The sequence below is a fragment of the Pseudomonas orientalis genome, from assembly GCF_001439815.1.
Taxonomy (GTDB): domain Bacteria; phylum Pseudomonadota; class Gammaproteobacteria; order Pseudomonadales; family Pseudomonadaceae; genus Aquipseudomonas; species Aquipseudomonas orientalis.
Genome location: NZ_JYLM01000008.1, coordinates 169,201 through 284,543, shown reverse-complemented (window position 1 = coordinate 284,543; position 115,343 = coordinate 169,201). Strand labels below are relative to the sequence as shown.

General features: G+C 59.6%; 103 protein-coding genes, 2 tRNA genes and 1 other RNA gene (1 of these 106 running past the window's edge). 46 read left to right on the top strand and 60 right to left on the bottom strand.

What is annotated here, in order from left to right:
- From infB to rlmE, 11 genes are all read right to left on the bottom strand, one after another.
- Positions 1 to 402, bottom strand: partial view of a translation initiation factor IF-2 gene (gene infB, locus TU82_RS20415; RefSeq protein WP_057725020.1) — the beginning only. 2,112 nt of this gene lie to the left of the window's left edge; the window shows 402 of its 2,514 coding nt (coding positions 1–402); it begins with the start codon at positions 400 to 402; its stop codon lies off the left edge, out of view.
- A gap of 27 nt (positions 403 to 429) precedes the next feature.
- A complete protein-coding gene (nusA, locus tag TU82_RS20410) occupies positions 430 to 1,911 on the bottom strand; it encodes a transcription termination factor NusA (protein ID WP_057725019.1) in 1,482 nt (493 codons plus the stop codon).
- Positions 1,912 to 1,958: 47 nt separating this feature from the next.
- Entirely contained in the window at positions 1,959 to 2,417 is a 459-nt protein-coding gene (gene rimP, locus TU82_RS20405) for a ribosome maturation factor RimP (protein WP_003235029.1), read from the bottom strand.
- A gap of 140 nt (positions 2,418 to 2,557) precedes the next feature.
- Positions 2,558 to 2,634 (bottom strand) — tRNA-Met (locus TU82_RS20400).
- 96 nt (positions 2,635 to 2,730) lie between these two features.
- Positions 2,731 to 2,816 (bottom strand) — tRNA-Leu (locus TU82_RS20395).
- Between the two features lie 21 nt (positions 2,817 to 2,837).
- On the bottom strand, positions 2,838 to 3,221 hold the full coding sequence (secG, locus tag TU82_RS28105) for a preprotein translocase subunit SecG (protein ID WP_010206600.1): 384 nt from the start codon (positions 3,219 to 3,221) through the stop codon (positions 2,838 to 2,840).
- A 4-nt stretch (positions 3,222 to 3,225) separates the two neighbouring features.
- Positions 3,226 to 3,981 carry a triose-phosphate isomerase gene (gene tpiA, locus TU82_RS20390; RefSeq protein ID WP_057725018.1) on the bottom strand — a complete coding sequence of 252 codons (756 nt, stop codon included), beginning with the start codon at positions 3,979 to 3,981 and terminating at the stop codon, positions 3,226 to 3,228.
- 66 nt (positions 3,982 to 4,047) lie between these two features.
- Positions 4,048 to 5,385 carry a phosphoglucosamine mutase gene (gene glmM / locus TU82_RS20385; protein WP_057725017.1) on the bottom strand — a complete coding sequence of 446 codons (1,338 nt, stop codon included), beginning with the start codon at positions 5,383 to 5,385 and terminating at the stop codon, positions 4,048 to 4,050.
- A gap of 16 nt (positions 5,386 to 5,401) precedes the next feature.
- Positions 5,402 to 6,253 carry a dihydropteroate synthase gene (gene folP, locus TU82_RS20380; RefSeq protein WP_057725016.1) on the bottom strand — a complete coding sequence of 284 codons (852 nt, stop codon included), beginning with the start codon at positions 6,251 to 6,253 and terminating at the stop codon, positions 5,402 to 5,404.
- Between the two features lie 8 nt (positions 6,254 to 6,261).
- Complete coding sequence (ftsH, locus tag TU82_RS20375; RefSeq protein WP_057725015.1) at positions 6,262 to 8,172, bottom strand: ATP-dependent zinc metalloprotease FtsH; 1,911 nt, start codon at positions 8,170 to 8,172, stop codon at positions 6,262 to 6,264.
- A gap of 200 nt (positions 8,173 to 8,372) precedes the next feature.
- Positions 8,373 to 9,023 (bottom strand): 23S rRNA (uridine(2552)-2'-O)-methyltransferase RlmE, encoded by a 651-nt coding sequence (gene rlmE / locus TU82_RS20370; protein WP_032862906.1) that lies wholly within the window; start codon positions 9,021 to 9,023, stop codon positions 8,373 to 8,375.
- 105 nt (positions 9,024 to 9,128) lie between these two features.
- Here rlmE and TU82_RS20365 point away from each other — a divergent pair, with 105 nt between their 5' ends.
- On the top strand, positions 9,129 to 9,437 hold the full coding sequence (locus TU82_RS20365) for a YhbY family RNA-binding protein (RefSeq protein WP_057725014.1): 309 nt from the start codon (positions 9,129 to 9,131) through the stop codon (positions 9,435 to 9,437).
- 9 nt (positions 9,438 to 9,446) lie between these two features.
- On the opposite strand, the gene TU82_RS20360 is transcribed toward TU82_RS20365, so the two are convergent.
- From TU82_RS20360 to grpE, 8 genes are all read right to left on the bottom strand, one after another.
- Positions 9,447 to 9,851 (bottom strand): hypothetical protein, encoded by a 405-nt coding sequence (locus TU82_RS20360; RefSeq protein WP_057725013.1) that lies wholly within the window; start codon positions 9,849 to 9,851, stop codon positions 9,447 to 9,449.
- 28 nt (positions 9,852 to 9,879) lie between these two features.
- Positions 9,880 to 10,356, bottom strand: coding sequence for a transcription elongation factor GreA (greA, locus tag TU82_RS20355; protein ID WP_057725061.1), 477 nt, complete (start codon positions 10,354 to 10,356; stop codon positions 9,880 to 9,882).
- Positions 10,357 to 10,358: 2 nt separating this feature from the next.
- Positions 10,359 to 13,580: a carbamoyl-phosphate synthase large subunit gene (gene carB, locus TU82_RS20350; protein WP_057725012.1), complete on the bottom strand. Its 3,222-nt coding sequence runs from the start codon at positions 13,578 to 13,580 to the stop codon at positions 10,359 to 10,361.
- Between the two features lie 105 nt (positions 13,581 to 13,685).
- The gene (carA, locus tag TU82_RS20345; protein ID WP_057725011.1) at positions 13,686 to 14,822 is read right to left on the bottom strand and encodes a glutamine-hydrolyzing carbamoyl-phosphate synthase small subunit; all 1,137 of its coding nucleotides are present in this window, start codon (positions 14,820 to 14,822) and stop codon (positions 13,686 to 13,688) included.
- Positions 14,823 to 15,080: 258 nt separating this feature from the next.
- A complete protein-coding gene (gene dapB, locus TU82_RS20340) occupies positions 15,081 to 15,887 on the bottom strand; it encodes a 4-hydroxy-tetrahydrodipicolinate reductase (protein ID WP_057725010.1) in 807 nt (268 codons plus the stop codon).
- Positions 15,888 to 15,897: 10 nt separating this feature from the next.
- Complete coding sequence (dnaJ, locus tag TU82_RS20335) at positions 15,898 to 17,022, bottom strand: molecular chaperone DnaJ (protein ID WP_057725009.1); 1,125 nt, start codon at positions 17,020 to 17,022, stop codon at positions 15,898 to 15,900.
- Between the two features lie 318 nt (positions 17,023 to 17,340).
- A complete protein-coding gene (gene dnaK, locus TU82_RS20330; RefSeq protein WP_057725008.1) occupies positions 17,341 to 19,257 on the bottom strand; it encodes a molecular chaperone DnaK in 1,917 nt (638 codons plus the stop codon).
- 103 nt (positions 19,258 to 19,360) lie between these two features.
- Complete coding sequence (gene grpE / locus TU82_RS20325; protein ID WP_057725007.1) at positions 19,361 to 19,921, bottom strand: nucleotide exchange factor GrpE; 561 nt, start codon at positions 19,919 to 19,921, stop codon at positions 19,361 to 19,363.
- Between the two features lie 254 nt (positions 19,922 to 20,175).
- Here grpE and recN point away from each other — a divergent pair, with 254 nt between their 5' ends.
- On the top strand, positions 20,176 to 21,849 hold the full coding sequence (gene recN / locus TU82_RS20320; RefSeq protein ID WP_057725006.1) for a DNA repair protein RecN: 1,674 nt from the start codon (positions 20,176 to 20,178) through the stop codon (positions 21,847 to 21,849).
- An 85-nt stretch (positions 21,850 to 21,934) separates the two neighbouring features.
- Here the strand turns inward: recN and fur are convergent, their stop codons facing one another.
- Positions 21,935 to 22,339, bottom strand: coding sequence for a ferric iron uptake transcriptional regulator (gene fur, locus TU82_RS20315; RefSeq protein WP_003194220.1), 405 nt, complete (start codon positions 22,337 to 22,339; stop codon positions 21,935 to 21,937).
- Positions 22,340 to 22,437: 98 nt separating this feature from the next.
- On the opposite strand from fur, the gene TU82_RS20310 reads away from it, so the two are divergent.
- A complete protein-coding gene (locus TU82_RS20310) occupies positions 22,438 to 22,965 on the top strand; it encodes an outer membrane protein assembly factor BamE (protein WP_057725005.1) in 528 nt (175 codons plus the stop codon).
- A gap of 59 nt (positions 22,966 to 23,024) precedes the next feature.
- On the opposite strand, the gene TU82_RS20305 is transcribed toward TU82_RS20310, so the two are convergent.
- Both TU82_RS20305 and TU82_RS20300 read right to left on the bottom strand, forming a co-directional pair.
- On the bottom strand, positions 23,025 to 23,324 hold the full coding sequence (locus TU82_RS20305; RefSeq protein ID WP_057725004.1) for an RnfH family protein: 300 nt from the start codon (positions 23,322 to 23,324) through the stop codon (positions 23,025 to 23,027).
- Positions 23,317 to 23,751, bottom strand: coding sequence for a type II toxin-antitoxin system RatA family toxin (locus TU82_RS20300; RefSeq protein ID WP_057725003.1), 435 nt, complete (start codon positions 23,749 to 23,751; stop codon positions 23,317 to 23,319). The genes TU82_RS20305 and TU82_RS20300 overlap by 8 nt, the downstream gene beginning before the upstream one ends.
- 169 nt (positions 23,752 to 23,920) lie before the next feature.
- Between TU82_RS20300 and smpB the strand changes: the two genes are divergently transcribed.
- Positions 23,921 to 24,403 (top strand): SsrA-binding protein SmpB, encoded by a 483-nt coding sequence (gene smpB, locus TU82_RS20295; RefSeq protein ID WP_003235073.1) that lies wholly within the window; start codon positions 23,921 to 23,923, stop codon positions 24,401 to 24,403.
- Between the two features lie 37 nt (positions 24,404 to 24,440).
- Here smpB and TU82_RS20290 read toward each other — a convergent pair whose 3' ends face one another.
- Complete coding sequence (locus TU82_RS20290) at positions 24,441 to 25,208, bottom strand: GntR family transcriptional regulator (protein ID WP_057725002.1); 768 nt, start codon at positions 25,206 to 25,208, stop codon at positions 24,441 to 24,443.
- A gap of 250 nt (positions 25,209 to 25,458) precedes the next feature.
- On the opposite strand from TU82_RS20290, the gene TU82_RS20285 reads away from it, so the two are divergent.
- The 4 genes from TU82_RS20285 to ssrA all read left to right on the top strand — a co-directional run bounded on the left by TU82_RS20285 (position 25,459) and on the right by ssrA (position 30,942).
- Entirely contained in the window at positions 25,459 to 27,153 is a 1,695-nt protein-coding gene (locus TU82_RS20285) for a lactate permease LctP family transporter (RefSeq protein WP_057725001.1), read from the top strand.
- A gap of 70 nt (positions 27,154 to 27,223) precedes the next feature.
- Entirely contained in the window at positions 27,224 to 30,034 is a 2,811-nt protein-coding gene (locus TU82_RS20280; RefSeq protein WP_057725000.1) for an FAD-binding and (Fe-S)-binding domain-containing protein, read from the top strand.
- Between the two features lie 138 nt (positions 30,035 to 30,172).
- The gene (locus tag TU82_RS20275) at positions 30,173 to 30,451 is read left to right on the top strand and encodes a hypothetical protein (RefSeq protein WP_057724999.1); all 279 of its coding nucleotides are present in this window, start codon (positions 30,173 to 30,175) and stop codon (positions 30,449 to 30,451) included.
- Between the two features lie 93 nt (positions 30,452 to 30,544).
- Positions 30,545 to 30,942, top strand: a transfer-messenger RNA (tmRNA) gene (gene ssrA / locus TU82_RS28100).
- Between the two features lie 187 nt (positions 30,943 to 31,129).
- Here the strand turns inward: ssrA and TU82_RS20270 are convergent.
- From TU82_RS20270 to TU82_RS28095, 7 genes are all read right to left on the bottom strand, one after another.
- Positions 31,130 to 32,263, bottom strand: coding sequence for an MFS transporter (locus TU82_RS20270; protein WP_231982783.1), 1,134 nt, complete (start codon positions 32,261 to 32,263; stop codon positions 31,130 to 31,132).
- A 136-nt stretch (positions 32,264 to 32,399) separates the two neighbouring features.
- Positions 32,400 to 34,256: an asparagine synthase (glutamine-hydrolyzing) gene (asnB, locus tag TU82_RS20265; protein ID WP_057724997.1), complete on the bottom strand. Its 1,857-nt coding sequence runs from the start codon at positions 34,254 to 34,256 to the stop codon at positions 32,400 to 32,402.
- Between the two features lie 65 nt (positions 34,257 to 34,321).
- Positions 34,322 to 34,828, bottom strand: a complete 507-nt coding sequence (locus TU82_RS20260; RefSeq protein ID WP_057724996.1) for a flavin reductase — start codon at positions 34,826 to 34,828, stop codon at positions 34,322 to 34,324.
- A 54-nt stretch (positions 34,829 to 34,882) separates the two neighbouring features.
- The gene (locus tag TU82_RS20255) at positions 34,883 to 35,914 is read right to left on the bottom strand and encodes a pyridoxal-phosphate dependent enzyme (protein WP_057724995.1); all 1,032 of its coding nucleotides are present in this window, start codon (positions 35,912 to 35,914) and stop codon (positions 34,883 to 34,885) included.
- A gap of 20 nt (positions 35,915 to 35,934) precedes the next feature.
- Entirely contained in the window at positions 35,935 to 37,155 is a 1,221-nt protein-coding gene (locus TU82_RS20250; RefSeq protein ID WP_057724994.1) for a M24 family metallopeptidase, read from the bottom strand.
- A 112-nt stretch (positions 37,156 to 37,267) separates the two neighbouring features.
- On the bottom strand, positions 37,268 to 38,725 hold the full coding sequence (locus TU82_RS20245) for a 4-hydroxyphenylacetate 3-hydroxylase family protein (protein ID WP_173667480.1): 1,458 nt from the start codon (positions 38,723 to 38,725) through the stop codon (positions 37,268 to 37,270).
- Between the two features lie 476 nt (positions 38,726 to 39,201).
- Positions 39,202 to 39,507 (bottom strand): hypothetical protein, encoded by a 306-nt coding sequence (locus tag TU82_RS28095; RefSeq protein WP_072024054.1) that lies wholly within the window; start codon positions 39,505 to 39,507, stop codon positions 39,202 to 39,204.
- Positions 39,508 to 40,557: 1,050 nt separating this feature from the next.
- Between TU82_RS28095 and TU82_RS20240 the strand changes: the two genes are divergently transcribed.
- From TU82_RS20240 to TU82_RS20200, 9 genes are all read left to right on the top strand, one after another.
- Positions 40,558 to 40,983 carry an HPF/RaiA family ribosome-associated protein gene (locus tag TU82_RS20240; RefSeq protein ID WP_057724993.1) on the top strand — a complete coding sequence of 142 codons (426 nt, stop codon included), beginning with the start codon at positions 40,558 to 40,560 and terminating at the stop codon, positions 40,981 to 40,983.
- Positions 40,984 to 40,994: 11 nt separating this feature from the next.
- Positions 40,995 to 42,122: a baeRF3 domain-containing protein gene (locus TU82_RS20235; protein WP_057724992.1), complete on the top strand. Its 1,128-nt coding sequence runs from the start codon at positions 40,995 to 40,997 to the stop codon at positions 42,120 to 42,122.
- A 97-nt stretch (positions 42,123 to 42,219) separates the two neighbouring features.
- Positions 42,220 to 43,863 carry a malate dehydrogenase (quinone) gene (gene mqo, locus TU82_RS20230; RefSeq protein ID WP_057724991.1) on the top strand — a complete coding sequence of 548 codons (1,644 nt, stop codon included), beginning with the start codon at positions 42,220 to 42,222 and terminating at the stop codon, positions 43,861 to 43,863.
- Positions 43,864 to 43,871: 8 nt separating this feature from the next.
- Complete coding sequence (locus TU82_RS20225) at positions 43,872 to 44,729, top strand: MBL fold metallo-hydrolase (protein WP_057725059.1); 858 nt, start codon at positions 43,872 to 43,874, stop codon at positions 44,727 to 44,729.
- Between the two features lie 178 nt (positions 44,730 to 44,907).
- Entirely contained in the window at positions 44,908 to 45,906 is a 999-nt protein-coding gene (gene moaA / locus TU82_RS20220) for a GTP 3',8-cyclase MoaA (RefSeq protein WP_057724990.1), read from the top strand.
- Positions 45,907 to 46,139: 233 nt separating this feature from the next.
- Complete coding sequence (locus tag TU82_RS20215; RefSeq protein ID WP_057724989.1) at positions 46,140 to 47,036, top strand: LysR family transcriptional regulator; 897 nt, start codon at positions 46,140 to 46,142, stop codon at positions 47,034 to 47,036.
- Positions 47,037 to 47,239: 203 nt separating this feature from the next.
- On the top strand, positions 47,240 to 47,932 hold the full coding sequence (locus TU82_RS20210; RefSeq protein ID WP_057724988.1) for a MerR family transcriptional regulator: 693 nt from the start codon (positions 47,240 to 47,242) through the stop codon (positions 47,930 to 47,932).
- Positions 47,929 to 48,336 (top strand): PIN-like domain-containing protein, encoded by a 408-nt coding sequence (locus tag TU82_RS20205; RefSeq protein WP_057724987.1) that lies wholly within the window; start codon positions 47,929 to 47,931, stop codon positions 48,334 to 48,336. Before TU82_RS20210 ends, TU82_RS20205 begins: the two co-directional genes overlap by 4 nt.
- 120 nt (positions 48,337 to 48,456) lie before the next feature.
- Complete coding sequence (locus tag TU82_RS20200) at positions 48,457 to 49,896, top strand: ArnT family glycosyltransferase (RefSeq protein ID WP_057724986.1); 1,440 nt, start codon at positions 48,457 to 48,459, stop codon at positions 49,894 to 49,896.
- Positions 49,897 to 49,911: 15 nt separating this feature from the next.
- Here the strand turns inward: TU82_RS20200 and TU82_RS20195 are convergent, their stop codons facing one another.
- On the bottom strand, positions 49,912 to 50,400 hold the full coding sequence (locus tag TU82_RS20195; RefSeq protein ID WP_057724985.1) for a TIGR00645 family protein: 489 nt from the start codon (positions 50,398 to 50,400) through the stop codon (positions 49,912 to 49,914).
- A gap of 165 nt (positions 50,401 to 50,565) precedes the next feature.
- Between TU82_RS20195 and TU82_RS20190 the strand changes: the two genes are divergently transcribed.
- Positions 50,566 to 52,386: a hypothetical protein gene (locus tag TU82_RS20190; RefSeq protein ID WP_057724984.1), complete on the top strand. Its 1,821-nt coding sequence runs from the start codon at positions 50,566 to 50,568 to the stop codon at positions 52,384 to 52,386.
- Positions 52,387 to 52,392: 6 nt separating this feature from the next.
- On the opposite strand, the gene TU82_RS20185 is transcribed toward TU82_RS20190, so the two are convergent.
- Both TU82_RS20185 and TU82_RS20180 read right to left on the bottom strand, forming a co-directional pair.
- Positions 52,393 to 52,710 carry a PA4575 family protein gene (locus TU82_RS20185; protein WP_057724983.1) on the bottom strand — a complete coding sequence of 106 codons (318 nt, stop codon included), beginning with the start codon at positions 52,708 to 52,710 and terminating at the stop codon, positions 52,393 to 52,395.
- A gap of 316 nt (positions 52,711 to 53,026) precedes the next feature.
- The gene (locus TU82_RS20180) at positions 53,027 to 55,465 is read right to left on the bottom strand and encodes a Lon protease family protein (RefSeq protein ID WP_057724982.1); all 2,439 of its coding nucleotides are present in this window, start codon (positions 55,463 to 55,465) and stop codon (positions 53,027 to 53,029) included.
- 266 nt (positions 55,466 to 55,731) lie between these two features.
- On the opposite strand from TU82_RS20180, the gene TU82_RS20175 reads away from it, so the two are divergent.
- The 6 genes from TU82_RS20175 to TU82_RS20150 all read left to right on the top strand — a co-directional run bounded on the left by TU82_RS20175 (position 55,732) and on the right by TU82_RS20150 (position 61,105).
- Positions 55,732 to 56,220: a DUF3015 domain-containing protein gene (locus TU82_RS20175; RefSeq protein WP_015885974.1), complete on the top strand. Its 489-nt coding sequence runs from the start codon at positions 55,732 to 55,734 to the stop codon at positions 56,218 to 56,220.
- 92 nt (positions 56,221 to 56,312) lie between these two features.
- Complete coding sequence (locus TU82_RS20170; protein WP_057724981.1) at positions 56,313 to 58,166, top strand: Lnb N-terminal periplasmic domain-containing protein; 1,854 nt, start codon at positions 56,313 to 56,315, stop codon at positions 58,164 to 58,166.
- Between the two features lie 152 nt (positions 58,167 to 58,318).
- A complete protein-coding gene (locus tag TU82_RS20165; RefSeq protein ID WP_057724980.1) occupies positions 58,319 to 58,630 on the top strand; it encodes a chorismate mutase in 312 nt (103 codons plus the stop codon).
- Positions 58,631 to 58,867: 237 nt separating this feature from the next.
- A complete protein-coding gene (locus TU82_RS20160) occupies positions 58,868 to 59,953 on the top strand; it encodes a type I restriction endonuclease (RefSeq protein ID WP_057724979.1) in 1,086 nt (361 codons plus the stop codon).
- 242 nt (positions 59,954 to 60,195) lie between these two features.
- Entirely contained in the window at positions 60,196 to 60,552 is a 357-nt protein-coding gene (locus TU82_RS20155) for a hypothetical protein (RefSeq protein WP_057724978.1), read from the top strand.
- 55 nt (positions 60,553 to 60,607) lie between these two features.
- The gene (locus TU82_RS20150) at positions 60,608 to 61,105 is read left to right on the top strand and encodes a GreA/GreB family elongation factor (protein ID WP_057724977.1); all 498 of its coding nucleotides are present in this window, start codon (positions 60,608 to 60,610) and stop codon (positions 61,103 to 61,105) included.
- On the opposite strand, the gene gdhA is transcribed toward TU82_RS20150, so the two are convergent.
- Both gdhA and TU82_RS20140 read right to left on the bottom strand, forming a co-directional pair.
- Positions 61,102 to 62,439 (bottom strand): NADP-specific glutamate dehydrogenase, encoded by a 1,338-nt coding sequence (gdhA, locus tag TU82_RS20145; RefSeq protein ID WP_057724976.1) that lies wholly within the window; start codon positions 62,437 to 62,439, stop codon positions 61,102 to 61,104. The two genes, TU82_RS20150 and gdhA, sit on opposite strands and share 4 nt — an antisense overlap.
- 202 nt (positions 62,440 to 62,641) lie before the next feature.
- Positions 62,642 to 63,835 carry an MFS transporter gene (locus TU82_RS20140; RefSeq protein WP_057724975.1) on the bottom strand — a complete coding sequence of 398 codons (1,194 nt, stop codon included), beginning with the start codon at positions 63,833 to 63,835 and terminating at the stop codon, positions 62,642 to 62,644.
- A gap of 95 nt (positions 63,836 to 63,930) precedes the next feature.
- Between TU82_RS20140 and TU82_RS20135 the strand changes: the two genes are divergently transcribed.
- Entirely contained in the window at positions 63,931 to 64,851 is a 921-nt protein-coding gene (locus TU82_RS20135; RefSeq protein ID WP_057724974.1) for a LysR family transcriptional regulator, read from the top strand.
- Between the two features lie 254 nt (positions 64,852 to 65,105).
- Here TU82_RS20135 and ettA read toward each other — a convergent pair whose 3' ends face one another.
- Entirely contained in the window at positions 65,106 to 66,770 is a 1,665-nt protein-coding gene (gene ettA / locus TU82_RS20130; protein WP_057724973.1) for an energy-dependent translational throttle protein EttA, read from the bottom strand.
- 284 nt (positions 66,771 to 67,054) lie between these two features.
- On the opposite strand from ettA, the gene TU82_RS20125 reads away from it, so the two are divergent.
- Both TU82_RS20125 and glyA read left to right on the top strand, forming a co-directional pair.
- Positions 67,055 to 70,906, top strand: coding sequence for a sensor domain-containing protein (locus TU82_RS20125; RefSeq protein ID WP_057725058.1), 3,852 nt, complete (start codon positions 67,055 to 67,057; stop codon positions 70,904 to 70,906).
- A 228-nt stretch (positions 70,907 to 71,134) separates the two neighbouring features.
- The gene (glyA, locus tag TU82_RS20120; protein WP_057724972.1) at positions 71,135 to 72,388 is read left to right on the top strand and encodes a serine hydroxymethyltransferase; all 1,254 of its coding nucleotides are present in this window, start codon (positions 71,135 to 71,137) and stop codon (positions 72,386 to 72,388) included.
- Between the two features lie 126 nt (positions 72,389 to 72,514).
- Here the strand turns inward: glyA and yjiA are convergent, their stop codons facing one another.
- The 3 genes from yjiA to TU82_RS20105 all read right to left on the bottom strand — a co-directional run bounded on the left by yjiA (position 72,515) and on the right by TU82_RS20105 (position 75,908).
- Entirely contained in the window at positions 72,515 to 73,474 is a 960-nt protein-coding gene (gene yjiA, locus TU82_RS20115; RefSeq protein WP_057724971.1) for a GTPase, read from the bottom strand.
- A 154-nt stretch (positions 73,475 to 73,628) separates the two neighbouring features.
- Entirely contained in the window at positions 73,629 to 73,826 is a 198-nt protein-coding gene (locus TU82_RS20110) for a YbdD/YjiX family protein (RefSeq protein WP_003176208.1), read from the bottom strand.
- 15 nt (positions 73,827 to 73,841) lie between these two features.
- The gene (locus tag TU82_RS20105) at positions 73,842 to 75,908 is read right to left on the bottom strand and encodes a carbon starvation CstA family protein (RefSeq protein ID WP_057724970.1); all 2,067 of its coding nucleotides are present in this window, start codon (positions 75,906 to 75,908) and stop codon (positions 73,842 to 73,844) included.
- Between the two features lie 174 nt (positions 75,909 to 76,082).
- On the opposite strand from TU82_RS20105, the gene TU82_RS20100 reads away from it, so the two are divergent.
- From TU82_RS20100 to TU82_RS20095, 4 genes are all read left to right on the top strand, one after another.
- Complete coding sequence (locus TU82_RS20100; RefSeq protein WP_057724969.1) at positions 76,083 to 76,451, top strand: PilZ domain-containing protein; 369 nt, start codon at positions 76,083 to 76,085, stop codon at positions 76,449 to 76,451.
- A 240-nt stretch (positions 76,452 to 76,691) separates the two neighbouring features.
- Positions 76,692 to 77,006: an enolase-like domain-containing protein gene (locus TU82_RS28090; RefSeq protein WP_082632046.1), complete on the top strand. Its 315-nt coding sequence runs from the start codon at positions 76,692 to 76,694 to the stop codon at positions 77,004 to 77,006.
- Between the two features lie 16 nt (positions 77,007 to 77,022).
- Positions 77,023 to 77,346 carry a hypothetical protein gene (locus TU82_RS28085; RefSeq protein WP_276307139.1) on the top strand — a complete coding sequence of 108 codons (324 nt, stop codon included), beginning with the start codon at positions 77,023 to 77,025 and terminating at the stop codon, positions 77,344 to 77,346.
- A 38-nt stretch (positions 77,347 to 77,384) separates the two neighbouring features.
- Positions 77,385 to 78,131 (top strand): sulfite exporter TauE/SafE family protein, encoded by a 747-nt coding sequence (locus TU82_RS20095; protein ID WP_057724968.1) that lies wholly within the window; start codon positions 77,385 to 77,387, stop codon positions 78,129 to 78,131.
- Positions 78,132 to 78,274: 143 nt separating this feature from the next.
- Here the strand turns inward: TU82_RS20095 and radA are convergent, their stop codons facing one another.
- From radA to katB, 3 genes are all read right to left on the bottom strand, one after another.
- Positions 78,275 to 79,642, bottom strand: coding sequence for a DNA repair protein RadA (radA, locus tag TU82_RS20090; RefSeq protein WP_057724967.1), 1,368 nt, complete (start codon positions 79,640 to 79,642; stop codon positions 78,275 to 78,277).
- A gap of 35 nt (positions 79,643 to 79,677) precedes the next feature.
- Positions 79,678 to 80,226: an ankyrin repeat domain-containing protein gene (locus tag TU82_RS20085; protein ID WP_057724966.1), complete on the bottom strand. Its 549-nt coding sequence runs from the start codon at positions 80,224 to 80,226 to the stop codon at positions 79,678 to 79,680.
- Positions 80,227 to 80,364: 138 nt separating this feature from the next.
- Entirely contained in the window at positions 80,365 to 81,906 is a 1,542-nt protein-coding gene (katB, locus tag TU82_RS20080; RefSeq protein WP_057724965.1) for a catalase KatB, read from the bottom strand.
- Positions 81,907 to 82,193: 287 nt separating this feature from the next.
- Between katB and mscL the strand changes: the two genes are divergently transcribed.
- Entirely contained in the window at positions 82,194 to 82,610 is a 417-nt protein-coding gene (gene mscL / locus TU82_RS20075) for a large-conductance mechanosensitive channel protein MscL (protein WP_057724964.1), read from the top strand.
- Positions 82,611 to 82,649: 39 nt separating this feature from the next.
- Here the strand turns inward: mscL and TU82_RS20070 are convergent, their stop codons facing one another.
- Positions 82,650 to 83,426 carry a ferredoxin--NADP reductase gene (locus TU82_RS20070; RefSeq protein WP_057724963.1) on the bottom strand — a complete coding sequence of 259 codons (777 nt, stop codon included), beginning with the start codon at positions 83,424 to 83,426 and terminating at the stop codon, positions 82,650 to 82,652.
- A gap of 427 nt (positions 83,427 to 83,853) precedes the next feature.
- Here TU82_RS20070 and TU82_RS20065 point away from each other — a divergent pair, with 427 nt between their 5' ends.
- Positions 83,854 to 84,564 (top strand): helix-turn-helix transcriptional regulator, encoded by a 711-nt coding sequence (locus TU82_RS20065; protein ID WP_057724962.1) that lies wholly within the window; start codon positions 83,854 to 83,856, stop codon positions 84,562 to 84,564.
- Positions 84,565 to 84,707: 143 nt separating this feature from the next.
- Positions 84,708 to 85,832, top strand: a complete 1,125-nt coding sequence (locus tag TU82_RS20060) for a methyltransferase (RefSeq protein ID WP_057724961.1) — start codon at positions 84,708 to 84,710, stop codon at positions 85,830 to 85,832.
- Between the two features lie 72 nt (positions 85,833 to 85,904).
- On the opposite strand, the gene TU82_RS28080 is transcribed toward TU82_RS20060, so the two are convergent.
- Genes TU82_RS28080 through TU82_RS20050 form a run of 3 tightly spaced genes read right to left on the bottom strand, consistent with a single transcriptional unit; the run spans position 85,905 to position 88,533 of the window.
- A complete protein-coding gene (locus tag TU82_RS28080; protein WP_065886906.1) occupies positions 85,905 to 86,072 on the bottom strand; it encodes a DUF2474 domain-containing protein in 168 nt (55 codons plus the stop codon).
- Between the two features lie 12 nt (positions 86,073 to 86,084).
- Positions 86,085 to 87,092, bottom strand: coding sequence for a cytochrome d ubiquinol oxidase subunit II (gene cydB / locus TU82_RS20055; protein ID WP_057724960.1), 1,008 nt, complete (start codon positions 87,090 to 87,092; stop codon positions 86,085 to 86,087).
- Position 87,093: 1 nt separating this feature from the next.
- Positions 87,094 to 88,533 carry a cytochrome ubiquinol oxidase subunit I gene (locus TU82_RS20050; protein ID WP_057724959.1) on the bottom strand — a complete coding sequence of 480 codons (1,440 nt, stop codon included), beginning with the start codon at positions 88,531 to 88,533 and terminating at the stop codon, positions 87,094 to 87,096.
- A gap of 318 nt (positions 88,534 to 88,851) precedes the next feature.
- Between TU82_RS20050 and TU82_RS20045 the strand changes: the two genes are divergently transcribed.
- Positions 88,852 to 90,102 carry an MFS transporter gene (locus tag TU82_RS20045; protein ID WP_057724958.1) on the top strand — a complete coding sequence of 417 codons (1,251 nt, stop codon included), beginning with the start codon at positions 88,852 to 88,854 and terminating at the stop codon, positions 90,100 to 90,102.
- A 140-nt stretch (positions 90,103 to 90,242) separates the two neighbouring features.
- Here the strand turns inward: TU82_RS20045 and TU82_RS20040 are convergent, their stop codons facing one another.
- The 4 genes from TU82_RS20040 to TU82_RS20025 all read right to left on the bottom strand — a co-directional run bounded on the left by TU82_RS20040 (position 90,243) and on the right by TU82_RS20025 (position 94,477).
- A complete protein-coding gene (locus TU82_RS20040) occupies positions 90,243 to 92,426 on the bottom strand; it encodes a xanthine dehydrogenase family protein molybdopterin-binding subunit (protein ID WP_057724957.1) in 2,184 nt (727 codons plus the stop codon).
- A complete protein-coding gene (locus TU82_RS20035) occupies positions 92,423 to 93,412 on the bottom strand; it encodes an FAD binding domain-containing protein (protein WP_057724956.1) in 990 nt (329 codons plus the stop codon). The genes TU82_RS20040 and TU82_RS20035 overlap by 4 nt, the downstream gene beginning before the upstream one ends.
- On the bottom strand, positions 93,409 to 93,933 hold the full coding sequence (locus tag TU82_RS20030) for a (2Fe-2S)-binding protein (protein WP_057724955.1): 525 nt from the start codon (positions 93,931 to 93,933) through the stop codon (positions 93,409 to 93,411). Before TU82_RS20030 ends, TU82_RS20035 begins: the two co-directional genes overlap by 4 nt.
- Positions 93,934 to 94,030: 97 nt before the next feature.
- Positions 94,031 to 94,477, bottom strand: coding sequence for a DUF4879 domain-containing protein (locus TU82_RS20025; RefSeq protein ID WP_057725057.1), 447 nt, complete (start codon positions 94,475 to 94,477; stop codon positions 94,031 to 94,033).
- A gap of 188 nt (positions 94,478 to 94,665) precedes the next feature.
- On the opposite strand from TU82_RS20025, the gene TU82_RS20020 reads away from it, so the two are divergent.
- Together TU82_RS20020 and trmA are read left to right on the top strand one after the other, a co-directional pair.
- Positions 94,666 to 95,961: an NCS2 family permease gene (locus TU82_RS20020; protein WP_034117796.1), complete on the top strand. Its 1,296-nt coding sequence runs from the start codon at positions 94,666 to 94,668 to the stop codon at positions 95,959 to 95,961.
- Positions 95,958 to 97,037: a tRNA (uridine(54)-C5)-methyltransferase TrmA gene (gene trmA / locus TU82_RS20015; RefSeq protein WP_057724954.1), complete on the top strand. Its 1,080-nt coding sequence runs from the start codon at positions 95,958 to 95,960 to the stop codon at positions 97,035 to 97,037. Before TU82_RS20020 ends, trmA begins: the two co-directional genes overlap by 4 nt.
- A 114-nt stretch (positions 97,038 to 97,151) precedes the next feature.
- Here the strand turns inward: trmA and TU82_RS20010 are convergent, their stop codons facing one another.
- Positions 97,152 to 97,616: a DUF2442 domain-containing protein gene (locus tag TU82_RS20010; protein ID WP_057724953.1), complete on the bottom strand. Its 465-nt coding sequence runs from the start codon at positions 97,614 to 97,616 to the stop codon at positions 97,152 to 97,154.
- A complete protein-coding gene (locus TU82_RS20005) occupies positions 97,613 to 98,041 on the bottom strand; it encodes a DUF4160 domain-containing protein (protein WP_057724952.1) in 429 nt (142 codons plus the stop codon). Before TU82_RS20005 ends, TU82_RS20010 begins: the two co-directional genes overlap by 4 nt.
- A gap of 332 nt (positions 98,042 to 98,373) precedes the next feature.
- On the opposite strand from TU82_RS20005, the gene aroQ reads away from it, so the two are divergent.
- Both aroQ and TU82_RS19995 read left to right on the top strand, forming a co-directional pair.
- Entirely contained in the window at positions 98,374 to 98,820 is a 447-nt protein-coding gene (gene aroQ / locus TU82_RS20000) for a type II 3-dehydroquinate dehydratase (RefSeq protein ID WP_057724951.1), read from the top strand.
- Entirely contained in the window at positions 98,817 to 99,674 is an 858-nt protein-coding gene (locus tag TU82_RS19995; protein ID WP_162276165.1) for a shikimate dehydrogenase, read from the top strand. The genes aroQ and TU82_RS19995 overlap by 4 nt, the downstream gene beginning before the upstream one ends.
- Before the next feature lie 121 nt (positions 99,675 to 99,795).
- Here TU82_RS19995 and TU82_RS19990 read toward each other — a convergent pair whose 3' ends face one another.
- Both TU82_RS19990 and quiC read right to left on the bottom strand, forming a co-directional pair.
- Complete coding sequence (locus TU82_RS19990; RefSeq protein WP_057724949.1) at positions 99,796 to 100,461, bottom strand: TetR/AcrR family transcriptional regulator; 666 nt, start codon at positions 100,459 to 100,461, stop codon at positions 99,796 to 99,798.
- Positions 100,462 to 100,536: 75 nt separating this feature from the next.
- Complete coding sequence (gene quiC / locus TU82_RS19985) at positions 100,537 to 102,438, bottom strand: 3-dehydroshikimate dehydratase QuiC (protein ID WP_057724948.1); 1,902 nt, start codon at positions 102,436 to 102,438, stop codon at positions 100,537 to 100,539.
- A gap of 210 nt (positions 102,439 to 102,648) precedes the next feature.
- Here quiC and TU82_RS19980 point away from each other — a divergent pair, with 210 nt between their 5' ends.
- Entirely contained in the window at positions 102,649 to 103,983 is a 1,335-nt protein-coding gene (locus TU82_RS19980; RefSeq protein WP_057724947.1) for an MFS transporter, read from the top strand.
- A gap of 1 nt (position 103,984) precedes the next feature.
- Here TU82_RS19980 and TU82_RS19975 read toward each other — a convergent pair whose 3' ends face one another.
- A complete protein-coding gene (locus TU82_RS19975) occupies positions 103,985 to 104,863 on the bottom strand; it encodes a DMT family transporter (RefSeq protein WP_057724946.1) in 879 nt (292 codons plus the stop codon).
- 185 nt (positions 104,864 to 105,048) lie between these two features.
- Here TU82_RS19975 and TU82_RS19970 point away from each other — a divergent pair, with 185 nt between their 5' ends.
- Genes TU82_RS19970 through TU82_RS19960 form a run of 3 tightly spaced genes read left to right on the top strand, consistent with a single transcriptional unit; the run spans position 105,049 to position 107,386 of the window.
- Entirely contained in the window at positions 105,049 to 105,462 is a 414-nt protein-coding gene (locus TU82_RS19970) for a lipoprotein (RefSeq protein ID WP_057724945.1), read from the top strand.
- Positions 105,463 to 105,517: 55 nt separating this feature from the next.
- Positions 105,518 to 106,411 carry a KPN_02809 family neutral zinc metallopeptidase gene (gene ypfJ / locus TU82_RS19965; protein WP_057724944.1) on the top strand — a complete coding sequence of 298 codons (894 nt, stop codon included), beginning with the start codon at positions 105,518 to 105,520 and terminating at the stop codon, positions 106,409 to 106,411.
- On the top strand, positions 106,412 to 107,386 hold the full coding sequence (locus TU82_RS19960; RefSeq protein WP_057724943.1) for an alpha/beta hydrolase: 975 nt from the start codon (positions 106,412 to 106,414) through the stop codon (positions 107,384 to 107,386).
- Between the two features lie 132 nt (positions 107,387 to 107,518).
- Here the strand turns inward: TU82_RS19960 and TU82_RS19955 are convergent, their stop codons facing one another.
- From TU82_RS19955 to TU82_RS19945, 3 genes are all read right to left on the bottom strand, one after another.
- Positions 107,519 to 108,106, bottom strand: a complete 588-nt coding sequence (locus tag TU82_RS19955; RefSeq protein WP_057724942.1) for an HAD family hydrolase — start codon at positions 108,104 to 108,106, stop codon at positions 107,519 to 107,521.
- Positions 108,103 to 108,972 carry an acyl-CoA thioesterase II gene (gene tesB, locus TU82_RS19950; protein ID WP_057724941.1) on the bottom strand — a complete coding sequence of 290 codons (870 nt, stop codon included), beginning with the start codon at positions 108,970 to 108,972 and terminating at the stop codon, positions 108,103 to 108,105. Before tesB ends, TU82_RS19955 begins: the two co-directional genes overlap by 4 nt.
- Before the next feature lie 128 nt (positions 108,973 to 109,100).
- Positions 109,101 to 109,670: a GNAT family N-acetyltransferase gene (locus TU82_RS19945; RefSeq protein WP_057724940.1), complete on the bottom strand. Its 570-nt coding sequence runs from the start codon at positions 109,668 to 109,670 to the stop codon at positions 109,101 to 109,103.
- 76 nt (positions 109,671 to 109,746) lie between these two features.
- Between TU82_RS19945 and TU82_RS19940 the strand changes: the two genes are divergently transcribed.
- Both TU82_RS19940 and TU82_RS19935 read left to right on the top strand, forming a co-directional pair.
- Positions 109,747 to 110,667 carry a histone deacetylase family protein gene (locus TU82_RS19940; protein WP_057724939.1) on the top strand — a complete coding sequence of 307 codons (921 nt, stop codon included), beginning with the start codon at positions 109,747 to 109,749 and terminating at the stop codon, positions 110,665 to 110,667.
- Positions 110,668 to 110,838: 171 nt separating this feature from the next.
- Complete coding sequence (locus TU82_RS19935; RefSeq protein ID WP_057724938.1) at positions 110,839 to 112,065, top strand: TIGR03862 family flavoprotein; 1,227 nt, start codon at positions 110,839 to 110,841, stop codon at positions 112,063 to 112,065.
- 122 nt (positions 112,066 to 112,187) lie between these two features.
- On the opposite strand, the gene rhlE1 is transcribed toward TU82_RS19935, so the two are convergent.
- On the bottom strand, positions 112,188 to 113,522 hold the full coding sequence (gene rhlE1, locus TU82_RS19930; protein WP_057724937.1) for an RNA helicase RhlE1: 1,335 nt from the start codon (positions 113,520 to 113,522) through the stop codon (positions 112,188 to 112,190).
- A gap of 48 nt (positions 113,523 to 113,570) precedes the next feature.
- Positions 113,571 to 114,467: a drug/metabolite exporter YedA gene (gene yedA, locus TU82_RS19925; RefSeq protein WP_057724936.1), complete on the bottom strand. Its 897-nt coding sequence runs from the start codon at positions 114,465 to 114,467 to the stop codon at positions 113,571 to 113,573.
- A gap of 160 nt (positions 114,468 to 114,627) precedes the next feature.
- Between yedA and TU82_RS19920 the strand changes: the two genes are divergently transcribed.
- Positions 114,628 to 115,089, top strand: coding sequence for an Lrp/AsnC family transcriptional regulator (locus TU82_RS19920; protein ID WP_057724935.1), 462 nt, complete (start codon positions 114,628 to 114,630; stop codon positions 115,087 to 115,089).
- Positions 115,090 to 115,343 lie beyond the last annotated feature (254 nt).

The window sequence follows — 115,343 nt, the reverse complement described above, 5'->3', positions numbered from 1 at the left end:
CGCTTCTTCTTCGGCGCGACGCTTGGCTTCTTCTTCAGCCTTCTGGCGAGCAGCATTTTCTACTGCGCGACGTTCATCCAGCTCGCGTTTGCGCTCGGCTTCGATTTCTTCCGGGCTGCGCTGTACGAAGACTTTCTTCTTGCGTACTTCAACGCTGATGCTCTTGCTACCTGCAACACGCAGGGTGCTGGTGGTTTTGCGCTGCAATGTAATCTTGCGCGGTTCTTCCACTTTCGCCTTGTGGCTGCTTTTCAAGTGAGTCAGCAAAGACTGCTTCTCACTGTCGCTCACATGTTCCTCGGCGGCGGTGTGCGGCAGACCTGCCTCACGCATCTGCTGCAACAGGCGCTCTACCGGTGTTTTGACCTCATCGGCCAGTTGTTTCACCGTGACTTGCGTCATGCACTTCTCTCCTCAGGCCGCGCCTAATTACTCGAACCAATGGGCTCGGGCGGCCATGATCAACTTGCCGGCACGATCTTCGTCAATGCCGTCGATGTCGAGCAGATCGTCAATAGACTGCTCGGCCAGGTCTTCGCGGGTAATTACGCCGCGCACCGCCAGTTCCATCGCCAAATCCTTGTCCATACCCTCAAGCGAGAGCAGGTCTTCGGCCGGATGGGCGTCTGCCAGCTTTTCCTCAGTAGCGATGGCTTTAGTCAACAAACGATCCTTGGCCCGAGCGCGAAGCTCGTTGACGGTGTCTTCGTCAAAGCCGTCGATGTTGAGCATTTCTTCCAACGGTACGTAGGCAATCTCTTCCAGGCTGGTGAAGCCTTCATCTACCAGCACCTGTGCCAGGTCTTCATCGACTTCCAGCTCTTCGATAAAGTTGCGCAGGATGTCACCGGTTTCAGCTTGCTGCTTAGCCTGGATGTCCGATTCGGTCATCACGTTCAGGGTCCAGCCGGTCAGTTGGCTGGCCAGACGCACGTTCTGACCACCACGACCAATGGCCTGGGCCAGATTGTCTGCGCCAACGGCGATGTCCATTGCATGGGCATCCTCGTCAACGATAATTGCCGCCACTTCAGCCGGCGACATGGCGTTGATCACGAACTGCGCCGGGTTATCGTCCCACAGGACAATGTCCACACGCTCACCGCCCAACTCGCCCGACACTGCCTGGACGCGCGAACCGCGCATACCAATGCAAGCGCCCTGCGGGTCAATGCGTTTGTCCTTGGAGCGGACCGCGATCTTGGCGCGCGAACCCGGGTCGCGGGACGCAGCCATGACTTCGATCAGGCCTTCGGCGATTTCCGGCACTTCGATACGGAACAGCTCGATCAGCATTTCCGGCGCGGTACGCGACAGGATCAACTGAGGGCCGCGGTTCTCGGTGCGGATTTCCTTGAGCAGCGCACGCAAGCGCACGCCGACACGGAAGGTTTCGCGAGAGATGATGTCCTCACGGGCCAGCAACGCTTCAGCGTTGTTGCCCAGGTCAACGATCACGTTGTCGCGGGTTACTTTTTTCACGGTACCGGAGATGATTTCACCCAGGCGTTCGCGATAGGCGTCAACGACTTGAGCACGCTCGGCTTCGCGAACCTTCTGCACGATGACCTGCTTGGCGGTCTGTGCAGCGATACGGCCGAACTCGATCGATTCGATCTTTTCTTCGACGACATCACCGACGTTGGCGCCAGGGTGCGTTTGCGCAACCTTGCTCGGCCAGGTTTCAATCGCCGGATCATCAAGATCGGCTTCTTCGACGACCGTCCAGCGACGGAAAGTCTCATAGGCACCGGTGTGGCGGTTGATTTCCACACGCAGATCAACTTCATCTTCAAAACGCTTTTTGGTCGCAGTGGCCAGGGCCAGCTCCAGCGCTTCAAAAATCACGTTTGCCGGTACGCCCTTTTCATTGGATACCGACTCAACAACCAGCAGTACTTCTTTGCTCATCGTACGCCTCGCCTTTCGCAAGCCATTGGATCCGCGGGATCCGCGTCTCAGTCAAAACTGGGAATAATGTTGGCCTTGTCGATCATATCGATCGGCAACAGGAACTCATGGTCTTCTACCTGCACCACGACATCCTGTTCTTCTACACCGCGCAGAAGGCCCTGAAAGTTGCGTCGCCCTTCGAATGGGGAACGCAGCTTGATCTTCACTTGTTCACCGGCAAATTTTGCAAACTGATCAATAGTGAACAGTGGGCGTTCCATGCCTGGCGAGGAAACTTCAAGGGTGTATTCAACGGAAATCGGATCTTCAACATCCAGGACACCGCTGATCTGACGGCTGACAATGGCGCAATCGTCCACCAGCACGCCGCCCTCTTTATCGATATAAACGCGCAACATTGAGTGGCGACCTTGAGCCGAAAACTCAATACCCCAGCATTCATAGCCTAGGGCCACGACCACCGGGGCCAGCAAGGCCTGCAACTCTTCTAGCTTGCTCGACACCTGAACCCCCTCGTGCATGTATGTGCATGCTGTGCAAAATAAAAAAATGGGCGAAACGCCCATCCTTGAAACGCCGTCGAACAGCGGCGTTGAAAGTGTCCAGCTAACAAAAAGCCCCTTTAAAGGGGCTCCGCTAAAACTGGTTGCGGGGGCCGGATTTGAACCGACGACCTTCGGGTTATGAGCCCGACGAGCTACCAGACTGCTCCACCCCGCGACAAAGCTGGGGCGGAAGTATACGACCGATCCCTTACAGGGTCAATGTAACCTTCCACCTACAAGAAAGCCCGCAACAGCGGGCTCTCCTGATAATTGGTACCGAGAAGGGGACTCGAACCCCTACACCCTATGGGCACAACCACCTCAAGGTTGCGTGTCTACCAATTCCACCACCTCGGCAATACAGCGTTTACAACCTTCTTACTTTTGCTCTTGAGCTGGAGGCACGTCAGTCGCTGGAGTAGCCGACTTTTGCTCTTGAAGCACCGGGACATCATCAGAAGCCGGTTTTGCTTTTGGAACTTCCAACACTGCTGGGTTTGGCAAACCTACTTGAGTCAGCACATGAGCCTTCTCTTTAGCAAAGTAACCTAACCCCAAGCTGGTTATGAAGAAACCGGCGGCAAGTATAGCAGTAAACTTACTAAGAAAGGTAGAGGAACCTTGGCTTCCGAATACAGTATTTGAAGCACCTGCACCGAAAGACGCACCAGCATCCGCACCTTTACCCTGTTGCAACAAAACCAGGGCAACTACGCCCAGGGCAGCCAACAGATGAAAAACGACTACGACTGTTTCCAGCATTTTTTCAGTTTCCCGCGGCGCGACAGATCGCACCGAACTCATCTGCATTCAGGGAAGCTCCACCAATGAGCCCCCCATCGATATCCGGCATGCCGAACAGTTCGACCGCATTGGCCGCCTTCACGCTGCCGCCGTATAGAAGCCGCACACCTTGTGCGACCTCAGAATTTTCTGCCGCCAACTGCGCGCGGATGGCGGCGTGCACATCCTGCGCCTGTTGCGGTGTAGCAGTCAGCCCGGTGCCAATGGCCCAGACCGGCTCGTAAGCAATGACTGCCTTTGCAAACGCACCAACACCCAGCTCTTCGATGATGCTGCCCAGCTGACGCGAGACAACTTCAAGCGTCTTGCCCGACTCACGCTGCTCCAGGGTTTCCCCTATGCACAACACCGGAATCAAGCCACAAGCCTGTGCCGCTGCGAACTTGCGGTTGAGCATCTGATCGCTTTCACCCATCAACTGGCGGCGCTCGGAGTGCCCGACAAGTACATAGGCACAACCCGCATCTACCAACTGACTCGGCGCAATCTCACCGGTCAACGCACCTTGGGCGGGCTCCACCGCGCAATTCTGCGCACCGACCTGAATCGACTGACCTTTCAAGCCATCAACCACTTGGCCGACATGCAGGAAAGGCGGGAAAACCGCAACATCGACATCGCCCGGCAAGGCCAGGTGACGAAGGCCATTGATCAGCTCAGCGACACTGGCGCGGGTACCGTGCATCTTCCAGTTACCAGCTACCATAGTGCGACGCATGCTGTACCCCGTCGGTCAAAGTGGGCGCAGATGTTACCCAACCACACCATCACTGGCAAGCCGAATTCAGGCGCAAACTTCAGTTACTAGTTTTGCCAGGTCTTCGGCATGGCTGCGAACCTGTGTTTCGTCCTCGCCTTCGACCATGACACGCACCAGAGGCTCTGTGCCGGACTTGCGCAACAACACACGTCCACGCCCAGCCATCGCTTGCGTCACGCGCTCGCAAGCCTCTTTGACAGAGGGGTGCTCGATTGGATTTTCGCCACCGGCAAAACGCACATTGAGCAGCACCTGCGGACACTTGCGCAGCGCCTGTCGCGCCTGGGCCAGGCTCTCTTGGCGACGGCGCAAGGCCAGCAGCACCTGCAGCGCGGCGATGATTGCGTCGCCTGTGGTGGTGTGCTGGAAGCAAACGACATGCCCCGAGTTTTCCCCACCGATCACCCAGTTGCGCTCCAGCAACTCGGCGATCACGTAACGGTCACCGACATTGGCGCGAATGAAGGGAATCCCCAGTTCAGCCAACGCCAATTCAAGCCCAAGGTTACTCATCAGCGTACCGACGACACCACCTTGCAGCTTGTTACGCTCATGCAAGTCACGGGCAATGATGAACAGCAGGTCATCGCCATCCACGATCATGCCGGTGTGATCGACCATCAACACGCGATCGCCATCGCCGTCAAAGGCGATGCCCAGGTCCGCATGTTCAGCCAGAACCGCCGCCTGCAACTGCTCCATGTGCGTGGAGCCGCAGTTGTCGTTGATGTTCAACCCGTTGGGCTGAGCCGACAGCACAGTGACCTGCGCACCGAGCTCTTTGAAGACACTCGGCGCCACCTTGTAGGTCGCACCGTGGGCGCAATCGACGACGATCTTCAGCCCGGCAAAATTGGTGCTGCTCGGCACGCTGCTTTTGCAGAACTCGATGTAGCGACCGGAGGCATCATTGATACGCGACACCTTGCCCAGTTTACTGGACTCGACCACGGTCATCGGCGCATCCAGCAACTCTTCGATCATCAGCTCGATCTCGTCCGGCAACTTGGTGCCCTGCCCCGAGAAAAACTTGATGCCATTGTCATCGTGCGGGTTGTGCGAGGCACTGATCACGATACCGGCTTCGGCGTGAAAGGTACGCGTCAGGTAGGCGATCGCCGGCGTAGGCATCGGGCCCAGCAGCATCACGTCGGCGCCTGCGGCAGATAACCCCGCCTCCAGCGCGGATTCGAACATGTAGCCCGAAATACGCGTGTCCTTGCCCACCAGTATGCGGCACGCGCCCATGCTGCGGAACGCCATGCCTGCCGCCCAACCCAGCTTGAGCATGAAATCCGGGGTAATCGGGTATTCGCCGACCCGACCACGAATGCCGTCGGTGCCAAAATATTTCTTAGTCATGAGTGCTCCATCATTCTTATTCGGCTGATTCTACAGCAGCAATCATGCGCACCACGTCCACCGTCTCGGCGACATCATGCACACGCAAAATACGGGCGCCCTTGGTCATCGCAAGCGCTGCCAGCGCAAGGCCGCCGAACAGCCGCTCACCCACCGGGCGATTCAAGGCCTGCCCTATCATGCTCTTGCGCGAAACACCGACCAAAAGGGGTCGACCAAGGGCATGCAGGGCTTCCATATGTTTGAACAGGCTTAAATTATGTTGCAGAGTCTTGGCGAAGCCAAACCCCGGATCGAGAATGATTTTTTGCGCAGCAATGCCCACGGACGCGCACTGAGCGACTCTGTCGGCAAGAAAGCTGCCTACCTCGCCAACCAGGTCGTCGTAGTGCGGATTGTTCTGCATATTGCCGGGCTCACCCAGCATATGCATCAGACACACGGGCAGACCGGTCGCCGCAGCGGCGTCCAGGGCACCGTCACGCCGCAACGAACGCACATCATTGATGAGCCCCGCTCCCAAGCGCGCGGTTTCACGCATTACCGCCGGCGTTGACGTGTCCACCGAGATGATCACATCCAGTTCGCGCGCGATGCGCTCGACAATCGGCGCCACCCGCTCCAGCTCCTCCACAGGAGAAACAGCGCGAGCCCCCGGCCGAGTCGACTCGCCGCCGACATCAATCAACGTCGCGCCGGCAGCCACCATCGCCTCTGCATGACGCAACGCTGCATCCTGCCGGCTGAAGCGGCCACCATCGGAAAACGAGTCTGGCGTGACATTAAGAATGCCCATGACATGTGTATGGGCCAAATCAAGAACCCGGTTGCCGCAAGGCAACCGGGTGGAGGACGACGCAGAAATCATTTCAAACCTTAATGGTCAGCTGCCGGGCCGCCGATCGGAGCTTCAGGACGTTCATTCTGCACCACTGGCGGAGTGCCCGAGGTGCCCGAACCGCCTTCCCAATCGCGAGGCTCACGAGGCGTACGGCCGGCCATGATGTCGTCGATCTGATCGGCATCAATGGTCTCGTACTTCATCAGTGCATCCGCCATCGCATCCAGCTTGTCGCGGTTGTCGGTGAGGATCTGCTTGGCCGTGCCGTAGCACTGGTCAATGATGCTGCGCACCTCGGAGTCGATCAGCTTGGCTGTCTCCCCCGAGAAACTTGCACTTTGACCGCCACCACCACGGCCCAGGAACACCTCGCCTTCTTCCTCGGCATACATCAAAGGACCGAGTTTTTCCGACAGGCCCCACTTGGTCACCATATTCCGCGCGATCTGGCTGGCACGCATGATGTCGTTGGAAGCGCCGGTGGTGACACCGTCGAAGCCCAGCGTCATTTCTTCGGCAATCCGACCGCCGTACAGCGAACAGATCTGGCTGATCAGCGCGCGCTTGGAGAGGCTGTAACGATCCTCTTCCGGCAGGAACATGGTCACGCCCAAGGCACGACCGCGCGGAATGATCGACACCTTGTAGACCGGGTCGTGCTCAGGCACAACGCGGCCAACGATAGCGTGACCGGCTTCGTGATAAGCGGTGTTCTGCTTTTCCTTCTCGGACATGACCATGGATTTGCGCTCGGCGCCCATCATGATCTTGTCTTTCGCCAGTTCGAACTCTTTCATTTCAACAATGCGCTTGCCGGTACGGGCCGCGAACAGCGACGCCTCGTTGACCAGGTTGGCCAGGTCGGCACCGGAGAAGCCAGGCGTACCACGGGCGATCACGGCCGGGGCCACGTCGTCGCCCATTGGCACTTTACGCATGTGTACTTTAAGGATTTGCTCACGGCCGCGGATGTCCGGCAAGCCCACCACCACCTGGCGGTCGAAACGGCCCGGGCGCAGCAGCGCAGGGTCCAGTACGTCCGGACGGTTGGTTGCGGCGATGACGATGATGCCGTCATTCATCTCGAAACCGTCCATCTCCACCAGCAACTGGTTGAGAGTCTGCTCACGCTCGTCATGACCACCACCCATGCCGGCGCCACGATGGCGACCAACGGCATCGATTTCGTCAATGAAGATGATGCATGGCGCGTGCTTCTTGGCCTGTTCGAACATATCGCGAACACGGCTGGCACCGACACCGACGAACATCTCGACGAAGTCAGAACCGGAAATGGTGAAGAACGGCACCTTGGCTTCGCCGGCAATCGCCTTGGCCAGCAAGGTTTTACCGGTACCCGGCGGGCCGACCATCAGTACGCCGCGAGGAATGCGGCCGCCCAAACGCTGGAACTTGCCCGGATCGCGCAGGAACTCGACCAGCTCACCGACTTCTTCCTTGGCTTCGTCGCAGCCGGCGACATCCGCCAGGGTGGTTTTCACCTGGTCCTCGGAGAGCAGGCGTGCCTTGCTCTTGCCGAAGCTCATCGGCCCGCCCTTGCCTCCCGCACCCCCTTGCATCTGGCGCATGAAGAACATGAAGACGGCGATAATCACCAGGATCGGGAAGCTGGCTACCAGGAGCTGGGTCCAGATGCTCTGCTGCTCGGGCTGCTTGCCTTCAACAACGACCTTGTTGTCCACCAGGTCGCCGATCAGACCGTTGTCCTGGATTGCCGGACGAATGGTCTTGAAGCTGTCGCCATCAATACGCTTGCCGGTGATCACATAGCCATCAACCGCTACGCGCTCGACCTTGCCATCCTTAACTTGCTGGATGAAGTCGGAATAGTTGAGGGTCTGCGGCTCGTTAGGGCTGGAGAAGTTGTTCATCACCGTCACCAGGACAGCCGCGATGATCAACCACAGGATCAGATTCTTTGCCATATCGTTCAATTAACTACCCTCTGAAGCAAGCTCCGCTACTGGCGCGCGCTTCGCATGATATTCACCGGCCTAACTTACTACATTACCTACACCACTGGCAGGCGCCGTCTGTAACCCTTTGTGAAACTTTGACTACACAATAATCGTAAAGCTTCATGACGAAAGCGATATAAAAAAACCTATCGCCCTCCTCGAATCTCTCAAAAACGCTCTTCGCTGGCAGCGCCTTCAACGCCGCGAAAGCCGCGGCAGAGCAGGTATTGCTCGCGGGACCTGTCCCGCGAAGAGTCAGGCTTGCGCGTTTGCACCTTGTCGAACAGCTTGCGGATGTTCTTGTGGTACTCGTCAAACCCTTCGCCCTGGAAGACTTTCACCAGGAAATCCCCACCAGGACGCAGTACCCGACCCGCCAGGTCCAACGCCAGTTCACACAGGAACATGGCACGCGGCATATCGACGGCCGGTAATCCACTCATATTGGGGGCCATGTCGGAAATCACAAGGTCTACCTGCGAATTTCCCACCGCCTCGAGAATCTGTGCGAGCACCGCGTCCTGGGTGAAGTCCCCATGAACAAAGGTCACATCGGGAATGCTGTCCATCTCCAGGATGTCGGACGCGATCAAACGGCCCTGCCCACCAATCAGACGACTGGTCACCTGGGACCAGCCACCCGGGGCCGCGCCCAGATCAATAACGCTCATGCCGGGACGGATCAATTTGTCCTTGTCCTGGATCTCCAGCAGCTTGTAGCTGGCCCGGGAACGGTAGCCGTCCTTCTGCGCCTTTTTGACGTAAGGATCGTTGAAATGTTCTTGTAGCCACTTAAGGCTGGTCTTGGAACGGGCCACGGGCCACCTCGAAAATAAAACGGGTCGTGATTAACTGGGCGGTCCCGGACTCGCTCGGGTAAACTGGCCGCCGCTTTTTACAAGATCAGACGCAGGGGTCAGATTATGCCGCTCACTCAAGAGCAGAAGAAACAGTACAAATCCATTGGCCACCATCTGAAACCAGTTCTGATTGTGGCAGACAACGGTTTGACTGAGGGTGTGTTAGCCGAATTTGAACGCGCACTCAATGATCATGAACTGATCAAGATCAAGGTCAATATCCTTGATCGCGAAGCGCGCCTGGCCGCCGTTGCAGAACTGTGCAAGGTGGGCAAGGCGGACCTGGTTCAGGTTATCGGCAAGATGGCGCTGCTGCATCGCAAGAACTTCAGCGTCAACAAGCAACTGTCGAACGTTCATCGCTTCAAATGATGAAAAGGGTCAAGGGCGTGCTTCGCGCGCCCCGCCACTCCATCCCGGTGCGGGCTGCATAACCAGCACCAGACCGGAAAACCCCAGCACAAGATAGCTGAATAGCTGCCAGCGCAACGCTTGCGGCAGCCAGACATGCACAACGCAATACATTGCACACGCATACAGCGCCATCAACAGCAGTTGGCCGCGAATATCCCGCCACAAACTCCCCAAGCCTTCAGCCTTGACCAGCACCACTGCCTGGAGTGTCACGCACGCCGCCGCAAAAGACACCAGCAACGCACTGAGCAATCCGTCAATTTCATCGATCAGCAGCGGCGCCAGGCCAATCAGGCCCAGCGCCGGCAGCACACCAATGTGCAGCAACCACAGGCCGCCCACCCAAAGCATCTGGGAGAGCTGCCAAAGCATGGCGCCCGCACGAAGCGGGCGCCGCCTTTCAGATGTGACGAACTTCGACAATCTCGTACTCGATCACGCCGCCAGGGGTTTTTACAGACACCACATCGCCTTCTTCCTTGGCAATCAAGGCGCGGGCAAGCGGTGAACCGACGGAGATCTTGCCGAGTTTGAAGTCAGCCTCGTCTTCGCCCACGATGTGATAAACAACGCGCTCATCCGTCTCGACATTGGCGATTTCCACGGTCGTGCCGAAAATCACCTTGCCGGTATGCGGGATGGTCGTGACATCAATGATCACCGCGTTCTGCATACGGCCTTCGATATCACGGATCCGCGCCTCGACCATACCCTGCTGCTCACGAGCAGCGTGGTATTCGGCGTTTTCCTTCAAGTCACCCAGCTCGCGGGCCGTACCGATGTCCTGGCTCAGCTTCGGACGTACGACCTTGGTCAGATGGGCGTGCTCCTCTTCCAGGGCGCGAGCGCCCTGAACGGTCATCGGGTATTTGGTTATGCTCATGCCTTCAATCCTGCGTGTAGATCCTGCAAGCGACGCACGGTCTTTTCCGGACCGAACTTGAGCGCTTCGCAGATGGCTTCGCCTGCAGCAATGGTGGTGGTGCAGTAGATCTTGTGCTGCAAGGCATTACGACGAATGGAGTAGGAGTCCGCGATCGACTGGCGACCTTCGGTGGTGTTGATGATCAGGGTGACTTCGTCATTCTTGATCATGTCGACCACGTGCGGACGACCCTCCGTCACTTTATTCACGCGGCGCACTTTCAGGCCGGCAGCCTCGATCAGCTTGGCGGTCCCGGCGGTAGCCACGACTTCAAAGCCCAAGTTGATCAGATCACGGGCCACGCCCGCAACCAGTGGCTTGTCGTCATCACGCACGCTGATAAATGCGGTACCGCCGGTCGGCAGCACTTCGCTGGCGCCCATCTGGGCCTTGGCGAAGGCTTCGCCGAAGGTGTCGCCCACACCCATCACTTCACCGGTGGACTTCATTTCCGGGCCCAGGATCGGGTCCACACCAGGGAATTTGGCGAAGGGGAACACCGCTTCTTTCACGCTGTAGAAGTTCGGAATGATTTCCTTGGTGAAGCCGATTTCCTTCAGGGTCTTACCGGCCATCACGCGGGCAGCGATCATGGCCAGAGACACACCGATGCACTTGGACACGAACGGCACGGTACGCGAAGCACGCGGATTGACTTCGATGACGTAGATGTCTTCGCCTTGCAGCGCCAACTGTACGTTCATCAGGCCGACCACACCCAGCTCCAGGGCCATTTTCTTGACCTGCTCGCGCATTTCGTCCTGGATGTGCGCCGGCAGCGAATACGGCGGCAGCGAGCACGCGGAGTCACCGGAGTGAACGCCCGCCTGCTCGATGTGCTGCATGATCGCACCGATCACCACATCGGTACCGTCGCACACCGCATCCACGTCCATTTCGATGGCGCAGTTGAGGAAGTGGTCGAGCAGCACCGGGCTGTCGTTGGAGACTTTCACCGCGTCACGCAGGTAGCGCTTGAGCTCGTCTTCTTCGTAGACGATTTCCATCGCGCGGCCGCCCAGTACGTAGGACGGACGCACCACCAGCGGGTAGCCGATCTTGCTGGCTGCACGAATGGCTTCTTCTTCGCTGCGAACGGTGGCGTTAGGCGGCTGGCGCAGATTCAGGCGCTCGACCATCTGCTGGAAGCGCTCACGGTCTTCTGCACGGTCGATAGCGTCCGGGCTGGTGCCGATGATCGGCACGCCGGCGGCTTCCAGGGCACGCGCCAGTTTCAGCGGGGTTTGACCGCCGTACTGGACGATCACGCCTTTTGGCTTCTCGACGCGGCAGATTTCCAGTACGTCTTCCAGTGTTACCGGCTCGAAGTACAGACGGTCGGACGTGTCGTAGTCAGTGGAAACCGTTTCCGGGTTGCAGTTGACCATGATGGTCTCGTACCCGTCTTCGCGCAGTGCAAGGGCGGCGTGTACGCAGCAATAGTCGAACTCGATGCCCTGGCCGATACGGTTCGGACCGCCACCCAGGATGATGATCTTGTCGCGGCCCGACGGCGCGGCTTCGCACTCTTCCTCATAGGTGGAGTACATGTACGCAGTGTCGGTGGCGAACTCGGCAGCGCAGGTATCAACGCGCTTGTAGACCGGGAAGATGTCCAGCTTGTGGCGATGGGTACGCAGGTTCTTCTCGGTCACACCCAGCAGCTTGGCCAGACGTTGATCGGAGAAGCCTTTGCGTTTGAGGCGGAACATCAGGTCGCGGTCGATGGACGACAGGCCGAGGGTCTTGACCTTCTCTTCTTCCTTGATCAGGTCTTCGATCTGCACCAGGAACCACGGGTCGATCATGTTCATGCCGAAGATGTCTTCGACGCTCAGGCCGGCGCGGAAGGCGTCCGCCACGTACCAGATACGCTCGGCGCCCGGCACGGTCAGCTCACGCTTGAGGATGCTCATGCTTTCCGGGTTGCTCAGGTCGAGCTTCTCGTCCAGGCCGCAAACACCGACTTCCAGGCCGCGCAGGGCTTTCTGCAGGGATTCCTGGAAGGTGCGGCCGATGGCCATGACTTCACCAACCGACTTCATCTGAGTGGTCAGGCGCGCGTCGGCCTTGGGGAATTTCTCGAAAGCAAAGCGCGGCAGCTTGGTCACGACGTAGTCGATAGACGGCTCGAAGGACGCCGGCATGGCGCCGCCGGTGATTTCGTTTTGCAGCTCGTCCAGGGTGTAACCGATTGCCAGCTTGGCGGCGATACGCGCAATCGGGAAACCGGTGGCTTTCGATGCCAGCGCCGAAGAACGCGATACACGCGGGTTCATCTCGATCACGACCATGCGGCCGGTGTCCGGGCAGATGCCGAACTGAACGTTGGAACCACCGGTTTCCACGCCGATTTCACGCAGTACCGCCAACGAGGCGTTACGCATGATCTGGTATTCCTTGTCCGTCAGGGTCTGCGCCGGCGCAACGGTGATCGAGTCACCGGTGTGCACGCCCATCGGGTCGAAGTTTTCAATGGAGCAGACGATGATGCAGTTGTCCTTTTTGTCGCGGACAACCTCCATCTCGTATTCTTTCCAGCCGATCAGGGATTCGTCGATCAGCAGCTCTTTGGTCGGCGACAGGTCCAGGCCGCGGGCGCAGATTTCTTCGAACTCTTCACGGTTGTAGGCGATGCCACCACCGGTGCCGCCCATGGTGAAGGACGGACGGATAATGCACGGGAAGCCCAGCTTTTCGAGAACCGCGTTGGCCTCTTCCATGCTGTGGGCGATACCGGAGCGCGGGCAGTCAAGGCCGATGGACTTCATCGCCTTGTCGAAACGCGAACGGTCTTCAGCTTTGTCGATGGTGTCGGCATTGGCACCGATCATCTCCACGCCGAATTTTTCCAGGACGCCTTCGCGCTCCAGGTCCAGGGCGCAGTTCAGTGCGGTCTGGCCGCCCATGGTCGGCAGCAGCGCGTCCGGACGCTCTTTTTCGATGATCTTGGCCACGGTCTGCCATTTGATCGGTTCGATGTAGGTGGCGTCGGCCATGGCCGGGTCGGTCATGATGGTGGCCGGGTTGGAGTTCACCAGGATGACGCGGTAGCCCTCCTCGCGCAGGGCTTTACAGGCCTGGGCGCCGGAGTAGTCGAATTCGCAGGCCTGGCCGATCACGATCGGGCCAGCGCCGAGAATCAGGATGCTTTTTATGTCTGTACGTTTTGGCATGGGTTTGTCACTCAAATCCGCAGGTCAGTCGGCAAGCCGTCTTGAACATTCTTTGAAGAACCTGCGGGGGCCACCGCATTTCGGGGCCACCCGCAGGCCGCTCAGTCAGCGTCGCTTGGCCATCTCATTGATGAAACGGTCGAACAGCGGCGCTACGTCGTTCGGGCCCGGGCTGGCTTCAGGGTGCCCCTGGAAGCTGAACGCGCTCTTGTCGGTGCGCTCGATGCCTTGCAGGGAGCCGTCGAACAGCGACTTGTGAATGGCGCGCACATTCGAAGGCAGGCTCGCTTCATCCACCGCAAAACCGTGGTTCTGGCTGGTGATCATGACAACGCCGGTGTCCAGGTCCTGCACGGGGTGGTTGGCACCGTGGTGACCGTGGCCCATTTTCAGGGTCTTGGCGCCCGAGGCCAGGGCCAGCAACTGGTGGCCGAGGCAGATACCGAATACCGGGATCTCGGTTTCCAGCACGTCCTTGATGGCCTGGATGGCGTAGTCGCAGGGCTCGGGGTCACCCGGGCCGTTGGACAGGAACACGCCGTCCGGCTGCAGGGCGAGTACGTCGCTGGCCGGGGTTTGCGCCGGCACCACGGTCACGCGGCAGCCGCGCTCAACCAGCATGCGCAGGATGTTGTACTTCACGCCGTAGTCGTAGGCCACAACATGGTATGGCAGGTCGGCGGCCTCGATCGTCGCGTGACTGTCAGTCTTCAGGTCCCAGACAGTGGAGCGCCATTCGTACTTCTCTTTGACGCTGACTACTTTCGCCAGGTCCATGCCTTTCAGGCCAGGGAAACCTTGCGCCGCGGCAATCGCCGCCTCTTCGGAGATATTCTCACCGACCATGATGCAGCCGTTCTGCGAGCCTTTTTCACGCAGGATGCGCGTGAGGCGGCGCGTATCGATACCGGCGATCGCCACAACGTTGTTGGCTTTCAGGTAATCGGACAGCGACATCGTGTTACGCCAGTTGCTCGCAACCAGTGGCAGGTCACGAATCACCAGACCGGCCGACCAGACACGATCAGACTCGGCGTCTTCCGGTGTAGTACCGGTGTTGCCGATGTGCGGATAGGTCAGGGTAACGATCTGTTGGGCGTAGGAGGGATCGGTAAGGATTTCCTGATAGCCGGTCATGGCGGTGTTGAACACCACCTCACCAACGGTTTGACCGTCGGCTCCAATGGCTTCGCCGCGAAAAATGCTGCCATCAGCAAGGGCGAGTATGGCTGGCTTAGTCAAGAAGACCTCCCGTAAATAAAGCCTGAAAGGGCGATCGCAGGTTGCAAAAAAGCGGAGTGACGTATGGACACGTCACCCCGCTTCTTCACTGAATTATTCTGCGCGCTTTTAGTGGACACACTAAAGCTGTAGCTTACAGAAAAAGGCTTTTTTGGTCCACCGCTAATGAGCCTGAAAGGCAGGAGAATGCGACAGGACGTCGCCTAGCGGGTAAAACGGGGCCTAAGCATAAGCTTGAGGCCCTGTTTAAGCTACCGATTAGTGCAAGTCGAGCACATCACGCATGTCGTACAGACCAGGCTCGCGACCTTCCAGCCAGAGCGCGGCACGCACCGCACCCTTGGCAAACGTCATGCGGCTGGAGGCCTTGTGCGTGATTTCCAGGCGCTCGCCTTCAGTAGCGAACAGCACCGTGTGATCACCGACCACATCACCACCGCGCACAGTGGCAAAACCAATGGTATCGCGCGCGCGGGCACCGGTATGCCCTTCACGGCCATACACTGCCACTTTCGACAGGTCACGCCCCAACGCATCAGCGATGGCCTCGCCCATGCGCAGCGCAGTCCCGGACGGCGCATCGATCTTGTGACGATGATGGGTTTCGATAATTTCGATATCCGCTTCGTCGCCCAATACGCGAGCCGCCATGTCCAGCAGCTTGAGGGAAAGATTCACGCCCACGCTGAAGTTTGCGGCAAAGACGATTGGAATATCCTTGCCGGCCTGAGCCAGCAACTGCTTCTGCTCAACCGTCAAACCGGTGGTACCGATCACCATCGCCTTGCCTGCCTTGCGACAGAACGCAAGGTTTTCCAGCATCACCTCCGGCAGCGTGAAATCGATCAGCACGTCGAACTCGTCGGCCACCTGTGCCAGGTGACCGGACAACGAAACGCCGATACGGCCCAGCGAGGCCAACTCACCCGCATCCGCGCCGATCAACGTGCTGCCTGGGCGCACGATCGCCGCAGTCAGCCCGGACGCCGGCGAGCGCTGTTGCACCGCTTCGACCAGCGTCTTGCCCATGCGCCCGGCAGCGCCCATTACGGCTATACGTCGCATACTCAATTCCTTACAGGTCGCCGAAGAAGCGCTTCACACCATCGAAAAAGCCCGTGGTTTTCGGCGAGTGGGAATCGTCACCGGCCAATGAACTACGGAACTCTTCAAGCAGCTCACGCTGACGACGATTCAGGTTGACCGGCGTTTCTACCGCTACACGACACATCAGGTCGCCTGCCCCGCCACCGCGCACTGGCGCAACGCCCTTGCCACGGATACGGAACTGCTTGCCGGTCTGCGTGCCTTCGGGAATCTTGAGCTTGACCCGACCGTCCAGCGTCGGGATTTCCAGCTCGCCACCCAGGGCGGCGTCGACAAAGCTGATCGGCACTTCACAGAACAGATGCTTGCCATCGCGCTGGAAGATCGAGTGCTCGCGCACATTGATCACCACGTACAGGTCGCCGGTTGGCCCACCTTGAGCGCCCGCCTCGCCTTCGCCCGACAGACGAATGCGATCACCGGTATCCACGCCCGCCGGCACTTTCACCGACAGGGTCTTGTACTCTTCGACACGACCTTCGCCATGGCAGGAATCGCACGGGTCGGAAATGATCTTGCCCTGGCCATGGCAGCGCGGGCAGGTCTGCTGCACCGAGAAGAAGCCCTGCTGCATGCGAACCTGGCCGATACCGCCGCAGGTCGGGCAGGTGATTGGCGAAGAGCCCTTCTTGGCACCCGAGCCGTCGCACGGCTTGCAGTTGACCAGCGTCGGCACACGGATGTTGACGCTGGTACCGCGCACGGCTTCTTCCAGGTTCAATTCCAGGGTATAGCGCAGGTCGCTGCCACGCTGGGCCCCGCCGCGCTGGCCACCCCGGCCACCGCCAAAGAAATCACTGAACACATCACCGAAAATATCGGAGAAGTTCTGGCCACCGAAACCGGCACCGCCGCCGCCCATGCTCGGGTCGACACCGGCATGACCGTACTGGTCGTAGGCTGCACGCTTGTTGGGATCAGACAGACATTCGTAGGCCTCATTGGCCTCTTTGAACATTTCTTCGGATTCTTTGCTATCCGGATTACGGTCCGGGTGGTGCTTCATCGCCAGACGACGGTAAGCCTTCTTCAGGTCCGCCTCGCTGGAGCCGCGCTCCACACCCAATACTTCGTAATAGTCACGCTTTGCCATAAGTCTTTGCACTCTTAAGGACGTTCAGCCAGACCCTCCTGAGCCTCGCCAAACTCGTTGAGCCCCAATGCAGGCCCGGACCCAACTCACGTCAATTCAACGATCCTGGTCATCACTGCTTTTTAGCCGGCTACCCGACTAAAAGCGCGGTATTTACTGCTCGGAAAGCAGGAGCATTCCCGATCACACCGCCAGCATCCGCACGTTGTCGCATGCTGTAAAAATTCGCATACCCCAGACACGCCAACGCGGGAGCAAGCTCCCGCGCGGCGACATCCTACCAGTCACCGCTTGAAAGCGGTCAACCGGACAACCCAATTACTTGTTGTCTTTGACTTCTTCGAACTCGGCATCGACAACGTCGTCGTGCTTGGCTTCAGGCTCTGCCTGTTGCGCCGCAGCGTCAGCTGGCTGACCTTGTTCGGCATACATTTTCTGAGCGACCGGCGCGGAGACTTTCGACAGCTCCTCGATTTTGCTCTCGATAGCAGCCTTGTCATCGCCCTTAACGGCGGCTTCCAGGGCAACCACGGCAGCCTCAATCGCGGCTTTCTCTTCAGCAGTCACTTTGTCGCCAGCGTCAGCGACCATTTTGCGCGTCGAGTGAACCAGCGCATCACCCTGGTTACGGGCACCGGCCAGCTCGGCGAACTTGGCGTCGGCATCAGCATTGGCTTCAGCATCACGAATCATCTGTTGAATTTCTTCATCAGACAGGCCGGAGTTGGCCTTGATGGTGATCTTCTGCTCTTTGCCGGTTGCCTTGTCTTTCGCACCAACGTGCAGGATACCGTTGGCGTCGATGTCGAAGGTCACTTCGATCTGCGGCACGCCACGCGGTGCTGGTGGAATCTCGGCCAGGTCGAACTTGCCCAGGGACTTGTTCTGGGCAGCCTGCTTACGCTCACCTTGCAGCACGTGAATGGTCACAGCGCCCTGGTTGTCGTCGGCCGTCGAGAACACCTGGGATTTCTTGGTAGGAATCGTGGTGTTTTTCTCGATCAGCGCGGTCATCACGCCACCCATGGTTTCGATACCCAGGGTCAGCGGGCTGACGTCCAGCAGCAACACGTCTTTCACGTCACCGGCCAATACCGCGCCCTGGATGGCAGCACCCATGGCAACCGCTTCGTCCGGGTTCACGTCTTTACGTGCTTCTTTACCGAAGAACTCGGTAACTTTCTGCTGCACCAGCGGCATGCGGGTCTGACCACCGACCAGGATCACGTCGTTGATCGAGCCAACGTCAATACCGGCGTCTTTCAGTGCGATGCGGCATGGCTCGATGGTGCGCTGAACCAGGTCTTCAACCAGTGCTTCCAACTTGGCGCGAGAAATCTTTACGTTCAAGTGCTTTGGACCGGTGGCATCGGCAGTGATGTACGGCAGGTTCACGTCGGTCGACATGCTCGACGACAGTTCGATCTTGGCTTTCTCGGCGGCTTCTTTCAGGCGCTGCATCGCCAGCGGGTCACCCTTGAGGTTCATGCCGCTTTCTTTCTTGAATTCGTCAACGAGGTAGTCGATCAGACGGATGTCGAAGTCTTCACCACCCAGGAAGGTGTCGCCGTTGGTGGCCAACACTTCGAACTGGTGCTCGCCGTCAACTTCAGCGATCTCGATGACCGAAACGTCGAAAGTACCACCACCCAGGTCATAAACGATCACAGTGTGGTCGCCTTTGGCCTTGTCCATACCGTAAGCCAGAGCAGCTGCGGTGGGTTCGTTGATGATACGTTTTACGTCCAGACCCGCGATGCGGCCGGCGTCTTTGGTCGCCTGGCGCTGGCTGTCGTTGAAGTAGGCCGGAACTGTGATGACCGCTTCGGTCACGGTTTCACCGAGGTAGTCTTCGGCGGTCTTCTTCATCTTCTTCAAGACTTCAGCCGAGATCTGCGGCGCGGACATCTTGTTGCCGTTTACTTCAACCCAGGCGTCACCGTTGTCGGCCTTGGCGATTTTGTAAGGCACCATCTTGATGTCTTTCTGTACGACTTCTTCGTCGAACTTGCGACCGATCAGACGCTTTACCGCGTACAGGGTGTTGTGCGGGTTGGTAACGGCCTGACGCTTGGCCGACTGACCGACCAGGATCTCGCCGTCGTTGGCGTAAGCGATGATCGACGGCGTGGTACGCGCGCCTTCAGCGTTTTCGATAACTTTGGCCTTGCCGTTTTCCATGACCGAGACGCACGAGTTGGTGGTCCCCAGGTCGATACCGATAATTTTGCCCATGACTTGACTCTCCCGAAACTTGAATTTGGTTGCCGCAGCAGTTGTGGCTAACTGCGGTAGCACTTAATCGCTTGACTTATAAATGGGGGCCTTGCGGCGGATTTCAAGCCTGCTCATCAATAGAAGGCGAAACGGGTGCGGGAGCCTTGCTCACCACCACCATCGCCGGGCGCAGCAAGCGTCCGTTGAGCAGATAGCCCTTCTGGAATACCTTCAACACGCTGTTGGGCTCCAGGTCGTGGCTTTCCTGCATCGCCATCGCCTGGTGGTGCTCGGCGTTGAACGGCTCGCCGCCTTGCGGATCGATGGCTTCCAGCTGATAACGCTTCAGGGTGTCCTGGAACATTTTCAGGGTCAGTTCGATCCCCTCACGCATTGGGCGGATGTTTTCATCATCCGGATTGGACAGCTCAAGGCCGCGCTCCAGACTGTCGATAATCGGCAGCAGGTCGTTGGCGAATTTTTCCAAGGCGAATTTGTGAGCCTTTTCGACGTCCTGCTCGGCACGGCGGCGGACGTTCTGCAGATCGGCGGCAACACGCAACGACTGATCCTGCGCTGCGGCCAATTGCTCTTCGAGCACTTGCACACGAGTCCCCAGCTCATCACCGGCAGCCGAATTGGCGTCTGGCGTTTGCGTATCCTGCGTCTGTTCGTCAGCCATAGATTTCTCCTTTCAAAATCATGCGCGAACTCAACTCGCGCTTCTGTTCCGGTATATGGGGCCACAATTTTCAGGTTCAAGGGCGTAGGCGTTACCAAAAGTCTTTCGCATGTCCCGGATCATTTCCCGCTTATACATTCCTGAATGCGCTAAAAAAACTCGGCGATCAAGCAAATCGAGCTAAGCGCCAGGATTGTCAGCTCCAAACAAAACACTGTATAAATAACCAGACCTAAAGCCTGGGAGCGACCTTCATGCTCGTGCACCTGTCCGTACATAACTACGCCATCGTTGAACATCTGGATCTCGAACTGGATCGCGGCATGAGCGTAATCACAGGCGAGACCGGCGCCGGCAAGTCGATCATGCTCGATGCCCTGGGCCTGACGCTCGGAGACCGCGCCGACAGTGGCGTGGTACGCCCCGGCGCCGACAAGGCCGATATCCTGGCCACCTTCGACCTGGCGGATATTCCCGAGGCCGAGGCCTGGCTGGCCGAGCGCGACCTCAATAACGAGGGCCCGTGCATTCTGCGCCGGGTGATCACCGCCGAAGGACGCTCACGCGGCTACATCAACGGCACACCCTGCCCCCTTGGCGACTTGAAAGCCTTGGGTGAACTGCTGATTGATATCCACAGCCAGCATGAGCATCAGTCCCTGCTGAAAACCGACACCCATCGCCGTCTGCTCGACGAATACGCCGGCGCCACCGAACTTGCCCGCCAGGTTCACCTTGCCGCCCAACGCTGGCGCCAGACGCGCCAGGAGCTTGAACGCCTTTCCAACTCCGGCGACGAGCAACGCGCTCGCCACCAATTGCTCAGCTATCAACTCGAAGAACTTGAAAGCCTGGGCCTGGGCGAGAACGAACTCGAGCAGCTTGAACAGGAACACAAGAACCTGACCAACGCCGAGACGCTGCTGGGTATCTGTCGCCAGGTGATCGAGCAATGCAGCGAAAGTGATTCCGGCAATGTGCTTAACGCGCTGACCGCGAGCCTCAATCGCCTGTCCAGCGTGAATAACGCGTCCGGCTCACTGAGTGAAGCCACCACTTTGCTGACCAGCGCGCAGATCCAGGTAGAGGAAGCGGTGGGTGAACTGAACCGCTTTCTGGATCATTTCGATGCCGACCCGGCGCGCTTGCAGGTGATAGAAGAGCGCCTGGACACGATTTACACCCTGGCGCGCAAACATCGCATCCAGCCAACCGAAGTGGCGGCGATGCAGCAAAAGCTGCTGGATGAAATCGAGACCCTGAACGCGAACGACGAGTCCATTGAGCGCCTCGGCGAAGAACTCGCCTCCTTCGCCCGCCATTACCAGGAAAAGGCCCGTGAGCTGAGCGACCTTCGCCAGCAGGCCGCCACTCGCCTGGCCGGTGCGGTGGAGCAGGAAATCCAGCGCCTGGGCATGCCCGGTGGCCGCTTCACCATTCAGTTGCACGCCAATACCAGCCATGAGCTGCAACCCCATGGACTGGAACAGGTGGAGCTGCTGGTCAGCGCCAACCCGGGGCAACCGCTCAAAGCCCTGGCAAAAGTTGCCTCCGGCGGCGAGCTTTCACGGATCAGCCTGGCGATCCAGGTCATCACCGCGCAAACCTCGCGCGTACCGACCCTGGTGTTCGATGAAGTGGACGTAGGCATTGGCGGGCCGACCGCCGAAATCGTTGGCCAGTTGTTGCGACGCCTGGGCGATCGGGGCCAGGTGCTGACGGTGACTCACTTGCCGCAAGTGGCGGCCCAGGGGCATCAGCACTTGTTCGTGCACAAGATGCGAGGCAGCGATGCGACGCGCACAGCCGTGTCCAAGCTGAACAAGTCAGAGCGCGTAGAAGAAGTGGCGCGGATGCTGGGCGGTATTGATTTGACCAAAGAGTCCCTGGCCCATGCGAAGAAAATGGTCGTAGCGGCGAAGGCCTGAAGCGAGCATTTTTCTTCTTATATAAAGCACGAAGGCGACCCTAGGGTCGCCTTCAATCGTTTCGCAGAACAAATCTGCGTCGATTTTACTTTTTCTTACGGATGTACAGCACCAGATTATGGTCGACCAAATCGAAGCCATGCTCCTCAGCGATCTTATGCTGCAGCGCTTCGATCTCAGGGCTGGTGAACTCGATAACCTCATTGGTATCCAGGTCAACCATATGGTCGTGGTGCCCGCCGTCGGCCAATTCAAACACTGCATGACCGCCGTCGAAATTATGACGAACCACCAGCCCTGCGGCTTCAAACTGGGTCAGGACACGGTAAACCGTGGCCAGGCCGACGTCTTCATTAGACTCCATCAGCGCCTTGTAAACGTCCTCGGCACTCATGTGGCGCTGCTCAGCAGAATCGAGCATTTGTAGAATCTTGACTCGGGGCAGAGTCACTTTGAGACCGGCTTTGCGTAGTTCGCTATTTTCAACCATGGTTAGCTTTCTCGCGGATGCTGCTTCGCAGCTTCTCTTAATACGGGTATGATCGGCGTTTACGTTGTCCCAGCCAAGATAGTGGAAGTCGCCCACCGATGCAAAACACCAAGCTCTTGCTAACCAGTTTCACCTTTGTGGGACTGCTCGCACTCGCCGGTTGTTCATTCCCCGGGGTTTACAAAATCGACATCCAGCAGGGCAATGTCGTCACGCAGGACATGATAGACCAGTTACGCCCGGGAATGACCCGACGGCAAGTACGGTTTATCATGGGCAACCCCCTGCTGACCGACACTTTCCATGCCGATCGCTGGGATTATCTCTACAGCCTCCAGCCTGGCGGCGGTGAGCGCCAGCAGGAGCGCGTCAGTGTCATTTTCAATGGCAATGACCAGCTTGTCAGCCTGTCCGGCGACTTCATGCCTGGCGTCAGCCGCGATGAAGCGCTGCTGGGCAAGGACAGCGGCACCAGCGTGACCGCGCCTGCACAGGAAGCCGAGAAGCCGAAATCCGAGGTGCCGGCCAAGCCAGGCTCCTTGCTGGACCAGATCCAGAAAGACGTCGATGGCGTGGAAACCGTGCCCGTCCCGACGCCACAGCCTCTGGACACCAGCCCGCAGTAACAAAGCGATACCCAATAAAAAGCCCGGCATGCCGGGCTTTTTGTTGTCTGGCCGATTTATCAGCTTTGCTGCCTGGCCCTCGCCGCTTTGGCCGCGCGCTGCCTGCGCACTTCCTTGGGATCTGCCAGCAGCGGCCGGTAGATCTCAATTCGATCACCCGGCTGGACGACACGCATATCAGCGTCCGCAACCACCTTTCCGAAAATCCCCAACGGGCATTCAGCCAGCATCAATTGCGGAAACTGTTCAGCAATCCCCGACATGCGCACCGCCTCTCTCAGGCTCGTACCCACCGGGACCGTCACCGCCAGTAAAAGCTGGCGATCAACGGCGGCATGCACCACCTCGATTTCAACCATGCAGCTGCTTGGCCCGCTCACAGAACGCATCCACCAGCGTATTCGCCGCCTGATTGAACAAAGGCCCTAATGTCGCCCTGATAATCGGTCCTGCGTAGTCGAAGGACAAATCCAGGCTGATCTTGCAGGCCTTGTCCGTCAGCGCCTTGAATACCCATACGCCATGCAGTTGGGTAAATGGCCCCTCCTGCAGATTCATCTCGATGGATTTTCCAGGCACCAGCACATTGCGCGTAACAAAATGCTGGCTAAGCCCACCCTTGGCTACGCCGACGCTGGCAACCATATACTCGTCACCGCCCTCCAGAACCTCGGCAGTGGAGCACCACGGCAGGAATTCCGGGTAACGCGCGACGTCGTTGACCAGGTCATAGAGCGCCTGTGCGGGATACGGCAGCAGGGCCGAACGTTGAATATGCGTCGTCATGTGAGCGTTATTTCCACAGCTGAGCGGGCAAACATCGCGAAACAACAGCCAGATCCGCGAGAGAAAAAAACCAGAGAACTGCCCGCATTGTCCGGGATTCGTCCAACACGCTCAAGCACGCAGGTTGACCGTAGCCGACACGCTCGCAACTCCCTATAATGCCGCCCCTATGGCTAAACAAAAGAAACACCCCACAGGGACCATCGCGCAAAATAAAAAGGCGCGACACGATTACTTCATCGAACATCGGTTCGAGGCTGGTCTGGTCCTGGCCGGCTGGGAAGTAAAAAGTCTGCGTGCCAGCAAGCTGCAGCTGGTCGACAGCTATGTGCTGCTCAAGGATGGCGAGGCGTGGCTGCTGGGCAGTCATATCACCCCGCTGACCACCGCGAGCACCCACGTGATTGCCGACCCGGTGCGCACGCGCAAGCTGCTACTCAACGCACGCGAGCTGGAAAAACTCGCTGCGGCAGTGCAACAGAAAGGCTACGCCTGCATCTGCCTGTCCTGGTACTGGAGCAAGCACTTGGTCAAGTGCGAAATTGCGCTGGGCAAGGGCAAGAAGGAATACGACAAACGCGATACCGAACGCGAGCGCGACTCCAATCGCGAGTTGCATCGCGCGGTGCGCAACAAGGGCAAGGAAGACTGACCTTGTGACAATGTAGCTTCGGGCCACTCGCCCGAAGCTACATGCCTTTACGTCGCTCCGCCCTGGCTACGCGCTGAACTTCCTGACGAACCTCCTCCAGCACTTCCTGCACATACAGCAGGTGACGTGTTGAAATCTCCCGAGCCTGCTCGGCCCGCCCTTCAATAATGGCCAGGTACAGATCGCGATGCTGACTGATCAGCATGTCGCGGGTCTCGGTGCGCTGCTGATACATGCCGCCAATGTTAGTCACCACGTTGCGCTTGAGCAGATCGAACAGCCCCCGAATGGTATGCAGCAACACGGCGTTATGACTGGCCTCGGCAATAGCCAGGTGAAACCGCGCATCGGCCGCGCCCTCCTCCACTCGACTCACCTCATCGACCCGCGCATAGCAATCCTGCAACGCCTCGAACGCCGCCGTCAGCCGTTCACGGTCCACTTCGGTTGCGCGTAACGCCGCGTAATAAGCACAGGAAGCCTCGAGCGTCTGGCGAAACTCCAGCAGGTCCCGCTGCGCTTCCGGATTGTTTTCCAGCAGATGCAACAGAGGGTCGCTGAAGGTCGACCCCAGGGATTCCACCACATAGTTGCCGCCACCCTGACGACTGACCAGCAGCCCTTTGGCCGCCAGCTTCTGGATCGCTTCGCGCAGCGATGGGCGCGACACGCCAAATTGCTCAGCCAATGCGCGCTCGGCCGGCAAGCGCTCGCCCGACTTCAGCGTGCCCTCAAGGATCATGCCCTCGAGCTGCTCGACAATATCGTCAGACAAACGGCGCTGACGCACCTGATCAAACCCCATACCCACTCTCCACCATCCCGACCACGCGCCGGGGCTTCTATTCTGGCCTATCGCCGCGTTCCCGGCACCTAGCAGAACGCCTCGGATTTACCCGATCAGAACGCCGCACGCCCACCCGTACGACCAAAGTTTCGCGGGCGGCAAATTGACACACCCCTGCCAAGCCTCTTAATCTAGCCCACAACGACTGTAAATTGGTATTACCAATTATCCAAGGCGTACAAACAACAACAATCAGGGGCCACCCCATATGCAAACCTGGCAACAGCTCTACAGCCCACTCGGCAGTCTCGGCGTGTCCGCACTGGCCGCCGTCATCCCCATCGTATTTTTCTTCCTGGCCCTGGCTGTATTCCGCCTCAAGGGGCACGTGGCCGGCAGCATTACCCTCGCGCTGTCGATCCTGGTGGCCATCTTCGCCTTCCAGATGCCGGTGGACATGGCCCTGGCCGCCGCCGGCTACGGCTTCGCCTATGGCTTGTGGCCGATTGCGTGGATCATCGTAGCGGCGGTATTTCTCTACAAGTTGACGGTCAAGAGCGGCCAGTTCGAAGTCATCCGCAGCTCGGTCCTGTCGATTACCGACGACCAACGCCTGCAGGTACTGCTGATCGGCTTCTGCTTCGGCGCCTTCCTCGAAGGGGCGGCCGGTTTCGGCGCGCCCGTTGCAATTACCGCCGCGCTGCTGGTCGGCCTGGGCTTCAATCCGCTCTACGCCGCCGGCCTGTGCCTGATTGCCAACACCGCCCCGGTCGCCTTTGGTGCGCTGGGCATCCCGATCATCGTGGCGGGCCAGGTCACCGGCATCGACGCCTTCAAGATCGGCGCCATGACCGGCCGCCAACTGCCCCTGCTGTCGCTGTTCGTGCCGTTCTGGCTGGTGTTCATGATGGACGGCCTGCGCGGCGTTCGCGAAACCTGGCCGGCAGCCCTGGTGGCCGGCCTGAGCTTTGCCGTCACCCAGTACTTCACCTCCAACTTCATCGGCCCGGAACTGCCCGACATCACCTCGGCACTGGCCAGCCTGATTGCCCTGACCTTGTTCCTCAAAGTCTGGCAACCCAAGCGCAGCGCCGGCGCGCAGATTGCCGGCGCCACCTCGGGCACGGCGGTTACCGCCAGCGCCGGCGGCTTCGGCTTGCCCCGCAACACGCTTGTTTCGCCGTACAGCCTGGGGCAGATTTTCAAGGCTTGGTCGCCCTTCCTGATCCTCACCGTGCTGGTCACCATCTGGACCCTCAAGCCCTTCAAGGCGTTGTTCGCCGCGGGCGGCTCGATGTACGGCTGGGTGTTCAACTTCGCGATCCCGCACCTGGACCAACTGGTGATCAAAGTCGCGCCAATCGTCACCAACCCCACCGCCATACCCGCCGTATTCAAGCTGGACCCGATTTCAGCAACCGGCACTGCAATTTTCTTCTCTGCACTGATCTCGATGGCGGTACTGAAAATAGATACTAAAACTGGTCTTACCACTTTAAAAGAGACCTTCTACGAGCTGCGCTGGCCGATCCTGTCCATCGGCATGGTGCTGGCCTTCGCCTTTGTCACCAACTACTCGGGCATGTCCTCGACCATGGCCCTGGTGCTGGCGGGCACCGGCGCGGCCTTCCCGTTTTTCTCACCGTTCCTCGGCTGGCTCGGCGTTTTCCTGACAGGCTCGGACACCTCGTCCAACGCACTGTTCAGCTCGTTGCAGGCCACCACCGCCCACCAGATCGGCGTCAACGACACCTTGCTGGTGGCGGCGAATACCAGTGGCGGCGTGACCGGCAAAATGATTTCGCCGCAATCGATCGCCGTGGCCTGTGCCGCGACCGGCCTGGTCGGCAAGGAATCCGACCTGTTCCGCTTCACCCTTAAACACAGCCTGTTCTTTGCCACGATCGTCGGGCTGATCACCCTGGCGCAGGCGTATTGGTTCACCGATATGCTGGTGCACTGAAACCTGCACGCAATAGAGTAAGAATCGACGCCGGACAACGGTTCCGGCGTCAGCTAATTCTGGAGGACCGATGAGCCTGCCTGCCGCATTCCTGAGCGACGTCGCACAACTGATCCCGAAGGATCGTCGTTTTGACGACCCACTTTCCACCCTCGCCTTCGGCACCGACGCCAGCTTTTACCGATTGATCCCACAGCTGGTGATACGCGTGGAGTCGGAAGACGAAGTGGTCACGCTGCTGCAACTGGCCCAGCGCGACCGCGTCGCCGTGACCTTCCGCGCGGCGGGCACCAGCTTGTCCGGCCAGGCCATCAGCGACTCGGTGCTGATCGTGCTGGGTGATCAGTGGAATGGCCGCGAAATTCGCGGGCAAGGCCTGCAGATCCGCCTGCAACCCGGCGTCATCGGCGCTCAGGCCAATGCCTGGCTTGCGCCATTCGGGCGCAAGATCGGGCCGGACCCGGCGTCGATCAACGCCTGCAAGATCGGCGGCATCGTCGCCAACAACGCCAGTGGCATGTGCTGCGGGACGGCGCAAAACACCTATCACACTTTGGCAGGCATTCGTCTGGTGCTGGCCGATGGCAGCCGCCTGGATACCGAAGATCCCACCAGCGTCCAGGCCTTCCGCCACACCCACGGCGCGCTACTTGAACGCCTGGCCACACTGGGCCGCGAGACGCGGGCAAACGCCGAACTGGCCGCAAAGATCCGCCACAAATACCGTCTGAAAAATACCACCGGCCTGTCGCTGAATGCCCTGGTGGATTTCGATGACCCGCTGGATATTCTCAGCCATTTGCTGGTGGGGTCCGAGGGCACGTTGGCGTTTATCAGCGCCGTGACCTACGACACGGTGATTGATCACCCGAACAAAGCCTCGGCACTCATCGTATTCCCGGACGTCGAGACCTGCTGCAACGCGGTCACCGTGCTGAAAACCCAGCCGGTGTCGGCGGTTGAGCTGCTGGACCGGCGCAGCCTGCGCTCGGTACAGAACAAACCGGGCATGCCGGCGTTCGTACAGCAACTATCGGAAAATGCCTGCGCGCTGCTGATCGAATCCCGCGCCGCCACTTCCTCGCTACTGCATGAACAACTGGCGCTGATCATGGCCTCCCTCGCCTCTTTCCCGGTAGAGAAGCAAGTCAACTTCACCGAAGACCCGCTGGAAAACGCCCGGCTCTGGGCGATCCGCAAGGACACCTTCCCCGCCGTAGGCGCCGTGCGCAAAACCGGCACCACCGTGATCATCGAGGACGTCACCTTCCCGGTCGAGCAACTGGCGCTTGGCGTCAACCGCTTGATCGAACTGTTCGACAAACACCACTACGACGAAGCCATCCTTTTCGGACACGCCCTGGAAGGCAATCTGCACTTCGTCTTCACCCAAGGCTTCAACAGCGCGGAAGAAGTCGCACGCTATCAAGCGTTCATGGGCGACGTTGCCCAACTGGTGGCGGTTGAATTCGGTGGCTCGTTGAAAGCCGAACACGGCACCGGTCGCAATATGGCGCCGTTTGTCGAGCTGGAATGGGGCAGCGATGCCTACCAACTGATGTGGCAGCTCAAGCGCCTGCTCGACCCCAACGGCATCCTCAACCCGGACGTGGTGCTCAGCGACGACCCGCAGATTCACCTTAAACACCTCAAGCCCCTGCCCGCCGCCGATGAGCTTGTGGATAAGTGCATCGAATGCGGGTTCTGCGAGCCGGTGTGCCCGTCGAAAGGCCTGACCCTGAGCCCGCGCCAGCGCATCGTGATCTGGCGCGACATCCAGGCCAAACAACGCGCCGGCGTCGACACCACCGAACTGGAGGCCGCCTACCACTACCAAGGCATCGACACCTGCGCCGCGACCGGGCTCTGCGCCCAACGCTGCCCCGTAGGCATCAATACCGGCGACCTGGTGAAAAAGCTGCGCAGCCGCGACGCCGACCGTACGAAAACCGCCGAATGGCTCGCCACCCATTTCGCCATCGCACTGCAAGGCGCGCGCTTTACCCTGCATGTCGCCAACGGCGCACGCATGCTGCTGGGTGCCACGCGTCTGGCAAAGTTATCGGCCACCGTCACCCGGTTGTCCAAGGGGCAAGTCCCGCAATGGACCAACGCCATGCCGCAACCGGAAAAAGCCATTCGTTTCAGCCCGGCCGTCACCGACGAGCGACCACGGGTGGTCTACCTGGCAGCATGCGTCTCACGCGCCATGGGCCCGGCGGCGGGGGATAAAGAGCAAATGTCGCTGTACGACAAAACCCGCAGCCTGCTGGAAAAAGCCGGTTACCAGGTCGTCTTCCCCGACCATCAGGACAACCTGTGCTGCGGCCAACCCTTCGCCTCCAAAGGCTATGCCGAACAGGCCGAACACAAGCGCCAGGAACTGATCGGCGCCCTGCTCCACGCCAGTCGCGGCGGCCTCGACCCGATCTACTGCGACACCAGCCCGTGCACCCTGCGCCTGACGCAAGACCTGGGCGAGACACGCCTGGACCTCTACGACCCGGTCCGCTTTATTCGCACCCACCTCATGGACCGCCTCGACTTCACGCCGCAGGAGGCGCCCATTGCCGTCCACGTCACCTGCAGCACCCAGCACCTGGGCGAAAGCCAGGCGCTGATCGACCTCGCCCGACGCTGCGCCAGAACCGTCGTCATTCCCGAAGGCATTCACTGCTGCGGCTTTGCCGGCGACAAAGGCTTCACCACCCCGGAACTCAACGCCCACTCACTGCGCACCCTCAAGGACGCGGTGCAACACTGCAGCGAAGGCATCTCCACCAGCCGCACCTGCGAGATCGGCCTGAGCCTGCACGGCGGCATCGACTATCACGGGCTGGTCTACCTCGTGGACCGCGTCACCCAGGCCCGCGCCCATTAAGCCCGCAAAATAAAACAGAACCCCTGCGCGCCGACGTAGTCATCTGCATAGGCCTCGACAAGCGAGGCCCATCAGTGATGTCGCTGGCAGGCCCTCAACGCCAGCAGCGTCGAGCCCTTTTGCGCAAGGAGATACCCTATGAAGCGTTCCGCTCTTGCTGGCTTGTTCATCACCGCTGCGATGCTGGCATCCCCCGCCTTTGCGGCCGGCGATAAAGACCTCTGCGAGATCAACCTGGACAAAATCAACAACGGCAAAGCCCTGCTGTCCACCGACACCAGTGGCAAAAGCGGCGAAATCGACACCGCCGTCGCCCAAGCCAAGGCAGCCAGCGCCGCCGGTGACCACAAAAAGTGCATCGAAATCACCTCCAAGGCCCTGCAAGACCTGCAGAACAGCGACAAAGGCGGTCAGTAAGCGATAGGGCCGACCTTCGGGTTGGCCTTTCGTGAAGGTTTGGCGTACACTACACAAGCTTGTCACTCACTAGAAACAACGAGTTACAAGCACGGGGCCGTTTAGGATTCGACGCCGGTCGCGAAACTTTAGGTGCATGCCGAGTTGGTAACAGAACTCGTAAATCCACTGTTGCAACTTCTTATAGTTGCCAATGACGCCAATCCAAGCTGGGACAACTCCATCGCTGCGTAAGCAGCCTTAGAGCCTGAGCTTCTGGTACCTTCGGGTCCAGCAATCACCAGGGGATGTCTGTAAACCCAAAGTGATTGTCATATAGAACAGAATCGCCGTGCAGTACGTTGTGGACGAAGCGGCTAAAACTTACACAACTCGCCCAAAGCACCCTGCCCTTCGGGTCGCTGAGGGTTAACTTAATAGAAACGGCTACGCATGTAGTACCGACAGCGGAGTACTGGCGGACGGGGGTTCAAATCCCCCCGGCTCCACCACTTCAACGAAAAAAGACGTCCACGGACGTCTTTTTTTGTGCCTGAAATCCAGTGAGTACGGGGGTTTCAGGGCTGCGGGGGCTTTACCGCCTGGTTCGAACTGAAGAAGGACTCGGTCACGCCAGCGTATGCCGAAGACATCTGCCCGTCTAAGCCTTTGCAACTGAGATATCAGCGTCCTCCCGTTTCACAAGAACGCGGGTTCTGTCCGAGCGCGGACTCCTGCGGCAACCATCAGAACGATGGCAGGGACAATCACCACGCTGGCCGATAGCATCGCCCCCTTGAAGCCGGCCACATTCAGCGCTTCTCCGCCGATAATCACACCCAGCCCGATCGCGCTATTCAGTACAGCTGTATGGATTGCTGTGGCCGGTACCGTGTGATCACCAGCAATCCTCAAGACCCAGGTTTGCAGGCCGGTAAACAAAGCGGAAATGGCCACCCCCCAGATCACCAGCAAGACAACCACCGGCGCGATACCCAGAAGAGGACCGTAAATGCCCAAGGTAACCAAGGCCAATGCCATCGCAATCAACGCTATCAGAATGAAAGCGCTCAAGTAGCGATCAATAAAGAGCGCACTCAGCAGATTGCCCAGGAAACCTGCGGCCCCGAAGGCGAATAGCAAGACAGCAATCAAGTACGTCGTAATCCCAGGTACCTGGCCAATAAACGGCTCGACGAAAGTGTAGGCACCGAAATGCGCAGCCGCAGTCAACCCGGTGATGACGTAAGTGATCAACAGGTCCCTGCGCCGCAGTACCGATGCAAAACCTACCCCCCTGGCAAGCGAATGAATCTGCATGGAGGGAAGCACCAGTGCTATCGCACCAGCGCTGGCAACACACATCAACGCCAGGCAAACAAAGGCAGTGCGCCAACCATCGTATTGGCCCACCAGATTGATCAACGGAACGCCCATGACCGTGGCGATCGTAATGCCGCCCAACACGATCGAAGTGGCTAGCCCCATGCGATGCAGGGGCACAATATGCGCGGCAGTGGCAGCCACGATTGCCCAAAACACGCCATGAGCCAATGCGCCGAAGGCGCGAGCGCCTAGCAGCGTCGAAAATTCGGGGGATAACGCCGCCAGGCCGTTGGATACGGCCAGTATCAGCATCAACGCGATCAGCAGCGTCTTACGGGGAATCCAGCGGTTCAGCCAGTTGGATAACAAGCCACTGGCAGCCCCGATCCATGCGTACAGCGTCACCGTCAACCCGACGGTGGACGGAGTTTGACCCAGGTCGGATGATATCTGCGACAACAAACCAATGGGGGCGAACTCGGACGTCACCATCGTGAACGAGGCCATACACAACACACTAACTGCACACCATATCCGCAAGGCTGAGCTGACCATTGGTAATGTCCATCCCTGTTCACTGCTGAGTCATCGTGAACCCACTCGCGTCGCCGGCGCTGCACGGGTGGGCTCCAAACCTTCTGCGTTAGATATCCACGGACACATCATACTCGGCGAGCCAGCTGTTCATGCCAACCACCCGCTCCATGCCCATGCGCTCGTGCAACGGGGAGACTTTCCCCGCCTCCCTGCCCAGCGTGTCCTTGACTCGGCCCAGATCCAATAGCTGGCGCACCGGTGCATTCGGGTCCGCCGCGATACTGGACATGGCCGAACGCAATTCTTTTTCGTAAGCCGGATCCTGGGTTGCCGGATAAGGGTTTTTGATTCGTTGCACGATGGAATCCGGGAGTAAGTCCCGTGCCGCCGCACGCAAGATACTCTTCTCCCGGCCGTCGAAGGTTTTCATTTCCCAGGGAATATTGAAGGCATACTCAACCAACCGGTGATCACAGAACGGCACCCGAAGTTCGAGCCCCACCGCCATGCTCATACGGTCCTTGCGGTCCAGCAGGGACTGCACGTAACGAGTCAGGTGAATATGGGTGATCTGGCGCATCCGCCGGTTGGTAGCGTCTTCTCCCGGCAATTGCGGCACCGCATCGAGTGCTTGACGGTAGCTGTCTTGCACGAAAGCGGGCATATCCAGTTTCGTCAGCAAGCCCTGATCAAACAGGTTTTTGCCGTCGAACAACTTGACCGTCGCCATGGACATCCACGGGAAGGTATCGGCGGGAATGGCAGCCGGGTCATGGAACCAGCGGTACCCACCGAAGACCTCGTCTGCGGCCTCGCCAGACAGTGCAACCGTGGATTGTTTACGCACTTCCTCAAAAAGGCGGTAAAGCGAAGGATAAAGGTCCCCCCAATAGGCCGGCGGCAAGTCAAGCGCGCGGACGACGGCAAGACGCAATGCCGGATCGGCCAACTCTCGGCTGTCTAGGATGATCTGGCCGTGATTGGAATCCACCCACTTGACCAAGTCCCAGACAAAGGGTGTATCGGGGGTCAGGCGGAAGCCATCACTGACGAACTCTTCACCGTGGTCCTTGAAGTCGAGGGAGAACGTACGCACATTTTCCTTGCCCTGGGCCAACAGCTTTTTGGAGGCCAGGGATGTGATGGTCGAAGAATCCAGACCGCCCGACAGCAGCACGCACAGAGGCACATCGGTGATCATCTGGCGATCTACAATGTCCTCGAGCAAATCACGGGTATGCTGGATGGTTTGCTGCAGCGAATCACCGTGCTCGCGGGCTTCCAGTTGCCAATAACGGCGAGTCTTGATGCCATCGCGGTTGACCTTGACAATCTCACCGGGCAGCACCTCTCGCATGCCCGCAAAGATCGCCTGCCCCGGCGTCTTGACCAGTTCCAACAGTTCGCGCATGCCGTCGGCCTGGATTCGCCGGGGCACCAGGGCGTTGGCCAGGATGGCCTTGGGCTCCGAGCCGAAGATCACGCCATCAGCGGTAGGAAAGTAGAACAGAGGCTTAACGCCCATCCTGTCACGGACCAGCAGCAGCTCCTGTTTGCGTATATCCCACAACGCAAAACCGTACATGCCATTCAGGCGCTCGGCGAACTGTTCCCCCCATTCGACATAGGCCCGCAACACCACTTCGGTATCACTGTTGGTTTTGAAATGATGCCCTTTGCTCACCAGCTCAGCACGCAACTCACGAAAGTTGTAGACCTCACCGACATAGCTGATGACCGCTACATCGTCGTCGTAACCCGGCTGGTTGGCAGCCATGGGCTGTCTGCCCCCTTCCAGATCGATCACCGACAAACGTCGATGGCCCAGGGCAATTGGCCCCTCGATCCACAAGCCTTCACCGTCAGGACCGCGCAGGGCCATGGTATCGGTCATTCGCTGGACAGTGTCCCGGTGCTGCCTCAGATCCCTTGAGTAAGAAAGCCAACCCGCCATTCCGCACATAGTGTTATCTCCTGATGTTAGGGAAACTCGTTAAGCATCGAATAATTAAAAAAACGCATGCCGGCTCATAGCGCCGCCAGGCGAATGAAACGCCGGTTGAAGTAGCCCAACCCCTCCTGTGTACTACCTACCTGCACACTCACCGGCTCGCAGAACAGCACTCCGTGGGAGTGAACACGGTGAGTGGCGACAATCCGGCAATCAAAAGTCACCAATGCATCCGTGAGTAAGGGCGAGCCTGTGGTCCCGGTATGCCATTGGCCAAAAGAGAACTTTTCGACAGTGCTGCGGGGTTTGGCGAATATCTCGCTCAGCTCAGCGGCATGGGGCCCCAGTACATTGACGCTCAATATTTCGCTCTGCAGACACGCCTGGAAAGTGCTCGACCGTTGATTGAGGCATACCAGCAACGTCGGCGGAGTATCCGATACGCTGCAGACGGACGTGGCGGTCATGCCTTCAGGACGACCATTGACGCGCGTAGTGATGATGCAGACGCCTGCCGCGAGCCTAGCCATGCCGTCGTGATAATCCTGCCGGGGTATGGCCTCGGTTTGAATGAAGTCAAACATGCAGCATCCTCATGGACGAACAGGCAAACGAAACGCAAAGGGAAGTGTCGCGCCTCAATAGCTCATTGAAGCCAAATGCTCGGCATCCACTCCCGGCCTGGACCTTTTGAAATCGCTGGCCTGCAGGTCTTGGCGCATTGCCTCGACGCCGTACAACGTGATCTGTTTTTCGTCCACCCAACGGTCGTCATACAGCGTATCGAGGTAGTTCGTGCCGCTGTCAGGCATGATTGCCAGGACACTTTTCGCCGAGGAGCCATACAGGCATTGCAGCGCGCCGTAGGCCACCAGCCCTGCCGAACCGCCCAGCAGCAAACCGTTTTCACGGGCCAGAATCCGGCACATCGAGATCGCATGGTGATCATCAATCAAGCTGTGGTAGTCAAAGCAATCCAGGTGGGTATTGGCCGAGCGCCAGGCCAGGCCGACACCGTTGAGCAAGTAAGGCGAAAAAGCCCCACCCAGAACCGCGGACCCCACCACATCGCACGCCAGGACCTTGACCTGCGGGCGTTCGAGCTTGATCCCCCTGGCGATACCGGACAGATGCCCACCCGTGCTGACGCAGCCGGCTAACACGTCGTAATCGAGACTGGCGAACTCCTTGGCCGAGACCTTCTCGTGATAAGCCGGGTTATGCGGATTGTCATACTGGTTGGGCCAGTAGGCACCGGGGTACTCGTGCAGTAGTTGCTGGACCCTTTCGATCCGCGCGCGTTGATAGCCTCCCTGACCGTCCGGCGCTGTCACCAAGTCAACCTGCGCGCCATAGGCTTTGTACCAATTGATCGCACTAGAGCTAACCTTAGGGTCGACCACCACGATCACTTTCAAGCCCATCGCCGCGCCGATCATCGCCAGGGATTTGCCGAGATTGCCGGAGGTGGATTCGATCAAGGTGCCACCAGCCGCCAGAAGACCGGACTCCAGGGCTGCCAGCACTAGGCCCAAGGCGGTCCGATCCTTGATGCTGTGGTTGGGGTTAAATTGCTCCAGCTTCAAATAGAGCTTCTTGCCGCTGGGCACCAGCGAGTGGGAAAGCTCAAGGACTGGACACGATCCAATGGTTTCCAAAATGCTCTTCACAAGGCGACTCCCTTCATTTCCTATCGAAACGATGACGTAGCGATAATCCCAAGCTCGGGACACGGATCCATGGTCAGAAAAGTGTTGCCCTCGACACCGATGAGTAATGGATCCTCAAGGTGCAAGGCTCCCAGGCCGAACTCGTAATAAGGCGTCTCTACTGAGATCACCATGCCCTGCTCAACCAGCGCGTCTTCGCCAGGGGCCAGGATCGGCCGCTCATAGGCCTCGTGGCCTATGCCATGCCCGACGTGATGACGCCTGTACTCAGGAAATCCGTTGCTTCTCACGCATTCCATGGTCATGTTGAAGACGTCCTTGCCGGACATCCCGGGCCTGATCAACCGCGCTGCGTGGAGCATCCCTTCACGCAACGCGACATAGCGCCGAGCTGTCGCATCGGTGACGTCACCATAGGCGTAGACCCTCGCCAAGTCTGCCCAGAACCCTTGATATCGAGTGTTGGAGTCGAACCAGAGCAGGTCGCCACGCTGCAAGGTAATGTCTGTCCGCTGTTGGCGCTGCCCGCCGACAGCGTCACGACCAATCTTAATCATCGTTAGCTCAGGGCGGCCGCCAAGGTCGACTACGGCGGACTCGAAGATCTTGCCGATTTGCACCTCGCTGATGCCCACATGCACCGCGTCTGTCACCTGCTTGATCGCCGCTTCGTTACAGCGGGCCGCCAAGGTCAGCATCTCGACCTCATAAGGGGTCTTGACTCGGCGTATCTGTCGGATCAGTGCTGATGCCAGAACGAGAGTGTCTCGACCGAACTGTTCCTGCATTGAGGTCAGGGTGGAGTGGGCAATGCCGTCCTCGTCACAACCGACCCGGGTCGACGGCGTGAGACCCAATTCTTGCAACAGAGAAAAAAGCGCCTGCTGGGCATTCGAGTGACGAGCCGAGTTGCTGGTCCATGTATGAATGGCGACTTCGTCCCCGCGCAACACGCTGGCATCGGGTAACTCGCGATAGAAAGTACCGTAGGTGTGAACGAGGCCTATGGGGGTTTTAGACTCGGTAATCTGATCGCACTCTCCACAAGAATGCACGATATGCACAACATCTGGACGCTGGCGACAAATGACGAGATAGCACTCGCCATAATAAGGATTTAATTCCTTGATCACAGGCCTGACACCCGTGAAATAGTTGATATTTTCGCGAGTGGACACTAACAACATATCAATATCTTGCGAATCCAAGACACTGGAGAGTTTGCCAAGATTATAAATCACGAACAGTCAGCTCCTTTGACTTCAAATATCATGCAACCGACGACACAGGCATACATAAGACTGAAAACTTAACATAATATTACTATCAGGCCGACCACCCTATATACACGAGCTAGTGATTGCCTTTAAGCGCACGCTCCACCGAATCCGACATGGCTTGCTTGTTGTAATTGCTGTAGTGCGCAGCAGCAATACGCATGGGATCGCCAGCATGGTAGGTTTCATAGATCATTTGACGCTGACCAAAACCATCGCCGCTTACATCCCAGGCCAAGTTGAGTAACTTGCCCCTGTCCAACGGTGACAAAAACGGATTTTGCAACGCCTGTTGCAGGCATGCTTCGTTCTCATTATGAAAGTCATCACCGTGCGGCACGGCCAGCATTGAGCCCGCCGCTAGAGACTGAACTGTCTGCAACATTTTCTGGTACCACTTCGGAAAATGACAGCGAATTGCCTGGATCGCGTGAATACTTGGGTTACACACGCCTTCGGCGTCAACTTGAGCTTCGAGTTCAGAGAGTATTACGGCGCCGCGGATAAGCTCATAGGCGGTGGTCAGTTCCCCCAGTTGCTCTTGGACATTAATGTAGGAGGAAAGACCTAGATTGCGAGCAAGACTGTCCGCAACGCCAATCAGCAACTCGGCCTTGGCTAACCCTCGGACAACCCCTTGGTGACCAGTATGATGGCGGGTGCGAGTCACGTCGTAGAACTGATTGGATTTGGCAATGTCACGAAAGATGAACACATCAGACCAAGGAATACGCACCTGATCAAACACCAGATAGGCGTCTATCTCATCCATTTTGCTCGACAGCGGATAGTCGAACTCAGAAGATTCGGGGTGCGCTAGGCTCTTGCGACAAATAATCCTCAATCCATGCGAATCGGTCGGGACAGCGAACGCCAGCGCATAATCGGCGTCATGCTCAGTCAGTCCGGGCATGTTGAAGATCAGTAATTGATCAGCGATGGGAGCAAGGGTCACAATCATTTTGGCACCGCTGACTTCGATCCCCTGATCACTGACGTTTACGCATTTGACGCCAGCGTACAGGTTGGACTGAAGCCCCATGGGCTTGGAACGATCAATCTGCGGGTTGATGGCACCGTGACCGACGAACAAATGCTCTTTGGCGCAACGGTCATAGAAATCGATAATATTGGCTGAGTAATCCGCATATTCATCACGCCCGAAGAACGTTGCATGAGAACACATAGCGCTCAACCCGGCATTGATAAAATCGGGAGTTCGCCCCAACATCCCGAATGAACTATCAGCCACTTTTTTATAAGCATTACGTTTGCGTGCTAGATCATCGACAGTATTTGGAACCATCAAGCTTATTGCGGCAGGACTGCCCTTGTAATCGAAGTGAAAGTCTGGACCTTCCAACATATCGTAATAGGACAGTGTATTGTCAATAGCCCCCTGAAACGCAGGCTCTTGGAGAACATTATTTACTTTCCTACCATTCAACCAAATGTTTCGAGGCGCGGCCAAACGCTTGAGATATGCATCCCTAGGATTACTCATAACTTTCCCTGTCATTAAAATCTCATGCATAAAAAGCTACTGAGATTTGGACCGTCTGTAAACCCCCCAAAAAACACTTAGGACTCAGTCAACACTGTGAGCCTTCAACCCGCTCATTTAAGACATTGATTTACATTGACAAAAAATCGATTCAGCAGCGATTAAAATCTCACTCCTTTTTTTGAAAGAATCTCTCTTGAGCACTCACCTCATTTACGCACTTTTTTCACCCTATTGGTGCATCCTGAGGTCAGGATTTGCACCATTTAAGCGCAGAGCAAGGAAAGTTCTTTGAAGTATTTCGTATTTTTTCGTAGAACGCTCAAAGGCACTGTCAAATTGTATTAATGCAGAGCCACCTTGAATCAGGTTATTCTCCGAGTCACATCTCGATAGCGGTGGCCCCCAATGAGCGCACCAATAATATCCATATAAAGATCATCGTCCCTCCCAAAAAGGTGCGGCACCATTTCAAAGAGGCGCTGGCATTCTATTCAACTCAACCATCAAGCTTTGTGCCTTCTGCAGCGAATCAACCCTGCTGTTAATTCATAGTAGTAGACGGTCGCTGGTGCTGAGCATCGCAGGTACTGCTTCACAAACCATCTCACAGTAGCCCACAGCGTTTTTTGCAGGTCCTGCAAGGTATTACTGGTCTGAGGGGCTGTGGCCTTGCGCCCAGGCTTCTTCTTTAGCGACTTAGGCTCTGGGGTGACAGGACTTTCGCTGGACGAAAAACGAGCGCGTGCCTGATTGAGCGCTTCTTCAGCAAGACTGCTGGCGGTCTGTTCGGCACCCTTTAGATCCGTCATGGACTACTTCCTACATTCGACGCAGATGAATTGCGTGGTAAAAATTGAAAAACCCGACCATAAAGGGTCAAGCGAAGATTGCCCGCATGATTACGGGTCACCACACCTTTCGTCTGAGTTGTAACCACCAAGAGAACGCGTACCACCTCGCAAGGCAGTGAGTGCCTTGAATCGAGGTCAGTCCAGCGGGCTTGCGAGGCATCAAGAAAGCTCGTCGCGATTTAAACGGTATTCCAATTGGTATTCCAACCAAAAAAATCAAGCTGAAATTCACTCAACAAATCAACAGCCTACTTAGCCAATTCAACTTCCCCCGGCCCACCAATTCGAAGCATCGACAAAACCCGCCTAGTGCGGGTTTTGTTGTTTCTGGGGGTTTAAAAGCACGGCGGACGTGTCTTCAGAATTTTCCCACAAAAAGCAGCGCCATCGATGAACTCCCCCTTCCCCCCCCCACCCCGCTAACCTCCCCCAGTCGCTGCAAAATCAGCGCCCGGGTTTAGCAGCTCGGTTAATATCAAGGCCTACAACGCCACCCTCCATTCAAGCGATGCTTTCAGCATCCGCTGGATTGCGTTATGGCGGCTGTGCGTGGGGCACCTTCGGGTGCGCTGGGTTCCTTGATTCCTGGTCTGCTAACCCGCGTACAGTCGCCACCCTTTTCGTTTAAAAGCGTCCAGCACCGAATATCCGCGCCCTGTGCCCAGGTTCCAGATACTGACGCCGCGGCGTTCCTGCAACGCTTCGAGCGCGCGAATACGGCCCAGGGCCATCATCCAGCGCGCTGATGGACCTGATGCGCGGCCGGCCGTGCTTGCGGTGGTTCACCGACGCTCGACCCTCGCCAGCTTCGACCGGGTGCTGGTGATCGAAAGATGATCCAGAACCACTGGTTCCCGAGCGCCGCGCTGTGCCTGGCCGTGAAGTGTGCCGTTGATCGGCCTGCGCCGTTTGCCGAACGAACGGGGGCGAATGGCCTCGGTTCGAACCTTACATAGCCGTTGGCGCCCAGGGGCGAACCTACTTTTCAGGACAGAAGAGGAATTAACCATGCTGGTACAGGTAGACACTAATCACATTGAAGGCAGCGCCGATCTTCAGGCCTGGGTGGGCAGTACGGTGGTGGATGAGCTGGAGCGTTACACCTCGGTGCTGACCCGCGTGGAAATCCATGTGGGGGACGTGAATGCGCAGAAATCCGGTCCCCAAGACAAACGTTGCCAGATCGAAGTGCGCCCCAAGGGCCACAGTTCGCTGTCCGTCACCCATCAGGCGGAAAGCCTGGAGCTGGCCGTCGCTGGCGCCGCTCGGAAAATCCACCATGCGCTTGAGCATCTGCTGGGACGGCTGTCACCCAAAGTCGAGTCCACCGGGCATCTGACGGCGCCCCCGGTCCAGGAGGAATCTTCCGCGCAGATCGACGCGTTGCTCGAAGACGATTTTCTGGCCAAGCAGGCTGATCTGGACAAACACTGAGGAGGTTTCCCATGGTCTCAGTTCAAACCTTTACACGTGACACCCTGGACACGCTCCTGGCCCTGGCGGATCGCACCAACCTGAGTGTCTACATGCCCGCCCAGCAAACGTTCCCTGAACGTACGCAAAACCCGATTCGCTTGAAGAATCTCATCAAAGACCTCGAAGGCCTGCTGACCGATCAAGCGCAGGCCGAGACGCTGCTTGCGCCGTTTCATGACCTGGTCGCCGACACAGAGTTCTGGAATAGCTGTCCGCCTTCGATCGCGATCTTTGGCGGCGCTGAGCATTTTCTGGTGGTGGGGTTGCATCGGCCGGTTCAAGAGATCGCCATCGTCAACCGCCACCCTTACCTCAGGCCCTTGCTGCGCCAGGTGCCGATGACCGAGCGCTACCAGGCGCTGTGCCTGACGCGGGACAGCGTGCAGATTTATGAGGGGGCCGGGCAGACGCTGCAGGAAATCGAGTTGCCGGAAGCGGTCCCCACCTCCCAGGCCGATGCCTTGGGCGATCAACTGACCTCCCGCGATCAGCAAGGCCACCCTGATGGGTTCAGTGGCGCGGGCGAGCGCGGCGATCCGATGATGCACGAGTCTGGCGGCGGCGGTAAGCAGGACGAAGTGAACCTGGACCGCGAGCGGTTCTTTCGTGCCGTCGACAAAACGATCACCGAGCACTGTTCGCGCGTCTGCAAACTGCCGTTGGTGCTGGTGGCGCTGCCGGAGAACCAGGCCGTGTTCAGGGCGCTCAGCCACAACCCTTTCCTGCTGGCGGACGGCGTTCGTACCGACCCCGCCACGCTGTCGCCAGCCGAGTTGGCGCAAGCCTGTACCGCCGTCATGAGCAAGCGCTGCGAGGATTCGCTGAACACGGCGTTTGATCGATTTGGCGTGGCCGTGGGCCAGCGGCTTTACGTCTCGCGGCTGGTGGACATCGAGCATGCGACGCTGGAGGGCCGAGTGGCGTTGTTGCTGGTGGAGGCCGACGGCAGCGAGGCAGGCGCCCAGGTCGCCGAGGAAGACGCAGCGCTGGACGAGCTGATCCTGGCCGTTATCCGCCAGGGCGGTGAAGTGGTGGTCGTGCCTGCCGAGCGCTCGATGCCCACCGACAGCCGTGCGGCGGCGGTATTGCGTTACTGAGGCGCACGGGCTTTTTACTCAGCAGGAGCGCGACCATGGCAAAAGCGATGGAGATTCGGGCCTAAATGAAAACCGACCGTTGTGTCTTGGAGGCAATATGAGCAACCCGACACTCAAAGGAGCACTGACCGCCCTGGCCCTGTCGCTGGGCATTTCGCACGCGTACGCCGCCGAAACCAAGCGCGTCGATGTGATGCTGGTGGGAGGCGGGATCATGAGTTCGACCCTGGCGGTGTGGCTCAGTGAACTGGAGCCGGGTTGGTCGATGGAGATGGTCGAGCGATTGGACAAGGTTGCGGAGGAAAGCTCCAACGGCTGGAACAATGCCGGCACCGGCCACTCGGCGCTCGCCGAGCTGAACTACACCCCGGAAAAAGACGGCAGGATTGATATCACCAAGGCCGTCGAAATCAACGAAGCATTCCAGATCACCCGACAGTTCCTGGCCTGGCAAGTGAAAACCGGGGTGCTGCACAACCCGCGCTCGTTTATCAACTCCACGCCGCACATGAGTTTTGTGTGGGGCGACGACAACATCCGTTTCCTGAAAAAACGCTATGAGGCGTTGCAGGCCAGCCCACTGTTCCGGCCGATGCAATATTCCGAAGACCCGGAACAGATCAAGCAATGGGTGCCACTGATGATGGAAGGCCGCGACCCGGCGCAAAAAATCGCCGCGACCTGGACACCCATCGGCACTGACGTCAACTTCGGCGAAATCACCCGGCAGTTCGTCAGCCACCTGCAAGCCCGGCAGAACTTCGCCCTCAGGCTGTCGACGGAAGTGCGCGACATTACGCGCAACGAGGACGGTTCCTGGCACGTTGAATACAAAAACCTCAAGGACGGTACGACCGGCGCCACCGATGCGAAATTCCTGTTCATCGGGGCGGGCGGCGCGGCGTTGCCGTTGCTGCAGAAGTCGGGCATCGAGGAAGCCAAGGACTACGCCGGCTTCCCGGTGGGCGGTTCTTTCCTGGTGACCGACAATGCGGCGGTGGCCGAGCGGCACATGGCCAAGGCCTACGGCATTGCCTCCACAGGCGCGCCGCCGATGTCGGTGCCGCACCTGGACACCCGTGTACTTGATGGCAAACGGATGATCCTGTTTGGCCCGTTTGCGACGTTTTCCACCAAGTTCCTCAAGGAAGGCTCGTACTTCGATCTGGCGGCCAGCATGACGTTGCACAATATCTGGCCAATGATGCGCGTCGGCGTGCGTGAGTTCGACCTGGTGCAGTACCTGGCCGGCCAATTGATGCAATCGGACGATGATCGTTTCGATGCGCTGAAAGCGTATTTTCCCACTGCCAAAAAGGAAGACTGGCGTTTGTGGCAGGCCGGGCAGCGCGTACAGATCATCAAGAAGGATGAAGACAAGGGCGGCGTGCTCAAGCTGGGTACCGAGGTGGTGGCATCGCAGGACGGCAGCATCGCCGGGTTGCTGGGCGCTTCGCCGGGGGCTTCGACGGCGGCGCCCATCATGCTCGACCTGATGCAGAAGGTGTTCAAGGACAAGCTGGCGAGCGCGCCCTGGCAGGACAAGTTGCGCCAGATCGTGCCCAGCTATGGCACGCACTTGAATGAACATCCCGACAAAGTCATGGAAGAATGGCGCTACACCAGCGAGCTGCTGCAACTGACGCCGCCGCCGGACATCGACCGTCAACCCGGCGCCAAACCCGCTATTGATCCGATCAAGCAGCCGCACGTAGATACCGACCCGGATCTGAACCTATGACCCAGGGCCTGCGTGTGCATCATCTCAATTGCGGGTGCATGTGCCCGTTGGGCGGCGTCCTGTTCGATGGCTACAGCCGCGGCCTCACCGCCTCGGTGGTGTGCCATTGCCTGCTGATCGAGACCGCCACCAATGGCCTGATCCTGGTGGACACCGGTTTCGGCCGGCAGGACGTCGAGCACCCAGAACGCCTGAGCCGGTTTTTCAGGACGTTCAATAACATTCAGTTGGAGCGCCGTTATACCGCCATCGAGCAACTATGCCGCTTGGGTTTCAGCCCCAACGATGTCCGCCACATCCTGCTCACCCACTTGGATTTCGATCATGCCGGTGGCCTGCAGGACTTCCCGAATGCGCGCGTGCACGTGATGCATCAGGAACTCAATCACGCAACGCTGGCGAATGGCTGGATCGAACGACGACGCTTCCTGCCCGCGCAATGGCGTGATGTTTCGGGTTGGCAACTGTATGCGCCGCAGGGCGACACATGGTTCGGTTTCGACTCGGTGCGGGCCTTGGTAGGTGCCCAGGAAGAAGACATTCTGCTGGTGCCCTTGCGTGGACACACAGCCGGTCACGCCGGCATTGCCATTCGCACCGCCGAGGGTTGGAAACTGCATGCCGGCGATGCCTACTTTCACCATGACGAAGTGCATCTAGCCAAACGCCGGTGCCCGCCCGGCATGCGCTTCTACCAGACGATGATGGACACCGACCGCCAGGCGCGCCTGCATAACCAGCAGCGCTTACGCCAATTGGCCGCCGATGGTGGCGCGGCAGTGGACATATTCTGCAGCCACGACGCACGTGAACTGCAACAGGCGCTGAATGGCAGCGACGGCGAGGCCAGACGATCTAAAACATAGCCAGGTAATGGGCCGCTGGATTGCCGGTTGCCAACCCGGTTTATCGCTCATAGATTGCGTCGATCAGCCGGTTGTTAATAGCGATTAGACGCCAGCTGGAAACAGCTCTAGCCTTGCCTCAAATACACTCCTATAGAAGCGCCCGGGGTCTATGCCCGACGCCGCCGCGAGGTTTCTCATGACCGATCAAATCCTGATGGATAGCTTTTCCCGCCGGGTCGACTACCTCAGGATGTCCGTCACTGACCGTTGCGATTTCCGTTGTGTGTATTGCATGGCCGAGGACATGGAGTTCCTGCCGCGCCAGCAGATTCTGTCGCTGGAAGAGCTGTATCAACTGGCACAGAGTTTCGTCGCGCTGGGCACGCGCAAGATCCGGCTGACCGGCGGCGAGCCCTTGGTTCGTCAGGGCGTGGTGGAGCTGTGCCGACGCATCGCCGCACTCCCCGGTCTGCGCGAGTTGTGCATGACCACCAACGGTTCGCAACTGGGCAAGCTCGCCGCGCCGTTGTTCGATGCCGGGCTCAAGCGCTTGAATATCAGCCTCGACAGCCTGGACCCCACGCGCTTTCGTGAACTGACGCGCACCGGTGATCTGGCCAAGGTGATCGCCGGTATCGATGCCGCGAATGCCGCAGGTTTTGAGCACACCAAGCTCAATTGCGTGGTAATGAAAGGTCGCAATGACCATGAGATCAACGACCTGGTGGCCTTTGCCATCGACCGTGGTCTGGATATGTCCTTTATCGAAGAAATGCCGCTGGGCGTGATCAGCGAACACAGCCGTGCCGAGGCGTTTTATTCCAGTGCGCAGGTGCGTGAGCGTATTGCTGAACGCTATACCTTGATCGACTCTGCGGAGTCGACGCAGGGGCCTGCGCGTTACTGGCGTCTGGCGGAGGCGCCGCATATTCGCCTGGGCTTTATTTCGCCCCACAGTCACAACTTCTGCGGCACCTGCAACCGTGTGCGCCTGACGGTTGAAGGCCGGTTGCTGCTGTGCCTGGGCAACGAGCATTCGGTCGATCTCAAGGCGGTGCTGCGGCGCTATCCGGGCGAGCCGAAACGCCTGGAGAGTGCCATTGTCGAGTCGATGAAACTTAAGCCGTATCGGCATAACTTCACCCTCGACGATGAAGTGCAGGTGGTGCGCTTCATGAACATGACGGGCGGTTGATCGATCCGGTTTCAAACCATTGCCATCCTGCGCACGGCAGAGCTGCCGCCCGTCCTTCAAGCCATCGACTGTGTACTGAACTGAAAAATGCCTGTCTAATCGTCACGGCGGACCGAGCTATCGAGCATTTCTATCAGTGTCTGGCGGCCGGTTATCGAGCGCGTTGGCCAGTTCTTCGGAACAGGTGATCGCGCTCTGACAGACCTTTCACTTCTTCCCTGGCAGGCACCTTGATGGACATAAAACAACTCAAATTCCTGATTGCGCTGGAGCAGACTCGTCACTTCGGCCAGGCGGCTGCGCGCTGCCATATCACCCAGCCGACGTTGTCGATGCGCCTGCGCAATCTGGAGGAGGAGTTGGGTCTGGAGCTGGTCACCCGGGGCCAGCGTTTCGAAGGCTTTACCGAGGCTGGTGAACGCGTGCTGGCGTGGGCCAGGACCTTGCTCGCCGCCCATGACGGGTTGTTCGCCGAAGCGGCCGCGTGTCGCGGCCAGTTGGTGGGCAACTTGCGCCTGGGCCTGGTGCCGCTCAGCGGGTTCAGCCCGATCAGCTATATCCAGAGCCTGTCCCACACCTTTCCCGAGCTCAAGTTCAGCCTGACGTCCATGAGTTCGGACAACATCATCGAAGCGCTGGGCACCAATCAACTGGATCTGGGTGTGTGTTACCTGGACCACGTTAACGCCAACTACCTGGACTTTTTCGAACTGGGCGAGACCCGTGTCGGCCTGCTGTACGACACCCGTCACTTCCATTTCGAAGGCAGCGAAATGAGTTGGGAAGACGCCGCGCAATTGCCCCTGGGAATGATCAGCACGGGCATGCACTATCGAAAGTCCATTGACCTGAGCTTCCGCAGCCGCGGTCTCGATCCTCAGCCCATACTCGAAAGCGACTCAACCTACCAACTGTTCCAGGCGATCCACGAAGGCTTCTGCTGCGCGATCATGCCGCTGGACAGCGGCCTGGAAAGCCCGATCGAGAACCTTGCGTTCATCAACCTGCCGGACGCCAGCGTGCTCGCGCCACTGGGTATGGTGATGCGCAAGACCGAACCGCGCTCGGCCATTGCTGAGAAGTGTTTTGCTGAGGCCAAGCGATTATTTGCTGCCAAGGTTTCAGACTAGCGCGTAGCAACAGAACGCCGATCAAGCCGATTTGCCTTTGAGTAAGCATCAGAAAGCTCCTACAAGTTGGCTTGCATCAGGTGAACTGGCGTGGAATGAATTGTACGGATACGCTTCAGACCACAGCTCGTCTGCCCAAGGTTGAACGAGATCACCTGAGCCACCAGACTTCACCGCTCGACTCAATGACAAGGAGGCCATCCATGCAAACGACTGTTTCGCCCAGCCCCCTTGTAGGGGTGGGCCTTTACACGCCTGGCGAGGCGTCGTTATACACCGGCATTCCTACCGCAGATATACGTCGTTGGCTCTTCGGCTACAGCGCCAATGGCGTTGAGCATGCAGGGCTCTGGCAATCGGAACTGTCAAACGTGGACGATTGCATTCTTGGTTTCCATGACCTGCTCGAAATTCGCTTCGTACATGCATTTCGCCAGCACGGGCTGAGCTTGCAGGCCATCCGCAATGCGTCACGCCAGGCTAGCGAGCTGTTCGGTCAGCCCTATCCGTTCACCTGCAAACGGTTCCAAACAGACGGTCGTAGCATTTTCGCCACTGTTCTGGATGAAACAGGTGACGAGACACTGCTGGACCTGCTCAAAAAACAATACGCGTTCAAACAAATCATTAAACCTTCGCTGTATGAAGGGATCGATTACTCCGGCAAAGGTTCGGCGCAACGCTGGTACCCGGTCAAACGTAGCAAAGCGGTAGTGCTGGACCCAGCCAGAAATTTTGGTAAGCCAGTACTGACAGGGGCCGGCATTGATACCGCTGCCATTTTCTGTGCCTATGAGGCAGAAGGACGTGATACCAGGCGCGTCGCCATGCTCTATGAGATTCCAACGGTTGCGGTAAAAGCCGCTGTGGAGTTCGAGCAAAGGAATGCTGCTTGAACTTCCTGTTGGATCACAACCTCCCACCCGCACTGGCACGCGCCCTGAACGAACTTTCGAAAGTTCACGAACACGGCGTGTTTCCGCTCAAGGATAAATTCCCCCAAAATACCAGTGATATAACCTGGATATCAGCTCTGCGTGAAGAGGGTGGCTGGGTAGTGATCTCCCAGGATCGATTTAAGAAAGGGCATGCGGAGAAGAAGGCATTTCGAGACTGCGCACTTCCTGTTTTCTGTCTGGCGAAACATTGGAGCGGTGAAAGCTATTGGAGCAAGGCGCACAATCTGGTGCGTTGGTGGCCCGCCATCATGCAACAAGCGGAGCTGATACGTGGAGGGGCGGCTTTCAGTGTTCCTTGGCGTTTCTCTGCTCCGGGAAAATTTGAACAGATCAAACTGTAAAGTCTCTCACCTGACCGCACAAAACCCCACACTCGTTCACGAACCGTTAAGAAACCCCTCCCTATACTAGCCGGCAGCCATGCCCGCTCCCCCGAGCGGTCCCCTGCCCGGTAGCCTTCAATGACGCGTCCTGTTCCTCTGCTGCTCCTGCTCGTTGGTCTGCTGTTTTTCTTCGCCCTTGGCAACCATGAACTGCAAGGCTCCACCGAGGCCCGCGTCTCAGGGATCGCCATGGCCATGCACCTGGACAATGACTGGGTGGTGCCGCGTCTGTTTCGCGAGCCGTTCCTGGAGAAACCGCCCCTGAGCCTTTGGCTGGATGCCGGGGCGATTCGCCTGTTTGGCGCGAGCACCGGCGCGGTGCGCTTGGCGTCGGCGTTTGCCGGGTTGTTCAGTGTGATGCTGCTCTACGGGATGTTGCGCCGGTTTGGGCGGCCCACCACGCTGGCGTTCAGCGCCGCGTTGGTCCTGGCGACCATGGCCAGCTATTGGGGCAATGTGCGCGGGGTGGGTGAGGATTCATTGCTCAGCCTGGGCGTGACCGCAGCGTTGCTTGGGTTTTATCAGGCAATGCGCCCGGAGGCCGAGCGCCAGGGCTCTGCCGTTTGGGCATGGGTGTTGTTCACAGTGGGGATGGTCATCGCCACGTTGAGCAAAGGTGTGCTGGGCCTGGCGATGCCGGGGATTGTGATCTTTGTTTATCTGGCCTGCACCAGCCTGATGGATAAGCGCTTGCGCGTGGGCGACTGGCTCAAGCCGGCGCTCTTCACGCTGCTGGCGTTGGTGCCGCTGCTGATCTGGCTGGGGTTTCTGTTTCAGCGCGGCGGTATGCAGGCGGTCGGTGAAGTGCTGTGGACCAACAGCGTCGGGCGCTTCAGCGGCTCGTTCGTCGAGGCCGGGCATTACGAGCCGTTCTATTACTACCTGGTCAAACTGCCTGAGGCGTTCCTGCCGTGGAATATCCTGGTGTACCTGGGCCTGTGGCACTTTCGAAAAAGCCTGGTGCGCAACCGCTACCGCCTGTTTTTCAGCGTGTGGCTGGTGGCGCAGTTCACCCTGCTGACCCTGGCCTCGAGTAAACGCACCGTCTATTTAATGGCGCTGACCCCGGCGGCCGCCGTACTGGCCGCGGAATATGCGCGGGTGTTGCTGGACTGGGTCAAACAACACAAACCTGCGATCTACCGCTACCACCGGCACGTCATCGGCGGTGTATTTATGCTGGCCATCGCCTGCTACCTCAGCGCCGCGTTCTGGTTCGCGCCCAAAGCCGATGTGCGCCAGTCATTCGTGCCCGTGATCAGCCAGGTGCAGACGCTGCAGGACGAAGGTAAAGAGGTGGCGCTGTTCCAACCCAATGAGCGGATCGCCGGCGCCAGTGTGTTCTATCTGCGCGCGTATTTGCCGATTCTGCAGACCGAACCCCAATTGCGCGCCTTTCTCAGCGCCAAACCCGGCAACGTTGCGCTGCTGGATCATACCGACCGGCTCAATGAGAAAGTCACCGTGATCAAGCACATGACGATCAACCGCCAGCCCTACTATTTCGTCGAGCAGTAAGGCCGGCGCGGGTCATCAGTGTTTGGTCAGCTTGTCCAGGTAACCCATGGCAAACGCCGAGACCACGAAGGTCATGTGGATGATCACGTACCACATCAGGTGTTGCGGATCGACGTTCTTGGCGTCCATGAAGATGCGCAGCAGGTGGATGGAGGAAATCGCCACGATGGAGGCCGCCACTTTCATCTTCAGCGACGAAGAGTCCATGGTGCCCAGCCAGTTGAGCTTTTCCTTGTTTTCATCGATATCCAGTTGCGAGACGAAGTTCTCGTAGCCGGAAATCATCACCATCACCAGCAGGCCACCGACCAGGGCCATGTCGATCAGCGACAGCAGCAGCAGGATCACCTCCGACTCCAGCAAGCTGAAAATATTGGGAATCACGTGAATTATTTCCTGGAAAAACTTGATCGCCAGGATCAGCAATCCCAGGGATAAACCCAGGTAGATCGGTGCCAGCAGCCAGCGCGCGGCATACATCGTGTTTTCGATAAAGCGTTCCATTGAATCTCACACAGCGTGGCTAAAAATGGTGCCGAGTATACCAGTGGCTGCCCGGCGCCTGTCACCGCGAGAAAACTGCGCCAGGTGGCATCTGTAAGAAGATTTTTCTGCTAGTGTCGAGAGCATTCACTCGGCTTGATGATGTCGGACAGGAAAACTCAGATAATGGATGTGCGATCCCCTTTGGCCACGCTAGGCCTGTGCGCGGCGTTGCTGATGGCCAGCGGCTGCTCCCCCAAAGAAGAGCAGAAGCAGGCCACCCTCGAAGAGAAAACCACGAAGTTCGAACAGTCCCTGGACGGCATCCAGGACCCCAAGCTGCGCGACGTCATCGCCGACCTCGGCGGTTCGCTGCTGTTGCTGGAACGTGCGCGCATCAAGCTCGAGACCAAGCCCGTCGAAGCCGAATACGGCGAGGACAGCCTGGCCCTGCTCAAGCATTACCCAAGCCCCCAGGCCTTGGTGGACACCTATATCAACGGCCTGTTCGTCCTGCGCAGGGCTTCCCACTCCGACTACCTGACGGATTTGCAGCCGGTCTTCCCGTTTGCGTTCAACGCTCCCGAGCAATTCCCCTTCCCCCATGGCCTGGAGTGGGAGTCGGTGACCTTGAGCAACAATAAAGTCATTCCCTTCCAGCCGGAGTGGTCGGAAACCGACCCCGGTATCCAGCTCAGCCCCAGCAGCTCCAACCTGACCAACCCCGACGACCTGACGGTGACCTACCCGTTCATCGAGGGCATCGAGACGGAAAACAAGAGCCAGCCGCAGCCCGTCAGCCTTAAAGGCACGATTGAAGTCGCCGCGCCGGGCAGAGTGCTGACCTTCGACCTGTCAAAGAAAGACGTCGGCCATTCACGCACCGAGGGCAATATCAGCCTCAAGCTGTTGTCGCTGGACAAGAATTACGCCGAAATCGAACTGACCAACAGCGAGCCTTTGGCCGCCGAGCTGGGCGACGACTCGCCCAACCCGTTGCTGGTACAGGCCCGGGACGGTACCGGGCAATTTCTCACCCGCTCAGGCTCCATCAACGAAAGCGCCGCGCAAGTGGCGTTCTATGAGAAACAGCTGGCGCAGATGCAACAACAGAAGGCCTGGTCCGAAGCATTGGACAAACAACTCACCGACGCGCAAAAAGCCTTCGAACACACGCAGAACAGCCATTACGCCAAGGTGTATTTCAACGGTTTGATCGACACCCTGCAGGTCAACGTGCTGGACTTTTCCAAGGCCACCGTAACCCGCAAGGCCCTGGACCTGCCGGTGATGCGCTTCGACAAAAACAGCCTGCAACAGAGCGTGCAACCCTTGCCGATGCCGGTCACGGTGTATGACGACGATGCCGCCAGTTGGCTCAAAGACGCGTCGATGACTGAAGAACAGCTGAAAAACAGCGTCACCATCAGCCAATCAACCGAAGACGCCAGTGCCGCGAAGATCGTGTTCGACCACCCTTTCACCTTCAATGACGATCTGGTCGGCGCCGAGCGCAACAACAGCGCCGCGCCCATCACCTTTTTCACCACAGACGATAAGGGCGAGCGCGGCGAACCCATCGAGCTGCCGACCGAGGCCTTTGAGCTGAACGCAGCCAGCGGCACGCTGACCTATGATCTGAACCTGTTTCCGGAAACCCCGGCGTTTGTGGTCGGCTCGGTGCCCTTGTTTCTCGCCACCATCGAAAAGGCCTCGATTGACGTCGGAAAACTGCCCAAGGGCCTGTCGCTCAAGGACAACGCGCTGATCGTCGACCAGCAAGCGTTTCCCGCCGACAGCTGGCGCTTCTACGCCAAGGACGCGAGCGGCAACTACCTCAAAGAAATTCTCGGCGTGAGCCACCGCGCCGAGGAATACGGGACGGCGCTGTTCGATGTGCATTATTTTTACGGCCAGCCGACCACCCTGGAAAGCTACCAGCGCACCGACCTCAACACCGTGCAATATGGCTTCGAGGTCAAGCTGGACAAACCTGAAGGCAAATAACCCGGATCACAGGGCCAACCGCTCCTGGCCGCCGTTGAGTTGGCGCAGATGGGCTTGCAGGTGCAGGCACCAGATTTGTGGCTCGTCCAACTGCTCGTAACCGTGCAGGGTCAGGCTGTCGACGATGGACGCCAACATGGTTTGCGCCACGAGCGGCCCGTGAAACGGGCCTTGAGACTTGACGGTGGAAGGCTGCTCACCCGACATGCCGGCGGCAAATAGCAACATCCACAGCCCGTTCTCCCCGGCGAGGGGGCGGATGGAGCATTCGATACGGGTTTGCAAGCCCAGGCACTGGCGGGTAAGGCAAAGGTTGCGCGACATGGCGGCGACCCTCGGTAGATCGGTGTTCAGCCCCGGCGCAAAGGCGAGGCTGTTTCTATCCTGCGACTCCTGTGGATATCCCTGATATGGAGAATAGAAGAAAACCGCGACAAACCAAGGTTGTAAGGACCAACGGGCGCCGGCCCGAGAGAGTGGAGTCAATTTTGTGGCGTAAGCAGTTCCAAATGTGGGAGGGGGCTTGCCCCCGATAGCAGTGTGTCAGTCTCAGTATTCTTGACTGATCCACCGCTATCGGGGGCAAGTCGAATCGTCGCACCGCCCCTCCCACATTTTTGATCCCATCAAGCTCCAGGGATCAGGTGGGCTTGGCTTCAGCTAAAGCCTGCTGCGCCAGTTCCTTCTCCGCCTCCTTCAAATCTTCCTCGCTGATCATTTCGGCAATCGCGCGCAAACGCTCCACCACCCGCGCATTGACCGTACCTTCCGGAAACTGCCCTTCGGCATCCGGCTCACCGGCATCCTCGCCCACCAGCAGACTCAACGCTTCATCCGCCTGGCGCACCGCATAGATATGGAATTGCCCGGCGCGCACGGCCTGCAAGACCTTCTCGTCGAGCATCAGTGTGGCCACGTTGGCCTTGGGAATGATCGCGCCCTGTTCACCGGTCAAGCCGCGGGCTTCGCACAGACGGAAGAAGCCTTCGATTTTCTCGTTGACCCCACCTACTGCCTGCACTTCGCCAAACTGGTTGATCGAGCCGGTGATGGCAAAGCACTGTTTGAGCGGCGTCTTCGACAACGCCGAGATCAAGGTGCAGGCCTCGCCCAGGGAAGCACTGTCGCCATCCACATAACCGTAGGACTGTTCCAGCGCGATGCTGGCCGAGATCGCCAGCGGGAATTCCTGCGCGTAACGGCTGCCCAGGTAACCGGTGAGGATCATCACACCCTTGGAGTGAATCGGCTGGCCGAGGTTGACCTCACGTTCGATGTCGACAATACCGCTGCCGCCGGGGTACACCGTGGCGGAAATCCGCGCCGGTACGCCAAACGCCGAATCCCCCACCTCCAGCACCGTCAGCCCGTTGCACTTGCCGACGGCGGCGCCGGCGGTGTCGATGAGGATCACCCCGGCGAGCATGTCGTCGAGAATCCGCGCCGACACGCGGCCGGTGCGCGTGGCCTTGGCCTTGAGCGCGCGCTCGATATGCCCGGCATCGGTCATTTCATCGCCCGCCAGGTGACGAATAAAGTCCGCCTCACTGACCAACTGGAACAAATCACCAATGCGCGCCGACAACCGGCCCTGATGTTCGGCCAGACGTGCGCTGTAAGTCGCCAGCCGCGCCACGGCATCCGACGTCAGCGGCGCCATGCCTTCTTCCGAGGTGCGGGTCTTGAGCAACTGGGCGAACTGCTCCAGGCTTTCGTCGACCATCGGGATGTCTTCGTCGAAGTCCACCAGCACCCGGAACATTTCCTGGAAGTCCGGATCGGCGTCCTGCAACGCGTAGTACAACTGGCGCGAACCGATGATGATCACCTTGACCTGCAACGGAATCATCTGCGGGTTGAGGGTCACGGTGGCCAGGCGGCCGAGTTCGCCCAGGGGCGACTCCATTTTCAGCTTGCGCGATTGCAGGGAACGCTTGAGCGCATCCCACACGAATGGCTCGCTGAGCATTTTTTCCGCTTCAAGAATCAGGAAGCCACCGTTGGCACGGTGCAACGCCCCCGGACGCAGCTGGCGATAGGTGGTGTAGAGCGCGCCCTGGTCGGTGCTGTATTCGATACGGCCGAACAGGTTGTCGTAGGTCGGGTGCGGTTCAAACACTACCGGCGCACCGCCGTTGACCGAATGCCCCACCACCAGGCTCGGGCAGTATTGCTCCTCGAGCAGCTTGCGCGCCTGGGCGTCGGTCTTGGCGTCGTCGACCAATTGCTCGACCACGGTCTTGAGCAGATACACCTGCACGGCCTGCAGGTAGCCGCAGACGGCGGCGTTTTCCGCGTACTTTTCCGACAGTGGCGCAAGCAGAGGTTGCAGGGCCAAGGTGATGGTTTCTTCGTTGAACTGGCGCAGTTGGTTGTTCGACTCACGCTTCCACTGCGGCAGGCTCGCCAACTCTTCGTTGAGGCGCTCTTCCAGTTCGGAAATATCGGTGTGGAAGCGCTCGCGATCGGCTTCCGGCAGTTGCGAGAACTCCGCTTCGTCCAGGGCCTTGCCGTCAAGCATCGGCGTGAAGGCAATGTTTGAGCTGTCGCGGTACAGCGCCACGTCTTTTTCCAGGGCCAGGCGCTCGATCACGTCCAGGGCCTTGTCGTAGCGCTGGTTGAACGCACGGTCGATGGCGCTTTTGCGCTGTTGATACGTCGGGTGCTCGAACACCGCCGGAAAGGTCGCCACCAGGTTGTCGACCAGCGCGTTGATATCGGCGATGAACGCTGCGGCGCCGCCGCCGGGCAATTCCAGGGCGCGCGGTTCGCGCGGCTCGTCGAAATTATTCACATAAACCCAGTCCGACGGGGTCTGCAGGCGTTTGCCTTCGGCCTTCAGGTAACGTTTGACGAATGAAAAGCGGCCGGTACCGGGCTCACCCATGACAAACACGTTGTAACCGGGGCGTGGCATCGCCACACCGAACTGCAAGGCTTCAACCGCACGTTCCTGGCCAAGCACACCGCGAAAGGGCTCCAAATCATTGGTGGTCGAGAAGCTGAACTGTTCAGCGGAGAAAGGGCGAGTCAGCGCTTCGGGCGCTAGACGCAAGCTGGCAGCAACAGGATCAGGCATCGGGCTTCCTTACATCAGGCGGGGCAGATGGGGGCATTCTGGCTCTCGGTTGCGCGCTCTGGCAAGGCGCGCTGTTGGGAAAGCATAGCCACGGTGCGCGCCCTACAAAAAAATCGTTCAAGACTGAATGTTTTATAAAAACTCACGGAACCCATGGAACGTGCCTAAACTCCAAACTGCGCGGGTTGGACTAATAACTGGCCCCTAGGGTGCTGCGAAGCGCCTGAACCCTTGTCCATTGGTTTGCACACAAAGAGAACAAAGCTATGAAACGGATCCTTCTTGGTACTCTTTTCACCGTCGTCTCCCTCAATGCAATGGCAGAAGCACCAGGTGGCCCGAACTGCGGTTGGGGCAACATGTTGTTCGAAGGCCAGCGCGGCACTCCAGCTCACTTCCTGGCTTCCACCACCAACGGCACCTCGGGTAACGCCACCTTCGGCATGACCTCGGGCACCAACGGCTGCAGCACCAACAGCGCCCTGACCTACGGCGGCAAGTCGTGGATTGCCATGAATGGCATGATGAACGAGCTGTCCGAAGACATGGCCAAGGGCAACGGCGAAGCGCTGACCACCTACGCCGTGGTACTGGGCGTGGCGCCGGAAGATCGCGAGCACTTCGCGGCCGTGACCCACGAGCACTTCCAGCAAATCTTCAGCAAGGCTGACGTGACCGCTGACGACGTGCACAACAACACCATTGCGGTACTGAAAAGCGATGCCCGTCTGGCGAAATACGCTACCCAGGCTTAAGCTCGACCCACCCGCGTCTTTCGAGGCGCGGGTTTTGTTTTTTCGACCTGTCCCCCTTGGGTCTTTTTTTCAGTCCGACTTAAGTAGCCCCCATGCTCAAACGCCTCGCTTGCCTGGCTCTCTTCGCCTGCGCCCCGCTGCACGCGGCCCCGCACCTCGACGATCAACGTTTGCAGCAACTGGCCAATGATCCGTTCTGGCTGTCGCTGGGGCATTACGAGGCCGGCAAGATCAATGGCTGGCGCAGCTATGTCAGCGACAAGAAATTCTTTCTCGCCGCCGACGGCGCGCATCATCCGGACGCCGAACTCAAGGCCACTGTGGACGCGCTCTACGCACCGGCCAGCCTGGGCGAAAAACATGCCCAATGCGTCTACCCCGCACGCACCCGCTGGCTCAAGGACCAGTTGCACCTGTCCGACCTGCCTGTTGTGGACTGCAAAGAATTCAAACAATGGTTCTCGGACGTCGCGCCCCACAGCGCGGTGATGATTTTCCCGGCGGCGTACCTCAACAGCCCCTCGTCGATGTTCGGCCACACTTTGCTGCGCATCGACCAGGCCGACGTGCAGAGCAACAACACCGCCCTGCTCAGCTACGCGATCAACTTCGGCGCCTATATCGAAGGCTCGGACAACAGCATTCTGTATGCCTGGAAAGGCCTGATGGGCGGCTACCCCGGCCTGTTCGCCCTGGTGCCCTACCAGGAAAAACTCTCCGAATACCGCAGCCTGGAAAACCGTGACCTGTGGGAATACCGCCTGAACCTCACCGAAGTCGAGACCAAGCGCATGGTCGAGCACGTGTGGGAGCTCAAGCAGATCCAGTTCGACTACTTCTTTTTCGATGAAAACTGCTCCTATCGCCTGCTGGAACTGCTGCAAGTGGCGCGCCCCGGCTTGCGCCTGACCGAGCAATTCCCGCTCACCGCGATCCCGACCGACACTGTCAAAGCGGTAAAGGACGCGGGCCTGGTGGAAAAGATCGACTATCGCCCGTCCCGTGAACGCGAGCTGCTCGAACGCGCCAAGCCGCTCGACAGCGATGAGCAGCAGTGGGTACTGAAGATCAGCGATGACCAGAAACAGTTGCAGGAGCCCGCCTTCAAGGCGCTGCCCCGCGAGCGCCAGGCCCTGGTGGTGGACGCCGCCTATCGCCTCGGCCGCTACCGCGCCAACGGCCTGGAACGCGACACCGCGCGCTCCCAGCGCAGCTTCGAACTGCTGCGCGCGATCAACCAGAACCCGGCGCCGGACCTGAAGATCACCCCGCCCGGCCTGCCGGAGAACGGCCACGAGTCGCGCACCTGGCAGGCCGGCCTCGGCACCCGGGGCGACAAAGCCTTCGGTGAATACGGCCTGCGCATGGCCTATCACGACCTCAACGACAACGCCGAAGGCTTCCCCTTGGGCGCACAAATTGAAATCCTGCAGATGAAACTGCGCCAGTACGAAGGCAATAACTGGCAGTTGCAACAACTGGACCTGGCCACCATCCGCTCCCTGACCCCGCGTAACGCCCTGTTGCAGCCGTGGTCCTGGCAAGTCACCGGCGGCCTGGAGCGGGTACCGGGCAAACACGACGACGAAACCCTGGTCGCCCACGTCAACGGCGGCGCCGGCGGCACCTGGCAGCTCTCGGACGACATGCTCGGCTTCGCCCTCGGCACCGTGCGGGTGGAGCACAACAACGACTTCAGCGAAGCCATCTCCCCCGCCGCCGGCTTCAACACCGGCGTGCTGTGGAAAAACCCACTGGGCAACCTGAGCCTGGAAGCCAAAGGCGATTTCTTCACCAATGGCGAAGTGCGGCGCAGCATCAGCCTCAACCAGCAATGGGAACTGTCACGCAACCTGGGCCTGCGCCTGAGCGCCCAGCGCGAGTACAGCCACCTGTCCACGCCGGTGAATGAAGTGATGCTCGAAGTAAAGTGGTACCACTACTGACTCAAGCCTGATGAAAATCTAAATGTGGGAGGGGGCTTGCCCCCGATGGCCGTGTGTCAGCCAAGCTTTCAGTGACTGACACTCCGCTATCGGGGGCAAGCCCCCTCCCACATTTTATTAGCATTGCTCGCATAATCAGGAGCCCACTTAATATGGCCGTTCGCTGCACTACCCTCGAAGAAGTCCGCAATAACATCGACCTCCTTGACCAACAAATTGTCACTTTGATCGCCGAACGCGGCCAATACGTCTCCCAAGCCGCACGCTTTAAAAACGACACCGATGGCGTCAAGGCGCCACAACGGGTTGAACAGGTGATCGCTAAGGTGCGAGGGTTATCCCAGGTGGTCGGCGCCAACCCTGAGGTTACTGAGCAGGTGTATCGCACGATGATTACGGCGTTTATCCAACAAGAATTGGCTGAATATGCTGCACAGGACAATGCTGGCAAACCACGCGCCTGATGCATTCATCTTGCATGCTCAGATTTATCAACTTTTCGCCTGCAAGCACAGATTCCTAGCCTCCTTGCAACCCATTGAAAAATAAACCGGAATTTTCAGACGACTTTTTAGCTTTTTTCAGTCGAAAACAAACTGCCTCTCACTTCATTCTCTTTATGAGGTTTTGTGTCTAGTATCGGATGGCAGTCAATTTGCCACCACTTCTATACACGGATCCGAATAGGGTAAGAGGCTTATATGGAATTTCTTGAAAAACTCACCAGTTTGGCATCAAAAGTCCGCCTGCAAGGCCCCGCCATCCAGACAGAAGAAGCTACAAAAAATGCTTTTGTAATGCCTTTTATCAACACCGTGTTGGGCTACGACGTGTTTGACCCGCAGGAGGTGACCCCCGAATTTATCTGCGATGTCGGGACGAAAAAAGGTGAAAAAATCGACTACGCAATCATGAAAGATGGCGAAGTCCAGATACTCATCGAATGTAAAAAAATCGGTGAGTCATTGAGCATCAATCACGCATCGCAGCTCTTTCGGTACTTTCACGTCACGAGCGCAAGAATCTCAATTCTTACCAACGGCCAGGTCTACAGATTTTTTACAGACTTGGACGCCCCTAATAAAATGGACGAAAAGCCATTTTTAGAGCTGGACCTGCTGGATATTGATGAATACTCCGTACCAGAGCTGATAAAACTTACCAAATCGGCCTTCGATGTCGACTCAATCATCAGCGCAGCGGGAGAATTGAAATACGTCAGCCAACTCAAGAAGCTCATTGGCGCCCAAATCAGTAAACCAGAAGACGACTTTGTGAAGTTCTTCGCGTCCCGCGTTTACGAAGGAGTAATCACGCAGAAAGTCCGTGAACAATTCTTCGAACTAACACGAAAAGCGTTAGCTCAATTTTTGAATGATCAAATTAATGAGCGACTTAAGTCTGCTATGAGTGGTGCAATTCAGCCGACAATAACGTCGTTGTCTGTGGCGAACAGCACACATGCAGACAGGCAGGATCAAAACGAGGCAGAAGATAAAATCCTGACAACCCTTGAAGAGCTGGAGGGTTACCACATCGTGCGCGCTGTCGTGCGCTCAGTTGTCGATGCCAAACGAATCGTTCAACGCGACACCCAAAGCTATTTTGGGATATTACTGGACGACAACAACCGTAAGCCCATCTGCCGACTCCACTTCAATCGTAGCCAAAAGTACCTCGGGGTATTCGACGAAGAAAAGAATGAAACCCGGCACGCTATTTCATCCATTGACGAGATTTACGAGTACGCCGACCAGCTAAAAAAGACAGTGGGTTATTACGAATAAAGGCTGCACCGACAGACCGGAGTTATGGATAAAACTGAGGGAGGGGGCTTGCCCCCGATGGCCGTGTGTCAGCCAAGCTTTCAGTGACTGACACTCCGCTATCGAGGGCAAGCCCCCTCCCACAGTTGGTTTTGTGCTCGGCTAAAAATTCTGCACATCCCTCTGACGCCCCTTTCACATACAGCTTACAAATCCCCTTCTAGACTCTCCTTATCAGCCGTAAACCGGCCAGGGAGTACGCCATGTGGCGATATGCGGTAGTGCTGAGTGCGGCGCTGTGGTTAGCGGGCTGCCAGACAACCCATCAGGAGTTACTGGCCAAAGGTTATCCACTCGCCTTCGCCGACGGCTTTGACGACGGTTGCAGCAGCGGTCGCCAGGCCGCCGGGGTGATCACGGGCGAGTTTCGCAAGAACGTTCCACGCTATCTGAAAGACCGGCAATACGCCGAAGGCTGGGAAGACGGTTTCCGCCAGTGCAAAGCCATGCGTGAGAGCGAGGAATTGCGCGAGTATCAGGACAACCGCAGGAACGACCGCGAGCACGAGTGGCAGCAGGAAAAAGACCGCGATGCGGCCAAGGCGTATCGCTCGCAGTGAGCGCGGGAACGATCTGGCGGTGAACATGGCCCAAACTCCATTGAAGGAGAACGTCATGAGCCGAGCTTTTGTAAATGAAGACAACGCCGCCGCCCAGGCCGACCAGCCGGTGGAACGTCAGGTCAGCGCGCAGCCCAACCGTTTGACGGCGCAAGGGTTGGCGCAACTGCAAGCCAAGGTGGCGCAGTTGCAACTGGAATACAGCACCGAATCCGCCAAGAGCGAACAGGCCGACAAACAACGCCAGGCCGATCTTGAGCGGGATTTGCGCTACTTCAACCAGCGCGTACAAAGCGCCCAGGTCGTCGCGCCGGCCACCGCCAGCGACAAGGTGCAGATCGGCAGTTGGGTCACATTCGCCAACGAGCAGGACGAGCAACAGCGCATCCAGTTGGTCGGCGAAGACCAGGCCGACGCCAATGTGGGCCTGATCAACTGGGGTTCGCCTCTAGGGCGTGCGTTGCTGGGCGCCCAGGTGGGTGACGAGGTGCTGTGGAAACGCCCCGTCGGCGATCAGTTGATCGAAGTGCTGCGCATCGAGCCCGAGGCTTAGACGATGCCCTGGGCCAGCATCGCATCGGCGACTTTGACGAAGCCTGCGATGTTCGCGCCCTTCACGTAGTTGACCCGGCCATTTTCCTCGCCGTAGTGCACACAGGCATGGTGGATCGATTGCATGATGCTGTGCAGCTTGCTGTCCACTTCGCCGGCAGTCCATAGCAGGCGCATGGCGTTCTGCGACATCTCCAGGCCACTGACGGCCACGCCGCCGGCATTGGACGCCTTGCCCGGCGCGAACAGAATGCCCGCGTCGATAAAGATATCCACCGCTTCAAGGGTGGTCGGCATGTTGGCGCCCTCGGCCACGCAGATGCAGCCATTGCGCAACAGGGTGCGAGCAGCGTCGGCGTCGAGTTCGTTCTGGGTGGCGCACGGCAGCGCGATATCGCAAGCCAGCGCCCACGGCGTTTGACCCTGGCGAAATTCCAGGCCGAAACGCTCGGCCAGTTCACTGATACGACCGCGTTGCACGTTTTTCAGCGCCAGCAGCGCCGACCATTGCTCCTCGGTCAAACCGCTTTCGGCGTACAGCGTCCCTTCGGAGTCCGACAGGGAAACCACCTTGCCACCCAGGTCCATCACTTTGCGCGCCGCGTATTGCGCCACGTTGCCGGAACCCGAGATCGCCACGCGCTTGCCCTCGACCCGCTGGCCCTGGCGCTTGAGCATTTCCTCAGCGAAATACACACAGCCAAAACCGGTGGCTTCCGGACGGATCAAACTGCCGCCGTAGGTCATGCCTTTGCCGGTCAGGACGGACGTGAATTGATTGCCCAGGCGTTTGTACTGGCCGAACAGGAAGCCGATTTCCCGTGCGCCCACGCCGATATCACCGGCCGGCACATCCACGTCCGCACCGATGTGACGGTACAGCTCGCTCATGAACGCCTGGCAGAAGCGCATCACTTCGGCGTCGCTCTTGCCCTTGGGATCGAAGTCCGAGCCGCCTTTGCCGCCGCCCATGGGCAATGAGGTCAGGGAGTTCTTGAAGGTTTGCTCGAAGGCGAGGAATTTCAGCACGCCCAGGTTCACCGAGGGATGGAAGCGCAAACCGCCCTTGTACGGGCCGATGGCGCTGTTCATCTGGATACGGAACCCGCGATTGACCCGGACCTTGCCATGATCATCCACCCAGGACACCCGAAAGGTAATCGCGCGTTCCGGCTCGCACATGCGCTCCAGAATGCCCGAGGTCAGGTAGTGGGGGTTGGCTTCAAGAAACGGCCACAGACTGCGCAGCACTTCCTCAACGGCCTGATGGAATTCCGGTTGGTCGGGGTCGCGTTTCTTGAGGTGGGCAAGGAAGGATTCGACGGATTCGCTCATGAAAAGTCTCGGCAAAATGATTGTTGTTAAACAGAGATTGAGCCGGACTCTATCAATTCATTTCGCACCGCGACAGGGCAAAATGTCGCCTTTGTGAATTTAAATGGTGCATTCGATATAAATAATCAGCGTTTTTGCCCCAAAACAGGGATTTCGATCCTGTCCATGCACCACTGGGTGAAAGGCCATCGCAGTGGCGAAATCAGGCCGGTTTGCCGCGTTGGCCGGCGATCGGTGCCTGGGGGTTTACCGGCTTCCAGCCCAGCAGGGCGATTACCAGCGACAACAGTTGAAAGCCTGCGACCAACGCCACGCAGCCCGGCCAGCCCCACTGCTCCCAGAGCATGGCCGGGGCCACGGCGCCGGCGCTGCCGCCGAGGTAATAGCCGGTCAGGTACAGGCCCACGGCGCCGGACTTGTCCTGCCCGGCCGTGGTGGCGATGTAGGCATTGGCGCAGGCCTGGGCCAGGAATACGCCGGTCGAGCTCAGGGCCAGGCCCAGCACGATCAGCCACAGCGACGGCAACAAGGTCAGGGCCGAACCGCAGAGCCCGAGAGCCACGGCGGCGCTCAGCAACTGCGATTGCGGTCGCGATTTGCTCAAGCGCCCGGCAACGGGAATCACCACCAGCGCCAGCAGGAACACGGCATACAGTGTTCCCAAGGCGGCGGCGCCGAGGTTGAACGGTGCCTGGCTGAGATACAGCCCGGCGTAGGTAAAGGTGGCGACTTGTGAGAACAGCACGCAGAAACCGACGGCATAGGCCGCCAGCAAGGGTTTGCGCAAGAGCCGGCGCACTCCGTGCGTGCCCACGGCCGCTATGTTGGGACGTGCCACTGGATTGGCCGGCAGCAGCCGCAGGATCAGCAGGCCGACCGCCAGGCTGATCACCGCCAACAGCTCGAAGGCTTCACGCCAGCCGACATATTGGGTCATGACCCCGGAGACAAAACGCCCGGCAAACCCGCCGAGCACCGTGCCCGCGACGTACAGGCTGGTGATCTCGGTGACCGTGGCCGCGCGCCAGCGATCGCCGATATAGGCCACGCTGGTGGCGAACACCACCGGGATCAACATACCCTCGATAAAGCGCCACACCAGCAGCTCGGCAAAACTGTCCACATAGGCCGTCAGCAGCGTCGGCAGCGCCAGCAGCAAGGCGGCCGCGACAATCACTGTGCGTTGCTCGAAACGCCCGGTCAGGCGCCCGACAAATGGCGCAGTCAGCGCCACCGCCAGGGTGGTCACGGTAATGCTCCACCCGGCCTGCCGGGCGCTCACCTGGAAGCTTTCGGCAAACACAGACAGGATGCTCTGGGTCGCGTAGAGATTCAGGAACGCCGCACAGCCACACAGAAATACGGCAAGGCGGGCGTGATACAGGCGCGGGTTCATGGGACCTCTCGTCTTATTGTCGAGGATCTTTATAGAATGCGCAGCGTGGCGAACACCAATACCGAATTCGGACCGATCAATACCCAGGAAACAGAATGCTTGATCTACGCAAGTTACGTTACTTCCTGACGGTCGCCGAAGAGCTGCACTTCGGTCGCGCGGCGCAGCGCCTGCACCTCGCCCAGCCGCCCTTGACGCGGCAGATCTCGGCCCTGGAAACCGAGCTCGGCTTTCGCCTGTTCGACCGCACCAGCCGCACGGTCACCCTGACCGCCCAGGGCCGGCACTTTCTACCCTATGCCCGTGCGGCGCTGGAGCATGCCCGGCTTGCGCAGGATATTGCCGCCAAGCTGGCCGCCGGCGCCACCGGCCAACTGGTGGTGGGCTATGCCAGCTCGATTGCGCTGTCGGAGCTGTTCAGCCAAACCCTGCAAGCCTTCGCCCAGCGTTTTCCCGAGGTGCAGCTGACCCTGGTGGAGAGCGCTTCAGGCAGCCTGCATACGCACGTGCTGGACGGTCGCATCGACATCGGCATGAGCCGCCTGCTGCCGGAGCCCGGGCAAACCGACGTCGAGGTGTTGTCGTTGGGGCAGGAACCCCTGGTAGCGGCGCTGTGCAGCGACAACCCACTGGCTGGCCAGGACGAAGTCACCCTCGCCCAGCTCAGTGAGTTCCCGTTGATTCTGTTTCCCAGCGATTACGGTTCGGGCCTCAACGGTTCCATCGAGCAGCTGTATCGACGCCACGGCCTGGCGCTGCGCCCGGGCCCTGCGGGGCGCCAGATCACCTCGATCATCGCCCTGGTGGCGGCAGGCCAGGGTGTCTCGCTGGTGCCCCAGTGCACCCGCACCCTGGCCAGGCAAGGCGTGGTCTACCGACCGTTGGCAGACCCCGAAGCCTGGGTACACCTGCTGATCCTCACGCGCGCGCAATCACGCTCGCTGCTGGTCGAGGCGTTCATGGGCGTGGTCGGTGAATTGCTGCAAGGCCGGCCGGCACTGGCGCCGCTGGCATAATCCAGGCAAAAAAATACCCCTGTGCGAGGTAATGCCGTTCAGTTAAGGCTTTTCGTAGGAGCGAGCTTGCTCGCGAAAAACCACAGGCGCCGCGTTCAATCAGGACACACGCGTTATCGTTGACGTTTTTCGCGAGCAAGCTCGCTCCTACAGAGGGCGGTGTACGATTAACTGAACAGCATTACCCTGCGCGAGGGGTATTTTTCTACAGGCTGCTGCGTACAGGCGCGGCCGAGGCTGCGCCCGTTGGCGAATCAGGCCAGTTTCTTGTGACGCACGCGGTGCGGCTGGGCCGCTGCTTCGCCCAAGCGCTTTTTACGGTCCGCTTCGTACTCGGTGTAGTTGCCTTCGAAGAACACCGCTTGCGAATCATCCTCGTACGCCAGGATGTGAGTCGCGACGCGGTCAAGGAACCACCGATCGTGAGAGATCACAATGGCGGCGCCCGGGAAGTCCAGCAGGGCTTCTTCCAGGGAACGCAGGGTTTCAACGTCGAGGTCGTTGGACGGTTCGTCGAGCAGCAACACGTTGCCGCCTTCCTTCAAGGTCAGGGCCAGGTGCAAGCGGCCACGCTCACCACCGGACAGGTCCTTGACGAACTTCTGCTGGTCGCCGCCCTTGAAGTTGAAACGGCCCACATAGGTACGCGCCGGGATTTCATAGTTGCCGATACGGATCTGGTCGGAGCCGTCGGAAATCTGCTGGAACACCGTCTTGCTGCCATCGAGGTCTTCACGGCTCTGGTCCACACAGGCCAGTTGCACGGTCTCGCCGATCTCGATGCTGCCCGAATCCGGGGTTTCCTTGCCCATCAGCATGCGGAACAGCGTGGATTTACCCGCACCGTTACCGCCGATAACGCCAACGATCGCGCCTTTTGGCATGGAGAACGACAGGTTGTCGATCAGCACGCGGTCGCCATAGCCCTTGGAGACGTTCTTGAACTCGATGACCTTGTCACCCAGGCGCGGACCGGCCGGAATGTAGATCTCGTTGGTTTCGCTGCGCTTCTGGAATTCCTGCGACTGCATTTCTTCAAAGCGTTGCAGACGGGCCTTGGATTTGGACTGGCGGGCCTTGGCGCCTTTGCGCACCCACTCCAGTTCTTCCTTCATGGCTTTTTCATGGGCCGATTGCTGCTTGGATTCGGCGGCCAGACGGTCGGACTTGGCTTCCAGCCAACCGGAATAGTTGCCCTCGTAAGGGATACCGGCGCCTCGGTCGAGCTCGAGAATCCAGCCGGCGACGTTGTCCAGGAAGTAACGGTCGTGCGTGATCGCCACCACGGTGCCCGGGAAGTCGTGCAGGAAATGCTCCAGCCAGGCGACGGAATCGGCGTCCAGGTGGTTGGTCGGTTCGTCGAGCAGCAACATGTCGGGAGCCGACAGCAGCAGGCGGCACAGGGCCACACGGCGTTTTTCACCACCGGACAAAAACTCGACCTTGGCGTCCCATGCCGGCAGGCGCAACGCGTCGGCGGCGACTTCCAGCTGGCGCTCCAGGTTGTGACCGTCGCCGGCCTGCAGGATGGCCTCGAGCTTGGCCTGTTCGGCGGCCAGCTTGTCGAAGTCGGCATCCGGCTCGGCGTAGGCGGCATAGACCTCGTCCAGGCGCGCCTGGGCGTCCTTGATTACGCTGACGGCCTCTTCGACCACTTCGCGCACGGTCTTGGTCGGGTCCAGGATCGGCTCTTGCGGCAGGTAGCCGATGTTCAGGTCCGGCATCGGGCGGGCTTCGCCTTCGAACTCGGTGTCGACGCCGGCCATGATTTTCAGCAGCGTGGACTTACCCGAACCGTTGAGGCCGAGCACGCCGATCTTGGCGCCAGGGAAGAAGGACAGCGAAATGTTTTTCAGGATTTCCCGCTTCGGCGGAACAACTTTTCCCAGCCGATGCATGGTGAAGACGTATTGAGCCATGGTGAACCTAGCGTCAGTGACTGATGAATTAAGCGGACGAAGCCCGTGCCAGGCCATGCGCCGCGCGGGCCATTGACTATCATCAATGCCGGCGAGCGAAAAAAGCCTGAATGTCTGGGGCTGGAACGCCCCCGCGTAACCGGCAAAGCTACCTCAATGCGCTGGGGCAGTCCAGCCAGGCGGGACTGGCACTTTGCCACAACTCAAGGCATGCTAGCCGCCCTCCGGGCGTCCGGCTTATAGTGCACGTCGCGCGCCAGTCCAGCCAACCGCAGGATCACAGCTTGTCCAAAGTCACGCCGCCCACGCCCTTGCGCGCCGCTCATCTAGCGCCGGGAGCGCCCCTGCACGGCACCTTTAAAGGCGCGTTGGCGACGCTTGTGCTGATGTTGCTCGCGTTATTGTTCTGGCAACTGCTCGACCAATTGCAGCAAAACCAGAAAAATCAGCAGCAATACACCATCGACTACAGCGCGGACCTCGCCGAACAGATCAGCCAGAATATGGCCCTGAGCGCCCAGATCGCCTTGAATCTGCTGCCGATCGTCGAGCCGCCGCGCAACGCCGAACAACAACAGGCGCTGATGCACACGTTGCAGCGCTCACTTCCCGAATTACGCAGCTTCGCCCTGCTCGCCCCCAGCGGCGCGGTGATCAGCGACAGCGCCAACGACAGCCAGGACAGCGCCCTGCTCGAAGAGCTGGTCAAGCGCAGCCACGCCCAAGCCTATTACTTGAGCAACGACAGCGACGGCACCGTCATCTATCTGTTGCTGCACCAGCCCAGCGGTGGCTCGAAGCTGTACTGGGCGCTGCGCCTGGCGCCCACCTACCTGGCCAACCTGACCCGCCAGGATGCCCAGGGCCAACGCCCGATGTGGGCCATCGAGAACCGCCTGAACCACCGCGTGGTCAGCCGTGACAACGGCATGCCGGCCCAATGGGCCAGTGCGTTGACCCCGGATGAACTGAATAAAAGTGTATTGGTCACCCCGTTGAGCAAGAGTGACTGGCAACTGCGCGGGCTGTTTGACCGCAGCGCGGTGCTCGAACAACTGCTGCCGGCCTTTATCGGCAAATGCCTGCTGGGCCTGGCATTTTCGCTGATCCCGGTGATCGTGCTGCTGAACATGCGCCGGCGCCAGCGCCAGGTGCATGAGGGCCGGCGACGTTATCAGGATATTTTCGAAGGCACCGGCGTGGCCTTGTGCGTACTCGACCTGGCGGGGTTGAAGGCGTTCTGCGACAAGCCCCCGGTGCAGGGCGGCGAACCATTGCAAGCCTGGCTGCAGGCCAACCCCGCCGAGCGGCGCAAGCTGCTCAAGGAGCTGCGCGTCACCGAGGTCAACCAGATGGCCGTACGCCTGTTGAACGTGAACTCCTGCGAGCAAGCCTGGGAACGCCTGATTGACGATGGCCCGCACAATGCCACCTCGATCGGCCACCAGGTGCTGGAAGCCGTACTGACCCGGCAAAAACAACTGGAGCTGGAAATCCAGCTCAACGATGTGGCGGGCAATGAACAATACCTGTGGCTGGTGATGCGTTTGCCGGAACAGCAGGATGACGTCAGGGCGGTCATCCTCAGCATCAGCGATATCACCAGCCGCAAGCTGATCGAGCTGTCGCTGGTCGAGCGCGAGAGTTTCTGGTCGGATGTGGTCCGCACCGTGCCCGACCACCTGTATGTACAGGACGTGATCAGCCAGCGCATGATTTTCAGCAACCATCACCTGGGCCATACCCTCGGCTACAACAAGGCCGAACTGCAGCAAATGGGTGAGTACTTCTGGGAAATCCTGCTGCACCCCGAAGACGCCGAGCATTACCACGACGCGCGCCAACAGCAACGCCAGGAGGGCTACGCAACCCAACTGCACTGCCAGCTGCGCTTTCGTCATCGCAACAACCAGTGGCGACGTTTCGATATTCGCGAACAGGCCCTGGCCAGGGACACCTCGGCGGTGGTCACGCGGATCATCGGCGTGGCCAAGGACATCACCGACCAGATCGAGGCCAGCGAATCCCTGCGCGACAGCGAACAGCGCTACCGCATGCTGGCCGAAAGCATCAGCGACGTGATCTGCTCCACCGACAGCCAACTGGCCCTCAACTACGTCAGCCCATCGGTCAACGCCGTGCTGGGGTATGACGTGGACTGGGTGTTCAAGAACGGCTGGCAATCGGTCATCGCCAACCCGCAGCAGCTCGCCGGCCTGTATGGCCTGATGGAACAGGTCAGCCGCGCCGTGGGCAATCCCGAGGCGCTGAACAGCCTGCGCGATGAAGTGCAGAGCCAACTGTTCCTGTTCGACTGCCTGCGCGCCGATGGGCGCAAAGTACCGATCGAGCTGCGTGTGGTGCTGGTGTGGGACGAACATGGCGCGTTTGAAGGCATCCTCGGCGTGGGCCGTGATATCAGCCAGCAACGCCGCGCGGAAAAAGACCTGCGCATGGCGGCCACGGTGTTCGAGCACTCCACCTCCGCCATCCTGATCACCGACCCGGCCGGCTATATCGTGCAGGCCAACGAGGCGTTCAGCCGGGTCAGCGGTTACGCCGTCAGCGATGTACTCGACCAGTTGCCGAACATGCTCACCGTCGACGAACAGCAGGAAGCCCACCTGCGCTACGTGCTCAAGCAACTGCACCAGCACAGCACCTGGGAAGGCGAAGTGTGGCTCAAGCGCCGCAATGGCGAGCACTACCCGGCCTGGGTCGGTATCACGGCGGTGTTCGACGATGAAGGCGACCTGGCCAGCTATGTATGTTTCTTCAGCGATATCAGCGAGCGCAAGGCCAGCGAACAGCGCATCCATCGCCTGGCCTATTACGACGCCTTGACCCACCTGCCCAACCGCACCCTGTTCCAGGACCGCCTGCACACCGCATTGCAGTCGGCCGAGCGGCAGAAGTCGTGGGTGGTGCTGATGTTCCTGGACCTCGACCGCTTCAAGCCGATCAACGACTCCCTGGGCCACGCCGCCGGCGACCGCATGCTCAAGGAAATGGCCACGCGCCTGCTCGGTTGCGTGGCCGAGGACGACACCGTGGCGCGGATGGGCGGCGACGAGTTCACCTTGCTGCTGCAACCGCGCGTCAGCCGCGAAATGGCGCTGAACCGTGCCATCAGCGTGGCCGAGCAGATTCTGGCCAGCCTGGTAAAGCCGTTCGTGCTCGAAGGCCGCGAATTCTTCGTCACCGCCAGCATCGGCATCGCCTTGAGTCCCCAGGACGGTAACGAGCTGAGCCAGTTGATGAAAAACGCCGACACGGCGATGTATCACGCCAAGGAGCGCGGCAAGAACAACTTCCAGTTCTACCAGGCCGACATGAACGCCAGCGCCCTGGAGCGCCTGGAGCTGGAAAGCGACCTGCGCCACGCCCTGGAACAGGACGAATTCGTGCTCTATTACCAGCCGCAGTTCAGCGGCGACGGCAAACGCCTGACCGGCGCCGAAGCCCTGCTGCGCTGGCGCCACCCACGCCGCGGCCTGGTGCCGCCGGGGGATTTCATTCCGGTGCTGGAAGAGCTGGGGCTGGTGGTGGACGTGGGCGACTGGGTGATCAGCGAAGCCTGTCGCCAGCTCAAGACCTGGCACCAGAACAAAGTGCGGGTGCCGAAAGTCTCGGTCAACATCTCGGCGCGACAGTTCTCCGACGGGCAACTGGGCACGCGCATCGCCACCATCCTCAAGGACACCGGCCTGCCACCGGCGTGCCTGGAGCTGGAGCTGACCGAAAGTATCCTGATGCGCGAAGTCAACGAAGCCATGCAGATCCTCGCCAGCCTGAAAAACCTGGGACTGAGCATTGCAGTCGACGACTTTGGCACCGGCTATTCGTCGCTCAACTACCTCAAGCAATTCCCCATCGATGTGCTGAAGATCGACCGCACCTTCGTCGACGGCCTGCCCTCCGGCGAGCAGGATGCGCAGATCGCCCGCGCCATCATCGCTATGGCCCACAGCCTGAACCTGGCGGTGATCGCCGAGGGCGTGGAAACCCATGAGCAACTGGACTTCCTGCGCGAGCATGGCTGCGATGAAGTGCAGGGCTACTTGTTTGGACGGCCGATGCCGGCGAATCGGTTCGAGGCGCAGTTCAGCAATGATGCGCTGTTCATGTTTGACTGAGATTTGGGGTGAAGCCACTGGCCTCATCGGGGGCGAGCCCCCTCCCACCTCTGATTTGTGAATACCTTCAAATGTGGGAGGGGGCTTGCCCCCGATGAGGCCGGCACAGCCACCCCACATCCTCAGATGAGCCCCACTTGTCCGCGACATGATGTCCTTTCATATGCCATCCAAAACCCATTGGGTTAGAATGCCCTCCTTTTCTGCCCCCGATCCTTGAGGACCGCCATGTTCAGCCGTGATTTGACTATTGCCAAGTACGACGCCGATCTCTTCGCCGCCATGGAGCAAGAAGCCGTGCGCCAGGAAGAGCACATCGAGCTGATCGCTTCGGAAAACTACACCAGCCCTGCGGTGATGGAGGCTCAAGGTTCGGTGCTGACCAACAAGTACGCCGAAGGCTACCCGGGCAAGCGCTACTACGGTGGTTGCGAGTATGTCGACGTGGTTGAGCAGTTGGCCATCGACCGTGCAAAAGAGCTGTTCGGCGCCGATTACGCCAACGTCCAGCCGCACGCCGGTTCCCAGGCCAACAGCGCGGTGTACCTGGCCCTGCTGCAAGGTGGCGACACCATCCTGGGCATGAGCCTGGCCCATGGCGGCCACCTGACCCATGGCGCCAGCGTGTCCTCCTCCGGCAAGCTGTACAACGCGGTTCAATACGGCATCGATGCCAACGGCCTGATCGACTACGACGAAGTCGAGCGCCTGGCGGTCGAGCACAAGCCAAAAATGATCGTGGCCGGTTTCTCTGCCTACTCGCAGATCCTGGATTTCCCGCGCTTCCGCGAAATCGCTGACAAGGTCGGTGCTTACCTGTTCGTCGACATGGCCCACGTGGCCGGTCTGGTCGCCGCGGGCGTCTACCCGAACCCGGTGCCTTACGCCGACGTGGTCACCACCACCACCCACAAGACCCTGCGCGGTCCACGTGGCGGCCTGATCCTGGCGCGCGCCAATGCCGAGATCGAGAAGAAGCTGAACTCTGCAGTATTCCCGGGCGCCCAGGGTGGCCCGCTGGAACATGTGATCGCCGCCAAGGCGATCTGCTTCAAGGAAGCGCTGCAGCCTGAGTTCAAGACCTACCAGCAACAAGTGGTCAAGAACGCCAAGGCCATGGCCGGCGTGTTCATCGAACGCGGCTTTGACGTGGTATCCGGCGGTACCGAAAACCACCTGTTCCTGCTGTCGCTGATCAAGCAGGACATTTCCGGTAAGGATGCTGACGCTGCCCTGGGCAAAGCCTTCATCACCGTGAACAAGAACTCCGTGCCGAACGACCCACGTTCGCCGTTCGTCACCTCCGGCCTGCGCTTCGGCACCCCGGCGGTGACCACTCGCGGCTTCAAGGAAGCCGAGTGCAAGGAACTGGCCGGCTGGATCTGCGACATCCTCGCGGACCTGAATAACGAAGCCGTGATCGACGCGGTACGTGAGAAGGTCAAGGCCATCTGCAAGAAGCTGCCGGTTTACGGCGCGTAATACTAAGAAGCCCACTGTAGGAGCGAGCTTGCTCGCGAAAAACGTCAACGGTAACGCGTGCATCCTGGAAGCACGCGTTACCTGTGAGTTCTTCGCGAGCAAGCTCGCTCCTACAGGTGGGCTTTTTTATGCCTGGTAGACCTTGGCAAAGCCTTCGCGAATCTTGTCTTCCGGCAATTGATCGGCAATAAACACAATCACACTTTCCCGCGTCTCGCCTTCGGCCCACTCGGTGTCCCAGTCAAAGCCGTAGAGCTTCAGCACGCCCTGGAACACCATGCGCCGCTCTTCCCCGGCGATGTTCAGCACACCCTTGTAGCGCAGCAGTTGCTTGCCATGGTCCTCCAGCAGTTCGTTCATGAACTCACTGAGGCGGTCGATATCCAGCGGTTGGTCGGTGCGCAGCACCAGGCTGGAAATACGGTCGACCGATGGCGCAGCGCTGACCGGGCGCAGGCTCATGCCGGCGTTGAGGTTGAAGCCACGCACATCGAGCAGTTCGGCCAGGTCGATGGCGCCATGGGCCACCACCCGAATCGGTGCGCGGCGGTTGATGCGGGTCAGACGCTGGCTGAGCGCGTCGAAGGCCGCATCGTCCACCAAATCGCGCTTGCTCACCAGCAGCCGGTCGGCAAAGCCGATCTGGGCCTGGGCGATGGCCTGGGTCAGGTGGTGCTCGGCGTGGGCCGCGTCCACCAGGGTGATGATGCCGTCGAGGATGTAGCGCTCGCGCAGTTCTTCGTCGATGAAAAAGGTCTGGGCCACCGGCGCGGGGTCGGCCAGGCCGGTGCATTCGATCACCAGGCGATCGAACGCGATTTCGCCACTGTCGAGCCGCTCGAGCAGCAAGTAGAGCGCCTTGGTCAGGTCGGTGTGGATGGTGCAGCACACGCAGCCGTTGGAGAGGGTCATGACCTGTACCGGCTCGGTGCCCAACAGCTGGGTATCGATGCCGGCATCACTGAATTCGTTTTCGATCACGGCGATCTTCAAGCCGTGTTCGGCCTTGAGCAGGTGGCGCAGCAAGGTGGTCTTGCCGGCGCCGAGGAAGCCGCTGAGCACGGTGACGGGAATGGGAGAGGACACAGACAGTTCTCCTTATAGCTGAAGGAACACAAAACAACTGTGGGAGGGGGCTTGCCCCCGATAGCGGTGTGTCAGGCACGGATGTGTCACTGATACACCGCTATCGGGGGTAAGCCCCCTCCCACATGGAATCACTGCTGGCCCGAATGCCGGGTCAGCAGCACTTGGGCCCACCCTTGCCACCGTAACGGGCTTCCTGGCGTTCCCGGAAGAACGCCTTGTAATCCATCATCGGCTTGTCCGGGTGCTTGGTTTGCATATGCTCGACGTAAGTGTCGTAGTCGGGCATGCCGACCATCAGGCGCGCGGCCTGACCGAGGTATTTACCGAGGCGACTGATGTCATTGAACATGGGTGCAATCCTCGTTTATGCGTCCGGTACAGCCTGGAACGGCGCTTCTTTATCCGTACGCTCTTTGTTGCCCCAGGCGGCAATGCCGACCTTGAGCGCATAGAACAGGATGCTGAATACCACGAACAGGAACAGCGCCGTCAGCGTTGCGTTGGTGTAGGCGTTGTAGATCACGTGTTGCATCTGGTCGATGCTCTTGGCCGGGGCGAGGATCTGGCCATTGGCAAGGGCGTCGCTGTATTTCTTCGCCAGCGACAGGAAGCCAATCGCCGGGTTGGCGTCGAACAGCTTGATAAAGCCCGCCGTGGTGGTGCAGATCAACAGCCAGACCGCCGGCACCAGGGTTACCCAGATGTAGCGCTGACGCTTCATTTTGATCAGCACCACCGTGGCCAGCATCAGTGCGATACCCGCCAGCATCTGGTTGGAGATACCGAACAGCGGCCACAAGGTGTTGATGCCGCCCAGTGGGTCGATCACACCCTGGTACAGCAGGTAACCCCACATCGCCACACAACCGGCGGTGGCGATCAGGTTGGCGGTCCAGGATTCGGTGCGCTTGAGCGACGGCACGAAGGAGCCGAGCAGGTCCTGCAGCATGAAACGACCGGCACGGGTACCGGCGTCGACCGCCGTCAGGATGAACAGCGCTTCGAACAGGATCGCAAAGTGGTACCAGAACGCCATGGTGTTTTCACCCGGCAGCACACTGTGCAGGATCTGCGCGATACCCACCGCCAGGGTCGGTGCACCGCCGGCACGCGCCAGGATGGTGGTTTCACCGATGTCATGGGCCACGGCCGACAGCGCTTCGGGGGTGATTGCAAAACCCCAGCTGCTGACGGTCTGCGCCACGGTCACCACATCGCTGCCGACAATCGCTGCCGGGCTGTTCATGGCGAAGTACACGCCAGGCTCGATCACCGACGCCGCAACCATCGCCATGATGGCCACGAATGACTCCATCAGCATGCCGCCGTAACCGATGTAACGCGCATGGCTTTCATTGGCCAGCAGCTTGGGCGTGGTGCCCGAGGAGATCAGCGCATGGAAGCCGGAGACCGCGCCACAGGCAATGGTGATGAACAGGAACGGGAACAGGCCGCCCTTCCACACCGGGCCGGTGCCGTCGATGAACTGGGTAAGCGCCGGCATTTTCAGGTCGGGCATGGTGACCAGAATGCCAATCGCCAGGGCGATGATGGTGCCGATTTTCAGGAAGGTCGACAGGTAGTCACGCGGGGCCAGGATCAGCCATACCGGCAGTACTGCGGCAACGAAACCGTAGCCGATCAGCATCCAGGTGATCTGAATCCCGGTAAAGGTGAAGGCCTTGGCCCACACCGGGTCAGCGGCAATCTGCCCGCCCAGCCAGATCGAACCCAGCAGCAACAGCACGCCGATGATCGAAATCTCACCAATGCGGCCCGGGCGGATGTAGCGCATGTAGATGCCCATGAACATCGCGATCGGGATGGTCGCCATCACCGTGAAGATGCCCCACGGGCTCTCGGCCAGGGCCTTGACCACGATCAGCGCCAGCACCGCGAGGATGATGATCATGATCAGGAAGCAGCCGAACAGCGCGATGGTCCCGGGAATGCGGCCCATCTCTTCGCGAACCATGTCGCCCAGGGAACGGCCGTTACGCCGGGTGGACAGGAACAGGATCATGAAATCCTGCACCGCACCGGCCAGCACCACACCGGCAATCAGCCACAGCGTGCCGGGCAGGTAACCCATTTGCGCCGCCAATACCGGACCGACCAGAGGGCCCGCGCCGGCAATGGCCGCAAAGTGGTGACCGAAAAGGATGTGTTTGTTGGTCGGTACATAGTCCAGACCATCGTTGTTGATCACTGCGGGGGTTGCCCGCCGTGGATCCAGTTGCATCACGTTATTGGCGATGAACAGGCTGTAGTAACGGTAGGCGACCAGGTAGATGGCCACGGCAGCGACCACAATCCACAAGGCGTTGATCGCCTCGCCGCGGCGCAACGCCACTACGCCGAGGGCGCACGCTCCTACGATTGCCAGCACCAGCCAGGGTAGATGGCGTAGCAGGCTATTATTATTTTTCATTTTTATATTCCAGCCAGGGTGGACAGAAAGGACAGCCAACCGGAGTTTAGCGCTACTGGCCTTAAAGGCCACCCCCCTACGTTGGTCTAGAGCCTTGCCGAGGCAAAAAAAGCAGAAAACCCGGGCCCATGATGGCGCAGGGCTACACTCCTTCTGTCAACAGAGGGTTTAACCATGACCGAGCAACCGTCTGACCGCCGCTGTTTCCGCCGGATCGCGATTGATGCGACCACGCAACTGCGACAAAACGGCCACGAATGGCCGGTGAAACTGGTGGATTTGTCGCTCAAGGGCCTGGCGATAACGCGGCCCGAACCTTGGAAGGGCAATAAGGCGCTGCCGTTCGACGTCGACATTCGCCTGGATCCCAAGGCCCATATAAAGATGCAGGTCAAGCTGACCCATGATGACCACGGCCAGTTAGGCTTTGTGTGCAAGGAAATTGACCTGGACTCGATCAGCCATCTGCGGCGGCTGATCGAGTTGAACCTGGGTGATCAGGAAGAACTGGAGCGAGAGCTGGGGGCGTTGCTGGAGGTCTGAAGACCCGCTGATGAAGTGAGGCTACGGTCTCCCCTTTACAGGTAACAGGCCGTTTACTTCCTTCCATACAATCTAAGCTTAGATCAATTCATCATAAAGCCCACCGAACGCACTCGCAATCATCATATGAAACACCCACAAAAACGGCTAAAACCATTTGAACAAATACTGTAACAATTCAAGCCACTTTGAATTCAATGAAAAAAACAAGCACCACCATTCCATTTAAAAAAAGTTATCATGAGCCAGCTTGACATGCTGATCAAAGGGCACCTATTCGCGAAGTGTGCAATTGATCGTGCTCTTTTAGATCTTGCGGGAAAAGCCCTTGACGTTCCGGTTTGCAATTTATTGGGTGGCGCATACCATCTCAGTTATACCGTCAGCCGAAGCTTGCCATTTGCCTCCGCCAGAGAGGTGACTGAACGGGCACTTCAACTGCAGGCGCTGGGCTATAACCGATTAACATTGAACGGTTCCGGAGTATTGAGGGACGACTACGCTTGTTTTAAAGCGGTTAGACACGCACTGGGAGATCACTTTGAACTTCCATGATGACAGAGGTTTGGCAATGGCAAATACGCTGGCCTCCGTCGAGGCAGGAGCCACCTTTGTGTCCTGCACCGTAAACGGCATCGGCGAACGATGCGGCATAACAGAAACCTGTTTGCTGATTACCAATCTCCATTTCAGTTCAATATTGTGCAGCGGTAAAAGCCAGAAGGTATTAAAGCTCAGCCGTCTCGTATCAGAAGCGATGGGTGACACCTTTGATCGCCGTCGCCCGATCATTGGTGAATATAGCTTTGTACACACTGCAAAACTTCATTTAACAGCCACTACCAGGGACCGCAACTGCTATCACTGGGTAGACCCCCTGTACTTGAACGAATAATAATTAATGCATTTCATTAGGACGGCAGGCCTATCACTATGGTTGAGCATGAATGGCTGACAGGCGCTGGCTTGGTAATGCTAGGTGTTATAACGGGTTTTATCGGGACCAATACGGGAGGTAGCGTATTTCTAACCGTTCCGGTGATGATCTGGCTTGGGATACCTCCTCAGTCTTCGATAGCGACAGCTCGCTTGGCTTCAGTAGGGACTATGTTTGCCGGCTTGAGACACTTTCATAACAGTGGAAAAGTGGATTACAGGCTAGCCGCTCCCGCTGCGGCACTCGGGTTGGCTGGCGCCCTGGTCGGTGCAAGTCTGCTGGTGCACATAGACCCGGCACTGCTGCATAAAATCATTGGCGGCCTGACGCTACTATTGGTGGCACTGTCACTCATCAGAAAGCCTCATTCGCCGAAGGCCGCCCCCTCATCGCTCAGACGTTTTTGCGGTTATGTTCTGTTTGTTCCCGTGGGCATGATTGGCGGCTTATTTGGAGGCCAAGCCAAGTTATCAACTTATTTGTATATTATATTTTTTAAAAAAACGATCAGCGAATCAATTGGCACTCGAAAAGTGGGAGGTCTCATCCTCTCTGTGGGCTCGTTAATAATATTCGGCATCAGCGGCATTATTAATTGGCAGTACGGATGTTGCCTGATTATAGGCACGCTAGTGGGCGCCAATGCTGGCGCCAAATTTGCTCTACAAAAAGGCGATAAGTGGATGGAGAGCGCTTTCAATGTAGTCGTTGTCGCCTTGGCGTTGAAAATGCTCTTCTGGTAGCGGTTCTATCACGGGAAAAACGACAATTCAGGGAAATGCCGTACGCGCAAGGAAGTCGCTTGCGTGTCCCAATAGCCCGCTTTCTGACTCACCGCGACCTGCCACTGCCCGCGGCTTGTAGTTGCATTGCATCCATCCTTGCTCTACTCGAAAAGTGCATCCAGCGCCTGTTCCAACCGCGTCACGCCAATAATCTGTATCCCCGGCGGCGCTTCCTTCGGCGCGTTGCCCTTGGGCACAATCGCGCGTTTGAAGCCGTGCTTGGCGGCCTCCTTGAGGCGTTCCTGGCCGCTGGGCACCGGGCGGACTTCGCCGGACAGGCCGACTTCGCCAAACACCAGCAGGTCGTGGGGCAACGGTTTGTTGCGCAGGCTGGACATCACCGCCGCCATCAACGCCAGGTCGGACGCGGTCTCCAACACCTTGACCCCGCCCACCACGTTGAGGAAAACGTCCTGATCGTGAGTCGGAATGCCGCCATGGCGATGCAACACCGCCAGCAGCATGGCCAGGCGGTTCTGGTCCAGGCCCAGGGTGACCCGTCGCGGGTTGGCCAGATGGCTGTCATCCACCAGCGCCTGGACTTCCACCAGCATCGGCCGGGTGCCTTCCCACGTCGCCATCACTACGCTGCCCGGGACTTCTTCCTGGGCGCGGGTGAGAAAGATCGCCGAGGGGTTGGAGACTTCTTTGAGCCCCCTGTCAGTCATGGCAAATACACCCAACTCGTTCACCGCGCCAAAGCGGTTCTTCACCGCCCGCAGCAACCGCAGGCGGCCATCGGATTCACCCTCGAAATACAGCACGGTATCCACCATGTGTTCCAGCACGCGCGGCCCGGCCAGCGCGCCTTCCTTGGTCACGTGGCCGACCAGAAAGATCGCCGTGCCGCTCTGCTTGGCGTAGCGCACCAACAGCGCCGCGCTTTCACGCACCTGGGACACGCCGCCCGGCGCTGATTGCAGTTGCTCGGTGAAAATCGTCTGGATCGAGTCGATCACCATGACTTTGGGCTTTTCGATCCGCGCCGTGGCGATGATGCTTTCGATGCAGGTTTCGGTCATGACCCGCAGTTGGTCCTGGGGCAGACCCAGGCGACGGGCGCGCATGGCCACCTGTTGCTGGGACTCTTCGCCGGTGACGTACAGCGCCGGCATGCGGCTGGCGATGCTGCACAGGGTCTGCAACAGGATCGTGGATTTACCGATGCCCGGGTCACCGCCGATCAGCACCACCGAGCCGTCCACCAGGCCGCCGCCCAATACCCGGTCCAGTTCGCCGGAGGCCGTGGAGAAACGCGGGATCTCTTCGACGCTGACTTCGGCCAGGGTCTTGATCTGCGCTTGTTGCCCGGTCCAGCCGGCGCGGCCGGTGGGCGCTGCGGCGCCACCGCTTTCAATCATGGTTTCAGTCAGGGTGTTCCACGCACCGCACTCGCCGCACTGGCCTGCCCATTTGGGAAAGGTCGCGCCGCACTCCGTGCAGCCGTACATGCGCTTGGCCTTTGCCATTGAAGAACCTCCAACCGAAAAACCGCGATGATAGCTCAGCGCGGCGCCGGGGTCCGGATTTCACCGTTGGCCAAGCGTGAAGCGGTGTTGCCGATGGGGTCTTCGGCGTTGAGATCGGCGCCTTTGGACTTCAGCTCGCCCAGCAGTTCGACGCGCTTGAACAGCCCGGCGTACATGGCGGCGGTCTGCCCCGCGCCATTGCGTTGGTCGGGGTTGCAGTCGGTGGCCAGCAAGCGCTGGGCGATTTGCAGTTCGCCTTTGAAAATCGCGCCCATCAGCGCGGTGTTGCCGCGTTTGTCCTGCACGCAGGCGTCGGCGCCAGCGGCCAACAGGCGCTCAACGTAGGCGCTTTGGCCGTGATAGGCGGCAAGGATCAAGGCGGTGTAGCCCTTGTCGTCCTGAGTATTCAGGGCGTAGCCCGACTCAATGAAAGTGTTGAGCATGTCGAGGTCGCCACGACGGGCGGCGTCGAAGTAATAGTCCTGAAGCTGCGCCTTGAGCGCACCAGGGTCATTGGATGGGGGTTGTTCGGCCAGCACACTGAACGACCAGCAGGCCAGCAGTGCCCATATGAACGTACGCATGATCAAGATCCTTGAGAAAGGTCTCCTGGTAGGAGCGAGCTTGCTCGCGAAAAACGTCAACGATAACGCGTGCATCCTGGATAAATGCGTTGCCTTTGAGTTCTTCGCGAGCAAGCTCGCTCCTACAGGAGGGCGCGATTAGTCGCTCAGTTTGTCAGCCAGCGCTTTGACACGCGCCAGGTCACCCTTGGCCACCTTGGCCACACCGGTGCCGTATTCCGGATCGGCCTTGTAGAGGAACGACAGGATGATGTGCTTGCTTTCATCATCGGTGGTCGCCAGGGAGCCGCCGAAGTTGTCGATCAGGTCCTGACGCTCTTTTTTGCTGTAGGAGCGATACAAGTCACCGGCCTGCTTGAAGTTCTGCTCACGCTGAATCTTCGCCTGCTGGGTGCTGCCCGACAGCGGCGACTGGCTGTAGCGTGCGGCTTGCGGCTCTTCCCGTGGCAGCAGGCGGCTTGGCTGGTAGTTCACGCCGGTGGTGGTCTTGCCGAAGTTCAGCGCGCCGTCCTGATTGCCGTTGTTGACGGTCACCCGTGGGGCGTTGATCGGCAGTTGCAGGGCATTGGCGCCCAATCGGTACATTTGCGTGTCGGCGTAGGAGAACACCCGACCTTGCAGCAGGCGATCTTCCGACGGCTCGATACCCGGCACCAGGTTGGCCGGGGCCATCGCCACTTGCTCGGTCTCCTGGAAAACATTGCCCGGGTTGCGGTTGAGCACCATTTGCCCGACTTTGCGCTCCGGTACATTCGGCCAGATCTTGGTGGCGTCCAGCGGGTCGAAATCGAACTTGGCCAGGTCTTCAGGTTTCAATACCTGCACATACAAGTCCCACTTGGGGAACTCGCCCTTGTTGATATGGGTGACCAGGTCATTGGTCATATGGCTGTAGTCACGCCCTTGCACTTCGGTGACTTGCTTGGGGTCAAGGTTCTTGATGCCTTGCAGGCTCTTCCAGTGGAACTTGACGTAATGCACTTCGCCCTTGGCGTTGATCAACTTGTAGGCATGTACGCCATTGCCGTCCATTTCCCGATAACTGGCCGGTGTGCCGGCGTCCGAGTACAACTCGGTCAGTGTGCGGGTGGACTCTGGAACATGGGAGAAGAAGTCGAAACGACGCGAGTCATCGTCCAGGTTAGTGCGCGGGTCCGGTTTGAACGCGTGGACCATGTCCGGGAACTTGATGGCATCGCGAATGAAGAACGTCGGGAAGTTATTACCGACCAGGTCCCAGTTACCTTCGGCGGTGTAGAACTTGGTGGCGAAGCCCCGCGGATCGCGCAGGGTTTCCGGGGAATGGTTGCCGTGGACCACGGCCGAGAAACGCACGAACACCGGCGTGGCTTCACCGGCGGCGAATACCTTGGCCTTGGTCAGGTCGCTGAGGTTGTCGGTCACGGTGAAGGTGCCATGGGCGCCGGTGCCACGCGCATGCACCACACGCTCGGGAATGCGTTCGCGGTCGAAGCGCTGCAGCTTCTGAATCAATTGAACGTCCTGCAGCAGCACAGGACCATTGGCGCCGGCCGTCTGCGAGTTCTGGTTGTCCCCAACGGCGGCGCCGTTGTCACGGGTCAGGTTGGCGGCTTGCACGGAGAGGGTCAGCAGGCTGGCGGTCAGCACCGCCAACGCTTGGCGCGCCGACACCGGCCTGCGATTGATTGAAGTGTTCATCAAGGTTTCCTCTGGTTTTTTTAGTGCACATTCAGTTGTGCTTGCCAGAGGCTAGTGACCTGCGGGTCAGAAGATAAATAGAAAAACACCACAGGCCCGATTGAGAAAAAAGTCTGGTAACCCGCTGAAATTCGACGTATTTCGCGCGCGATTGGTGGCACTTTGCAAACTTATTGCGTTTTAATGTGTCGATAAAAACCAACAGTGTTAAAGGTTGTGTCGCGCAAGCCCGCTACGACTGACTTACACTGACCTCCACCCTTCTCATCTGTAACAAGGAATAACTTATGGGCGTGATCAGTGAGTTCAAGGCCTTCGCGGTCAAAGGTAATGTGGTCGACATGGCCGTCGGTATTATCATCGGCGCCGCGTTCGGCAAAATTGTTTCCTCGTTTGTAGGGGACGTGGTGATGCCGCCGCTCGGCCTGTTGATCGGTGGCGTGGACTTCGGCGACCTGGCAATCACGCTCAAAGCCGCGCAAGGCGATGCACCCGCCGTGGTGCTGGCCTACGGCAAGTTCATCCAGAGCGTGGTCGACTTTTTGATCGTCGCCTTCGCTATTTTCATGGGTGTGAAGGCGATCAACCGCCTCAAGCGCGAAGAGGCCGTCGCGCCGACTTTGCCACCGACGCCCACCAAGCAAGAGGTGCTGCTGGGCGAGATCCGCGATCTGCTCAAGGCACAGCACGACAAACCGCTCTGACCTGCGGACCAAAAAAGGCGCCCCGTGAGGCGCCTTTTTTTACCAGTAGTTTTCCACCGCCACCTGGCCCGGACGTCGGCTCAGGCTCAGTTGCATGTCGCGCTGCTTGAGCAGCTGGCGCGTGTCATCGACCATCTGCGGGTTACCGCAAATCAGCACGCGGGAATGTTCTGCCGTCAGCTCGACGCCAGCCGCACGCTCCAGCTCCCCATTCTCGATCAGGGTGGTGATACGCCCGTTCAACGCCCCCGGATGCCGCTCACGGGTGACGATGGGGATGTAGATCAGCTTGTGGGCGTATTCGGCCAGGTATTCACGCTCGCCCAATTGATTGATCAACGACTGGTAGGCCAGCTCCCTGGCCTCGCGTGCGCTGTACACCAGGACGATACGTTCGAATTTTTCCCACACCTCGAAATCCTGCAGGATCGACAGGAACGGCGCCACGCCGGTACCGGTGCCCAGCAGCCACAGGTCGCGCCCGTCGATAAAGCGGTTCAGGGTCAGGAAGCCGGTGGCCTGGCGCTCCACCAGCAAGGTATCGCCGACTTTCAGGCGGCTCAGCTCACTGGTGAACTCGCCCCCGGGGACCACAATGGAAAAGAAATCGAGGTATTCGTCAAACGGCGAAGACACGATGGAATAAGCACGCCACACGGTACTGCCATCCGCCTTGGTGACGCCCAGGCGCACGAACTGGCCGGCGGTAAAGCGAAAGCCGGCATCACGCGTGGTGCGCAGGGTGAAGAGGCTGGGGGTCAACGATTGCACGTCGAGCAAGGTCTGGCGGGTAAATTTCTCAGCACTGGCCGTCATGGGGGGCTCCGTTTTGCACAGGGCCGTAGTGTCTCTCAAAGCGGGTCGCGCAAACACCGCTGATTTGTACTGGCATTGCAGCCAGCGAAAGACAGCGACGCTGTCGGGTTTGTGACAATAAGTGACAGATAGCGCTCCAACAACAAACTAAACATTTTGCTATTAACCCACGCGCGATACATCACTAGATGATGCTGAACTTCTGGAGCATATCATTTTGACACTACCTTCAAACTATTGAAAAGCCAAGCGCCACGCGGCTAACTCATACAAAAGCCTGTTCCTTGTACAGCGCTGTTGTGCCGAAACACGCCAATAACCGAAATTTTTTCAGCCCTACTCATAGGACTTATCCTACACTTTTTTCTCAAGCAGCGTTGGGATCGGGACGTACCCAAGTCACAAGGAAACCTATGGAGAGTTACCGATGGTCAAATGGCGCAATACACGGCTGCCCAAACTGGAAGGCGAGAGCGAAATAACCAGCGTGTTTGAAATGGTCGTCAATCACACGTACGAGTTGGGATTCCAATATTGCTCATTTACGCTGAGTTCCCAAGCCAAAAGCAACCAAACAGATCCCGTTCATCTTGATAATCACCCAATTGAATGGAGAAACATTTATAAACGAGCGCATTTCTTCGATATAGATCCCGTTGTATCCCAGTGTAAAAACAGTGTCCTGCCCATTGTCTGGGACCAGAAAACCTTTAGCAGTACCCCCCAGTTGTGGGAGTTGGCCCAGTCGTTTGGCGTGCACTTGGGCTGGACCCAGGCGGTGCATGATTTCCAGGGAGTGTTCAGCATGCTCACGCTGACCCGGGGCAAAGGCGAGGTCAGCCCTGAAGAGCTTTACGAAAAAGCCGGGCAGGTCTTGTGGCTCTGCCATGCGATGCATGCAGTCGTTGCAAAAAAATACACCGACACAAACAACATCAACACGCCCAGCAAGTTAACCGCACGGGAAACGGAAGTCCTCAAGTGGTCCGCCATGGGCAAGACCGCTTCCGAGATCGCGGCCATCCTCTGCCTGTCCGAACGTACGGTGGGCTTTCATATCAGCAGTACGTTCAAGAAACTTGGGGTTCACAACAAGATCCAGGCTGTGCTCAGCGCCTCTAAAGCAGGGCTGTTTTAACCCGCACATGAAACAGCGCATGTCATCGCGTTGAAAAAAAAGTACCATTTGCGGCCCATTCTGAGTGTTGATGCTGCCCTTTCAAAGGTTGCCTCGCCGTTCACTCAGACGGTTCCGTCGATTACCCCAGAGCCTCCCCCGCCATGCCCCTGCTTGACAGCCCCTTCGCCCAGCTCGACTTGATTCGTCAGCCCGAGCAACACAATGATCCGCTGCAAGCCTTCGATGCCGCCGACGAATACCTGCTCAGCCACCTCGCCGGCCAGCAACCCAGTGCGGCAACCCGCGTGCTGGTACTCAATGACAGCTTCGGCGCCCTCGCGGCCAGCCTTGAAGGCAAGGTGCAGGTGACCTCCAGCGGCGATTCGTTCCTCGCAGCCCAAGGCCTGGAAAAAAACCTGGTGCGCAACGGCAAGGCCTTTGATGCGGTAACTTTCGTACCGGCCAGCCAAGTGCCGGTCGGGCCATTCGATCGAGTGTTGCTTCGTGTGCCGAAGACCCTGGCGCTGCTGGAAGAGCAGTTGATTCGGTTGCAAGGGCAATTGGCGCCGGGCGCCGAGGTGATCGCCGGAGCGATGATCAAGCACTTGCCACGCGCCGCCGGTGAACTGCTGGACCGCTATATCGGGCCGATGCATGCCACGCTTGCGGTAAAAAAGGCCCGGCTGCTGATCGCCACTGCCGCCGACCGCCCCGTGGCGGTATCGCCCTACCCTACCCGCTACATGCTGGATACCCCGGCCATCGAACTGCTCAACCATGCCAACGTGTTCTGCCGCGAAGGCCTGGACATCGGCACGCGCGCGTTCCTGCCGCACCTGCCGAACAACCTGGGCGGCGCCCGTGTGGCGGACCTGGGCTGCGGCAACGGCGTACTGGCAATTGCCAGCGCGCTGCAAAACCCCGACGCACAGTACACTCTGGTGGACGAGTCCTTCATGGCGGTGCAGTCAGCCACCGAGAACTGGCGGGCGGCCCTGGGGGAGCGCGAGGTGATTATGCGTGCCGACGACGGCCTGGCTGGCCAGCAAACGCAGTCGCTGGACGTGGTGCTGTGCAACCCGCCTTTCCACCAGCAGCAGGTGGTGGGCGACTTTCTCGCCTGGCGCATGTTCCAGCAGGCGCGGGAGGCGCTGGTGGTGGGTGGCGCGTTGTATATCGTCGGTAACCGCCACCTGGGTTATCACAGCAAATTGGCGCGCCTGTTTCGCGGCGTCGAGCAAGTGGCGGCGACACCCAAGTTCGTCATTCTCAAGGCGCGCAAATAAAAAAAGCCCCACCCTCCCAGTAAGAAGAGCAGGACTCAAAAAAAACCGGGCCGCAAAGCCCGGATCGGGATGTCAGTGCGTGGTCAGGCCGGCCGCATTCATGAACATGCGCATCAGGCTGGCGACGATAAACAAGGCCAGCACACTGCCGGTCCAGATCATCGCCAGCCACCCAAGGCGCCGCCACAACGGCTGTTTCTCGGCCTGTTCGATATCGTGCAACGAAGGTTTGCCCGCCATGCTGCGACCCTCCTAGTGATAACCGTCTTCGTGGGTAACCTTGCCGCGGAACACGTAGTAGCTCCAGAAGGTATAGCCCAGGATGAACGGGATGATGAACAAGGTGCCCACCAGCATGAAGCCCTGGCTTTGCGGCGGCGCGGCGGCGTCCCAGATCGAGACCGACGGTGGAATGATGTTAGGCCACAGGCTGATCCCCAGGCCGCTGTAGCCCAGGAAGATCAATACCAGCGTCAGCAAAAATGGCGTGTAATGCGCACGGCGTGCCACGGCGCGGAACAACCCGTACATCGTCACCAGCACCAGCAGCGGCACGGGCAGGAACCAGAACAGATTGGGCAGGGTGAACCAGCGCGAGGCGATTTCCGCGTGGGTCAGCGGCGTCCAGAGGCTGACGATACCGATCACCGCCAACACCACGAACGCCAGCGGGCGCGCCAGATTGTGCATCTGTTCCTGCAACTTGCCTTCGGTCTTCATGATCAGCCAGGTGCAGCCAAGCAAGGCATACGCCACGATCAGCGCCACGCCACAGAACATCGTGAACGGGGTCAGCCAGTCCAGCGAACCGCCGGCGAACTGCCGGTTCACCACCGGAATCCCATCGATGAACGCCCCCAGCGCCACGCCCTGGAAGAACGTCGCCGTGAGCGAGCCGCCGATAAACGCCTTGTCCCACAGGTGACGCTTGTGGTCCTTGGCCTTGAAGCGGAACTCGAAGGCCACGCCACGAAAGATCAGCCCGATCAACATCAGGATCAGCGGCAGGTACAACGCCGACAACACCACCGAATAGGCCAGCGGAAACGCACCGAACAAGCCCGCGCCGCCCAATACCAGCCAGGTTTCATTGCCGTCCCACACCGGCGCCACGGTGTTCATCATGACGTCGCGATCGGTCTTGCCCGGTACGAACGGAAACAGGATGCCGATGCCCAGGTCGAAGCCGTCCATCACCACGTACATCATGATGCCGAAGATGATGATCACGGCCCAGATCAGCGGAAGATCAATGCCCATCTCAATGCCCCTTGTGCTGGATGTCGTCGTGGTCGTTGTCGCTGCCATCATCGGCAGCGGACAACGGACGCGCCGGTGTGCGCTTCTGGCCAGGACCACCCTGGGTCGGCTCCGTGACCTCGTAAACCACAGGCCCTTTGCGCACCAGGCGCATCATGTAACCCAGGCCCGCGCCGAACAGCGCGAAGTACACCACCACGAACAGCACCAGGGTGATGGTCATCTGCGCCAGGCTATGCCCGGAAGACGCATCCGCCGTGCGCATCAACCCGTAGACCACCCACGGCTGACGACCGATTTCGGTGGTGAACCAGCCCGCGAGAATCGCGATCAGACCGGACGGGCCCATCCACAACGCCAGGTACAGGAACGGCCTGGACGTGTACATCTTGTCGCCACGGCGCAGCCACAGGCTGAACAGCCCCGTGAAGATCATCAGGAAACCCAGGCCGACCATGACCCGGAACGACCAGAACACCACGGTCGAATTAGGCCGGTCTTCAGGCGGGAATTCCTTGAGCGCCGGCACCTGCTGATCCAGCGAGTGGGTCAGGATCAGGCTGCCCAGGTAGGGAATTTCCACCGCGTACTTGGTCTTCTCGGCTTTCATGTCCGGCCAGCCGAACAGGATCAGCGGCGTGGGTTCGTTGCCGATATTTTCCCAATGACCTTCAATCGCGGCGATTTTGGCCGGTTGGTGCTTCAAGGTGTTGAGGCCGTGGAAGTCGCCGATCACCGCCTGGATAGGCGCAACGATCAGGGCCATCCACATCGCCATCGAGAGCATTTTGCGGATCGCCGGGTTGTCCTTGCCGCGCAGCAGGTGCCAGGCCGCCGACGAGCCGACGAAGAACGCCGTGGCCACGAAAGCGGCAGTGGCCATATGCGCCAGGCGGTAAGGGAATGAAGGGTTGAAGACCACGGCGAACCAATCGGTCGGAATCACCCGCCCATCGACGATTTCAAAGCCTTGGGGCGTCTGCATCCAACTGTTAGAGGAGAGGATCCAGAACGTCGAAATCAGCGTACCGACCGCCACCATCACGGTGGAGAAGAAGTGCAGGTTGCGCCCCACCTTGTTCCAGCCGAACAGCATCACCCCCAGGAAGCCAGCCTCGAGGAAGAAGGCGGTGAGCACTTCGTACGTCAGCAGCGGCCCGGTGACGGCGCCGGCGAAGTCCGAAAAACGGCTCCAGTTGGTGCCGAACTGGTAAGCCATGACCAGGCCCGAGACCACGCCCATGCCGAAGTTGACGGCAAAGATCTTCGACCAGAAATGGTAGAGGTCACGGTAGGTGTCGTTGCGGGTCTTGAGCCACAAGCCCTCCAGTACCGCGAGGTAACTGGCCAGGCCGATGGTGATCGCCGGGAACAGGATGTGAAACGAGATGGTGAACGCAAATTGAATTCGGGCGAGATCTAGCGCCTCCAAACCGAACATAAGTCTTCCTCTGTCAGGTAATACCGGCTGCGGGCTCGGAGCCTGCACCCACTGCCCCCACGGATATGGAGTGTGGCGAATTTCAATTCGTTTCTTTTTTTACCCGTCACGCAGGGAATCTGGCCTTTGGGCCGCCAGAGCAATCCCGGAGCGGGTGTTGATCTGGATCAAGCATCGTTGAAAGAGTAGTCCCATTTTCGATGGGCAGTTGTGTGGTCTTTTGCCGCGTGACAGCTTGCCTCACCCGGGTTATTGCAACTCTTTGTTACAACATGATGCTAATCTCGCCGTTCCCTTCGGCCCTGACCTGTACGCCCAATGCCTAGCGAACCTGCGTTGCTGTTACGTCATCACCGTCCTTTCATCGCGTTCTGGCTGGCGCGGATCTTTACCGCCAGCGGCTTCCAGATGTTGACCGTGGCCATCGGCTGGAACCTCTACCAACTGACCGGCAATGTGTTGGACCTGGGCTTGGTCGGCCTGGTGGAGTTCGTACCGCGCGTGCTGTTCATGCTGCACACCGGGCATGTGGCCGATCGCTATGAGCGGCGCAAGGTCGCCGCCATCTGCCAGACCGTACAGGCGCTGATTGCCCTGTCCCTGGCCATCGGCGGGCTGACCGGCAACGTGACCCGCGAGATGATCTTCATTCTGGCCTTCGTGCTGGGCGCCGCGCGTTCATTCGAAATGCCCACCACCCAGGCACTGCTGCCCAGTATCGTGCCCAGCGCGCTGTTCCCACGGGCCGTGGCGTCGTCGCAATCGGCCCAGCAATTGGCGACCATCGTCGCCCCGGCCCTCGGCGGTCTGCTCTATGCGTTCGGCAGCGTCTGGGTGTACGGCCCGACCGTGGTGCTGTACCTGATCGCCTGCGGGCTGACCCTCAACCTGCCCGCCCGCCAGACGCCGCTGAACAAAGGCAAGGCCACCCTCGACTCCTTGCTGGCCGGGATTCGCTTTATCCGCAGCCGGCCGGACATCCTCGGCGCCATCTCCCTGGACCTGTTCGCCGTGCTGCTGGGCGGCGCCACCGCGTTATTGCCGGTGTTCGCCAAGGACATCCTGTTGACCGGTCCCTGGGGCCTGGGCCTGTTGCGCTCGGCACCGGCGGTGGGGGCGTTGCTGATGTCACTGTGGCTGGCGCGTTTTTCAGTGGACCGCAAAGTCGGTCGCGTGATGTTCACGGCGGTCGGTGTGTTCGGCGTGGCGACCATCGCGTTCGGGCTGTCGACCTCGTTCTGGTTCTCCCTGGCAGTGCTGGTGGTGCTGGGCGCGGCGGATATGATCAGCATGGTGATCCGGGCTTCGTTCGTGCAGCTGGAAACACCGGATGAGATGCGCGGCCGGGTAAGTGCGGTCAACGGCTTGTTTATTGGTGCATCCAATCAATTGGGTGAGTTCGAGTCGGGCATCACCGCGCACTGGTTCGGCACGGTGCCGGCGGTGGTCATGGGCGGGATTGGGACGCTGGTGGTGACCGGGGTGTGGATCAAGCTGTTCCCGACCCTGGCCAATCGCGATCGTATGCATGTGCCGGTGGAAGAAACTGCCTCGAAAACCACCGCCTGACCCGATATGGCAATAAGGTCAATGTGGGAGGGGGCTTGCCCCCGATAGCGGTAGATCAGCCACATCAGAGTCGACTGATAAGCCGTCATCGGGGGCAAGCCCCCTCCCACATTCAGGTCTTCAGTGTTTGCCAGACCGCGTCAGAGCACCTTGTCCAGGGTAATCGGAAACTCCCGAACCCGTTTGCCGGTGGCGTGATAGATCGCATTCGCCACCGCCGCCGCCACCCCGACGATGCCGATCTCCCCCACGCCCTTGGACCCCAGGGCATTGACGATCTCGTCGTGCTCTTCGACAAACAGCACATCAATCTCGCCGATATCGGCGTTCACCGGGATGTGGTATTCGGCCAGGCTGTGGTTCATGTAGCGCCCCAACTGGTGGTCGATCTGAGTCTCTTCATGCAGCGCCATGCCAATGCCCCACACCACCCCGCCGAGGATCTGGCTGCGCGCCATTTTCGGGTTGACCACGCGCCCGGCTGCAATGGCGCTGACCACGCGGCTGACCTTGATGGTGCCAAGGTCCTCGTCCACGCGCACTTCGACGAACACCGCCGAATGGGTGGCGCTGGCATAGCCCTCGCGCTTCTTGTCGGGCTCGCTGTCTACCTTCACCTCCAGCGCGTTTTCACCGCTGTCTTTGACCAACTGGGCCAACGACACGCTCACGTCACCGGTATGCAACTGGCCGTCTTCGAAGCGCACGGACTCGGCGTCCTTGAACACCGGGTAAACCTGCCGGGCGGTTTGCAACAGCTTGGCATTGAGGGCTTCGCAGGCCTGCTGGACGGCGGTGCCGACGGAAGACACGGTAAACGAGCCACCCTGCAAGGGCGCCGTGGGCAAGGACGAATCGCCCAACAGAAAGCTGACATCGGCCATCGCCACACCGCTGGCCTGGGCCGCGATCTGGGTCATCACGGTGTAGGTGCCGGTGCCGATATCGGTGGTGGCGCTGCTGACGGTGAGTTTGCCGTCACTGTCGATGCGCGCCCTGGCGCTGGCTTTCATCTGCATGGCTTCCCACACCCCGCCGGCCATGCCCCAGCCGATCAACTGGCGGCCGTCGCGCATGCTGCGCGGTTCGGGGTTGCGCTGGCTCCAGCCGAAACGCTCGGCGCCTTCGCTGTAACACTCGCGCAGGGCCTTGCTCGACCAGGGCTTGTCCTCGTTCTGGTTGCGCTCGGCGTAATTGATAAGGCGCAGTTGCACCGGGTCGATAGCCAGGGCACAGGCCAGTTCGTCCATCGCGCATTCCAGGCCGATCACGCCCAGGGCAGCACCGGGGGCACGCATGTCCAGTGGGGTGAAGACGTCCAGCGGCACCAGTTTGTAGGTCAATTGCACGTTATCGCAGTGGTAGAGCATGCCACTCCATTCCACCACGTGTTCGCTGAAGTCCTCGAAGCGTGACGTCTGGCCGATCGCGGTATGCCCCAGTGCCAGCAGGCGCCCGTTGGCGGCGGCGCCCATCTGCAGGCGCTGTAAGGTGCGCGGACGGTAGCCGAAGGTGAACATCTGTTGCCGGGTCAGGGTGACGCGTACCGAACGCTTGAGTGCCAGCGACGCCATCACCGCCAGCGGCAATTGGTACTGCGGGCGCAGGCCCGAACCAAAGGCACCGCCGACAAACGCGGCAAAGATGCGCACCTGGCTTTTATCCAGGCCGAACACCTTTTGCACATAGGCCTGGCAGTTCTGCGGGCCCTGGGTCTTGTCGTGGATATGCAAGGTGCCGTCCGGCTGGTACAGCACGGTGCTGGCGTGGGGTTCCATCGGGTTATGGTGTTCGATGGGCGTGCTGTAGTGCAGATCGAGGCTGATGGCGGCGCCGGCCCATTCGGCCTGGAAGTTGCCACGCGGGCCGGGCGGCGTCTGCGGCGAAGGGTGGGCCGACTCCCGCTGCGTGACCAGGTCCGTTTCGAAGTCTTCGCGCGCGTATTCAATCTCCACCAGCGAGCCGGCATGCCGCGCCAGTTCCAGGTTATCGGCGATCACCAGCGCCAGCGGCTGACCGCTGTAGAGCACGCGGTCGTTATACAGCGGGCGAAAGGGCGAGCCGTCGGCGGCATCCGCATCGGCGAAGGCATCGTCGTAGCTGGCGATTTTCGGGCGATTGAGGTGATCAATCACCGCCACCACGCCCGGCAAGGCCAGGGCCCTGGAGGCATCGATCCGGATGACCCGGCCTTTGGCGATGGTGCTCGATACCACACTGCCATGCAGCAGGCCGTCCTCGGGAAATTCGCCGGCGTAGCGCGCCTGGCCTGTGACCTTGAGCAGACCGTCGACACGGTCCAGGGGTTTGCCGATGGCGCTCATGGCTGTTCTCCTGCGACCGCAGCGTCGCTCAGTGCTCGAATGATTGCGCGGCGCGCCAGCTTGATCTTGAAACCGTTGTGTTGCAGCGGCTCGGCATCTTGCAGCAGGGCATCGGCGGCGTTACTGAAAGTTTCGCGGCTGACGGTGCGACCGATCAGCGAGGCTTCCACCGCGCGGTCGCGCCAGGGTTTGTGGGCCACACCGCCGAGGGCCAGGCGGGCGTCGATGATCTCGTCGCCGTCCAGCTCCAGGGCGGCGGCAACCGACACCAGCGCGAACGCATAGGACGCGCGGTCGCGGACCTTCAGGTAGTGGCTGTGGCGGGCCAGGTTATCGGCAGGCAATTCCACCGCGGTGATCAGTTCGTCGTCGGCCAATTGGTTGTCGCGTTGCGGCGCATCACCCGGCAGCCGGTGGAAGTCGGCAAACTCGATGACCCGCGCGCCGCCGCGCCCTTGCACATGCACCCGCGCCTCCAGCGCTGCCAGGGCCACGCACATGTCCGAAGGGTGGGTGGCGACGCACTGCTCGCTGGCGCCGAGGATCGCGTGGATGCGATTCAGGCCGGTACGCGCCGGGCAGCCGCTGCCGGGCTCACGCTTGTTGCACGGCACCGTAGCGTCATAGAAATAGTAGCAACGGGTGCGTTGCAGCAGGTTGCCACCGGTACTGGCCATGTTGCGCAGTTGCGGCGAGGCCCCGGCCAGGATGGCTTGTGACAGCAACGGATAACGCTGTTCGATCAGCGGGTGCCAGGCCAGGTCGGCATTGCTCACCAGCGCACCAATGCGCAAGCCGCCCTCGGCGGTTTCTTCAATGGCCTGCAGCGGCAGTCCGGTGATATCGATCAGGTGTTCGGGGCGGCTGATGTTCTCTTTCATCAAGTCCAGCAGGTTGGTGCCGCCGGCAATGAAGCGTGACGTCGCACTGCTCAGGTGCACCGCCTCGTGCACATCCGCCGGTTTGCTGTAATGGAAGGGATTCATTGCTCACCTCCGCGGTTGCCGCACGCCGGCAGCGCTTCTTCGATGGCGTCGCGGATATTGCTGTAGGCGCCGCAGCGGCACAGGTTGCCGCTCATCAGCTCCTGGATCTGCGCACTGTCGTGGGCGCGGCCTTCGTTGGCCAGGCCGACCGCCGAGCAGATCTGGCCGGGGGTGCAGTAGCCGCACTGGAAGGCGTCGTGCTTGATAAAGGCTTGCTGCATAGGATGCAATTGGTCGCCGTCGGCAAGGCCTTCGATGGTGGTCAGTTCGGCGCCGTCGCACATCACGGCCAGGGTCAGGCAGGCGTTTACGCGTTTGCCGTCACGCAAGACGGTGCAGGCACCGCACTGGCCGTGGTCGCAGCCCTTTTTGCTGCCGACCAGGTCCAGTTGCTCGCGCAGCAGGTCCAGCAAGGTGGTCCAGGGCAGCACACTCAATTGGCGATCCTGGCCATTGACGGTCAAGCGTATCGGGTGGGCAACGTACGGCTGGGCCGCCGCGCCATTGGGGGTTGCGCTCATAAACACCTCACGGGTTGGTGTACATCCGCGGCGTTCAGGAAAATCGCCGTCTTAAGGGGTACGACTTCCCGGGGTTTTGAGCGTTCAAGATGATTGATCAGTGGATATTGAGTGTGGTGGTCAATGTATTTTGCGGAGGGTTGATCGAGGTATTGCTGTAGACGAAGCCCCCTGGCCCCTCGACATTCAGGTCGAACACATAGATGTAGCCCATCAATGTGCCCGCACCATTGCAGGCCTGGCTGATGTTGCCGACCTGGCACACCGCCGTGCGCTGGCCGCTGAGCACCGAACCGTTGAAGCGCCCGACCGGGTTGTTACCCAGGCCCACTTCCATCACCGAAACCTTGGTTGGCCCGCGATGTGTACACATCTGAGTAAGGGTGACGCGCTCCGGGATGGTTTCCGTGCACGTCCCTGACTCGACCTTGAACACGCGCACCTCGCTCAAGGCCGGTGCAGTCGCGCCCCACGCCGGTGCCGCGCCGAACCACAGGCCTAGACAAGGGATCAGCGCTAGACTCCACACGTTGGCTTTTTTCATGCTGTCGATGACCTGCTGTTGAACGTCGGCGCAGTATGCCTCAAGGCCATGCGCCACACAGCCTCGGCTGCTGGTATGATGCGCCGCTTTTTCCGATCCTCTCTGAAACCACAGGCGCTTGGCGCAGTTTGTGCTTTGACTTAGAGGTCAACAAATCACGACGCAAGATAGCGTCACAGGGAGCCGGCATGCTGGAAAAGCTGTTTCAACTCAAAGCCCACAACACCAACGTGCGCACCGAGATTCTTGCGGGTATCACCACGTTCCTGGCCATGGCCTACATCCTGTTCGTGAACCCGAGCATCCTCGGCGAAACCGGCATGGACAAGGGCGCAGTGTTTGTCGCGACCTGCCTGGCGGCGGCCATCGGCTCCACCGTGATGGGCCTGATCGCCAACTACCCGATCGCGCTGGCGCCGGGCATGGGCCTCAATGCCTTCTTTACCTACACCGTGGTGCTGCACATGGGCCACACCTGGCAGGTTGCGCTGGGTGCGGTGTTCATTTCGGCGGTGCTGTTCTTCCTGCTGTCGATCTTCCGAATCCGTGAGTGGATCATCAACAGCATTCCCCTGCCCCTGCGCTCGGCAATTGCCGCCGGTATCGGCCTGTTCCTGGCACTGATCGCTCTGCACAACGCCGGTATCGTGGTCGCCAACCCGGCCACCCTGGTGGGCCTGGGCGACCTGAAACAACCGGCGCCGATCCTGGCCACCCTGGGCTTCGTGCTGATCGTCGCACTGGAAGCCCTGGCGGTGCGCGGCGCGGTGTTGATCGGCATCCTGGCGGTGACCATTGTCTCGATCCTGCTCGGCGTCACCCCGTTTGGCGGCGTGACCTCCATGCCACCGTCCCTGGCGCCGACCTTCCTGCAGCTGGATATCAAAGGCGCGCTGGATATCGGTCTGGTCAGCGTGATCTTTGCGTTCCTGTTCGTTGACCTGTTCGACAACTCCGGCACCCTGATCGGCGTTGCCAAGCGCGCCGGCCTGATGGGCAAGGACGGGCATATGCCGAAAATGGGCCGTGCGCTGATCGCCGACAGTACGGCGGCCATGGCCGGCTCGCTGCTGGGTACCTCGACCACCACCAGCTACATCGAATCCGCCGCCGGCGTGAGCGCCGGTGGCCGCACCGGCTTGACCGCCATCGTGGTCGCGATCCTGTTCCTGCTGGCACTGTTCTTCTCGCCCCTGGCGGCCAGCGTACCGGCCTTCGCCACCGCACCGGCGCTGCTGTTCGTGGCGGTGTTGATGACGTCCGGCCTGGCTGAAATCGACTGGGATGACATTACCGTGGCAGCGCCGGTGGTGATCACCGCCCTGGCGATGCCCTTCACTTACTCCATCGCCAACGGCATCGCCTTCGGTTTCATCGCCTGGACCGCCATCAAGCTGCTTTCGGGCCGCTACCGTGAGCTGAACCCGGCACTGGTGATTCTGTCGATTCTGTTCGTGATCAAGCTGGGCTGGTTCAACGCATGACTTTCGACGCCGCACACTACACCGCTCAACTGCAAGACAAGGTCACGCGTTTGCGTGACCTGCTGGAACCCTTCGACGCGCCCGAGCCGCAGGTCTTCGATTCGCCGTTGCAGCACTTCCGCCTGCGCGCCGAGTTTCGCCTGTGGCGCGAAGGCGGGGATCGCCACTACGCCATGTTCGCCCAGGACGACAAGCGCACACCGATCCTCATTGAAGAATTTCCCATCGCCAGCCAGCGCATCAACCAATTGATGCCGCAGCTCAAGGCCGCCTGGCAAGCCAGCGCCGCCCTGAGCCACAAGCTGTTCCAGGTGGAGTTCCTGACCACCCTGGCCGGCGACGCGATGATCACCCTGTGCTATCACCGCCCGCTGGATGAACACTGGCACGCCGCCGCCAACCAGTTGGCGGCTGAGCTGGACGTGAGCATCATCGGCCGCTCCAAGGGCAAGCGCGATGTGATCGGCCACGACTACGTGGTGGAGAAACTCGAGGTCGGTGGCCGCACGTTCAGCTACCGCCAACCCGAAGGCGCCTTCACCCAGCCCAACGGCACGGTAAACCGGAAGATGCTCAACTGGGCGTACGACGCCCTGGGCGATCGCTCGGATGACTTGCTGGAGCTGTACTGCGGCAACGGCAACTTCACCCTGCCGCTGGCGACCCGCGTGCGTAAGGTGCTGGCCACCGAAATCAGCAAGACGTCAGTGAATGCGGCCCTGAGCAACCTCGATGAAAATGCCGTGGATAACGTCACCCTGGTGCGCCTTTCCGCCGAAGAGCTCACCGAGGCGCTGAATGAAGTGCGACCGTTCCGTCGCCTGCACGGCATCGACCTGAAAAGCTACGAATTCGGCAGCGTATTCGTCGACCCACCCCGCGCCGGCATGGACCCGGACACCTGCGAACTGACCCGGCGCTTCGACAACATCCTGTATATCTCCTGCAACCCGGAGACGTTGGCGGCGAACATCGCGCAGTTGCATGACACGCATCGCATTACTCAATGTGCGATGTTTGATCAGTTTCCGTGGACGCATCATATGGAATCGGGTGTGTTGCTGACCCGCCGATAAACCTGCAGAGTAGGAGCGAGCTTGCTCGCGAAAAACGTCAACGATAACGCGTGCTTCCTGGATGAACGCGGTGCCTGTGGGTTTTTCGCGAGCAAGCTCGCTCCTACAGTTTATTCAAGTGTCTGTGGTCTCTGGGGGCTGCGGTACTTCCTTGCGTGGCCGGCCACCCTTCTTGCCATTGGCACGAGCGGCGGCGGATTTGGCCGCGCTGCTTTTGCGGCCGTTGCGCGATGCCACCAGGCTGGTAGCCAGGTCCATCAGAGGTTGGCTTGTAGCGATCAGGCCGGTGATCGAAACATCCAAGTCCTGAGCCTCACAGCTAATCGCCTTGCCACCGAAAGTCACTTCCAACTGCTGGAAATCTTTCTCTGAAAACCCTTCGAACTCCGGCAGGCCAGCCACCGGCAACATGACGCGGCTCCCATCGCTGAAGCCAATGGAGAGGCAGTCGTTTTCATAACGCACATTGCTGGCGTTGGCGTACAGGCGTTTCAACCTGCGTCCTCGAGCGATTGCCTTGTCAACGTCGGCATCAGTGAGAGGTACACAAGGTGTGACTTTGGCTTTTATGATTTTCATAAATTAATCCCCACGCAATCTGGCGCTCTTACCAGATTCAAAATAGTCCGTTGCTCTACGACGTCGTGCCTGGCGCTTGAGATGACGTAGACACCTTGTCGAATGACCAACCCTGGAACCAACTCACCAGCGTCCCAATTCCAGGAATGATTCTCCAGGCAAACCGTCTGCAGTTTTTCCCACCAAATCCTGCGTGCCCGCGCCAAGTAATGCCGTTGCATGATGGCCCCGCGTATCTCCTTCAGAACCGACAGGGGTGGCTGCCTCCGTTCAGGCTCCACATCCCATAATTCAACGTCCCCATCCAAGAAACTGAAACGGAAACGCGCATCCCACTCCTTGCCCCTGACATGCACATGGGGCGGGCAATGCTCATCCCTGAGAAATACTGAAATTACATATCCCTTGTAAGCACCTACTCTCATCGTAACCCATCCGTTAGGTTATTTTCCGCCAGGTAACAATTTTCCCGTGTCACCCGACAACCGGCTTCATGCTCACGAAGCTGCGTCAGAGATTAGTAACGACGAACAAACCGGCGAATACCGGGTTGTAACCACTCATGCCAACGGGTTGGGGATACTTGGGCCACGCCCGCAGAACGTGTTCCCTCAGCAATCCGGCGTAACACATTGACTGAAGCTGCCTTGATGATTAACGGTTCGATAATCGAACAACTCCAGCAACTTCGTTTGACCAAATTAACCATTCAGTACATTTTATCTCCACAACCAATAAAAACTGTGGAGACCCCTCTATGCCGCCTATCGTGCTGGTGCTCAACGGCCCCAATCTCAACCTGCTCGGTACCCGCGAGCCCGCCACCTACGGCCATGAAACCCTGGCCGACATCGCCGCCCTGTGTGGCCGCAGCGCCGAAAAGCTCGGGCTGAGCATCGAGTTTCGCCAGACCAACCACGAAGGCGAACTGCTCGACTGGATTCACACCGCCCGCGCCCGTTGCGCCGGAATCGTGATCAACCCGGCGGCCTGGACCCACACCTCGGTGGCAATCCGCGATGCGCTGGTGGCCAGTGAAGTGCCGGTGATCGAAGTGCATTTATCCAACGTGCATGCCCGTGAGGCGTTTCGTCATCACTCCTTTGTTTCGCCGATTGCCAAGGCGGTATTGGCCGGGTTTGGCAGCCATGGCTATCACTTGGCCCTGGAGCATTTCAGCCACTCGTTGAAAGGATGCGCCTGATGAAACCCCGCGTTCTCGCCGGCCTGATCGGCGCCGGCATCCAGGCCTCCCGCACGCCAGCCCTGCATGAACAGGAGGGTGACGCCCAGGGACTGCGCTACCTGTATCGCCTGATCGACCTGGAGGCGCTGCGCCTGGACAGCCATGCCCTGCCCGATCTGCTGCGGGCCGCCGAACAGATGCACTTCACCGGTTTGAACATTACTTACCCGTGCAAGCAGGCGATCCTGCCGCTGCTGGATGAATTGTCCGACGAGGCCAAGGGCATTGGCGCGGTCAACACCGTGGTGTTCAAGGATGGCAAGCGCATCGGCCATAACACCGATTGCCTCGGGTTCGGCGAAGGTTTTCGACGCAATTTCAACGATGTGCCACGCCAGCGCGTGGTGCAGATGGGCGCCGGCGGTGCGGGCGCGGCAGTGGCGCATGCGCTGCTGGCCGAGGGTGTTGAACAGTTGAATATTTTCGATGTGGACATCACCCGCGCGCGCGAGCTTGTGGATAACCTCGCCCAGCATTTTGGCGTCGGTCGTGCCCAGGTCGGCGGCCACTTGGCCAACGCCATGGCCGAAGCGCAGGGTCTGGTCAATACGACCCCGATGGGCATGGCCAAGCTGCCCGGCACACCGGTGCCCGCCGCGTTATTGCACGCCGGGCTGTGGGTGGCGGAAATCGTGTATTTCCCGTTGGAAACCCAATTGCTGCGCGACGCCCGCGCCCTGGGTTGCCGTACTCTGGATGGCGGCAATATGGCGGTGTTTCAGGCGGTGAAGGCGTTTGAGTTGTTCAGTGGCGAGGCGGCGGATGCAGACCGGATGCTGGCGCACTTCCAGAGCATGAACACCTCACTGTAAAAACCGGTGCAAAAATGTGGGAGGGGGCTTGCCCCCGATTGCAGTCTGTCAGTCAGGCATGTGTTGACTGATACACCGCTATCGGGGGCAAGCCCCCTCCCACATTGGTCCCCCGGTGAATTCAAGCCTGCAGGTAGCGCAACACCGACTCGCAGATCATCTCGCGATGCCGCTGCTTGATCGCCTCATCCGACAGTTCGATCTGAAAAATCTCACTGAAGGTATGGCGGTTGGATACACGGTAAAAACTGAACGAGTTGATCAACAAGTGCACATCCAGCGGCTCCAGCCCTTCACGAAACAGGCCCATCTCAGCGCCTCGACGCAGGGTCTCACCGAGCCCCTCGAGGATTTTGCTGTTCATGTCCTTGATCGTACTGGTGCGTTTTACATACTCGGCGTTGTGGATATTTTCGATGCTGACAATGCGCACGAAATCCACGTTCTGGTCATGGTGGTCGAAGGTGAACTCCACCAGCCGGCGGATCGCTTCGCGCGGTTCCAGGGCCGTGAGGTTCATGCGGGTTTCGGTGTTGCGAATATCCCCGTAGAGCTTCTCCAACACCTCGACGTAGAGCTGCTCCTTGCTGCCGAAGTAGTAATAGATCATGCGCTTGGAGGTGTGGATGCGCTCGGCGATGGCGTCCACGCGGGCACCGGACAGGCCCTGCTGAACGAACTCGACAATGGCTTCCTGGAGAATATTCTCGCGGGTCTTTTCCGGATTGTTCTTGCGACTCTTGCGCGGTGCGTCTGACACGGCAGAGAGATCGGGAATCAGGGTCATGGTGCGCTCACGGCGTTTTTATGCAGGCCCGATTATGGGCCGAGGCGCTCCCCGAAGGAAGCACCCCAACTGCCGTTATAAACGGGCCTGGCGCACCGCACCGCTGCGCGACTTGGCCATCGCCGCCAGACGCACCGCCACGTTGGCCGCGCCGTAGCCGGCATAGCCGTTCTTGCGCTGGATGATCTCAAAGAAAAACCGGCCCTCGAAGGCTTCGGTGTAGACATGAAACAGCTCGCCGCCCTGGGCGTCGCGGTCGTACAGCACGTTGTAGTACGCCAGTTCGCTGAGAAACTCATCGTCGAAATCAAAGCGCGCGGCCAGGTCGTCGTAGTAATTGAGCGGGATGTCCAACAGCGGCACGCCAGCCTCCTTGGCCCGGCGCACTTCGGCGAAAATATCCGCGCAATCGAAGGCAATGTGGTGCACGCCAGAGCCGCGATAACTCGATAACGCGTGGGAAATTGCCGTATTACGGTTCTCGGAAATATTCAGCGGCAGGCGAATCGAACTGCAGCGGCTGCGCAATGCGCGGCTTTTGACCAGGCCGTAGGGGTCGGGCAGCACCACTTCGTCGTCGGCCTCGAAATCCAGCAGGCTCTTGTAGAACAGCACCCAGCTGTCGAGGCTGTCGGCCGGCAGGGCCATGGCCATATGGTCGATGCGCAGCAAGCCGCCACTGCTGGCAGCCGCCGGTTGCAGGTTGAAATCGGTGTCGTAGAGCCCGCCTTCGCTTTGGTCCACCAAGTAGATCAGGCTGCCATCCGGCGCACGCACGGCGGCCAGTTCCAGTTCGTTGGGCCCCACCAGGCCGCGATAGGGCTGGCCCTTGTAGGCCACCGCTCGCTCCAAGGCCCTGGCGCTGTCCTTGACCCGCATCGCCATGGCGCACAACGACGGCCCGTGGGCCTCGAAAAAGTTGTGGGCGAAGGAATAGGGCTCGCAATTGAGGATCAGGTTGATATCGCCCTGGCGCAGCAGGCTTACATGCTTGGAGCGATGCTGGCCGGCCTTGGTGAAGCCCAGGCGTTCCAACCAATGGGTGAGCTTGGCGCCGAGGCTCTCATCCACGGCAAACTCGAGGAATTCGATGCCATCGTATTCACTGGCCGCCGGGGTTTCGAAGAGGCTATCCACAGGCGCGACCGGTTGCTGCACGGCCAGGCGCTGACGGGTTTTCTCTTCCAGATACAGCAACGAGCGCAAACCGTCCGCCGCATTGGCCCGCGTCGGTGCGGCGCGAAAGCCGTCGTTGAAAATTTCCAGGGACAAAGGTCCGGTGTAGCCGCTCTGGATTATCGGCGCAAGAAAGCCTGCCAGATCGAATTCGCCCTGGCCGGGAAAGCAGCGGAAGTGCCGGCTCCATTCGAGCACATCCATGGCCAGGATCGGCGCGTCGGCCATTTGGACGAAGAAAATTTTGTCGCCCGGGATTTCGGCAATGGCACTCGGATCGCCCTTGAGGGACAAGGTGTGGAAACTGTCGAGCAATACGCCCAGGCTCGGGTGGTCCACCTGGCGCACCAGGTTCCACACCTGTTGCCAGGTGTTTACATGCTTGCCCCAGGCCAGCGCTTCGTAGCCGATTCTCAAGCCACGGCGGCCGGCGTGTTCGGCCAGCAGGCCGAGGTCATCGAGCAGGATGCGTTCATCGCCCACGCAGTCGGCCGAAGCGTTGCTGCACACCAGTACCAGGTCGGTGCCCAGCTCCTGCATCAAATCGAACTTGCGCTCGGCGCGTTCCAGGTTGCGCGCCAGACGGTCGCGGCGGCAGCCCTCAAAGTCGCGGAACGGCTGGAACAGGGTGATGGCGATACCGAGGTCGGCGCACATTTGTTTAACTTCGCGCGGGCTGCCGTCGTAATACAACAGGTCGTTCTCGAAAATCTCAACGCCATCAAACCCGGCGGCGGCGATGGCTTCGAGCTTTTCCGGCAGGGTGCCGCTCAACGACACGGTAGCGATGGAACGTTGCATGGGTCACTCCCGGCAATTGTTGTTTGTGGCAAATTATTCGCCCCCAGCCTACACGCGGCAATTAAAATGTACGAACCGGTTAGTTTTTAGTGCGATTATCGAACACTATGCCCCTTTGGCGAATTGACGACTTTTTAACCACTGCGCACCATCGACCCTGCACCAAGACCCAGATCTCACCATAAAAATTTCAAAAACGGGTACGACCTCATGCCTCTGCAAAATCCCGCCCTGGCCACGCGCCCCGGCACCCCGCACGCCGGCATCGGCGACAAGATCCGCGGCGCCCTGGCCGTGGGTAAAACCCGCTGGGGCATGCTGGCCCTGGTGTTCTTCGCCACCACCCTCAACTACATCGACCGCGCCGCCCTGGGTGTGATGCAACCGATTCTGGCCAAGGAAATGAGCTGGACGGCGATGGACTACGCCAACATCAACTTCTGGTTCCAGGTCGGCTATGCCATCGGCTTTGTGCTGCAGGGCCGCTTGATAGACCGGGTGGGCGTCAAGCGCGTGTTTTTCTGCGCGGTACTGTTGTGGAGCCTGGCCACCGGTGCCCACGGCCTGGCCACGTCGGCGGTCGGCTTCATGGTGTGCCGGTTCATCCTCGGGCTGACTGAAGCGGCCAACTACCCTGCCTGTGTGAAGACCACGCGCCTTTGGTTCCCCGCCGGCGAGCGCGCAGTGGCGACAGGGATTTTCAACGCCGGCACCAACGTCGGCGCCATGATGACGCCCATGCTGCTGCCGTTGATCCTGCACGTGTGGGGCTGGCAGGCGGCGTTTCTGTGCATGTCGGCGCTCGGTGGTATCTGGCTGGTGCTTTGGGGCTTGAAGTACTACAACCCGGAAGACCACCCCAGCGTTAAACAATCCGAATTGGACTACGTGCAACAGGAAGTCGAGCCGGAACAACCCCGCGTGCCGTTCAGCCGTATCCTGCGCATGCGCGGCACCTGGGCCTTCGCCCTGGCCTACTCGCTGACCGCCCCGGTGTTCTGGTTCTACCTGTATTGGCTGCCGCCGTTCCTGAACCAGCAATACAACCTGGGCATCAACGTCACGCAGATGGGCATTCCGCTGATCATCATCTACCTGACCGCCGACTTCGGCAGTGTGGGCGGCGGCATCCTGTCCTCGTTCCTGATCGGGCGCGGGATGAACTCGATCAAGGCGCGACTGCTGTCGATGCTGTTGTTTGCCTGCTGCATCGTCGGCGTGATCATGGCGGCCGGCTCCAGCCAGTTGTGGGTCGCGGTGTTCGCCATCTCACTGGCCATCGGCGCGCACCAGGCCTGGACCGCCAACATCTGGAGCCTGGTGATGGACTACACGCCCAAACACATGATGAGCACGGTGTTCGGTTTCGGCGGCATGTGCGCGGCCATCGGCGGCATGTTCATGACCCAGATCGTCGGCCACATCCTCACCGTGACCCACAACAACTACACACTGTTGTTCACCCTGATTCCGGCGATGTATTTCATCGCACTGGTGTGGATGTACTTCATGGCGCCGCGCAAGATTCCTACGGTAGACGTTTAATTTACCGACGCCGCTGCTGCCAGGCAGCGGCCAACCCGCTCATGCAGATCACTCCGATGCCGACCACCGTGGTCATGTCGGGGGTATGGCTGAACACCAGCCAGCCCAACAACCCCGCAAACACGATCTGGCAATAGCCGAACGGCGCCAGCAAGGCCGGCGCCGCGAAGCGGAACGCCTGGGTGAGCATCAAATGTGCGGTCATCCCGCAGGTGCCCAGCGCCAGCATCATTGCGCCGTGCCACAGGGTGGGCACCTGCCAGAAGAACGGCACCATCGCACTCATCACCAAGGTGTTGCACAGGCCGGCGAAAAAATTGCTGGTGGTGGGACTGTCGTATTGGCTGAGAATGCGCGTGAGCAATTGGTAGAAACAGAAGAACAGCGCCGAGCACAGCGGCAACAGCACCGCCGGTGTGAACAGCTCACCGCCCGGATGGATGATGATCACCACGCCGACAAACCCGCAGATCACCGCCAGCCATTGGCCACGTGTGACGTGCTCGCCAAGCAAGGGCACCGACAGCGCCGTCACCAGGATCGGTGCGAGAAAGTTCACCGCCGTGGCTTCGGCCAACGGGATGTAATGCAGCGCCGTGGTGAAGAACAGGCTGGTGCCCAACAGGCACAACGCCCGCACTACCTGCATGCCCGGCCGTTTGCTGCGCAGCACGCGCAGGCCCGATTGGGGCAGGAAGATCCCCGCCATCAGCAAGGTGTGCACCATGTACCGCGCCCATACCACCATCACGATCGGGTAGAACCCGGCCAGGTATTTGGACAAGGCGTCGTGGCTGGAGAACAGGAATGTTGCCAGCACAATCAGCAGGATGCCTTTGAACGGATGGTTGACGCCGGAAAGCGGGGTACTGACAGTCATTGAATTCTCTTGTGTGGCGAGGGGAACGCGATTGCACTCAACCCAGTAATCTAGCAGCCGACCATGCACCTGCCCCAAGAGCATAACCAAACACCGGGCGAACAGCGCACTAAATCAGCAGATTTGAGTCCAACCCTGCACGCATGCCCCGGCGTTGCACACTTTTTAATCAAGGCCCTGCCGCTATGAAAAAAATCCTGTTTGCCCTGTCTGCTCTGGCTCTGCTTTCTGCCTGCGACAAGACCCCAAAAGAAGCCCCGAAGCCTGCGCCCGCCTCCGTACAGGCGACCCTGGTGCCCGAGACCCCTCCTACCGATAAATGGGTCGGCAAGTGGATCGGCGTCGAAGGCTTGAACCTGAACATCGCCAAGGACGACAGCATCGGCCGCGGTCATTACCTTCTGACCATGCAATATGGCCTGGATGCGGATGCTTCCGGCACGTTCAAGGGCCAGGCAACCGATGACGGCATCGCCTTCACCCGTCCGGACGGCCCCCAAGTGCTGCGCGCCGGGGACGGAGCAGCCACTGGCCTGAAGTGGCTGGCGGATAAAAAAGACTGCCTGATTGTCGCCCCCGGCGAAGGCTATTGCCGCTGATTACGACCATACTCCTTTCATATTTTTGCCGGACCGTTAACAAGAGGATTGCCCCATGCTATGGAAAAAAGGCCGACGCAGCGACAACGTGGTCGATGCCCGCGATGACAGCGGCGGCGGTGGCGGTGGTATGCGCTTCGGTGGCGGCAAGGGCCTGAGCCTGACCGCCATCGTGCTGATCGTCGGCATCGGCTGGCTCACCGGCCAGGACCCGATGCAGATCCTCGGCCAGTTGACCGGCCAGATGGAGCAGGCGCCGTCGGTCAGCTCGCAGCCACAGTCGCGCCAAGCGCCACCGGCCAATGATGAGCAGGCCGACTTCGTGCGCGCCGTGCTGGGCGACACCGAAGACACCTGGGGCCAGGTCTTCCAGGAAAACGGCCTGGCCTACAAGAACCCCAAACTGATCCTGTTCCGTGGCCGGGTGAACTCCGCCTGCGGTGGCGCCACTTCGGCCAGCGGCCCGTTCTATTGCCCGGCGGATCAGCAGGTATACCTGGACCTGGATTTCTTCCGGGAAATGTCGCAACGCTTCCAGGCCGCCGGCGATTTCGCCCAGGCGTATGTGATCGCCCACGAAGTCGGGCATCACGTGCAAACCCTGCTCGGTATCTCGTCGAAGATCCAGGCCGCGCGCCAGCAAGGTCGCCCCATGGAAGGCGACGGTGGCCTGCTGGTACGCCAGGAACTGCAGGCCGACTGCTTTGCCGGCGTGTGGGCCAACCGCGCACAAAAACGCCTGAACTGGCTGGAGCCCGGCGATATCGAAGAAGCCCTGAACGCCGCCAACGCCATTGGCGATGACCGCCTGCAGCAACAGGGCCAGGGGCGCGTCGTGCCGGACTCGTTTACCCACGGCACCTCGGCCCAGCGCGTGCGCTGGTTCAAGACCGGCTTCGCCCAGGGGCAGATATCCCAGTGCGATACCTTTAATGCCAAGAGTCTCTAAATGAATAAACGATTGGGGTTACTGCTGGGTGTGTTGGTGTCCTGTTGCACCCTGGCGACCGAACACGGCGTCAAGGTGGTCAGCCCCGATCGTTTTCATCTGGAGGCCGGCGACCTCAGCCTCGGCTTGAGCCAGGATTGGCGCCAGCCGTTGCCCAAGGTCACTCGTGCGCTGATCATCGTGCATGGCCGCCTGCGCAATGCACAGACCTACCTGCAAAGCGGCATCGACGCCGCCAACCATGCCGGGGTTGGCGGCAACACGCTGGTGATCGCGCCGCAGTTTCTCAATCAAGCGGATCTGAAGCGTAACCACTTGGACGATCAGGTATTGCGTTGGAAGGGTAACGACTGGATGGCCGGCGAACCCTCCACAGGCCCCGGCCACCTCAGTTCCTACGCTGCCCTCGACCAGATCATCAAGCACTTGGGCAACCGCACACTGTTCCCGGCGCTGAAAGAAATCGTCATCGCCGGGCATTCCGGTGGTGGCCAGGTGGTACAACGCTTCGCCCTTACCGGCCACGACCATCCGTTGCTGCAAACCGAAGGCATCAGCCTGCGGTACGTGGTCGCCAACCCATCGTCCTACGCCTACTTCAGCCCGCAGCGGCCGGTGCCGTTCGATACGGCCAGTTGCCCAGGCTTCAACGACTGGAAATATGGCATGCAACACCTGCCGGATTACGTCGGTGATCAAGGCGCCCAGCAACTGGAGCAAGCCTATGTGTCACGCGACATCACCTATCTGCTGGGCCAGCAGGACACCGATCCCAACCATCCTGCGCTGGATAAAAGCTGCGAAGCCGAAACCCAAGGCGCGTATCGGCTGATTCGCGGGCACAACTATTTCGACTACCTCAAGCAGCGGCATCCGCAGCTGGGTCACAGGCTGGTGGAAGTGCCGGGGGTTGGGCATGACGGGGACAGGATGTTTACGTCGCCGCAGGGGCAAAAGGTATTGTTTCCACAATAATCATTGAAGAAACCCAATCAAAATGTGGGAGGGGGCTTGCCCCCGATGGCGGTGTGTCAGCTAAATAATTACTGGCTGACACACTGCAATCGGGGGCAAGCCCCCTCCCACATTTGATCTTTATTGCCTGGGTTAAATCATTCGGCGCAGCGCTGCACAGTCCTCGGCATGCCAATCCGCCAACTCTGGCCACGGGTTTTCCGGCAGGTTCACCAACACGGTCCTGGTCCCCGCTGCCCGGCCACAGTCCAGGTCAAAACGATAATCCCCCACCATCACCATCTCGCCGGGTGCCACGTCCCAGGCCGCCGCCAGTTTCAGCAACCCACCCGGGTCAGGCTTGTGCGGCGCATCATCACGTCCCAGCACGTCCTCAAGGGCAAAGCAGTCCGCCAGGCCAATCGCCTCCAGGGTGATATGGGCCAGCTCCCGCGCATTGCGGGTCAGAATCCCCAGGCGATAACCGCGTGCGGCCAGCTCACGCACCAGTTCCACCGCGCCCTCGGCGGCCACCGAGCCCAGCGCCAGCTCGCGCTCATGCTCCAGCAGCCAGGCATGTTTGGCCGCCGCGATATCCGCCGGCAACGCGGCAAGGTGCGTGAGGATGTCGTCTTCGGCGGGAATTTCCAGCGCCATGCGGATGGCTGCAAAGTCATGCACCGCCACCGTGAGGGTGCCGTCCATGTCAAACACCCAATGCCGGACGTCGGCCAGGCTCATGCCCAGTCCTTGCGATGGCGGATCAAGCCTTCCTGGGTCACCGAGGCCACCAGTTGCCCGGCGCGGTTGTACACGCTGCCACGGGAAAACCCACGGGAATTGCCGGCCCAGGGGCTGTCCATGGCATACAGCAACCAGTCATCGGCGCGCAGGTCGGCGTGAAACCACAGCGCGTGGTCGAGGCTGGCGACCTGCATGTCTTTCTGCCACACGGTCTTGCCGTGGGGCAGCAGCGAGGTGGTCAGCAGGCCGAAGTCCGAGGCGTAGGCCAGCAGGTACTTATGCAATGCCGGCGCATCGGCCAGGGCGCCATCGGCGCGAAACCACACGTACTTGACCGGGTCGGACGGCTGCGGGTTGAACGGGTCTTTTTCGGTGACCGGGCGCACTTCGATGGGCTTGGGGCACAGCAGCTTGTCGCGCATGTGCTCGGGGATCAGGTGCGCGCGCTGCTGGGTCAGTTCCAGCTCCGACGGCAGGTTCTCCGGACCGACCACCACGGGCATGGTGGTCTGGTGCACGAAGCCTTCTTCGTCGTACTGGAACGAAGTCGTGCAGGTAAAAATCGGGTGGCCCTTCTGGATCGCGGTGACGCGGCGCGTACTGAAACTGCCGCCGTCGCGCACGCGGTCCACCGAATACACCACCGGCAGCGCTGCGTCACCAGGGCGCAGGAAATAACCGTGCAGGGAATGCACGTGACGCGCTTCTTCTACAGTCTGGCTGGCCGCCGACAGCGACTGGCCGAGCACCTGGCCACCGAACAGTTGGCGAAAACCCAGGTCCTGGCTGCGGCCGCGAAAGAGGTTTTCCTCGATCGGCTCCAGGGTCAGCAAGTCCACCAGATCTTCCAATACTTGGCTCATTGAAACTCTCCTCAAAGCAAAACGGTATCTACCTGTAGGAGCGAGCTTGCTCGCGAAGGTCGTTAATGGTGACGCGGGGTTCCTGATACTCCACGGCGCACTTGCGTTCTTCGCGAGCAAGCTCGCTCCTACCCGTGCAGCGTGTCCAACCATTGGGCGCGGGTGATGCGGTACAAAACATGGGCGCACAGCGGGTCATCCGCTGCGACTTTGGGGTGCTGGAAATCTGCCTGCGGATCGTAATGCATACCGATGGCCTGCATGACTTTTTGTGAAGGCAAATTGGCTTCGGTGGTGAAGGCGACGATTTCATCCAGCTTCAAGCGATCGAAACCACAGCGCAATGCGGTCCAGGCCGCCTCGCTGGCGTAACCCAACCCCCAATGTTCGCGGGCCAGGCGCCAACCGATTTCCACCGCCGGGGTGAAGCCCGCTTCAAAGCTGACGTTCTGCAGCCCGGTGAGGCCGATGAATTCGCCGGTGTCCTTGCGTTGCAACGCCCAGAAGCCAAAGCCATATTCGGCGAAGTGACCGCGAATCCGGCCAATCAGTGCGGCGCTTTCCAGGTGGCTCAACCTGGCCGGGAAATAGCGCATCACCTGCGGGTCGGCGCACATCTGCGCAAATGCCCGCAGGTCCCTGTCACGCCATGGGCGCATGATCAGGCGCGCACTTTCCAATTCCAGTATCGGCTCCATGGGGCCCCTCTCCTTGCCATGTGCGTGAGTGTACAGCGCTGGTAAGATCCGACGCAGATTCCCGTCAGAAAATCCCATGCCCTTGCCATTGATCTACCACGATGACTACAGCCCCGAGTTCCCGGCGGACCACCGGTTCCCCATGGACAAGTTTCGCCTGTTGCGCGACCACCTGGTGGACAGCGGCCTGACCGAGGACAGCCAGTTGTTGCGCCCGCAACTGTGCCCGGCGCAGATTCTGGGCCTGGCCCACGACCCCGGGTATATCGAACGCTATATGAGCGGCGAGTTGTCTCGCGAGGACCAACGGCGCCTCGGCCTGCCGTGGAGCGAAGCCCTGGCGCGCCGCACCGTGCGCGCGGTGGGCGGCTCGATCCTGGCGGCAGAGCAGGCGCTGGAACACGGTCTGGCCTGCCACCTTGCCGGCGGCACCCATCACGCCCATTACGATTACCCGGCGGGCTTTTGCATCTTCAATGACCTGGCGGTGATCAGCCATTACCTGCTGGCCAGCGGCCGGGTCAATCGGGTGCTGATCTTTGATTGCGATGTACACCAGGGCGACGGCACCGCGCGCATCCTGCATGACACGCCGGATGCCATCACCGTATCGCTGCACTGTGAAAAGAACTTTCCGGCGCGCAAGGCCCAGAGCGACTGGGACATTCCGCTGCCGATGGGCATGGGCGATATCGACTACCTCAAGGTGGTCGATGACGCGCTCAATTACCTGCTGCCGCTCTACCAACCGGATCTGGTGCTGTACGACGCAGGCGTGGATGTACACAAGGACGACGCACTCGGTTACCTCAAACTGACGGATGCCGGCGTCGCCGCCCGCGATGAAAGCGTGATGCGTCACTGCCTGGGCCGCGATATTCCGGTCATGGGCGTGATCGGTGGCGGCTACAGCAAGGACCGCCCTGCCCTGGCGCGCCGTCACGGCATCCTGCATCACAGCGCGCAGCGGGTGTGGACGTCATCAGGTTGTCATTGAAGTGTGTGCGTTACCCACAATGCCTGTGGAACCACCTGTGGATAACTTGAGCGTAACGGTCTGCAAGCAAGTGGCCGTATGGCTTGTAGGAAAGTGTACGTTTTTTGATCAGGCAGCCGTGCCTTCGTCGGGTAGAATGCTCGGCCTATTCACACCACCGTAGCCTTGCCCATGCCTCAGACTTCTCCCCCCTCTGTCTCCATTATCGGCGGCGGCCCCGCCGGGCTGATGGCCGCCGAAATCCTGAGCCAGGCAGGCGTGCGGGTGGCGCTGTACGACGGCATGCCTTCGGTGGGGCGCAAATTCCTGCTGGCCGGCGTGGGCGGCATGAACATCACCCACTCCGACGCCTACCCGGCGTTCCTTGCGCGCTACGCCGAACGCGCGCCGCACATGGCGCCGTTGCTGCGCAGCTTCGGGGCCGAGGCGTTATGCGAGTGGATTCACGGCCTGGGCATTCAAACCTTTGTCGGCAGCTCCGGCCGCGTATTTCCTACGGACATGAAAGCCGCACCGCTGCTGCGTGCCTGGCTCAAGCGCCTGCGTGACCAGGGCGTGGTTATCCACACCCGGCATCGTTGGATGGGCTGGAATGCCGAGGGTGATCTGCTTATCCACAGCCCGGAGGGCGAAAAAGTTGTCCACAGCGATGCCGTGCTGCTGGCCCTGGGTGGCGGCAGTTGGTCGCGCCTGGGCTCCGATGGGGCCTGGCTGAATCTGTTTGAAGGCAAGGGCCTTCCCTACGTGCGGCTGCAACCGAGCAACTGCGGGTTTGAAGTATCGGAGTGGAGCGAGTTGATGGTCAGCAAATTTGCTGGCGCACCGTTGAAAAACGTCGCCATAGGCTTGGGGGACGACAAGCCTCGGCTGGGCGAATGCGTGATCACCGCCACCGGTATCGAAGGTAGCCTGATCTATGCGCTGTCGGCGCCGATTCGCGAAGCGATCAACCGTGACGGCGCCGCCACCGTGCATATCGATCTGCTGCCGAGCAAGCCGCTGGACAAGGTGCAGGCTGCACTGGCCAAGCCCCGTGGGTCGCGATCGATGAGCAAGCATTTGCACAGTCAGTTGGGGTTGGACGGGGTCAAGGCGGCGCTGTTGCGTGAGCTGGCGCCAACTGAACACTTTAATGATCCAGCGCAGTTGGCGGTGGAGATCAAGGCGTTGCCGCTGACCTTGGTGAAGACCCGACCGATTGATGAGGCCATCAGCACGGCAGGTGGTGTGCCGTTTGAAGCGTTGGATGAGCGGCTGATGCTCAAGCAACTGCCTGGGGTGTTTTGTGCCGGGGAGATGCTGGATTGGGAGGCACCGACCGGGGGGTATCTGCTGACGGGGTGTTTTGCCAGTGGCAGGGCGGCTGGGCTGGGGATGGTGGAGTGGCTTAAGCGCTGAGAGGTGTGGCGGATTCAAAGCCGCCATCGGGGGCAAGCCCCCTCCCACATGTTTGAATTGTGAATACCGTCAAGTGTGGGAGGGGGCTTGCCCCCGATGAGGCCATCAGCCCCACCACACAATCACTTCTTCTTACGCGGCCCCGTATTAAACACCGGCACCTTGCGCACCGGCTTGATCGACGGCTCCACCGGCGCCGCTTCACCGCTGTCCACCCACTTGCCCAGATTGCGCTTACCGCCACCACCGGATGTTTTGGGCTTCTTCGGCTTTTTCGGTTTCTTCACCACCTGCCCACTGGCATCGGTCTCCGGCACGCGGTGCTCAGGTACGAAATCCGGCTCCATTTTGCGGGTCAGGGTCTGGCGCGTGAGCATTTCGATGGCCGAGAGCATGTTCACTTCATCGGCACACACCAGGGAAATCGCCTCACCGGTGTTGCCTGCACGCCCGGTACGGCCGATGCGGTGGATGTAGTCTTCGGCAACGATCGGCAGGTCGAAGTTGACCACCAGCGGCAGGTCTTCAATATCCAGGCCACGGGCCGCCACGTCGGTGGCTACCAGAATCTGCACTTCGCTGGCCTTGAAACGGTCCAGTGCGCGCTGGCGTGTGGCCTGGGGTTTGTCGCCATGAATGCCGTCGGCATTGATGCCCAGGCCCTGCAACTTGTCCACCAGCGCGTCCACGCCGTTACGGGTCTTGGCGAACACCAGCACCTGCTTCCAGCGGCCCTTGCGCATCAGGTGCACGAACAGTTCCGCCTTGCGCTTTTTATCCACCGGCACCACCCACTGCTGCACGGTGTTGGCGGCAACGTTGCGCGGGCTGACTTCGATACTCAGCGGATCGTTGAGCATCTGCCCGGCGAGCAGGCGGATATCATCGGAGAAGGTCGCGGAGAACAGCAGGGTCTGGCGTTTTTTCGGCAGCATGCGGTAGATGTTCGCCAGCTCTTCGGAGAAACCCAGGTCGAGCATGCGGTCGGCTTCATCCAGCACCAGGGTTTGCAGCTGATTGAGTTTCAGCGCGTTCTGGCGGAACAGGTCGATCAGTCGGCCTGGGGTGGCGACCAGAATGTCGACGCCCTTGCGCAGCTTCATCATCTGCGGGTTGATGCTGACGCCGCCGTACACCGCGTAGGTGGTCAGCGGCAGATGCTGGGCGTATTCGGCGACGCTGGCGTGCACCTGCTCGGCCAGTTCACGGGTGGGGCACAGGATCAGCGCACGGGCCGAGTTGGCGGCGACTTTCGGCCCTTCCATCGTCAGCAGTTGCAGCAGCGGCAAGGCGAAACCTGCGGTCTTGCCGGTGCCGGTCTGGGCGGCGGCCATCAGGTCGCGACCGGCCAGCACCGCCGGAATGGCTTGCGCCTGCACCGGCGTCGGGGTCTGGTAGCCAAGCGTCTCAAGGGCGCGCAGCAAGGGTTCGATCAGGCCAAGTGTGGCGAAAGTCATGTGTTTACCGTAGGAAAAATTCAGCGCATGGGCGTAATGCGCGGCAGTTTACCTTATTTCCGGCTTGGGCTTGCGCCACTGCGGCAGGCTGATCAGCAACACCGCGCTGATGATCACCAGCATTGCCAGGGCTTCTTCCAGGCCGATGCTCTCGCCGACGAACACAATCCCCAGCAACACCGCCACCGCCGGGTTCACATAGGCATAGCTGGTCGCCGCCGCCGGGCGCACGTGCTTGAGCAGGTACATATAGGCGTTGAAGGCGATGATCGAGCCAAACACCGTCAGGTAGGCCAGCGCCAGCCAGCCCTCCAGCGGCGGCATGGCCTGCAGGTGTTCGCCGGACAACGTGCTGACGATCAGCAGCGCCACCCCGGCCACCAGCATTTCCGCGGCACTCGCCATGGCGCCCTGGGGCAACGGCACATGGCGACTCCACACCGAACCGAAGGCCCAGGACGCCGCCGCCATCAACAGCAACACCGCGCCCAGCGGGCTCGACTGCAAGGTGCTGCCCATGTTGAGCATGGCGATGCCGATGATCCCCAGAATCACCCCGGCCCATTCCAGACGCGTATTACGCGCGCCCCAGAAAAAACCACACAGCAGGGTGAACAACGGCACGGTCGCCACCGCCAATGCGGCCACGCCGGACGACACACCCATATGTTCCGCCACGCTGACGCCGCCATTGCCTACGGTGAGCAGCAAAATACCGATCATCCCGGCGGCCTTCCACTGCGGCCAGGTCGGCGCAGGCACCCCGCGCCACCGCAGGTAGCCATACATCAACACGCCCGCCGTACAAAACCGAATCCCTGCCAACAGCAAAGGCGGCCAGTACTCTACGCCGATGCGAATCACCAGGTAAGTGGAACCCCAGATCACATACAACGCAAAAAAGGCGGCGATCAACGGTAAAGGAAAACGACGTGGGCCAGGCATTGGGCGGCTCTATGGCAGGAGATGGGAGGCTTATTCTAGAAACGAAGCCGCCTGAACATAAGTTACAAAACCTGTTTAAAGCGCCCATACACTTTTCAAACCATGGTTATGAAGGCTATAAACCGTGCTTTCGAAAGCAACGCGTAACTGGAGCCTTATCATGGACAAATACGACCGCATGCTCCTCAGTGCCCTGCTCGAAGATGGGCGCGCGTCCTACGCGCAACTGGCGCGCACGGTAAACCTCTCCGCACCCGCCGTGGCCGAGCGCGTGGCCAAGCTTGAGGCCTGCGGCGTGATCACCGGGTACCAGGCCAAGGTGGACCTGTCCAAAGTCGGCCTGCCGATTCAATGCGTGATTGAATTGCGGCTGACCAATCACGGCAGCCAGAAGGTGTACGACGCCCTGGCGCAAATTCCCGAGCTGACCGAATGCCACCGGGTGACCGGCGACCCGTGCGTAATCATGCAGGCGGCGGTGAGCACCATGCCGCAGTTGGAGGACCTGATTAATCGCGTGGCGAAGTTCGGGTTCAGCAAGACGTCGATCATCTTGTCGAGCGCCATAGAGCGGCGGGTGCCGCTGGGGCAGTTGGAAGCCAATGGGAAAAATGGTGGCTGACCCGCCGCCATCGGGGGCAAGCCCCCTCCCACACTTGATTTGTGAACACCTTCAAAATGTGGGAGGGGGCTTGCCCCCGATGGCGTCATTAGCTTCATCGCAAGACCGATCTCTTTCATTTGCGGGACGTTTCCGAGTGACCTTTCGCGCCTTGTTCTGATTAATTCCCACAGATAATCTCCCCCATGTCATCGGCCCTTCGATGACCGGAAGTGCAAGCCGAAATTGACGGAAGGAGCGAGTTAAATAACCTG

Bases quoted from the DNA above. Each gene is read 5' to 3' on its own strand.
- nusA (WP_057725019.1), bottom strand. From the start codon at position 1,911: ATGAGCAAAGAAGTACTGCTGGTTGTTGAGTCGGTATCCAATGAAAAG.
- secG (WP_010206600.1), bottom strand. From the start codon at position 3,221: ATGCTGGAAACAGTCGTAGTCGTTTTTCATCTGTTGGCTGCCCTGGGC.
- tpiA (WP_057725018.1), bottom strand. From the start codon at position 3,981: ATGCGTCGCACTATGGTAGCTGGTAACTGGAAGATGCACGGTACCCGC.
- glmM (WP_057725017.1), bottom strand. From the start codon at position 5,385: ATGACTAAGAAATATTTTGGCACCGACGGCATTCGTGGTCGGGTCGGC.
- folP (WP_057725016.1), bottom strand. From the start codon at position 6,253: ATGATTTCTGCGTCGTCCTCCACCCGGTTGCCTTGCGGCAACCGGGTT.
- ftsH (WP_057725015.1), bottom strand. From the start codon at position 8,172: ATGGCAAAGAATCTGATCCTGTGGTTGATCATCGCGGCTGTCCTGGTG.
- TU82_RS20365 (WP_057725014.1), top strand. From the start codon at position 9,129: ATGCCGCTCACTCAAGAGCAGAAGAAACAGTACAAATCCATTGGCCAC.
- TU82_RS20360 (WP_057725013.1), bottom strand. From the start codon at position 9,851: ATGCTTTGGCAGCTCTCCCAGATGCTTTGGGTGGGCGGCCTGTGGTTG.
- carB (WP_057725012.1), bottom strand. From the start codon at position 13,580: ATGCCAAAACGTACAGACATAAAAAGCATCCTGATTCTCGGCGCTGGC.
- dapB (WP_057725010.1), bottom strand. From the start codon at position 15,887: ATGCGACGTATAGCCGTAATGGGCGCTGCCGGGCGCATGGGCAAGACG.
- dnaJ (WP_057725009.1), bottom strand. From the start codon at position 17,022: ATGGCAAAGCGTGACTATTACGAAGTATTGGGTGTGGAGCGCGGCTCC.
- dnaK (WP_057725008.1), bottom strand. From the start codon at position 19,257: ATGGGCAAAATTATCGGTATCGACCTGGGGACCACCAACTCGTGCGTC.
- grpE (WP_057725007.1), bottom strand. From the start codon at position 19,921: ATGGCTGACGAACAGACGCAGGATACGCAAACGCCAGACGCCAATTCG.
- recN (WP_057725006.1), top strand. From the start codon at position 20,176: ATGCTCGTGCACCTGTCCGTACATAACTACGCCATCGTTGAACATCTG.
- fur (WP_003194220.1), bottom strand. From the start codon at position 22,339: ATGGTTGAAAATAGCGAACTACGCAAAGCCGGTCTCAAAGTGACTCTG.
- TU82_RS20310 (WP_057725005.1), top strand. From the start codon at position 22,438: ATGCAAAACACCAAGCTCTTGCTAACCAGTTTCACCTTTGTGGGACTG.
- TU82_RS20305 (WP_057725004.1), bottom strand. From the start codon at position 23,324: ATGGTTGAAATCGAGGTGGTGCATGCCGCCGTTGATCGCCAGCTTTTA.
- TU82_RS20300 (WP_057725003.1), bottom strand. From the start codon at position 23,751: ATGACGACGCATATTCAACGTTCGGCCCTGCTGCCGTATCCCGCACAG.
- smpB (WP_003235073.1), top strand. From the start codon at position 23,921: ATGGCTAAACAAAAGAAACACCCCACAGGGACCATCGCGCAAAATAAA.
- TU82_RS20290 (WP_057725002.1), bottom strand. From the start codon at position 25,208: ATGGGGTTTGATCAGGTGCGTCAGCGCCGTTTGTCTGACGATATTGTC.
- TU82_RS20285 (WP_057725001.1), top strand. From the start codon at position 25,459: ATGCAAACCTGGCAACAGCTCTACAGCCCACTCGGCAGTCTCGGCGTG.
- TU82_RS20280 (WP_057725000.1), top strand. From the start codon at position 27,224: ATGAGCCTGCCTGCCGCATTCCTGAGCGACGTCGCACAACTGATCCCG.
- TU82_RS20275 (WP_057724999.1), top strand. From the start codon at position 30,173: ATGAAGCGTTCCGCTCTTGCTGGCTTGTTCATCACCGCTGCGATGCTG.
- TU82_RS20270 (WP_231982783.1), bottom strand. From the start codon at position 32,263: ATGGCCTCGTTCACGATGGTGACGTCCGAGTTCGCCCCCATTGGTTTG.
- asnB (WP_057724997.1), bottom strand. From the start codon at position 34,256: ATGTGCGGAATGGCGGGTTGGCTTTCTTACTCAAGGGATCTGAGGCAG.
- TU82_RS20260 (WP_057724996.1), bottom strand. From the start codon at position 34,828: ATGTTTGACTTCATTCAAACCGAGGCCATACCCCGGCAGGATTATCAC.
- TU82_RS20245 (WP_173667480.1), bottom strand. From the start codon at position 38,725: ATGCATGAGATTTTAATGACAGGGAAAGTTATGAGTAATCCTAGGGAT.
- TU82_RS28095 (WP_072024054.1), bottom strand. From the start codon at position 39,507: ATGACGGATCTAAAGGGTGCCGAACAGACCGCCAGCAGTCTTGCTGAA.
- TU82_RS20240 (WP_057724993.1), top strand. From the start codon at position 40,558: ATGCTGGTACAGGTAGACACTAATCACATTGAAGGCAGCGCCGATCTT.
- TU82_RS20235 (WP_057724992.1), top strand. From the start codon at position 40,995: ATGGTCTCAGTTCAAACCTTTACACGTGACACCCTGGACACGCTCCTG.
- mqo (WP_057724991.1), top strand. From the start codon at position 42,220: ATGAGCAACCCGACACTCAAAGGAGCACTGACCGCCCTGGCCCTGTCG.
- moaA (WP_057724990.1), top strand. From the start codon at position 44,908: ATGACCGATCAAATCCTGATGGATAGCTTTTCCCGCCGGGTCGACTAC.
- TU82_RS20215 (WP_057724989.1), top strand. From the start codon at position 46,140: ATGGACATAAAACAACTCAAATTCCTGATTGCGCTGGAGCAGACTCGT.
- TU82_RS20210 (WP_057724988.1), top strand. From the start codon at position 47,240: ATGCAAACGACTGTTTCGCCCAGCCCCCTTGTAGGGGTGGGCCTTTAC.
- TU82_RS20200 (WP_057724986.1), top strand. From the start codon at position 48,457: ATGACGCGTCCTGTTCCTCTGCTGCTCCTGCTCGTTGGTCTGCTGTTT.
- TU82_RS20195 (WP_057724985.1), bottom strand. From the start codon at position 50,400: ATGGAACGCTTTATCGAAAACACGATGTATGCCGCGCGCTGGCTGCTG.
- TU82_RS20190 (WP_057724984.1), top strand. From the start codon at position 50,566: ATGGATGTGCGATCCCCTTTGGCCACGCTAGGCCTGTGCGCGGCGTTG.
- TU82_RS20185 (WP_057724983.1), bottom strand. From the start codon at position 52,710: ATGTCGCGCAACCTTTGCCTTACCCGCCAGTGCCTGGGCTTGCAAACC.
- TU82_RS20180 (WP_057724982.1), bottom strand. From the start codon at position 55,465: ATGCCTGATCCTGTTGCTGCCAGCTTGCGTCTAGCGCCCGAAGCGCTG.
- TU82_RS20175 (WP_015885974.1), top strand. From the start codon at position 55,732: ATGAAACGGATCCTTCTTGGTACTCTTTTCACCGTCGTCTCCCTCAAT.
- TU82_RS20170 (WP_057724981.1), top strand. From the start codon at position 56,313: ATGCTCAAACGCCTCGCTTGCCTGGCTCTCTTCGCCTGCGCCCCGCTG.
- TU82_RS20165 (WP_057724980.1), top strand. From the start codon at position 58,319: ATGGCCGTTCGCTGCACTACCCTCGAAGAAGTCCGCAATAACATCGAC.
- TU82_RS20160 (WP_057724979.1), top strand. From the start codon at position 58,868: ATGGAATTTCTTGAAAAACTCACCAGTTTGGCATCAAAAGTCCGCCTG.
- TU82_RS20155 (WP_057724978.1), top strand. From the start codon at position 60,196: ATGTGGCGATATGCGGTAGTGCTGAGTGCGGCGCTGTGGTTAGCGGGC.
- TU82_RS20150 (WP_057724977.1), top strand. From the start codon at position 60,608: ATGAGCCGAGCTTTTGTAAATGAAGACAACGCCGCCGCCCAGGCCGAC.
- gdhA (WP_057724976.1), bottom strand. From the start codon at position 62,439: ATGAGCGAATCCGTCGAATCCTTCCTTGCCCACCTCAAGAAACGCGAC.
- TU82_RS20140 (WP_057724975.1), bottom strand. From the start codon at position 63,835: ATGAACCCGCGCCTGTATCACGCCCGCCTTGCCGTATTTCTGTGTGGC.
- TU82_RS20135 (WP_057724974.1), top strand. From the start codon at position 63,931: ATGCTTGATCTACGCAAGTTACGTTACTTCCTGACGGTCGCCGAAGAG.
- ettA (WP_057724973.1), bottom strand. From the start codon at position 66,770: ATGGCTCAATACGTCTTCACCATGCATCGGCTGGGAAAAGTTGTTCCG.
- glyA (WP_057724972.1), top strand. From the start codon at position 71,135: ATGTTCAGCCGTGATTTGACTATTGCCAAGTACGACGCCGATCTCTTC.
- TU82_RS20110 (WP_003176208.1), bottom strand. From the start codon at position 73,826: ATGTTCAATGACATCAGTCGCCTCGGTAAATACCTCGGTCAGGCCGCG.
- TU82_RS20105 (WP_057724970.1), bottom strand. From the start codon at position 75,908: ATGAAAAATAATAATAGCCTGCTACGCCATCTACCCTGGCTGGTGCTG.
- TU82_RS20100 (WP_057724969.1), top strand. From the start codon at position 76,083: ATGACCGAGCAACCGTCTGACCGCCGCTGTTTCCGCCGGATCGCGATT.
- TU82_RS28090 (WP_082632046.1), top strand. From the start codon at position 76,692: ATGAGCCAGCTTGACATGCTGATCAAAGGGCACCTATTCGCGAAGTGT.
- TU82_RS28085 (WP_276307139.1), top strand. From the start codon at position 77,023: ATGGCAAATACGCTGGCCTCCGTCGAGGCAGGAGCCACCTTTGTGTCC.
- TU82_RS20095 (WP_057724968.1), top strand. From the start codon at position 77,385: ATGGTTGAGCATGAATGGCTGACAGGCGCTGGCTTGGTAATGCTAGGT.
- radA (WP_057724967.1), bottom strand. From the start codon at position 79,642: ATGGCAAAGGCCAAGCGCATGTACGGCTGCACGGAGTGCGGCGCGACC.
- TU82_RS20085 (WP_057724966.1), bottom strand. From the start codon at position 80,226: ATGCGTACGTTCATATGGGCACTGCTGGCCTGCTGGTCGTTCAGTGTG.
- katB (WP_057724965.1), bottom strand. From the start codon at position 81,906: ATGAACACTTCAATCAATCGCAGGCCGGTGTCGGCGCGCCAAGCGTTG.
- mscL (WP_057724964.1), top strand. From the start codon at position 82,194: ATGGGCGTGATCAGTGAGTTCAAGGCCTTCGCGGTCAAAGGTAATGTG.
- TU82_RS20070 (WP_057724963.1), bottom strand. From the start codon at position 83,426: ATGACGGCCAGTGCTGAGAAATTTACCCGCCAGACCTTGCTCGACGTG.
- TU82_RS20065 (WP_057724962.1), top strand. From the start codon at position 83,854: ATGGTCAAATGGCGCAATACACGGCTGCCCAAACTGGAAGGCGAGAGC.
- TU82_RS20060 (WP_057724961.1), top strand. From the start codon at position 84,708: ATGCCCCTGCTTGACAGCCCCTTCGCCCAGCTCGACTTGATTCGTCAG.
- TU82_RS28080 (WP_065886906.1), bottom strand. From the start codon at position 86,072: ATGGCGGGCAAACCTTCGTTGCACGATATCGAACAGGCCGAGAAACAG.
- cydB (WP_057724960.1), bottom strand. From the start codon at position 87,092: ATGGGCATTGATCTTCCGCTGATCTGGGCCGTGATCATCATCTTCGGC.
- TU82_RS20050 (WP_057724959.1), bottom strand. From the start codon at position 88,533: ATGTTCGGTTTGGAGGCGCTAGATCTCGCCCGAATTCAATTTGCGTTC.
- TU82_RS20045 (WP_057724958.1), top strand. From the start codon at position 88,852: ATGCCTAGCGAACCTGCGTTGCTGTTACGTCATCACCGTCCTTTCATC.
- TU82_RS20040 (WP_057724957.1), bottom strand. From the start codon at position 92,426: ATGAGCGCCATCGGCAAACCCCTGGACCGTGTCGACGGTCTGCTCAAG.
- TU82_RS20035 (WP_057724956.1), bottom strand. From the start codon at position 93,412: ATGAATCCCTTCCATTACAGCAAACCGGCGGATGTGCACGAGGCGGTG.
- TU82_RS20030 (WP_057724955.1), bottom strand. From the start codon at position 93,933: ATGAGCGCAACCCCCAATGGCGCGGCGGCCCAGCCGTACGTTGCCCAC.
- TU82_RS20025 (WP_057725057.1), bottom strand. From the start codon at position 94,477: ATGAAAAAAGCCAACGTGTGGAGTCTAGCGCTGATCCCTTGTCTAGGC.
- TU82_RS20020 (WP_034117796.1), top strand. From the start codon at position 94,666: ATGCTGGAAAAGCTGTTTCAACTCAAAGCCCACAACACCAACGTGCGC.
- trmA (WP_057724954.1), top strand. From the start codon at position 95,958: ATGACTTTCGACGCCGCACACTACACCGCTCAACTGCAAGACAAGGTC.
- TU82_RS20010 (WP_057724953.1), bottom strand. From the start codon at position 97,616: ATGAAAATCATAAAAGCCAAAGTCACACCTTGTGTACCTCTCACTGAT.
- TU82_RS20005 (WP_057724952.1), bottom strand. From the start codon at position 98,041: ATGAGAGTAGGTGCTTACAAGGGATATGTAATTTCAGTATTTCTCAGG.
- aroQ (WP_057724951.1), top strand. From the start codon at position 98,374: ATGCCGCCTATCGTGCTGGTGCTCAACGGCCCCAATCTCAACCTGCTC.
- TU82_RS19990 (WP_057724949.1), bottom strand. From the start codon at position 100,461: ATGACCCTGATTCCCGATCTCTCTGCCGTGTCAGACGCACCGCGCAAG.
- quiC (WP_057724948.1), bottom strand. From the start codon at position 102,438: ATGCAACGTTCCATCGCTACCGTGTCGTTGAGCGGCACCCTGCCGGAA.
- TU82_RS19980 (WP_057724947.1), top strand. From the start codon at position 102,649: ATGCCTCTGCAAAATCCCGCCCTGGCCACGCGCCCCGGCACCCCGCAC.
- TU82_RS19975 (WP_057724946.1), bottom strand. From the start codon at position 104,863: ATGACTGTCAGTACCCCGCTTTCCGGCGTCAACCATCCGTTCAAAGGC.
- TU82_RS19970 (WP_057724945.1), top strand. From the start codon at position 105,049: ATGAAAAAAATCCTGTTTGCCCTGTCTGCTCTGGCTCTGCTTTCTGCC.
- ypfJ (WP_057724944.1), top strand. From the start codon at position 105,518: ATGCTATGGAAAAAAGGCCGACGCAGCGACAACGTGGTCGATGCCCGC.
- TU82_RS19960 (WP_057724943.1), top strand. From the start codon at position 106,412: ATGAATAAACGATTGGGGTTACTGCTGGGTGTGTTGGTGTCCTGTTGC.
- TU82_RS19955 (WP_057724942.1), bottom strand. From the start codon at position 108,106: ATGAGCCTGGCCGACGTCCGGCATTGGGTGTTTGACATGGACGGCACC.
- tesB (WP_057724941.1), bottom strand. From the start codon at position 108,972: ATGAGCCAAGTATTGGAAGATCTGGTGGACTTGCTGACCCTGGAGCCG.
- TU82_RS19945 (WP_057724940.1), bottom strand. From the start codon at position 109,670: ATGGAGCCGATACTGGAATTGGAAAGTGCGCGCCTGATCATGCGCCCA.
- TU82_RS19940 (WP_057724939.1), top strand. From the start codon at position 109,747: ATGCCCTTGCCATTGATCTACCACGATGACTACAGCCCCGAGTTCCCG.
- TU82_RS19935 (WP_057724938.1), top strand. From the start codon at position 110,839: ATGCCTCAGACTTCTCCCCCCTCTGTCTCCATTATCGGCGGCGGCCCC.
- rhlE1 (WP_057724937.1), bottom strand. From the start codon at position 113,522: ATGACTTTCGCCACACTTGGCCTGATCGAACCCTTGCTGCGCGCCCTT.
- yedA (WP_057724936.1), bottom strand. From the start codon at position 114,467: ATGCCTGGCCCACGTCGTTTTCCTTTACCGTTGATCGCCGCCTTTTTT.
- TU82_RS19920 (WP_057724935.1), top strand. From the start codon at position 114,628: ATGGACAAATACGACCGCATGCTCCTCAGTGCCCTGCTCGAAGATGGG.